The organism is Terrabacter sp. GCM10028922, assembly GCF_042666095.1.
Classification (GTDB): Bacteria; Actinomycetota; Actinomycetes; order Actinomycetales; family Dermatophilaceae; genus Terrabacter.
The window spans coordinates 1-115,343 of sequence record NZ_JBHTFG010000009.1; the positions used below are offsets into that span (position 1 = coordinate 1).

At 70.3% G+C, this 115,343-nt stretch carries 98 protein-coding genes and 1 pseudogene (1 of these 99 running past the window's edge); 52 read left to right on the forward strand and 47 right to left on the reverse strand.

Features of this window, described 5'->3' with window-relative positions; genetic code table 11:
- From ACFQU3_RS08875 to nhaA, 6 genes and pseudogenes are all read right to left on the reverse strand, one after another.
- Window positions 1-1,709: pseudogene (locus ACFQU3_RS08875) on the reverse strand (hypothetical protein); the annotation flags it as partial.
- Window positions 1,710-2,191: 482 nt separating this feature from the next.
- Complete coding sequence (locus ACFQU3_RS08880; protein WP_385908804.1) at window positions 2,192-3,031, reverse strand: serine hydrolase; 840 nt, start codon at window positions 3,029-3,031, stop codon at window positions 2,192-2,194.
- Window positions 3,024-3,935: an alpha/beta fold hydrolase gene (locus tag ACFQU3_RS08885; protein ID WP_385908806.1), complete on the reverse strand. Its 912-nt coding sequence runs from the start codon at window positions 3,933-3,935 to the stop codon at window positions 3,024-3,026. The genes ACFQU3_RS08880 and ACFQU3_RS08885 overlap by 8 nt, the downstream gene beginning before the upstream one ends.
- Before the next feature lie 29 nt (window positions 3,936-3,964).
- Complete coding sequence (locus ACFQU3_RS08890) at window positions 3,965-4,468, reverse strand: phage holin family protein (protein WP_385908808.1); 504 nt, start codon at window positions 4,466-4,468, stop codon at window positions 3,965-3,967.
- A 187-nt stretch (window positions 4,469-4,655) separates the two neighbouring features.
- The gene (locus ACFQU3_RS08895; RefSeq protein WP_385908810.1) at window positions 4,656-5,933 is read right to left on the reverse strand and encodes a hypothetical protein; all 1,278 of its coding nucleotides are present in this window, start codon (window positions 5,931-5,933) and stop codon (window positions 4,656-4,658) included.
- Between the two features lie 120 nt (window positions 5,934-6,053).
- Entirely contained in the window at window positions 6,054-7,415 is a 1,362-nt protein-coding gene (nhaA, locus tag ACFQU3_RS08900) for a Na+/H+ antiporter NhaA (RefSeq protein ID WP_385908812.1), read from the reverse strand.
- Between the two features lie 305 nt (window positions 7,416-7,720).
- Between nhaA and ACFQU3_RS08905 the strand changes: the two genes are divergently transcribed.
- From ACFQU3_RS08905 to ACFQU3_RS08935, 7 genes are all read left to right on the forward strand, one after another.
- A complete protein-coding gene (locus ACFQU3_RS08905; RefSeq protein ID WP_385908814.1) occupies window positions 7,721-7,963 on the forward strand; it encodes a hypothetical protein in 243 nt (80 codons plus the stop codon).
- 220 nt (window positions 7,964-8,183) lie between these two features.
- The gene (locus ACFQU3_RS08910) at window positions 8,184-9,371 is read left to right on the forward strand and encodes a hypothetical protein (RefSeq protein ID WP_385908816.1); all 1,188 of its coding nucleotides are present in this window, start codon (window positions 8,184-8,186) and stop codon (window positions 9,369-9,371) included.
- A gap of 84 nt (window positions 9,372-9,455) precedes the next feature.
- Window positions 9,456-10,583, forward strand: coding sequence for a DegT/DnrJ/EryC1/StrS family aminotransferase (locus ACFQU3_RS08915; protein ID WP_385908818.1), 1,128 nt, complete (start codon window positions 9,456-9,458; stop codon window positions 10,581-10,583).
- The gene (locus ACFQU3_RS08920) at window positions 10,580-11,830 is read left to right on the forward strand and encodes a glycosyltransferase family 4 protein (RefSeq protein ID WP_385908820.1); all 1,251 of its coding nucleotides are present in this window, start codon (window positions 10,580-10,582) and stop codon (window positions 11,828-11,830) included. Before ACFQU3_RS08915 ends, ACFQU3_RS08920 begins: the two co-directional genes overlap by 4 nt.
- Window positions 11,831-12,054: 224 nt before the next feature.
- Window positions 12,055-13,074, forward strand: coding sequence for a GDP-mannose 4,6-dehydratase (gmd, locus tag ACFQU3_RS08925; RefSeq protein ID WP_385908822.1), 1,020 nt, complete (start codon window positions 12,055-12,057; stop codon window positions 13,072-13,074).
- On the forward strand, window positions 13,067-13,852 hold the full coding sequence (locus tag ACFQU3_RS08930; RefSeq protein WP_385908824.1) for a glycosyltransferase: 786 nt from the start codon (window positions 13,067-13,069) through the stop codon (window positions 13,850-13,852). Before gmd ends, ACFQU3_RS08930 begins: the two co-directional genes overlap by 8 nt.
- Window positions 13,849-14,814 carry a GDP-L-fucose synthase family protein gene (locus ACFQU3_RS08935; RefSeq protein WP_385908826.1) on the forward strand — a complete coding sequence of 322 codons (966 nt, stop codon included), beginning with the start codon at window positions 13,849-13,851 and terminating at the stop codon, window positions 14,812-14,814. The genes ACFQU3_RS08930 and ACFQU3_RS08935 overlap by 4 nt, the downstream gene beginning before the upstream one ends.
- Before the next feature lie 39 nt (window positions 14,815-14,853).
- Here ACFQU3_RS08935 and ACFQU3_RS08940 read toward each other — a convergent pair whose 3' ends face one another.
- Both ACFQU3_RS08940 and ACFQU3_RS08945 read right to left on the reverse strand, forming a co-directional pair.
- Window positions 14,854-15,234: a DUF2304 domain-containing protein gene (locus tag ACFQU3_RS08940; protein ID WP_385908828.1), complete on the reverse strand. Its 381-nt coding sequence runs from the start codon at window positions 15,232-15,234 to the stop codon at window positions 14,854-14,856.
- Window positions 15,231-16,046 carry a glycosyltransferase family 2 protein gene (locus ACFQU3_RS08945; protein WP_385908829.1) on the reverse strand — a complete coding sequence of 272 codons (816 nt, stop codon included), beginning with the start codon at window positions 16,044-16,046 and terminating at the stop codon, window positions 15,231-15,233. The genes ACFQU3_RS08940 and ACFQU3_RS08945 overlap by 4 nt, the downstream gene beginning before the upstream one ends.
- Window positions 16,047-16,231: 185 nt before the next feature.
- On the opposite strand from ACFQU3_RS08945, the gene ACFQU3_RS08950 reads away from it, so the two are divergent.
- Together ACFQU3_RS08950 and ACFQU3_RS08955 are read left to right on the forward strand one after the other, a co-directional pair.
- On the forward strand, window positions 16,232-17,518 hold the full coding sequence (locus ACFQU3_RS08950) for a hypothetical protein (RefSeq protein WP_385908831.1): 1,287 nt from the start codon (window positions 16,232-16,234) through the stop codon (window positions 17,516-17,518).
- Window positions 17,519-17,697: 179 nt separating this feature from the next.
- The gene (locus tag ACFQU3_RS08955; protein WP_385908833.1) at window positions 17,698-18,831 is read left to right on the forward strand and encodes an acyltransferase family protein; all 1,134 of its coding nucleotides are present in this window, start codon (window positions 17,698-17,700) and stop codon (window positions 18,829-18,831) included.
- A 1-nt stretch (window position 18,832) separates the two neighbouring features.
- Here ACFQU3_RS08955 and ACFQU3_RS08960 read toward each other — a convergent pair whose 3' ends face one another.
- Window positions 18,833-20,194 (reverse strand): hypothetical protein, encoded by a 1,362-nt coding sequence (locus ACFQU3_RS08960; RefSeq protein WP_385908835.1) that lies wholly within the window; start codon window positions 20,192-20,194, stop codon window positions 18,833-18,835.
- A 227-nt stretch (window positions 20,195-20,421) separates the two neighbouring features.
- Between ACFQU3_RS08960 and ACFQU3_RS08965 the strand changes: the two genes are divergently transcribed.
- From ACFQU3_RS08965 to ACFQU3_RS09020, 12 genes are all read left to right on the forward strand, one after another.
- On the forward strand, window positions 20,422-20,592 hold the full coding sequence (locus tag ACFQU3_RS08965; protein ID WP_344066403.1) for a Flp family type IVb pilin: 171 nt from the start codon (window positions 20,422-20,424) through the stop codon (window positions 20,590-20,592).
- Window positions 20,593-20,722: 130 nt separating this feature from the next.
- Window positions 20,723-20,893, forward strand: coding sequence for a Flp family type IVb pilin (locus ACFQU3_RS08970; protein WP_188031048.1), 171 nt, complete (start codon window positions 20,723-20,725; stop codon window positions 20,891-20,893).
- 69 nt (window positions 20,894-20,962) lie between these two features.
- A complete protein-coding gene (locus ACFQU3_RS08975; RefSeq protein ID WP_385908837.1) occupies window positions 20,963-21,370 on the forward strand; it encodes a TadE/TadG family type IV pilus assembly protein in 408 nt (135 codons plus the stop codon).
- 56 nt (window positions 21,371-21,426) lie between these two features.
- Window positions 21,427-22,605 (forward strand): Tad domain-containing protein, encoded by a 1,179-nt coding sequence (locus tag ACFQU3_RS08980; RefSeq protein ID WP_385908839.1) that lies wholly within the window; start codon window positions 21,427-21,429, stop codon window positions 22,603-22,605.
- A gap of 42 nt (window positions 22,606-22,647) precedes the next feature.
- On the forward strand, window positions 22,648-23,445 hold the full coding sequence (locus tag ACFQU3_RS08985) for an RcpC/CpaB family pilus assembly protein (RefSeq protein ID WP_385908841.1): 798 nt from the start codon (window positions 22,648-22,650) through the stop codon (window positions 23,443-23,445).
- On the forward strand, window positions 23,442-24,614 hold the full coding sequence (locus ACFQU3_RS08990) for a CpaE family protein (protein WP_385908842.1): 1,173 nt from the start codon (window positions 23,442-23,444) through the stop codon (window positions 24,612-24,614). The genes ACFQU3_RS08985 and ACFQU3_RS08990 overlap by 4 nt, the downstream gene beginning before the upstream one ends.
- Entirely contained in the window at window positions 24,611-25,999 is a 1,389-nt protein-coding gene (locus ACFQU3_RS08995; protein ID WP_385908844.1) for a CpaF family protein, read from the forward strand. Before ACFQU3_RS08990 ends, ACFQU3_RS08995 begins: the two co-directional genes overlap by 4 nt.
- 29 nt (window positions 26,000-26,028) lie before the next feature.
- A complete protein-coding gene (locus ACFQU3_RS09000; RefSeq protein WP_385908846.1) occupies window positions 26,029-27,996 on the forward strand; it encodes a type II secretion system F family protein in 1,968 nt (655 codons plus the stop codon).
- Between the two features lies 1 nt (window position 27,997).
- Window positions 27,998-28,912: a type II secretion system F family protein gene (locus ACFQU3_RS09005; protein ID WP_385908849.1), complete on the forward strand. Its 915-nt coding sequence runs from the start codon at window positions 27,998-28,000 to the stop codon at window positions 28,910-28,912.
- A 69-nt stretch (window positions 28,913-28,981) separates the two neighbouring features.
- Window positions 28,982-30,346, forward strand: coding sequence for a hypothetical protein (locus tag ACFQU3_RS09010; RefSeq protein ID WP_385908851.1), 1,365 nt, complete (start codon window positions 28,982-28,984; stop codon window positions 30,344-30,346).
- 2 nt (window positions 30,347-30,348) lie between these two features.
- Window positions 30,349-31,263 (forward strand): glycosyltransferase 87 family protein, encoded by a 915-nt coding sequence (locus ACFQU3_RS09015; protein WP_385909509.1) that lies wholly within the window; start codon window positions 30,349-30,351, stop codon window positions 31,261-31,263.
- A 109-nt stretch (window positions 31,264-31,372) separates the two neighbouring features.
- Window positions 31,373-32,473 (forward strand): acyltransferase family protein, encoded by a 1,101-nt coding sequence (locus ACFQU3_RS09020; protein WP_385908853.1) that lies wholly within the window; start codon window positions 31,373-31,375, stop codon window positions 32,471-32,473.
- A gap of 56 nt (window positions 32,474-32,529) precedes the next feature.
- Here the strand turns inward: ACFQU3_RS09020 and ACFQU3_RS09025 are convergent, their stop codons facing one another.
- Window positions 32,530-33,234 carry a class I SAM-dependent methyltransferase gene (locus ACFQU3_RS09025; RefSeq protein WP_385908854.1) on the reverse strand — a complete coding sequence of 235 codons (705 nt, stop codon included), beginning with the start codon at window positions 33,232-33,234 and terminating at the stop codon, window positions 32,530-32,532.
- A gap of 447 nt (window positions 33,235-33,681) precedes the next feature.
- Window positions 33,682-34,227: an NADPH-dependent FMN reductase gene (locus ACFQU3_RS09030; RefSeq protein ID WP_385908855.1), complete on the reverse strand. Its 546-nt coding sequence runs from the start codon at window positions 34,225-34,227 to the stop codon at window positions 33,682-33,684.
- 214 nt (window positions 34,228-34,441) lie between these two features.
- On the opposite strand from ACFQU3_RS09030, the gene ACFQU3_RS09035 reads away from it, so the two are divergent.
- Complete coding sequence (locus ACFQU3_RS09035; protein ID WP_385908857.1) at window positions 34,442-35,677, forward strand: DUF222 domain-containing protein; 1,236 nt, start codon at window positions 34,442-34,444, stop codon at window positions 35,675-35,677.
- 281 nt (window positions 35,678-35,958) lie between these two features.
- Here ACFQU3_RS09035 and ACFQU3_RS09040 read toward each other — a convergent pair whose 3' ends face one another.
- The 3 genes from ACFQU3_RS09040 to ACFQU3_RS09050 form a co-directional block, all read right to left on the reverse strand.
- On the reverse strand, window positions 35,959-37,866 hold the full coding sequence (locus ACFQU3_RS09040; RefSeq protein ID WP_385908859.1) for a DEAD/DEAH box helicase: 1,908 nt from the start codon (window positions 37,864-37,866) through the stop codon (window positions 35,959-35,961).
- Between the two features lie 46 nt (window positions 37,867-37,912).
- Window positions 37,913-41,416: a hypothetical protein gene (locus ACFQU3_RS09045; RefSeq protein WP_385908861.1), complete on the reverse strand. Its 3,504-nt coding sequence runs from the start codon at window positions 41,414-41,416 to the stop codon at window positions 37,913-37,915.
- A 199-nt stretch (window positions 41,417-41,615) separates the two neighbouring features.
- Window positions 41,616-42,338: a hypothetical protein gene (locus tag ACFQU3_RS09050; RefSeq protein ID WP_385908863.1), complete on the reverse strand. Its 723-nt coding sequence runs from the start codon at window positions 42,336-42,338 to the stop codon at window positions 41,616-41,618.
- A 258-nt stretch (window positions 42,339-42,596) separates the two neighbouring features.
- On the opposite strand from ACFQU3_RS09050, the gene ACFQU3_RS09055 reads away from it, so the two are divergent.
- Together ACFQU3_RS09055 and ACFQU3_RS09060 are read left to right on the forward strand one after the other, a co-directional pair.
- Window positions 42,597-44,729, forward strand: coding sequence for a sensor histidine kinase (locus ACFQU3_RS09055; RefSeq protein WP_385908865.1), 2,133 nt, complete (start codon window positions 42,597-42,599; stop codon window positions 44,727-44,729).
- Between the two features lie 15 nt (window positions 44,730-44,744).
- Window positions 44,745-45,470 (forward strand): response regulator, encoded by a 726-nt coding sequence (locus ACFQU3_RS09060; RefSeq protein WP_385908867.1) that lies wholly within the window; start codon window positions 44,745-44,747, stop codon window positions 45,468-45,470.
- A gap of 71 nt (window positions 45,471-45,541) precedes the next feature.
- Here the strand turns inward: ACFQU3_RS09060 and ACFQU3_RS09065 are convergent, their stop codons facing one another.
- The 3 genes from ACFQU3_RS09065 to ACFQU3_RS09075 form a co-directional block, all read right to left on the reverse strand.
- Window positions 45,542-45,859 (reverse strand): hypothetical protein, encoded by a 318-nt coding sequence (locus tag ACFQU3_RS09065; protein ID WP_385908869.1) that lies wholly within the window; start codon window positions 45,857-45,859, stop codon window positions 45,542-45,544.
- Between the two features lie 140 nt (window positions 45,860-45,999).
- On the reverse strand, window positions 46,000-46,605 hold the full coding sequence (locus tag ACFQU3_RS09070; RefSeq protein ID WP_385908871.1) for a hypothetical protein: 606 nt from the start codon (window positions 46,603-46,605) through the stop codon (window positions 46,000-46,002).
- Window positions 46,606-46,820: 215 nt separating this feature from the next.
- Window positions 46,821-47,846, reverse strand: a complete 1,026-nt coding sequence (locus ACFQU3_RS09075) for a LacI family DNA-binding transcriptional regulator (protein ID WP_385908873.1) — start codon at window positions 47,844-47,846, stop codon at window positions 46,821-46,823.
- 365 nt (window positions 47,847-48,211) lie between these two features.
- On the opposite strand from ACFQU3_RS09075, the gene ACFQU3_RS09080 reads away from it, so the two are divergent.
- From ACFQU3_RS09080 to ACFQU3_RS09095, 4 genes are all read left to right on the forward strand, one after another.
- The gene (locus ACFQU3_RS09080; protein ID WP_385908875.1) at window positions 48,212-49,567 is read left to right on the forward strand and encodes an ABC transporter substrate-binding protein; all 1,356 of its coding nucleotides are present in this window, start codon (window positions 48,212-48,214) and stop codon (window positions 49,565-49,567) included.
- An 81-nt stretch (window positions 49,568-49,648) separates the two neighbouring features.
- On the forward strand, window positions 49,649-50,614 hold the full coding sequence (locus ACFQU3_RS09085; RefSeq protein WP_385908877.1) for a carbohydrate ABC transporter permease: 966 nt from the start codon (window positions 49,649-49,651) through the stop codon (window positions 50,612-50,614).
- Window positions 50,611-51,528 carry a carbohydrate ABC transporter permease gene (locus tag ACFQU3_RS09090; protein ID WP_385908879.1) on the forward strand — a complete coding sequence of 306 codons (918 nt, stop codon included), beginning with the start codon at window positions 50,611-50,613 and terminating at the stop codon, window positions 51,526-51,528. Before ACFQU3_RS09085 ends, ACFQU3_RS09090 begins: the two co-directional genes overlap by 4 nt.
- A gap of 106 nt (window positions 51,529-51,634) precedes the next feature.
- The gene (locus ACFQU3_RS09095; RefSeq protein WP_385908881.1) at window positions 51,635-53,164 is read left to right on the forward strand and encodes an alpha-N-arabinofuranosidase; all 1,530 of its coding nucleotides are present in this window, start codon (window positions 51,635-51,637) and stop codon (window positions 53,162-53,164) included.
- An 88-nt stretch (window positions 53,165-53,252) separates the two neighbouring features.
- Here the strand turns inward: ACFQU3_RS09095 and acs are convergent, their stop codons facing one another.
- Window positions 53,253-55,259 (reverse strand): acetate--CoA ligase, encoded by a 2,007-nt coding sequence (gene acs, locus ACFQU3_RS09100; RefSeq protein WP_385908883.1) that lies wholly within the window; start codon window positions 55,257-55,259, stop codon window positions 53,253-53,255.
- A 286-nt stretch (window positions 55,260-55,545) separates the two neighbouring features.
- Here acs and ACFQU3_RS09105 point away from each other — a divergent pair, with 286 nt between their 5' ends.
- Window positions 55,546-57,210: an alkaline phosphatase D family protein gene (locus ACFQU3_RS09105; protein WP_385908885.1), complete on the forward strand. Its 1,665-nt coding sequence runs from the start codon at window positions 55,546-55,548 to the stop codon at window positions 57,208-57,210.
- A gap of 79 nt (window positions 57,211-57,289) precedes the next feature.
- On the opposite strand, the gene trpS is transcribed toward ACFQU3_RS09105, so the two are convergent.
- Window positions 57,290-58,396: a tryptophan--tRNA ligase gene (gene trpS / locus ACFQU3_RS09110; RefSeq protein ID WP_385909511.1), complete on the reverse strand. Its 1,107-nt coding sequence runs from the start codon at window positions 58,394-58,396 to the stop codon at window positions 57,290-57,292.
- A 340-nt stretch (window positions 58,397-58,736) separates the two neighbouring features.
- Here trpS and ACFQU3_RS09115 point away from each other — a divergent pair, with 340 nt between their 5' ends.
- From ACFQU3_RS09115 to ACFQU3_RS09150, 8 genes are all read left to right on the forward strand, one after another.
- The gene (locus ACFQU3_RS09115; protein WP_385908887.1) at window positions 58,737-59,609 is read left to right on the forward strand and encodes a Fic family protein; all 873 of its coding nucleotides are present in this window, start codon (window positions 58,737-58,739) and stop codon (window positions 59,607-59,609) included.
- 714 nt (window positions 59,610-60,323) lie between these two features.
- On the forward strand, window positions 60,324-61,130 hold the full coding sequence (locus tag ACFQU3_RS09120; RefSeq protein WP_385908889.1) for a hypothetical protein: 807 nt from the start codon (window positions 60,324-60,326) through the stop codon (window positions 61,128-61,130).
- Between the two features lie 46 nt (window positions 61,131-61,176).
- Window positions 61,177-62,412, forward strand: coding sequence for a TadA family conjugal transfer-associated ATPase (locus tag ACFQU3_RS09125; protein WP_385908891.1), 1,236 nt, complete (start codon window positions 61,177-61,179; stop codon window positions 62,410-62,412).
- Entirely contained in the window at window positions 62,409-63,320 is a 912-nt protein-coding gene (locus ACFQU3_RS09130; protein ID WP_385908893.1) for a type II secretion system F family protein, read from the forward strand. The genes ACFQU3_RS09125 and ACFQU3_RS09130 overlap by 4 nt, the downstream gene beginning before the upstream one ends.
- Complete coding sequence (locus tag ACFQU3_RS09135; RefSeq protein WP_385908894.1) at window positions 63,317-64,066, forward strand: type II secretion system F family protein; 750 nt, start codon at window positions 63,317-63,319, stop codon at window positions 64,064-64,066. The genes ACFQU3_RS09130 and ACFQU3_RS09135 overlap by 4 nt, the downstream gene beginning before the upstream one ends.
- A gap of 307 nt (window positions 64,067-64,373) precedes the next feature.
- The gene (locus ACFQU3_RS09140; RefSeq protein WP_385908896.1) at window positions 64,374-64,559 is read left to right on the forward strand and encodes a DUF4244 domain-containing protein; all 186 of its coding nucleotides are present in this window, start codon (window positions 64,374-64,376) and stop codon (window positions 64,557-64,559) included.
- Between the two features lie 41 nt (window positions 64,560-64,600).
- The gene (locus ACFQU3_RS09145) at window positions 64,601-64,942 is read left to right on the forward strand and encodes a TadE family type IV pilus minor pilin (protein WP_385908898.1); all 342 of its coding nucleotides are present in this window, start codon (window positions 64,601-64,603) and stop codon (window positions 64,940-64,942) included.
- Window positions 64,939-65,331, forward strand: a complete 393-nt coding sequence (locus ACFQU3_RS09150; RefSeq protein ID WP_385908900.1) for an Rv3654c family TadE-like protein — start codon at window positions 64,939-64,941, stop codon at window positions 65,329-65,331. The genes ACFQU3_RS09145 and ACFQU3_RS09150 overlap by 4 nt, the downstream gene beginning before the upstream one ends.
- A gap of 24 nt (window positions 65,332-65,355) precedes the next feature.
- Here the strand turns inward: ACFQU3_RS09150 and ACFQU3_RS09155 are convergent, their stop codons facing one another.
- The 7 genes from ACFQU3_RS09155 to ACFQU3_RS09185 form a co-directional block, all read right to left on the reverse strand.
- The gene (locus tag ACFQU3_RS09155) at window positions 65,356-65,820 is read right to left on the reverse strand and encodes an RrF2 family transcriptional regulator (RefSeq protein WP_385908902.1); all 465 of its coding nucleotides are present in this window, start codon (window positions 65,818-65,820) and stop codon (window positions 65,356-65,358) included.
- 432 nt (window positions 65,821-66,252) lie between these two features.
- The gene (locus tag ACFQU3_RS09160) at window positions 66,253-67,263 is read right to left on the reverse strand and encodes a sulfate/molybdate ABC transporter ATP-binding protein (protein ID WP_385908904.1); all 1,011 of its coding nucleotides are present in this window, start codon (window positions 67,261-67,263) and stop codon (window positions 66,253-66,255) included.
- Complete coding sequence (gene cysW, locus ACFQU3_RS09165; RefSeq protein ID WP_385908906.1) at window positions 67,260-68,066, reverse strand: sulfate ABC transporter permease subunit CysW; 807 nt, start codon at window positions 68,064-68,066, stop codon at window positions 67,260-67,262. Before cysW ends, ACFQU3_RS09160 begins: the two co-directional genes overlap by 4 nt.
- Window positions 68,063-68,959 carry a sulfate ABC transporter permease subunit CysT gene (gene cysT, locus ACFQU3_RS09170; RefSeq protein WP_385908908.1) on the reverse strand — a complete coding sequence of 299 codons (897 nt, stop codon included), beginning with the start codon at window positions 68,957-68,959 and terminating at the stop codon, window positions 68,063-68,065. The genes cysW and cysT overlap by 4 nt, the downstream gene beginning before the upstream one ends.
- 107 nt (window positions 68,960-69,066) lie before the next feature.
- On the reverse strand, window positions 69,067-70,098 hold the full coding sequence (locus tag ACFQU3_RS09175; protein WP_385908910.1) for a sulfate ABC transporter substrate-binding protein: 1,032 nt from the start codon (window positions 70,096-70,098) through the stop codon (window positions 69,067-69,069).
- Between the two features lie 232 nt (window positions 70,099-70,330).
- The gene (locus ACFQU3_RS09180) at window positions 70,331-70,555 is read right to left on the reverse strand and encodes a hypothetical protein (RefSeq protein ID WP_385908912.1); all 225 of its coding nucleotides are present in this window, start codon (window positions 70,553-70,555) and stop codon (window positions 70,331-70,333) included.
- 206 nt (window positions 70,556-70,761) lie between these two features.
- Complete coding sequence (locus tag ACFQU3_RS09185) at window positions 70,762-73,221, reverse strand: DEAD/DEAH box helicase (RefSeq protein WP_385908914.1); 2,460 nt, start codon at window positions 73,219-73,221, stop codon at window positions 70,762-70,764.
- Window positions 73,222-73,413: 192 nt separating this feature from the next.
- Here ACFQU3_RS09185 and ACFQU3_RS09190 point away from each other — a divergent pair, with 192 nt between their 5' ends.
- The 6 genes from ACFQU3_RS09190 to ACFQU3_RS09215 all read left to right on the forward strand — a co-directional run bounded on the left by ACFQU3_RS09190 (window position 73,414) and on the right by ACFQU3_RS09215 (window position 81,064).
- Window positions 73,414-73,791 carry an anti-sigma factor antagonist gene (locus tag ACFQU3_RS09190; RefSeq protein ID WP_385908916.1) on the forward strand — a complete coding sequence of 126 codons (378 nt, stop codon included), beginning with the start codon at window positions 73,414-73,416 and terminating at the stop codon, window positions 73,789-73,791.
- Between the two features lie 197 nt (window positions 73,792-73,988).
- Window positions 73,989-75,371: a methyltransferase gene (locus ACFQU3_RS09195; protein ID WP_385908918.1), complete on the forward strand. Its 1,383-nt coding sequence runs from the start codon at window positions 73,989-73,991 to the stop codon at window positions 75,369-75,371.
- A gap of 219 nt (window positions 75,372-75,590) precedes the next feature.
- Window positions 75,591-76,430 carry a TetR/AcrR family transcriptional regulator gene (locus ACFQU3_RS09200; protein ID WP_385908920.1) on the forward strand — a complete coding sequence of 280 codons (840 nt, stop codon included), beginning with the start codon at window positions 75,591-75,593 and terminating at the stop codon, window positions 76,428-76,430.
- Between the two features lie 44 nt (window positions 76,431-76,474).
- A complete protein-coding gene (locus ACFQU3_RS09205; protein ID WP_385908922.1) occupies window positions 76,475-78,205 on the forward strand; it encodes an ABC transporter ATP-binding protein in 1,731 nt (576 codons plus the stop codon).
- Window positions 78,205-80,328, forward strand: a complete 2,124-nt coding sequence (locus tag ACFQU3_RS09210; RefSeq protein ID WP_385908924.1) for an ABC transporter ATP-binding protein — start codon at window positions 78,205-78,207, stop codon at window positions 80,326-80,328. The genes ACFQU3_RS09205 and ACFQU3_RS09210 overlap by 1 nt, the downstream gene beginning before the upstream one ends.
- A gap of 247 nt (window positions 80,329-80,575) precedes the next feature.
- A complete protein-coding gene (locus ACFQU3_RS09215; protein ID WP_385908926.1) occupies window positions 80,576-81,064 on the forward strand; it encodes a CHAP domain-containing protein in 489 nt (162 codons plus the stop codon).
- Between the two features lie 103 nt (window positions 81,065-81,167).
- Here ACFQU3_RS09215 and ACFQU3_RS09220 read toward each other — a convergent pair whose 3' ends face one another.
- The 5 genes from ACFQU3_RS09220 to ACFQU3_RS09240 all read right to left on the reverse strand — a co-directional run bounded on the left by ACFQU3_RS09220 (window position 81,168) and on the right by ACFQU3_RS09240 (window position 86,222).
- Complete coding sequence (locus tag ACFQU3_RS09220) at window positions 81,168-81,338, reverse strand: hypothetical protein (RefSeq protein WP_385908928.1); 171 nt, start codon at window positions 81,336-81,338, stop codon at window positions 81,168-81,170.
- Between the two features lie 89 nt (window positions 81,339-81,427).
- The gene (locus tag ACFQU3_RS09225) at window positions 81,428-84,619 is read right to left on the reverse strand and encodes a BTAD domain-containing putative transcriptional regulator (RefSeq protein ID WP_385908929.1); all 3,192 of its coding nucleotides are present in this window, start codon (window positions 84,617-84,619) and stop codon (window positions 81,428-81,430) included.
- 189 nt (window positions 84,620-84,808) lie between these two features.
- Complete coding sequence (locus tag ACFQU3_RS09230; RefSeq protein ID WP_385908931.1) at window positions 84,809-85,396, reverse strand: N-acetylmuramoyl-L-alanine amidase; 588 nt, start codon at window positions 85,394-85,396, stop codon at window positions 84,809-84,811.
- Between the two features lie 3 nt (window positions 85,397-85,399).
- Window positions 85,400-85,645 (reverse strand): hypothetical protein, encoded by a 246-nt coding sequence (locus tag ACFQU3_RS09235; RefSeq protein ID WP_385908933.1) that lies wholly within the window; start codon window positions 85,643-85,645, stop codon window positions 85,400-85,402.
- Window positions 85,646-85,778: 133 nt separating this feature from the next.
- Entirely contained in the window at window positions 85,779-86,222 is a 444-nt protein-coding gene (locus tag ACFQU3_RS09240) for a hypothetical protein (protein WP_385908935.1), read from the reverse strand.
- A gap of 215 nt (window positions 86,223-86,437) precedes the next feature.
- On the opposite strand from ACFQU3_RS09240, the gene ACFQU3_RS09245 reads away from it, so the two are divergent.
- A complete protein-coding gene (locus tag ACFQU3_RS09245; protein WP_385908937.1) occupies window positions 86,438-86,995 on the forward strand; it encodes a hypothetical protein in 558 nt (185 codons plus the stop codon).
- A 96-nt stretch (window positions 86,996-87,091) separates the two neighbouring features.
- Here the strand turns inward: ACFQU3_RS09245 and soxR are convergent, their stop codons facing one another.
- The 13 genes from soxR to ACFQU3_RS09310 form a co-directional block, all read right to left on the reverse strand.
- Window positions 87,092-87,523, reverse strand: coding sequence for a redox-sensitive transcriptional activator SoxR (gene soxR / locus ACFQU3_RS09250; RefSeq protein WP_385908939.1), 432 nt, complete (start codon window positions 87,521-87,523; stop codon window positions 87,092-87,094).
- Between the two features lies 1 nt (window position 87,524).
- Window positions 87,525-88,088 carry an AAA family ATPase gene (locus ACFQU3_RS09255; protein ID WP_385908940.1) on the reverse strand — a complete coding sequence of 188 codons (564 nt, stop codon included), beginning with the start codon at window positions 88,086-88,088 and terminating at the stop codon, window positions 87,525-87,527.
- A 410-nt stretch (window positions 88,089-88,498) separates the two neighbouring features.
- Window positions 88,499-89,404, reverse strand: coding sequence for an FHA domain-containing protein (locus ACFQU3_RS09260; RefSeq protein WP_385908942.1), 906 nt, complete (start codon window positions 89,402-89,404; stop codon window positions 88,499-88,501).
- Entirely contained in the window at window positions 89,401-90,690 is a 1,290-nt protein-coding gene (locus tag ACFQU3_RS09265) for a VWA domain-containing protein (RefSeq protein ID WP_385908944.1), read from the reverse strand. The genes ACFQU3_RS09260 and ACFQU3_RS09265 overlap by 4 nt, the downstream gene beginning before the upstream one ends.
- A complete protein-coding gene (locus ACFQU3_RS09270) occupies window positions 90,683-91,960 on the reverse strand; it encodes a protein phosphatase 2C domain-containing protein (RefSeq protein ID WP_385908946.1) in 1,278 nt (425 codons plus the stop codon). Before ACFQU3_RS09270 ends, ACFQU3_RS09265 begins: the two co-directional genes overlap by 8 nt.
- Window positions 91,957-94,407, reverse strand: a complete 2,451-nt coding sequence (locus ACFQU3_RS09275; protein ID WP_385908948.1) for a tetratricopeptide repeat protein — start codon at window positions 94,405-94,407, stop codon at window positions 91,957-91,959. The genes ACFQU3_RS09270 and ACFQU3_RS09275 overlap by 4 nt, the downstream gene beginning before the upstream one ends.
- Window positions 94,404-95,630 carry a hypothetical protein gene (locus ACFQU3_RS09280; RefSeq protein ID WP_385908949.1) on the reverse strand — a complete coding sequence of 409 codons (1,227 nt, stop codon included), beginning with the start codon at window positions 95,628-95,630 and terminating at the stop codon, window positions 94,404-94,406. Before ACFQU3_RS09280 ends, ACFQU3_RS09275 begins: the two co-directional genes overlap by 4 nt.
- Window positions 95,627-96,619 (reverse strand): glutamate ABC transporter substrate-binding protein, encoded by a 993-nt coding sequence (locus ACFQU3_RS09285; RefSeq protein WP_385908951.1) that lies wholly within the window; start codon window positions 96,617-96,619, stop codon window positions 95,627-95,629. Before ACFQU3_RS09285 ends, ACFQU3_RS09280 begins: the two co-directional genes overlap by 4 nt.
- Entirely contained in the window at window positions 96,616-97,944 is a 1,329-nt protein-coding gene (locus tag ACFQU3_RS09290; RefSeq protein ID WP_385908953.1) for a hypothetical protein, read from the reverse strand. Before ACFQU3_RS09290 ends, ACFQU3_RS09285 begins: the two co-directional genes overlap by 4 nt.
- Window positions 97,941-99,530 carry an AAA family ATPase gene (locus tag ACFQU3_RS09295; RefSeq protein ID WP_385908955.1) on the reverse strand — a complete coding sequence of 530 codons (1,590 nt, stop codon included), beginning with the start codon at window positions 99,528-99,530 and terminating at the stop codon, window positions 97,941-97,943. The genes ACFQU3_RS09290 and ACFQU3_RS09295 overlap by 4 nt, the downstream gene beginning before the upstream one ends.
- Before the next feature lie 15 nt (window positions 99,531-99,545).
- Window positions 99,546-100,175, reverse strand: a complete 630-nt coding sequence (locus ACFQU3_RS09300; RefSeq protein WP_385908957.1) for a hypothetical protein — start codon at window positions 100,173-100,175, stop codon at window positions 99,546-99,548.
- Between the two features lie 194 nt (window positions 100,176-100,369).
- Window positions 100,370-101,641: a toxic anion resistance protein gene (locus ACFQU3_RS09305; protein ID WP_385908959.1), complete on the reverse strand. Its 1,272-nt coding sequence runs from the start codon at window positions 101,639-101,641 to the stop codon at window positions 100,370-100,372.
- 363 nt (window positions 101,642-102,004) lie between these two features.
- The gene (locus ACFQU3_RS09310) at window positions 102,005-102,784 is read right to left on the reverse strand and encodes a DODA-type extradiol aromatic ring-opening family dioxygenase (RefSeq protein ID WP_385908961.1); all 780 of its coding nucleotides are present in this window, start codon (window positions 102,782-102,784) and stop codon (window positions 102,005-102,007) included.
- Between the two features lie 238 nt (window positions 102,785-103,022).
- On the opposite strand from ACFQU3_RS09310, the gene topA reads away from it, so the two are divergent.
- From topA to ACFQU3_RS09335, 5 genes are all read left to right on the forward strand, one after another.
- A complete protein-coding gene (topA, locus tag ACFQU3_RS09315; RefSeq protein ID WP_385908963.1) occupies window positions 103,023-105,803 on the forward strand; it encodes a type I DNA topoisomerase in 2,781 nt (926 codons plus the stop codon).
- 151 nt (window positions 105,804-105,954) lie between these two features.
- Window positions 105,955-106,389, forward strand: a complete 435-nt coding sequence (locus tag ACFQU3_RS09320) for a GNAT family N-acetyltransferase (RefSeq protein ID WP_385908965.1) — start codon at window positions 105,955-105,957, stop codon at window positions 106,387-106,389.
- A 29-nt stretch (window positions 106,390-106,418) separates the two neighbouring features.
- Entirely contained in the window at window positions 106,419-107,210 is a 792-nt protein-coding gene (locus ACFQU3_RS09325; protein ID WP_385908967.1) for a PIG-L family deacetylase, read from the forward strand.
- A 54-nt stretch (window positions 107,211-107,264) separates the two neighbouring features.
- Window positions 107,265-107,732 (forward strand): SCP2 sterol-binding domain-containing protein, encoded by a 468-nt coding sequence (locus ACFQU3_RS09330; protein WP_385908969.1) that lies wholly within the window; start codon window positions 107,265-107,267, stop codon window positions 107,730-107,732.
- A 10-nt stretch (window positions 107,733-107,742) separates the two neighbouring features.
- Window positions 107,743-108,957 carry an acyl-CoA dehydrogenase family protein gene (locus ACFQU3_RS09335; RefSeq protein WP_385908971.1) on the forward strand — a complete coding sequence of 405 codons (1,215 nt, stop codon included), beginning with the start codon at window positions 107,743-107,745 and terminating at the stop codon, window positions 108,955-108,957.
- Between the two features lie 129 nt (window positions 108,958-109,086).
- On the opposite strand, the gene ACFQU3_RS09340 is transcribed toward ACFQU3_RS09335, so the two are convergent.
- On the reverse strand, window positions 109,087-110,481 hold the full coding sequence (locus ACFQU3_RS09340; RefSeq protein WP_385908973.1) for a GntP family permease: 1,395 nt from the start codon (window positions 110,479-110,481) through the stop codon (window positions 109,087-109,089).
- The gene (locus ACFQU3_RS09345; protein ID WP_385908975.1) at window positions 110,478-111,110 is read right to left on the reverse strand and encodes a gluconokinase; all 633 of its coding nucleotides are present in this window, start codon (window positions 111,108-111,110) and stop codon (window positions 110,478-110,480) included. Before ACFQU3_RS09345 ends, ACFQU3_RS09340 begins: the two co-directional genes overlap by 4 nt.
- A gap of 157 nt (window positions 111,111-111,267) precedes the next feature.
- Here ACFQU3_RS09345 and ACFQU3_RS09350 point away from each other — a divergent pair, with 157 nt between their 5' ends.
- Entirely contained in the window at window positions 111,268-111,972 is a 705-nt protein-coding gene (locus tag ACFQU3_RS09350; RefSeq protein ID WP_385908977.1) for a FadR/GntR family transcriptional regulator, read from the forward strand.
- Window positions 111,973-112,053: 81 nt separating this feature from the next.
- Here the strand turns inward: ACFQU3_RS09350 and ACFQU3_RS09355 are convergent, their stop codons facing one another.
- Window positions 112,054-114,276, reverse strand: a complete 2,223-nt coding sequence (locus ACFQU3_RS09355) for an NADP-dependent isocitrate dehydrogenase (RefSeq protein ID WP_385908979.1) — start codon at window positions 114,274-114,276, stop codon at window positions 112,054-112,056.
- Between the two features lie 386 nt (window positions 114,277-114,662).
- On the opposite strand from ACFQU3_RS09355, the gene ACFQU3_RS09360 reads away from it, so the two are divergent.
- Window positions 114,663-115,268: a sensor histidine kinase gene (locus ACFQU3_RS09360; RefSeq protein ID WP_385908981.1), complete on the forward strand. Its 606-nt coding sequence runs from the start codon at window positions 114,663-114,665 to the stop codon at window positions 115,266-115,268.
- A gap of 8 nt (window positions 115,269-115,276) precedes the next feature.
- Window positions 115,277-115,343, forward strand: partial view of a response regulator gene (locus tag ACFQU3_RS09365; protein ID WP_385908983.1) — the 5' end (the start) only. The gene runs 593 nt beyond the window's last position; only the first 67 of its 660 coding nucleotides appear in the window; its start codon is at window positions 115,277-115,279; the stop codon falls past the right edge of the window.

Below are 115,343 nucleotides of genomic sequence, written 5' to 3' on the forward strand. Positions count from 1 at the left end.
ATGGTGGTGGTTGAGCCGGCCTGGCCGATGCTGAACGTGTCGGTGTCGGACGAGCTGGTGTGGTTGGCGTCGCCGGCGTAGCCGGCGGCGGCGTGGGCGGTGCCCGCGTCGGTGTTGTCGGTGTAGGTCACGGTGACGGGGGCGTTGAGGCCGCCGGCACCGGTCACGGTGGCGGTGCACGGCTCCTGCGCGGATCCCGTGTAGGTGACCGAGGCGGGGCAGGTGATCGTGACGACGGAAGCCGCGGGGGTGATCGCGAACGTGGCGGACCCAGTGCTCGAGTCGTGGTTGGCGTCCCCGGCGAAGGTGGCCGAAGCCGCCGCGGTGCCGACGTTGATGTTGTTCGTGTGGGTGACGGGCAGGCTCTCGGACAGTCCGCCTGCGCCCGTCACGACAGCGGTGCACGGGGTCAGGCCGTCACCCGTGTACACACGCGAGTCAGGGCAGGTGACCGTCACCACTGAGTTGGCCTTGGTGATGTCGAACGTGGCCGAACCAGTGCCGCTTGCGTGGTTGGCGTCGCCAGCGTAGCTCGCCGATGCCGTCGCGGTGCCGACGGCCGTGTTGTCGCTGTAGCTCACGACGAGGGACTCGTTGAGCCCTCCAGCACCCGTGACCTGCGCCGCGCACGGGGTGTGCGGGGCACCGTTGTAGGTGACGGTCGTGACGGAGCACGTGACACTGACGCTGACAGGCGCCTTCGCGATGGCGAAGTTCTTGCTGCCGGTGCTGGCCTCGTGTGTCGAGTCACCCGCAAAGCTGGCCGACGCTGTGGCCGTACCCGCGTTGATGTTGTCGGTGTAGCCGACTGACGGGATCGGTGAGTCCAGCCCGCCGGCGCCGGTCACGCGAGCCGAGCACGGCTCGGCAGCAGATCCGGTGTACGTGACCCCGGACGGGCACGTCACCACGACAGTCGAGGAGGCCTTGACGATGGTGAAGGATTTGTTGCCGCTACCCGCGGCGTGGTTGGCGTCGCCGGCGTAGCTCGCGGAGGCGGTGGCTGTCCCGATGTTGGTGTTGTTGACATACGTCGGCGTCAGGGCGACGTCGAGGCCACCTGCCCCAGTTGCGGTCGCGGAGCATGGGGTCAGCGGTGAGCCCGTCCAGGCGACAGAGGTGGGGCAGGAGACGTTCACCGTCGACGGGGCTTTGGTGACAGTGAAGGTCTTGGAGCCGCTGCTGGCCTGGCGCGTCGAGCTGCCTGCGTATGCCGCAGATGCCGCGGCCGTTCCGGCGTTGACGTTGTCGGTGTAGGTCACCGGCAGGGACTGGGAGAAACCGCCACTGCCCGTGACGACCGCGGTGCACGGCTCGATCGCAGAGCCGGTGTAGGCGGCGGAGGCTGGGCAGGTCACGGTCGTCGTCGTCGGCGTGGCGCATGCTCCGGCGGTCCAACTCACGGTGACGACATCGCTCCTGGTGAGGTTGGTACCGGACCGGTTGAGTCCCGTCGTCGAGTAGGTGACCGTCGCGGAACCCGCTCCGGCGACTGTGGGCGTCACAGTGACCGTCGGGTTCGGTGTCGGGTTGGCAGTGGCGCCGTTGGCCAGGCTGCCCCAGTTGCCGGGCAGGGGAATCGACGTTCCGGCTGCTGTTACCGGCGTGCCCGCGGGGGAGACCGCCGTGACGGCGGTCGTTACGGAGAGCGTCTGGCTGTCGGCCCAGACGTTGCCTGCGCTGCCGCCGCTGCTTCGCTGCGCATACACGTCGACGGGCGCGCTCGTCGGAGCTCCGCATGCAATGCTGCCGAGGTCAAGGACCGCGACGTTCGCTTGCAGCGAGTCGGCGACGATTTCGTCGGATCGCGCTATGCCGCCCCCTGTTGCAAGAAGCGTGACTGCGGCTACGGCGGCAGCGAAAAATCGGCGTGCAGACATGGTGGGTTCCCTCCCCTAAGCGCCGACAGACTTCGCCCCCGCGAGTCGACGTGCCGCAAAGGTAAGCCGCACTTCAGGGCTGTGTCCGCGGAATCCGAACTTTAGGGAACCCCTTGCAGCGCAACTGAATTGACGCTGTCCGTAATGTCCGAATCATCCCGCACTGTGCTTGGCAAATGTGCGCTTTTGGGCCACAACGGCGGTGACGGCTCGACGCGGCTCTGACCTTTGTGATGAGCCCCTACTGGCTCGATCGAGCCGTCTTTGGTCGCGTTTGGTTCGGTTCCCGTCGGACGTGGAGCAGGAAGAACTCAGGGAAGTCGCGCCAGGACCTGCTCGCCGACATGACGCATGCCCCGGAGCACGGCCCACACGGTGAGCTGGTCGAGGGAGGTGCCGGGCGCCGGGTCCCAGTTCGCGATGACCGCCCAGGTGACGGTGCGGTCGCCGGATGTCGCCGCTCCGACATCGGCACGCACTCCGGAGTCCGCCCCCGTCTTGTTCCACAGCACCGTGTCGGCGCCGAGCGATGCATGGTGCGCGATGGGGTCGAGCCCTCCGCGCTCGACGAGTGCGGAGCCGACCATCGTCTGGTCGACGTTGGCCGAGAGCCATTGGCGCACAAGGCGGTCCGCCTCGGGGCCGACAGCCGATCCGGTCGAGATACGGCTCATCAGCGCGCTCAGCTCGCCCGCCGTCCCGGTCGAGAGCGTCGGAGGATGGTCGGCCTCGCGGACGTCGCGGACGCGGTCGTGGAGGGCGGTCGCGCGAAGGCCTAGCGAGGTGGCGAGAGCGGCGACCTCGGCGAGGCCGATGCGCCGCAGGAGGACGTTCGTGGCGAGGTTGTCGGACACTGCGCCGACGAGGGCGGCGACGTCGACGAGGGGCAGCGTCTCGACCGAGAGGGTGTGCCACAGTCCGGAGTCGCCCACCCACAGGTCGACCGTGCGCGTCAGGGGCTCCTCTGGTGACAGCTCTCCGGCCGCGATCGCCCGCGCGGTCTCGAGCAGGAGGAGCACCTTGCCGACGGACGCCGTGCGCAACGGCATGTCGGCCTCGACCTCGCCGAGCGGCATACCGGATTGGTCGCGGACGCATACCGACCACGTGACGCCGCCGGCGTCGGGAAGCTCGATCTCGATATCAGTCAAGGGAACCCAGCCATTTGGTGAGCGTGGCGTTGACCTGCTCGGGAGCCTCCTCAGTGAGGAAGTGTCCCGCTCCCTTGACCTTAACGTGGCGGAAGTCGCCCGGCACGAATGCCCCGGACCCGTACGTGGCGTCGGCGATGACGCAGCCGTCGTCAGTGCCCTGAAGTTGGAGCACGGGCACCTGGATCGCGTGCCGGATGCGGCGCATGAACATCGGGCCGTCGGGACGCACGGACGAGCGCCCTAGCCAGCGGTAGTGCTCCGCCGCCGAGTGCGCGACGAACGGGATCATCATCGCGTCGCCGTAGCGCGCGACGTCCTCGGGCTCGGGGTACGAGCCGAAGGGCGAGGACCACGAGCGCAGCAGGCGTTCGACATAGTCGTGCGACTGGGTCATCTCGCGCTCGGGCGCGAACGGCTTCTGCAGGCCGGCGATCCAGGCGGAGGCCTTGCGCTGTTTGGCGTTGCTCCACATGGCATGACGCAGGATCCGCGGGTGCGGCATCGACAGCGACGCGACGGCCCGCGTGACGTCGGGTCGCAGCACGGGCATGCACCACGAGATCCAGCCCCCGAGGCCCTGGCCGATCACGACCGCGTCCTTCTCCCCGAGCGCCCTGACGACGGATGCCGTGTCGAGCGTTGCCATGTAGGTGTCGTAGCCGCGCGGTGGCTTGTCGGACGCGCCGTAGCCCCGGAGGTCCATCGCGGCCACGCGGTAGCCGGCGTCGGCGAGCGCCCGCATCTGGTGGCGCCACGTGTACCAGAACTGCGGGAAGCCGTGGAGCATGAGCACGAGCGGGCCCTCACCGAGCTCGGCAATGTGGAACCGGGCGCCGTTGGCCGAGACGTAGCGGTGCTCCCAGGGCCCGTCGATGTTGACGAAGGCAGCGTCGACGGGCATGGCAGCGAGGATGGCGTTCGTGGCTCGGGTCAGGCGTCGCGGGACGGGTCGGGCTGCGCCGTGGGCGCGTGCGCGGAGGCGGGGATGTCCTTGCGGTCCCACTCGGGTCTCGGAGCCGGTACGACCGTGCCGGGGTGCTCCGTCGCCGCCTTGATCGCGGCGACGGTCTCCTGGGCCTCGTTGATCGCCTTCTCGGGCTTCGGGTTGACGGTCTTCATCTTCCTCACGCCGAGCAGGCCGAGCAGGGCCGCGACGAGCAGCATGAGGACCGTGACGATGAGGAAGCTGAGCCAGCGGGGGAGCCCCAGCGCCTGGATGCCCTCGGCGATCGTCGTGAAGATGAAGTAGACGGAGTAGAAGAGGATGACCGCGGCCCCCGCGAGCAGGCCGCCGCCGGCGCCCGCCTTCTTGATCTGCACCGAGACCTCAGCCTTGGCCAGGGCGATCTCGCTGCGCACCAGCGTCGAGATGTCCTGGGTCGCGGACGCGACCAGCTGGCCCAGTGTCCGCTCCTGCCGGGGATCCGTGCTCATGGCTCACTTCCTCGGTTCTCGAAGGTCACGGCGCGGGCGCGCCTACCGATTGCCACCCTACTGTGCAGTCCGTACCCCGACACGCACCGCAGGCTTCGTCACCCAGGTCGGTCAGTCTTACGGAAGTCGGTGAGCCAAGCCTCACCGCCAGTGGCCTCAATGCGTTCCCTCGATGCGCCTTGGCAGGTCACGGAGGCCAGGGCAGCTGCGCCGGCGCTGGGTCGAGAATGTACAAGTAGCGGATCCAGAACCATTGACTCCACAGACCGACCGCCGTGATCACCCCGAAGAGGACCAGCCCGGCGGCGCGCTTCCGCCACGCCAGCGGCTGGACATGGACGGCAATCAGCAGGGGGGCCGCGAGGAGCAGGTAGCGAATGAGCCCGGGGGTAGGCGGGGTCACGAGCAGCACGAAGGCCGTGTACGTGACGCCCCACACCCGCAGCTCGATGGGCAACCCGAGGCGCCCGGAGGTGGTCACCGCCAGGCCGAGCGCCAGACCAGCGACGAGGATGACCAAAAGGACCCCCGCCGTCCCGGCGATGCGCCACACGCCACCAAGCCAGCCGAACTCGAAGGTGCTGATCATCGAGGCGGTGCGGGCCACGCCCGACAGCGGGCTGTCGGACTGCTCGGCAGGGGAGGCCGCGGACCCGAAGCAGACGGTGGCGATGGCGTTCCACAGGAAGGGGGACGCCATGGCGGCGAGCGTGTTGGCGGCGAGGATCAGATGGGTTCCGGGGCCCAGTTGCGCCGTCCGCCGAGACCGCCATCGGAGCCACCAGTGGACGGCGAAGACGGCGGCGAGCGGCACAGCGACGGGCCGAGTGAAGGCGAGCAGGATCACCGCGAGCAGGCCCGCCGTGTAGCGCTGGGCGAGGGTGGCGCGCAGCGCCACGAGAAGGAGAACGAGGGCAGCCGGCTCGCTGTAGGCGAGGCCGAAGAGCGGCGCCGACATGAACACACTGAGGCTGAGCGCTCCAGCTGTGGCGAGGGTCCCGGAGAGCGACGCACGCAGGAGGCAATAGAGCAGCGCCGTCGCCACACCACCCAGCACGAGGTTTAGAACGACGGAGGCCGCGGGAAAGCCGAGACCGGTCAGGGCCATGACCAAGCGGACGAGCATGGGGAAGAGAGGTGGAAACGCCCAGGTCCACGCGTCGTTGGCGGATCGAGCCTCAGCGCCGGTCGGGTAGCCGTCGACGGCGATCCGCTCGTACCACTGTCCGTCCCAGTTCGTCAGCAGGCCCCCCAGGCCTGGGGATGCCGGCGTCGGTGTCTGGACGAAGTAGTCAGATGGGTTGCCGAGAGGATTGGCCGGCCCGGACGCGGCCTGCGCCGAGGAGGCGAACCACAGCTCCCAGAAGTTCAGTGCGCGAATGCTGAAGTAGCCGATGGTGACGACGACGGCGGCCGTCCATCGCCGCCGACTCGTCTGCGCCCCGGGCGCGAGCCCATCGCTCAACTGGGTCTCCGTTTCCTGACTCCCCGGCCAACCTAGCGCCGCGACGCATGCCAGAGCCGGACTTCGGCGGCCCTCGGGTGTTGCCCGTTCGCGCACCCGTCGCGGTGGACGAATGGGGAGTCATGTCGACCGGTAGACGTCGGGCACGCCGTCGTCGTCGTGGTCGACCGTCTCCCTCACCGCGACGAGGCGGTAGTGCCGGTTGCGCAGTCGAAGGACGACCGTCGCGAGGAGGGCGGCGATGAGGCTGCCGCCGAGCACGGCCGTCTTGACATGGTCGTCCCGCTCCGAGCCGCTGCCGTACGCGAGCTCGCCGACGAGAAGGCTCACGGTGAAGCCGACGCCCGCGAGGAGGGACAGTCCTAAGACGTCCGTCCACGACAGGTCCTCGTCCAGCTCGGCTCTGGTGAACCGGGCGACGGCCCACGTGCTGCCCAGAATGCCGACGGCCTTGCCGACGACGAGGCCGACGACGACGCCGATCGCCGCGGGGTCGCGCACCGCTGCGCCGAGCCCCCCGCCGACCACCGTGACGCCGGCGGCGAAGAACGCGAACACGGGGACGGCGAAGCCCGCCGAGAACGGCCGGATCCGGTGCTCGAGCCGCTCGGCGAGGGACTGCCGCTCCGGGTCGTCCTCGACATCCCGGTTGACCGGGACGAGCAGGCCGAGCAGGACGCCCGCCACGGTGGCGTGGACGCCGCTCGCGTGCACGAGTCCCCAGGCGAGCAGGGCAGGTACAGCGAGCAGGAAGGGGTTGGTCAGCTGGTGACGCAAGAGGAGTCGCCACGCGACCAGCGGGACCACCGCGGCGAGCAGCCAGAGCAGGTTGAGGGACTCCGTGTAGAACACGGCGATGATCGTGATTGCGATGAGGTCGTCGACCACGGCGAGGGTCAGCAGGAAGGACCGCAGGGCACTCGGCAGGTGAGTGCCGATGACCGCGAGCACCGCGAGGGCGAAGGCGATGTCGGTGGCCGTCGGGATCGCCCAGCCCCGGAGTATGCCGCCGAGGTCCTCCGCGTCTCCGGCGCGACTCATGAGGGTGGCGGTCACGGCGAACAGGATGGCGGGCAGTGCCACACCGCACGCCGCCGCCGCGATGGGCAAGGCGGCCTTGCGCCGGTCCGCCAGGTCGCCGGCGACGAACTCCCGCTTCAGCTCGATGCCGGCGACGAGGAAGAAGACTGCGAGCAGGCCGTCAGCCGCCCACGCGCCCAGCGACAGGTCGAGGTGCAGGGCCTGGGGTCCGACAACCGTGTCCCGAACGCCGGCGTATGCGTCTGGCCACGGTGAGTTGGCCCAGACCAGGGCAGCGACCGCGGCGGCCAGCAGGAGCGCTCCACCGACGGTTTCGGCGCGCAGCAGGTCAGCGACATAGCGGGCCTCGCGCCACGAGCCGCGACTGAGCAGACGGCCGTGCTTCGAGACGCCGCCTCCGGCCGTCGGTCGGATCGGCGCGGGGTGTGGGTCGCTGGCCATGGCATCCCTTCGGGCGGATGGGTCATCGGACGCCGACCAGACTTCCCGGCACACCATGGACACGAGCACCTTCGCCGCGAACCACGACAAGTCTACCGAGAACCGGCGGAGGCCTCCGGTTGGGGACTCCACCGCGGCGCCGTCATGGACGGCTTGTGCGGGTGACTGGCAGCGGGATTCGACCAAAGTCGTTGCCACGCGGTCAAATCGGACTAATCAGACATCGGTGGTTTGCATGTGGTTGATGGCTCTACATTTGACTTGGGAGGGGAGATCCCATCAGTACGGATCTACTTGGGGGAATCATGAGCGACAAAGAAGCCGGCTGGTACTACGTCGGCGACGGCAAGCTGCGCTACCGCGACGACTACGGCTGGACCGAGTTCTACATGGACACGGCCGACCCACGGGCCCAGGACTGGCCGCCGCCGAAGCCGAGGACGCTGCTCCAGGAGCTGCGCGAGGACGAGGCCCGGCGTGCCGCGATCGCACCGCCAAGGCGGGTCCTGTCGTGGCGACGCCCGCGTCCCCATCGGACGGCGCGCTGACGGAGCCGCCGAAGGTCGGCGGTTCGACACTCGTGCCGCAAAAGTCAGGCTTGGGTCAAAAATGAGGCGGAGGTGGGCAGCACCGCCTAGCCTGTCGATGTGTCAGATCTGTCGCCCGGACTAGCCCCGGTCGGGCCCCATTTCCTCAGGGCACGGTGAAGCCGTGCGTATGAGTCGGCGACTGCTCAACCTCTCTGGTCCGGCCGCAATTACCGCAGGCTTGGCATCCACCGCCCTTTCAGGAGCTGTATTTCTCTTCTTGGCGCCCGGCCTCACAAGCGGTTCCGAGTTCAGTGGCGTGGCGTTGGCCTGGACCTTCTCGACGGTTTTTGGCTTGGGTGTCGCGGTACCCACCGAACAACTGATCAATCGACTGGCGCACGCTTCTGCCGATCTGGACGGGAGACGCGCCTTTCGCAATGTCAGATTCGCTGCAGGGTCGGCGATCGTCTTGTCGGCCTTTTACGCGTGGCAATTCGTGATGCCTGGACAGGGATTGTCGTTCTTCCTATCCGTAGCCGTGGCGATCTTCGGGTGGGTAGCCGCAGCGCAGAGCCGTGCACTCCTTCTGGCCCGTGGGCTGCAGCGAAAGTACGCGATGTCTCAGGTGCTTGAGGCGACCGCGCGCCTAGTCCTGGTTGTGCTCGCGTTTGCTGCACGAGATCACGCAGCGTCACTTCTCTATGCCGCCATCGGGCTTCCCCTGGCGGCGGCCGCTCTCTGGAAAACCGGGCGTGCCTGGGGCGACGCGAGCAGCCCCAGGGGGTGGTCGACCAGTGGGGTCAGTCGTGAGCAAACCCACTTCGTCCTCGTCGCGCTGGGTTATCAGTTCTGTCTTAGCGGACCCCCTGTCCTGCTTGGAGTCCTGGTGGGCGCAAGACTTCCCGAGACCGTGGGCGCGTTCGCCTTGGCGAGCGCTCTGTTGCGAGCCCCGGCGGTCGTTGCGGGAGGAGCTACTGTTGCAGCGCTCTCGGACATAAGCAGGCTGGGTCATGGTGATGCCCTCGGGGTACGAAAGCGCGCGCGACAGGCGCAGCTTCAAGCGACGGGATTGACCTTTGCAGCGTCGGCTCTTGCCCTGCTGATCACTCCGTACGTGCTACCAGCGATCTATGGCGGTCCGCTTGCTCTGAGACCCGTTACCTACCTCTCGCTGGCGGCTGGGACCGTTATGGCTGTCTGGGCCGGCGTCATGACAACCACGCTGCTTGCGCTGGGCCATGGGGCAGCCTCCGCAGGCGCTTGGGCGGCCGGGGCGCTAGCGTTGGCCGTAGTCGCACTGGTCATGCCGGCCGAGGATGGCGTGCTTAGTCTGGGTCTGATGGTGGGTCCTGGCACCGTAGTGCTGGTCGCCGTCCTAATGCAGGAAAAGTTCGGTATAGGACTCCTCAGGCCGACGTGCAACTAGCATTCGGGCGGCGGCCCCAAGCTGTGGTCCCCGCTGCGATCTGACGTAGCAAATGCGATGTCTGCTTAGCAATGGAGGAGGCCAGTGGGCAACTCGACGGAACTGAAGCGCTACCCTGTGGGATCGCCTGATATAGGCGCCCTAGAGGAAGCCAACGTGCTCGATGCGGTGCGGTCCACATGGGTATCGTCGACGGGGAAGTATCTAGACGAATTTGAGTCGCGATTCGCCGCGGCCTGTGATGTTCAACATGCCGTCGCCTGCGCAAACGGTACGGTGGCCCTCCATCTCGCCCTGTCTGCGCTGGGCCTAGGGCCTGGCGACGAGGTGATTGTTCCGTCGCTGACATACGTTGCTACGGCAAACACCGTCACTTACACGGGTGCCACGCCGATATTCTGTGATGTCTCGCGAGACTCTTGGTGCATGGACCCTTCGGACGTAGCGGCCCGAATTACCCCACGTACCAAGGCGATAGTTGCTGTACATCTCTATGGTCATCCCGCTGACATGACTTCACTCGCTGAGATCGCGAGCGGGGCGGGGATCGTGCTGATCGAGGATGCGGCCGAAGCGCCGTTCGCAACCTTCCAAGGGCGCAAGACTGGAAGTCTCGGTGTGATGGCGGCCTTCTCGTTCTATGGGAACAAGATCATAACGTCGGGCGAAGGTGGGGCGGTTACCACCGACGACGCCGGACTGGCACAAAGGTTGCGTCTGTTGAGGGGGCAGGGGATGGACCCTGACAGGCGATACTTCTTCCCCGTGATTGGGTTCAACTATCGCATGACCAATGTGGCTGCGGCCATGCTCTGCGCTCAACTTGATCGCCTGGACGAATTGCTGAGCAGAAGAAGCGCCGTTTTTGCGACGTATGATCAAGCATTTGAATCGGTGGCGTCACTAGAGCTACAGCAGGTTGCCCCGGATGTGACCAGGGCGCCATGGATGTTTAGTCTTCTGCTCGATTCCGAACTCGGACCGCGCCGTGACTTCATAATGGAGTCTCTGGGTTCGGTCGGAGTTGAGACGCGGCCAATCTTCTTCCCATTGCATCGCCTTCCCCCATATCAAAATGGATCGGAATCAGACCTGCCCGTCACTGACGACATTGCCGGGAGAGGATTTAGCTTGCCGACCACCAGTCTGATGTCAGTCGAGGATGCTCGCGAAGTGGCATCTCGTCTCCTGGCCATACTGGAACGGCTATGACCCACGTAGCTATCGACGCCCGAGTTCCCCGTGGCATCTCCGGGGGTGTCGCACAGGTTGTGATGGGACTTGCTCAGGGTTTTCGCGAAGCCTCGATCGAAGACCTGGAGCGCACCTGGATTGTGGATCCTGATTCAAACAAATGGCTGGATCCGCTCATCCCGGAGCGCGATGGTCGAGTCGTTGTGAGTTCCTTTATCGATCGAGCAGGCGCAAAAGCTGCTGCCGTCGTGCCCAACATGGTGAGCTCGCTGAGGCCCTACATCGAGCGACTGCGTTCCGTGGCGGTCGCGACGTCATCGGGTGCATCTGCCTTGGACCGGCAACTGCATCGTAGAGGGGTGCAAGTAGTTCATTTGCCTTTTCAGGAGGGCATCTCGACCGACCTCCCGACGATCTATCATCCACACGACTTGCAACACGTCTATTTGCCGAGGAACTTCACGCGCGCCCAGATCGAGCGTCGTGAGACAGTCTGGCGAGACAAGGCCGAGAAGGCCTATGCAGTGAGTGTCGGCACCAAGGCAGTTGCCAACGACATAACTCACTATTGGGGAATACCCGACAACAGAGTCTTCGCAGTTCCGCTCGCGCCAGTGTCCCCTCTTGGTCGCGTTCGAAATCTTGAAGCCGCCGGGTCGTCTAATGGCTCTTTCGCGTCACCAATGGTCCTGTACCCCGCAGGCTTTTGGCCCCACAAGAACCATGAGACCTTGGTGCGAGCGCTCGGCCGACTGGCCGAGCGGGGGGTCCCCGTGCGTCTGAAGTTGCCGGGCGCCGCGGTAGGAAACTTCTCCAAGGTGCGCGATCTCGTTGTCGAGATTGGACTAGATCCACGCGACGTACTTCCAGGCTACGTGTCGGACGATGAGCTGGCTGTCCTATTCGATTCTGCTACGCTCGTCGCCGTTCCATCATTGTTTGAATCTGCGAGCTTTCCGGTTTGGGAAGCCTTCATGAGATCCAAACCAGTCGTTGTCGCGCGGACCACCTCGCTCCCTCAGCAGGTCGGCGAGGGCGGGATCGTGGTGGACCCCCTGGATGACATCGCATTTGCCGACGCGATTGGCAAGTTGATTGCTGATCCCGATTTGCGATCTACTTTGGGCGAGCGAGGGGCCGTATGGGCATCCCAATTCTCCTGGCGCCGAACTGTGCTCTCCTCGTGCGCGCTTTATCGGCGTGCCGCAGGGCATGAGCCTCGCGAGCGTGAAGAACTCTCCCTGGTTCATGGCCCGTTCATCTAGCAGCGTGAATTGCGAGGTCGGGCCTCACCCCACTTGGGGCGGACAGGCTACTGGCGAAGGACGTGAGCCAGCCTTGCGCCGTTGCAGAGGCGATGTCCCCGGTCGGCAGTTAGGATCGGACAGGGCGAGTTGGTTCCCTTTCGCACGCCGACACAGGTTGGATGCTTGTGTCTCGCAACATTGTCCAATGGTGATGGCTACACAGTCGAAGATTGAGGAGCGTCGTGCCAAGAGTTGCGCTGATCACCGGCATCACAGGACAGGACGGCTCATACCTCGCCGAGTTCCTGCTCGCAAAGGGCTATGAGGTACACGGCCTGATCAGACGAGCGTCGACGTTCAACACTACGCGCATCGACCACCTCTACATCGACCCCCACGAGTCCGAGGCGAAGCTCTTTCTCCACTACGGCGACATCACCGACGGCTCGCGTCTGGTCACGCTCCTCGCCCAGGTGCGGCCCGATGAGGTGTACCACCTCGCCGCCCAGTCCCACGTGCGCGTCAGCTTCGACGAGCCCGAGTACACCGGCGACACGACAGGACTGGGGACCATCCGACTCCTCGAGGCGATCCGGATGATCGGCCTGCAGTGCCGCTTCTACCAGGCTTCCAGCTCGGAGATGTTCGGAGCGGCTCCCCCGCCGCAGAACGAGCAGACACCCTTCTACCCGCGTAGCCCCTACGGCGCCGCCAAGGTCTACAGCTACTGGGTCACCCGCAACTATCGCGAGGCCTACGGGATGTTCGCCGTCAACGGCATCCTCTTCAACCACGAGAGCCCGCGACGCGGTGAGACCTTCGTGACCCGCAAGATCACGCGGGCGGTGGCCCGCATCAGGGCCGGCCTTCAGGACGACCTCTACCTCGGCAACCTCGACGCCGTGCGCGACTGGGGCTACTCGCCTGAGTTTGTCGAGGCGATGTGGCTCATGCTGCAGCACGACGAGCCGCGCGACTACGTCGTCGCGACCGGCAGCGCCTACTCCGTGCGCGACTTCGTGCAGTTCGCCTTCGAACACGCTGACCTCGACTGGCAGAAATACGTGCGCTTCGACGAGCGCTACCTGAGACCGACCGAGGTGGACGCCCTCATCGGTGACGCCTCAGCTGCCCGCGAGAACCTCGGCTGGGTGCCCCAGGTCCATACACCCGACTTGGCGCGGATCATGGTCGACGCCGACATCCGGGCCCTCGAGACCGAGGGCTCGCCATGGGTGCATCAGGCCTGGGTCCATGACTGAGGGCGGCGCTGTCCTCGCGGTCGTTCCGACCCTGGGCGAGCGCGTGGACACCTTGGGTCCCGCACTTGCCAGCGTCCGCGCTCAGGAGGGCGTGAGGACGACTCTTGTCGTCGTCGTCCCGCCGGCCGCGGAGGAGGCGCGACGCATAGCCGCCGAGCACGGTGCCGTCGTCATCGACGACCCCAAGCGCGGCCTGTCGGCTGCCGTCAACGCCGGCATCGCTGCGGCGAACGGCGAGACGTACTTCTCCTGGATCGGCGACGACGACGAACTGCACCCGGGTGGACTGGCCACTTTGGTGGGTCTGCTCGAGTCCGACCCGGGTGCCGTCGTGGCGTTCGGCGCCTGCGACTACATGGACGACCGGGGCCAGGTCTTCGCGGTGAGCCGCGCGGGGCGGTGGGCTCGTCGCGTCCTGGCGTGGGGCCCTGACCTCATCCCGCAGCCAGCGTCGCTGACGCGCCTCGACGCCATGCGGTCGGTGGGCCCCTACGACGAGGGCCTGCGCTTCGTCATGGATCTCGACATGTTCCTGCGGTTGCGCAAGCACGGCCGCTACGTCAGCACGCAGGCCAGGGTCGCGGCGTATCGCTGGCACCCTGACGCGCTGACGGTGGCCAACCGCGGGGTGTCCATCGCCGAAGCAGAAGGCGTGAAGCGGCGACACCTGCCCAGCGCGGTGCGACCGCTGGCGCGGCTCTGGGAGCGCCCCGTGCGTCTGGCGATCAATGTCGTCTCGACCCGGTTGTCGAAGCGCGCCCGGAAGCGCCGGGCATGACGGGGCAGTCGTTTGCGGTCCTCGACCGGAGTGCGCCGTTCTACGTCGCAGGCCACCACGGCCTGGCTGGTGGCGCGATCTGGCGCCACCTCGACGCCTCGGGTTTCACGAGCCTGATCGGGCGTACGTCGTCGGAGCTCGACCTGCGCGACCGTGACGCCGTCTTCGACTTCTTCGCCGCGTCAAGTCCTCGTTACGTCGTCATGGCCGCCGCCCGTGTCGGGGGTATCCTCGCCAACAGCACACGTCCGGTCGACTTCCTCTCCGACAACGTGCGCATCCAGGTCAACGTCCTTGACGCCGCCCATGCGTACGACGTGGATCGCCTTCTGTTACTTGGATCCTCGTGCATCTACCCCAAGCTTGCCGAGCAGCCCATCAAGGAGTCATCGCTGCTCACCGGGCCTCTCGAGCCGACCAACGACGCCTATGCGATCGCCAAGATCGCCGGCGTCATGCACGTCCAGGCGATGCGTCGCCAGTACGGCCACCATTGGATCAGTGCCATGCCCACCAACCTGTACGGCCCGGGCGACAACTACGACGTCGACTCCTCGCACGTGCTCGCGGCGTTCATTCGCCGCTTCGACGACGCTGTGCGCTCAGGCGCGACGACCGTCACCAACTGGGGCACGGGCTCGCCCCGGCGGGAGTTCCTGCACGTGGACGATCTCGCGTCAGCCGTCCTGCACGTTCTCGAGCGCTACGACGAGGCTGAGCCCATCAACATCGGCACGGGCCGCGACATCACGGTGCGCGAGCTCGCCGAGATGGTGGCGCAGGCGGCTGGCTATACGGGAGCCGTCGAGTGGGACACGGCCAAACCGGATGGAACGCCGCGCAAGCTGCTCGACGTGTCGCGCCTGACGGAACTGGGCTGGGCGTCGAGTGTTGAGCTCCGCCCCGGCTTGGAGCAGGCATACCAGTGGTATGCGGCCCACCGCGACTCCGCGCGCCTGTAGTCCGCAGCGAACACGTGGAACGTCAGGCGCTGAAAGGTGTCAGTCGCGCGGAGCCGTCGTGTTGTCGGTCTGCGCGTCGGAGTCTCGCCCCTCGCTCTCGAGGCGCAGCAGTGCGGCCTCCTCCGCGACCCGCAGCATCCTCTTCTCGAGGCGACCTATCTCAGCCGTCAGCTGGATCAGGATCAGAAGCAGCCCGAGGAAGCCGATGAAGAAGAGCAGGTTCAACGGCACAGCCACGCCCGTGACCTTCGCGGCCCAGTCCAGGGCACCTGGCGCCAACGCCATCAGCGTCGTGATGACGCCGACCACGGTCCACGTGACGGCGAACCGGCCGCGGATGTAGCGGCGCCGCACCATCTCAAAGATGGTGATGATGACCAGCACTGCGCCCGCCAGAGCGAGACCGAAACCTCCGGTCACCGGAGTGCTCCGCCGACGACCGGCCTGGCTCGGACCATTCCGAGGAACACCGTCGCCACGGCCCGGCCGGCGTAGCCGATCGACGAAACCGTGTTCTGGCTCGGCCGGCCCCCGACCCGCTGACGCATGGCGACGCCCACCTCCGCAACCCGGAGCCCGGAACGCCGTGCGAGAACCAGCGACTCCACCGTGTCCCCGAGGTACTCGATCGGGTAATGGTGGGCGAACAGGTCGATGGCGGGGCGCGAGAAGGAGCGGAAGCCCGACGTGGAGTCGGTGAGAGTCCCGCCGACCACCCGGCTCATCAGGTGTGCGACCAGCCGCATCGCGGCACCTCGCACGGGATGCAGCTCGTAGTCGACCCCGGACGCGAAGCGGCTGCCGATGACGATGTCAGCCTCGCTTGTCGCGGCGACCAGCACCAGCGCCTGCTCGGCGATGTGCTGGCCGTCGGCGTCGATCTGCACGACGATGTCGTATCCGTGTGACGCGGCGTACCGGAATCCGGTGCGCATCGCGCCGCCCACGCCCATGTTGAAAGGGTGCTGGGCGACCTTCACGGCGAAACGCCTAGCGATGGCAGCCGTCTCGTCCACCGAGCCGTCGTCGACCACGAGGACGTCGATGCCTGGCAGGGAGTCCCGTATCTCCGCGAGGACGGTGGCGATGGACTCGGCCTCGTTGTACGCAGGCATGACGACAAGGACCCGTGGTTCACGGATCGTCCCGTCTTCAATGCGTGTGCGCTCCGGCACGGTGCCCCCGCTGCTGCAGTAGACCACCCCGGCAGGGTGGTTCAGGTTTGCGCTCATGGTGCACTGTCGGGTCACCTGCTGTCCGGAAAACGGCCAGAAGACGGCACGTCCCCGCGTGCGATCCGCCAAAGCTCGGTCCATCCCCGCGAGCATCGCCTAGGCTCACCACGTCTCACCGATGCCCGCCCCTGACTGGCGGAGATTGGGTGAGGCATCGGTATGCGCTCGTCGGAGGGGGCCACATGCGCGCAAGACCCATGCAGTCGGCGCGGGTCGAGACCGGATCCGCGACGACCGTGACCACGTCGGCCCTTAATCGGCGGCTCGTGGACGGCATCTCCACGTGGCTGCTCCGGTACTGGATCCCGTTCGCGATCTTTGTCGCGTCGCGCATCGTCGACGCCGTGTTGCTTGCACTTTCGGCGAGCGAGCAGGTCTCGCTCTCCGAGTCACGCGAGGACTACTACGTCTACGAGGCAACGCCTGCGGACCCCGGCTACCTCGGTGTCGTCTCCAACTGGGACGCGCAGTGGTACCGCCAGATCGCTACCGATGGCTACCAGCTGCCGGCCGCCGACGCGACGCCGCAGGAGGCTCGTGACACCTTGTGGGCGTGGGCCTTCCCGCCCGCGTACCCCATGTTCGTCCGGGCGCTGATGGCCGTGACGTCCCTGTCGTTCCCGGTGGCGGCGACGATCATCAGCTGTATGGCGGGCACGCTTGCGATGGTCTTGATGTACCGCCTGGTGTCGCGCACTGGCGGGCCGTTCCTTGCCGCGGTAACCGTGCTGTTCTCGTCGTTCTGGGTCTCGGCACCACTGCTCCAGATCGGCTACAGCGAGTCCCTGGCTCTGCTGTTCCTCATGGCGGCGCTCAACCTCCTCGTCGACCGCCGGTACGCGTGGGCCGCGGTCGCCGTCCTCGCCTTGTCGATGACGAGGCTCGTCACCCTGCCACTCCTGCTCGCTGTGGTCACGCATGCATGGCTGCGCTATCGGCGGGAGGGCGCGTTCTGGCGAGAGCGGCCGAAGGAGGCCATCGGCATCGCGCTCGTCGGCTTGGCGACCGTGTTCGGTGTCTTCTCGTGGATGCTGCTGGCGTCCGTGTTCATCGGCACCGATGCCGGAATGGAGCGCAGCGCCGGCCAGCGGAGCCTCTACCTCGGGTGGTTTCAGGACACGTATCGCCTGCTGGGCGTGGGTGGGCCGCTGTTCCTCGGCATCTTCGTCCTGCTGCTCATCCTCTTCATGCTGAGCCCTCGCGCGAGGGTCTGGGCGCCAGAGCTGCGCGCGTGGTCGGTGGCGTATCCCGCCTACCTGCTCGCGATGACACCGTTCCTGCCCGCGGTCTTCCGCTACCTGCTGCTCACCCCGACGCTCCCCGTGATGATGGCAGGGACTCCATGCAGCAGGTCACGACGCACCATCGTGTGGGTCGCTGTGTTGCTCGTCTTCCTCGTGCTGTGCCAGCGATGGTACGTCAGTACGATCCTCGTCGTCTGGACGAGGGACCCGCGGCCGGGGCCGTAACCACCTTGCCGTCGAAGGTGTTGGCCGCGGTTCGGTCCCGTTTGCGCCGTTGCTCACCTTTTGGGCGCTCCGATGCCCCTCGAATCCCCCCAAACACGCACGCTTGGAATGCCTTGGGCGTACGTTGCTGCCCGTGGCCGCCCTGAGGCGGAAGGGATTGCGTGCCGCTAGGGGGGTGGATGGTGGACGCTCGACCAGCAGGGCAGCTGCATGCACTGACGAGCATGCGCTTCGTTGCTGCCTTTGTGGTCCTCCTGCACCACCTCCCGCTTGCGATGCCCGGACTCGTCGGTCTCCTCTCACTCGCCCAGGCCGGCTATGTGGGGGTCACGTTCTTCTTCGTGCTGAGCGGCTTCGTCCTCACGTGGGGCTGGACGTCGACGTCGCGGGTGTCGGATTTCTACATCAAGCGCGCCGCTCGCGTCTACCCGCTCCATGTCCTCACGGCCTTCGCGATGGCACTGCTACTCGGCAGGGCAGGGGTCGACTGGACAGCGCTGCCAGCGAATCTCGTGCTGCTCCAAGCATGGTCGCCCGACCCCGCGGTCTATCTCTCCTTCGTCGGAGCGGCGTGGTCGCTCTCGTGCGAGGTGTTCTTCTATGTGTGCTTCCCGCTGCTCGTCAGTCTGCTGAGCCGCTGTCGCCATGTGATTCGTTGGGCTGTCGCAATCGTGGCCGCCACCATAGCCGGAGGAACGCTCGTCAGCATGGTCTGGCCTTCCTCGGCGGAGTACCTCTACCACCTACCTATGTTCAGGCTCGCGGACTTCACCGTCGGCATCCTCGTGTGCCTCGCCATCCGCCGGGGATGGCGCCTCGTCATCGGGCCGGCGGCCGCCGCGGCTCTCGTCGCGACGGTCTACCTCTGCGTCCTGCTTGCCCAGACATCAACTGGGTCCGGTATCGAGCGGTCTTGGTTCTATTCGGTGCTCATGGTCCTCCCGTTCGGCCTCCTGATCGCGTCGCTCGCCGGGCGTGAGCTCTCCGGTGGGGTCCCATTGCTCCGGGCCAAGGGACTTGTCCTGTTGGGGCAGTGGTCGTTCGCGCTGTACCTGGTCCACGGAGTGGTGCTGGCGGCTCTGCAGGAACACGTTCGCGAGCTGCGAGGCGCACCGGCCGTCATCGTTGGGATGGCAGTCGTCGCCTTGGTCGTCACGTCGTCCTGGCTCGTCCACACGCTCTACGAGCGTCCGATCGAGGCTGCGGTGCGCCGGCGCTGGACCCGGCGACGGGTGGCGGGGGTCGCTGAGGCAGCCACCATCGTGCGGACTGGAACGGCGAGCTCCCTCACGAGCCCTCGACAGACCCAGTGAGCTACCGGCTGAACAGCCTGTAGGTCCCGAAGCTCGTCGCGCGCGCGAGACCTGCAGCCGCTGCCGCGCGGGCCTGGACCGATCCGGGCACGGCCACGACGACGTCAGCATTCTCGAAGGCTGCGCGGGCGCCCTCGACGTCCCCGTTCATGAACGCGAGGTATGCCGCTTGATCCACTCGGCTGAACGCGTCGAGCGGGTTGCTGACCCAGACCGTGGCGCCTGCAGCGGCGAGCGACTCCGCGAGTGGCTCGGCGACGAGAACGACCCGACCCTTGGTGGCGTCAGCGATCCGGGCTGCCTCTGCGTCCGCGGCGCGGAAGGTCGGCGCCCGAACCCCGAGCACTACGGCGGCAACCGCGAGGCAGGCGATGCTGACCACGGACGGCACCGCCTTTGACAGTCGCGTCGTGGCCGCCTCGTGGCCGGGACGCGTCCACGTCGTGGCGGCCGGGACGGCGAGGAAGAGGAGCAGCCAGATGCCGTGGCGCGCGGCGAGGCCCGAGGCGACCGCTAGTCCCAGCAGGGCTGCGTACTCCCAGACAGGTCTGCGGCGTCGGAAAGTCATGGCCACCAAGACGACGGCGGCGAGCAGAAGCAGCACGTCGAAGGGATTGGAGAGGCTGAGGCGGCTCCACATCCCCGAGTCGTCGCTCGTGGCCTCCCCGCTAAACACACCCAGGTAGTAGCGGGGGGCCGCCAGCAGGCCCGGGTTGAGGCAGGTGGCCGCCAGCGCAGCGATGCCGACACCGACAGCCGTCAGCGGTGACTGCCGTAGCCGGGAGAAGGCCAGGTAGCAGCCGAGCACTGCCACACCGGCGAGAACGGCGCCGTGCAGGTTGCCCCACAGAGCGACGAGCGGGACTGCCCACCAGATCGCGGTGGACGGGTGGTCGTGCTGGCGTCGGAGGAGAACCAGCAGGACCGCATACGGCAGGAGCGACAACAGCTGCGCCCGTGCGATGAGGAGCGGCGCGGCGGCGCCGATGGCGACGGCGACGAGCACCGCCGACGTCGCGACCGGCCTCGATCCGCGGGAGGTCGCATCCCACGCGAGGGTCGAGAGCGCCAACGCGACGACCACGACCTGCGCTATGACAACTCCGAGGCTCCCGGCCTCGTACACGAGCGAGAAGACCAGCTGACCGAGCGCCGTCGTGTTGACCCAGTCCGTGGAAAGCGCTGTGGCAAAAGGGATTCCGGCCGGAACCGCGCCGGCGCGGCGGATCTCGTCACCGAGGGCCGGCAGCCACAACGCATCGGATCCCACGACCGTGAGCGCCGCTGCCAGGATCGTCAGCATGCCGAGGGTCAGGACGGCGAGCAGGTGGGCCGGTGCTCGCCGAGCTCGTGCGCGTGGCATGCCTGGCAAGGTCCCTCCGTGATCTGGCGCCGTAGCGGGCGCTGAGCTCGCCGAGGGCGGTCCCCGACCGCTCCACGGTGCCACCGCGGAACGACCCAAAGATGACGTTTGGGCGCCGTGTCGCGATCTTTCAAGCATTTTCAAGACACGCCGTCAAGACCAACCTAATCTTCCATCAGCGGGGGGCACATCGGGTGGCCCTGCATCACTGGGAGGAACCCTTCATCATGACCAAGATTGCTGCCAAGGTCCAGACGCTGCTCAACAAGGAGCGCGGCGCGACCGCCGTCGAGTACGGCCTGATGGTCGCCCTGATCGCTGTCGTGATCATCGCCGCCGTCACGCTCCTCGGCAACAACCTGTCGACGACCTTCAACAACGTCGCGACCAAGGTCTGAGCATTCGATACGGGCGCGAGGCCGGGGGGTCGGCCTCGCGCCCGCATCTGGTTCGTGGGCCGTGGGCACGCGAACTCATCGCAAGTCAGATAGTCCGGCCACAGGGCCACCAGTCAGGGAGGAAACCCAAATGACCAAGCTCGCTGCAAAGATCCAGAGCCGTCTCACGTCCGAGCGCGGCGCCACCGCCGTCGAGTACGGCCTCATGGTCGCTCTGATCGCCGTCGTGATCATCGCCGCCGTGACGCTGCTCGGCAACAACCTGTCGACGACGTTCAACAACGTCGCGACGCAGGTCTGACACTTAGCTCGACGTCCACGCCAGGGGGGCAGTGGACGGCAGGACCAACCATGGGGAGGGCGATCTGGCATGGCCAGAACTGAACGCGGCGCATCAGCCGTGGAGTTCGCGATCGTCCTCCCTGTGCTGTTTCTCGTCATCGCCGGCATCGTCGACTTCGGTAGGTACTTCTTCACCCAGATCCAGCTGACGAACGCAGCCCGTGAAGGTGCCCGGGCAGCGGTCGTGCTGCCGTCTCCGGCCGCTTCGGACATGACCGCGATCACCCAGCGTGCTCTGGCTGGGGCGGCTGGCGTTCCTGGCGCTGCGGCGTCGGTGATCGCCACGTGCCCAGCCCCCTCGCCGTCGTATGCGACGGTCCGGGTCACGGCCACGTTCGACTGGATCATCATGAAGCCGGCCATCCAGATGATCGGCGGGAACTGGGGCCTCAACGGCCCCGTCGTGGCGAACGGAGTAATGCAATGTGGCGGTTGAAGCTTCAGGCGCGACACGCGCGGCGAACCCGCGAGCGCGGTGCAGTGGCGGTCATCGTGACAGTTCTCGTGGGGGGTGGCGTCGTCATGGGCATGCTGGCCCTGAGCGTCGACATCGGCCAGATCATGTCCGAGCGTCGCGAGCTGCAGAACGGCGCGGACGCCTCGGCGATGGCGCTGGCTCAGCTCTGTGCGAAGAACGACTCGAGGTGCGTGCAGACGACCACGGACACCACCGCGGCCACCGCGGTCAAGCCGTTGGCCAATGCAAACGCGAAGGACCATCTCTCCGCGGTGTCGAACGTGTGCGCAAACGCCGTCACGACGATCACTGTGGCCTGCGAAACACCCAACGCCTCTGAGCTGGCCAAGTGCGGCCCCACGCCCGGATGGCTGGTCTCCGGCATCCCGTACGTCGAGGTCAAGACGAAGACCGAGACGTCCGTGGGGAGCGCAGTACTCACGCCCTTCGCCAAGGCGTTGACGGGCAACTCTGCAAACAATGGAAGCACGGTGTACGCGTGTGCGCGGTCCGCGTGGGGATCGCCTGGCCAGTACACCGCCAAGGTGCCGATCGTGGTCTCCGAGTGCGAGTGGAAGAACAACACGAGCAACGGCACCGTGTACCAGACCGGCCCGGCCGGCGCTGCTCCGGGTTATGGGACGGCGTCGGGCCAGACTCCGTGGCCTGCGACTTCGGCGGAGATCACGATCTACCTCAAGAGCACGACCACAGTTCCGTGCGCGATCAACGGCAAGGACACCGCAGGCGGATTCGGCTACGTCGATGACACCGCGGGTAACTGCGAAGCCGCCGTCAGCATCAACGACTGGGCCCGGATCGAGACCGGTAGTTCACCACCCAGTGGGTGCTACAACGAGATCGCAGCACTTCAGGGCTCCGTTGTCGAACTGCCGATCTTCGACTGTCTCGTCAAGGCGTCGTCGGTTCCGACCGGAGGCATCTCCGGCTACCCGGACTGCACAGGCGCCACCGGTGGCGGCGCCAACTCGTACTACCACGTCGTCGGCTGGGCGAAGTTCTACCTGACCGGGTTCAAGGTCGGCGGATCCCAGGAGGCGGCGAGCCTTCGAAGCGGAGTCGTCCCATGTAGCGGCGGCGACCGGTGCCTGTCCGGCTGGTACGTAACGGGCAGCCTCACCGGCCCGGGAACGATTGTTCCACCCACCAGCACCAACAACTTCGGCGCCAGCCTCGTGGCACCGGCCGGCTAATACAACTACGCATCACATGAACTTCTCTGGGGGGACCTGAGTATGAACCGTCGAATCCTTGCCGTTGTCGTGGCGCTGGCCCTGGCTGTCGGCGGCGGCGCGCTCGTCATCATGTACGCGCGCAACGCCGACGCCCGGGCCATCGCGGCCGAGTCGCCGTCCCCTGTGTGGGTGGCACAGGGGCCGATCCTGTCGGGCACGACCCTCAAGGACGCACAGCGCACGGGCCTCATCGCCCAGACCGCCGTTGCGGCCAAGGCCGTGCCGGTCGGCGCTCTCCAGGAGATCAACGCCGACAACAACGCGCTGCTCGCCATGTCCGACATCGCGCCTGGTGAGTACCTGCTGGCGGCCCGGTTCGGGACGACGCCGGTCGGCACCAAGGCCATCGAGATCCCGAGCGGCATGCTCGCCGTGTCGCTGTCGCTCTCCGACCCGGCCCGAGTCGGCAAGTTCGTCACGCCGGGCTCGCACATCGCGCTCTACCAGACGTACAAGATCAAGGACCTGCGTGACACCCCCGAGGCGAAGATCCTCAACGAGAATGACGTGAGCGGCACGAGCATGCTGCTGCCCGACGTGCTCGTCATCGCCATGGGAGACGCGCCACTCGCGGGACAGGCCGCGCAGCCCGCGGTCGAGGGGCAGCCCGCAACCGCAGCCGGTGCCAGCGGTGGCTACCTCGTCACGGTCGCGGTCAAGCCGGCCGACGCGGCTGTGCTCATCCACGGCATCAACCGGCGCCAGCTCTACGCAGGTCTGCGCGGCTCGGACGTGAAGCTGGACCCCTCCGCCGAGATCACGGATCTCCAGCTGCGAGACGCGGTGACGGGCCAATGACCATCCTCTGGGACTTCGATCCCGCAGCAGCCGACACGTACCGCTTCGCCCTCGGTGGTGACGCCGTCCATCTGAACTCCGGCCCGCGCGTCAGCCGCGCGCTCGAGGAGGACCCCAACCAGTCGCTCGTCGTCATCGGGCCCGACATCGACCTGGACTCGGCGTGCGACCTTGCCGAGCGGGAGCGTGTCGACCGGCCCGAGCTCGGGGTCATTCTGCTCCGTCACCGTCTCGACGTCACGGCCCTCGCCCAGGCTCTGCGCAGTGGCGTGCGTGAGGTCGTCCAGGCGGACGACCAGAACGCGCTCGCCGACGCGGTGCGCCGCTCGGTGGCCCTGACGCAGCAGCTGAGCGGACACGGCACGCACGTCGGTGGCCGGGACGGCAAGATCATCACGGTCTTCAGCGCCAAGGGCGGCGTTGGCAAGACGACGATGTCGACCAACCTCGCGGTCTACCTCGCCTCGACCGGCGCCAAGACGCTGCTCGTCGACCTCGACCTCATGTTCGGTGACGTCGCGATCAGCCTCCAGCTCCAGCCGCCCGGCTCGGTGCGTGACGTCGTGGCGATGAGCGGGCACCTCGACGACCAGGGCGTGCAGTCCGTCGTCACCCGTCACGAGGAGAGCGGGCTCGACGTCATCGCGGCGCCGACTGACCCCGCCGACGCCGACCGCGTCCCGTCGCACGTCGTCATCGAGCTGCTCCGCGTCGCCCGCGGCCAGTACGACTACGTCCTCGTCGACACACCGCCGTCGTTCACAGAGCACGTGCTCGCCGCGTTCGACGTCAGCGACCTCACGGTGCTCATTGCGACGCTGGACATCCCTGCGGTCAAGAACCTCCGCATCGCCATCAACACCCTCGACACGCTGGGCGCCTCCAAGGAGTCGCGGACCATCGTGCTCAACCGCTCCGACGCCAAGGTCGGGCTCAAGCCTGAGGACGTCGAGGCGGCCCTCAAGACACCGATCTCGGCGAACGTGCCCAACAGCCTCACGGTTCCGGCCTCCGTGAACCGTGGTGTCGCGCTCGTCCTCGACGACCCGCGCAACCCGGTGTCGCTTGCGATCCGCGACTTCGCCGACCAGGAGATCCGTCGCCGCTTCGGCGAGGAGCTGCAGAACGGCGCGAAGCGCAGCTTCGGCCTGCTGAGGAGCAAGCGATGAGCAACCTGGCCGACCGCCTCGACCGCGCCCGCGCGAGCCAGATCGTCGAGCCCAACAACAACAATCACGCCCAGGTGCGCAACAACGGCGAGCCGGTCCGTCGGCGCGGGGTCGACCCCTTCGCCAAGGTCAAGGAGCGCGTGCACCAGGCGCTCGTCGCCTCGCTGGGTCCGCGGCTCTACGACCCGAACCTCAGCGAGACCGAGCTCGCCTCCCAGGTGCGCACCACGCTGCAGGAGGTCATCGACCTCGAGCAGACGCCGCTCTCGCACTCCGACCGCACCCGCATCGCGCAGGACGTCTCCGATGACATCCTCGGCCACGGTCCGCTCGAGCCCTACCTGCGTGACGCAGAGGTCTCCGAGATCATGGTCAACGGTCCGGACGACATCTACATCGAGCGCGCCGGCAAGATCTACCCGGTGGACGCCCGCTTCGCGGACGAGTCGCATCTGCGCCGCACGATCGACAAGATCGTCGGCCGCGTCGGACGCCGTGTCGACGAGTCGAGCCCGATGGTCGACGCCCGTCTGCCCGACGGTTCGCGTGTCAACGCGGTCGTGCCGCCGATCGCCCTCGACGGCTCGATGCTGACGATCCGAAAGTTCTCGGCCGACCCGTTCACCGCCAAGGACCTCATCTCGTTCGGCACGATGACGCCCAACGTCAGGGACTTCCTCGACGCGTGCGTCAAGGGCCGCCGCAACATCATCATCAGCGGGGGCACCGGCTCCGGCAAGACGACGACGCTCAACGTCATCAGCTCCTTCCTGCCGCACGACGAGCGCATCGTCACGATCGAGGACGCCGCCGAGCTCCAGCTCCAGCAGCAGCACGTGCTGCGTCTCGAGGCGCGCCCGGCCAACATCGAGGGCCGCGGCCTCATCTCGATCCGCGAGCTCGTCAAGAACTGCCTGCGTATGCGCCCCGACCGCATCATCGTCGGTGAGATCCGCGACGGTGCCGCCCTCGACATGCTGCAGGCCATGAACACCGGCCACGACGGCTCGATCACGACGGTCCACGCCAACTCGCCCCGAGACAGCCTCGCGCGTCTCGAGACCATGGTGCTCATGGCTGGCGTCGAGCTGCCCGTCCGGGCCATCCGTGAGCAGGTGTCCGGCGCCGTCGACCTGATCGTCCAGCAGTCGCGCCTCAAGGACGGCACGCGGCGCATCGTCGCGATCTCCGAGGTCGTCGGCATGGAGTCCGACGTCATCACGCTCCAGGACATCTTCACGTTCAACTACGGCGCCGGCCGCGACGAGAACGGCCGCTTCCTCGGCGGACTCGTGCCGACCGGCATCCGTCCGAAGTTCACGTCAGATCTCGCGGACGTGGGTGTCGAGCTGCCCGTCTCGCTCTTCGCGCGGTCAGTGCTGTGATCCGCGCGACCCGACGGCTCATCACAGGGTTGACCGCCCTCGCGGTCGGCCTCGTGGTCGTGCCCGCCGGTGCTGCTTCGGCCGGCGACCCGGTGACCGTGGGCCTGAGCAGCGTGAAGGCGAGCACGAACGCGTCGTCGTCGACGCTCTCCGGGGTCATCACCCTCACGAGCAAGAGCGACGTGCGGATCGAGTCGGGCAGCCTGACAGTCAAGGTCGAGAGGGAGACGTTCCCGGTCACGCTCAAGCAGCCCCAGAAGCTCGACCGTCGCGCGATGCTCGTCATCGACACGAGCGGCTCGATGGGTGCACAGGGCATGTCGACGGTCCGCAAGGCCTCCGCCACGTACCTCAGGACAGTGCCTGCGGACGTCAAGGTCGGGGTCGCCTCGTTCGCGAGCACCGCAGGCGTGGACCTCGCGCCCACGCTCGATCGTGCGGCAGCCCAGCGGGTCATCAACGGCCTTGCTGCGCGCGGTGACACGAGCCTGTATGCCGGCATGGAGAGTGCCGCTGCCGCGCTTGGTGGAGGGGGCGACCGCAGCATCGTGCTGTTGAGCGACGGTGCCGACACCGTGGCCGACAACAAGGCCAAGGCCCTTCAGGACGCTGTCGCCAAGGTCAAGGCAGGTGACGTGCGCGTCGACGTCGTGCGCTTCAAGTCGAACGACCCGGACGCGACACAGGCTCTTCGCGCTTTCGCCGCCGCCAACGGCGGGTCGGTCGTCTCCGCGGATGACACCGCCGCGGTGACCTCCGCCTTCCAGGCCTCTGCGCAGGCCCTGAACCGCCAGGTGCAGTTCACCGTCGCGATCCCCAAGTCGCTCACGGGTGCCCACGCCTACGACGTCTCCGGCCGCGCCAACGGCACCAACTTCCGGTTCGTCCGCCGTGTCGACTTCGGCACTCCCGGCGCAGCGCCGGCGCCGACGCCGACGCCGGCGGCCACTGCCGTTGCGCCGACCCCGGTTCAGCAGGCCGCGGGTGTCGTCGGCTTGCGTCCCGTGACCTTCCAGGACCGGACGCCGTACATCGCCGGGGGTCTGCTCGCACTCGCCCTCTTCGTCGTCCTGTCGACCTCGCTCATGCCGACGCTCCAGACCAAGCGTGAGCGCCGTCTCGCCTCCCTCGACTCCTATGTCATCGGTGACGGTGTCGCGTTGTCCCGCCAGGAGATGAAGGCCGCCCAGAGCACGATCACGGCGCAGCTGCTCGACATGGGCGACCGCGTCATGAAGGACCGCAAGTCGACGAGCAAGACGATGGCCCTCATCGAGCGGGCGGATCTTCCTTTCCGCGCCGGCGAGTGGCTCGTCCTGCGCATCGTCGCGGTGATCGTCGCGGGCGCGGCCGGCCTCGTCCTCGCCGGAGAGGCCAAGATCGTCGGCCTCGTCGCCGGCGCGGTCTTCGGCCTGATCGCCATGCCACTCTTCCTGCGCGTCGCCGCGTCTCGACGTTCCAAGAAGTTCGAGGCCCAGCTGCCGCAGATCCTGTTGCTCGTGTCGACCAGCCTCCGCAGCGGCTTCGGTCTCCCGCAGGCCCTCGAGGCTGTCGCCCGCGACGCCGCCGAGCCGGCCGGCAAGGAGTTCAGCCGGGCCCTCGCCGAGACGCGCATCGGCACCGAGATGCCCGACGCGCTCGAACGCATCGGCAACCGCATGGAGAGCACATCCATGCGGTGGACGGTCATGGCCATCCGCATCCAGCGCGAGGTCGGCGGCAACCTCGCCGAGACGCTGCGTACGACGGCGGGCACGCTCCGCGAGCGCGAGTCTCTGCACCGCCAGGTCGCGACGCTTTCGGCCGAGGGACGCCTGTCGGCCTACATCCTCGTGGCGTTGCCGATCTTCCTGTTCTTCTACATGATGCGCGTCAACTACGAGTACGTCAGTCTCCTCTGGACGACCACCCCTGGTCTCTTCATGAGCGTCTTCGGGCTCGTCGCTCTCGGTGCCGGCATCCTCTGGATGCGCCAAGTCGTGAAGATCGAGGTGTGACGTGAACGTGAACCCCATCTACCTCGCTGCCGGACTGCTCGGCCTCGGCCTGCTCATCGCCGTGCTCAGCGTCAGCTTCAGTGGCGGCGAGCCTCGCGGGGTCGCCAAGTCCCTCATGCTCATCGAGAGCTCGGTCGACAGCCGCAGCGTCGTCACGACCGAGCTCGCGGCCAAGGACCGCCTCGTGGCGCCAATCCTCAACCGCACCAAGGGCCTCGCTCGAGCGCTGTCGCCCAGTGGCACGGATGCGCGCTACTCGCTCATGCTCGACCAGGCCGGAAACCCCGCGGGCTGGACGGTGGAGCGCATCCTCGGCCTCAAGGGCGCTGCCCTGCTCATCGGTCTGGTGCTCGGCGCCTTCTACGGCAAGTTCCAGGCCGTGAGCATCATCTACGCCCTGGGCGCCGGCATGGGCCTCTTCTTCCTGCCCGATCTGCTCATCAAGAACGTCGCGCTCCGCCGCCAGGAGCAGACGAGCAAGAGTCTCGCCGACGCGCTCGACATGCTCAGCGTCTGCGTCGAAGCCGGACAGGGCTTCGACTCCGCGCTGCTCCAGGTGGCTCGCAACGTCGACGGCCCGATCGCCGGCGAGTTCGCCCGCGTGCTATCCGAGATCCAGATCGGGAAGTCCCGCGGAGAGGCCTTCTCGGCGATGGGCGCACGTGTCACCCTTCCAGAGGTGAGGAACTTCATCACAGCCCTCGTGCAGGCCGACCGGCTCGGCCTCCCCATCGCCGGCGTGCTGCGGGAGCAGACCGTCAACATGCGTCTCGTCCGTCGCCAGAAGGCTGAGGAGAAGGCGCAGAAGGTGACGATCAAGATCCTCTTCCCGCTGATGTTCTGCATCCTGCCGGCCCTCTTCATCGTCATCATCGGCCCGGGTGGCATCCGCATGATGCAGGCCTTCGGCGGCTGATCAGGGTCCGTGCCCGTCGTAACCAGCTCGGAGCGATCCGCCGACGAGGCGCCTTTCGCATCGTCCCCGGTGGCTCGGATCGGCTGGCTGCTACCAGCCTTCCTCCTGCTGCTCTTCGTGCTCAAGCCGCTCGGACCGGTCAAGGACCCGGACGCGTACTGGCATGTGGTCGCTGGCGAACACCTCCAGCAGACACGGCAGTTCGTCCTCGACGACCCGTTCGGGGCCGCGACCGAGAACGTCTGGATCCTCAACCAGTGGCTGCCCGAGCTGATCATGCACTGGGCGCACACGGCATACGGCCTGGCCGGTGTCGCCTGGCTCCTGTGTCTCGGGTCGCTGCTCATCGGTGTCGCTGTGCTCGCCTCATGCCGCCGGTGGTCGTCCCCGCTCGCGAGCGCTCTCGTCGTCGCTGTGGCCTTCGTGGCGTTGAGCGGGAGTCTGTCCCCGCGGCCGCAGCTGGTGACGTTCGCGCTGACCGCCGTAACGACGAGTGCGTGGTTGCTCACTCGCGAGGACGGGCGGGCCCGCTGGTGGCTCGTGCCGCTCACGTGGCTCTGGGCGTGCAGCCACGGCATGTGGTTCGTCGGGCCGGTCGTCGGAGGGGCCGTTGTCGTGGGCCTCGTGCTCGAACGCCGGGTGGCGCCGCGATCGGCGGCGCGGTTGGCCGTCGTGCCAGCGCTTTCGGTGGTGTTCGCGGGCGTGACGCCGGTCGGCCCGACGCTCTACACGTCGCCCTTCCAGGTCAGTGGTGTCACCGAGCTCATCAGCGAGTGGCAACCGCCCGGGCTGGGCGACCCGGCTCTGATCGCTGCTCTCGCGCTCGTCGCGCTCGTGGTCGTCGACCAGATGCGCCGAGATCGTCTCGAGTGGACGGCGGTCCTCCTCACCCTCGTCGCCATGATGCTGGCGCTCTCGTGGGCGCGTACGGTCGGGCTCGCGGCTGTCGTGCTGGCTCCTCTGGCCGCCAAGGCAATTCAGCGACTGATGCGTCAACCTGTCTCCCGCGCGCGGCGTCGAGAACGACTCGCTGCGGGATCCGCTGGTGCGGTGGCGCTGGGTGTTGCGGCCCTGCTCGCGCCGTCCGTGGCGGCAACACCGGCCATCGGACCGAACGGTCTGGAGGCTGCCCTCTCGCGGTTGCCCGCGGGCACTGTGGTCTGCAACGACCAGGCCGACGGGGGCTGGCTCATGCTCCGCCATCCAGACCTCAAGCCGACGATGGACACCCGGGTCGAGCTCTACACCGTCGAACGCATCCAGGCGTACCTCGCGTTCATGTCGGCCGGTCCGGGTTGGCAGACCTACCCTGCTGAGGTGAGGTGCACGTATGCCGTCCTGCCGAGTGACGCCGCCGTCGTGCCCGCGCTCCGGTGGAGCGGCGGGTGGCAGGTCGTCGAGCAGGCGGGCGGCTACGTGCTGCTGCTGTCGTGACGATGGGACAGGGCCGCGACGCCGGGGCCGAGAACGACGAGGCGTTGGTCGATGCGGGAACGGCTGCCAGGCAAGGAGACTCGCTCCGGTCCGAGCACGCTCATGCGGACGGTGCGTCCGAGCGGTCGGTGGCTGACGTGGGGCGGGCGGCCGTGTGGATCGCGTTGGTGCCCGCGTTGTGGCTGCTCTTCGGCAGCCGCATCGGGACCTTCGGCACGGACTCGGCGCACGCGTACTGGAACGTCTGGCGCGTCGGGCCCTATGCCCTGCCCCCCGGTTCGCCCGACGCCTTCAACTACTCGCCGGCGTTCGCGCAGGTCGTCTACCCGCTGACCCTGTTGCCGTGGCCGGTGTTCCTCACGATCTGGTCGCTGCTCCTCGCTGCCGCGCTCGTCTGGCTACTCTGGCCCCTGCGCCCACGGTGGCGCTGGCTGGTGCTCGCGTACGTCGGGCCCCCTGCGCTGCTCATCGGCAACATCGAGGCATTCCTCGCGGTTGCTGCGGTCTGCGGCCTGCGGCACCCGGCCTCCTGGGCGTTCCCCCTCCTGACCAAGGTCACGCCAGGTCTCGGTCCGCTGTGGTTCGTCGTGCGGCGTGAGTGGCGCCAGGCGGCTGTGGCCGTGGTGTCGACCGCTGTCGTCGTGTTGGCCTCTTGGGCGCTCTCGCCCGGGCTGTGGACGCGGTGGTGGGACTTCGTCGTCGACGCGCCCACCCCACCTACGCAGGACCACTACCCGCCTTTGGAGTTCCGGCTAGTCGCTGCCTTTGGCGTACTCGTGTGGGGAGCCGTCAAGGGTCGTCGGGGCGCGATCGCCGTGGCGATGATGCTGGCCATGCCCTTGTGGTCGAGCGGTGTGCTGGTGGTCCTTGCGGCCATCCCCAGGCTGCGCCGCGAGGACCGTTCGCCGCATTCGTAGCCCCACGACAGTCCGATTTATGCCATCTTGTGCGCATTCGAATTCAACTGGGTGACAAGGGTTTTCGCATTCTCGGGTGAGCGTGCGAGCGCTCGGGCACTCTTGGCCCATGCCGAACTGGGGGAGTGGGGGCACGGCGTCCGTCCACACACGACTTGCGGGGCGCAACAACGCCCTCAACGCACTCCGCCTGCTCCTCGCGACCTTTGTCGTCGTCGACCACTCCTTCAAGGCGGCCACCGGCCAACCCGGGCCGTGGCCCTACCTCGGTGGCTTCGCGGTCGACGGCTTCTTCGCGATCTCGGGCTACCTGATCGCCGGGAGCCGTTCACGCATGGAGCTGCCAGCCTTCCTGTGGCGACGGGTCGTGCGCCTCATGCCTGCCTACTGGGCGCTGCTCCTCTTCACCGCGCTCCTCGTGGCGCCGCTGTCAACGATCGTGTCCGGAACCGACTATGAGTGGGGTGGCGGGGCGAGCTACGTCGTGCGCAACTCGCTCCTCTTCACGACGCAGATGGGCATCGACGGAACCCCTGCCGGCGTCGCGTACCACGGCCTCTGGAATGCCGCGACGTGGAGCCTTCCGTACGAGGCCGCGGCCTACGTCGTCTTCGGGCTTCTCGTGGCGCTTCCCTGGTTCCGAGCGCGAGCGGCTGCCATCCTCTGCGTGGGCCTCGCCGCCTGTGTCACCGTCCAGTTCGGCGCCGGCATCGGCGCCGCTGTGGCCCCAGAGCTCACCCGGCTGTGGTCGTTCTTCGCCGCCGGCGTGCTGCTGTGGTTCGTGCGCGAGCGGCTCCCACGGTCGGTGTTCGCCGGTGTCAGCGCTGGTGGTTTCGTCGTTGCGATGCTCGCCCTCGATCGCGGCTGGTACCTCGCGCTGGCTCCCGTCCCGCTCGCGTTCCTGCTGCTGTGGCTCGGGGCGCGCCTGCCCGTGCGCGTCGGAGTTCGGAACGACATCTCCTACGGCACGTACCTCTTCGCCTTCCCGCTGCAGCAGCTCCTCGCCATCGCGCACGTGCCGACAGCGGTGGGGCCCTTCTGGTTCGCGGTGCTCTCGGTCGCGGTGACCGTGCCGGTCGCCTGGGCGTCCTGGCTGCTCGTCGAGAAGCCGTCGATGAAGTTGCGCCGGCTCGTCCCCGCGGGCCCCCGACCTGCTCCCGCGCCGTCGGCGACGGCACGCGAGGCGCTCGGTCGGCCGGTCGTCGGCTGAGGGCAGGACATACCGCGTGCGGGCGCCTCGGCCAGCTCCCATCGCGCAGCCTGCGGTCAGCGGGTGGAGGATTCTCCGGCCAGCCGGGCCCTGACCGCGTCGTGGTCGCTCATCAACAACGAGTGACGCCGGTCGGCGAGGGACGCCAGGTGACCGAGGCCATAGCTCACGGCGGGTCGGCGCACCATCGCCTTGGTCAGCGGCGACAGCTTGCCGCGGTAGAACAGGTGGACGAGCGAGCTCGTAACGACCCCGTCGAAGCCAAGTCGATGCGCCAGCTTCTTGAGGGATGCCCGCGTGTAGAAGGTGATGTGCTGCCCGGACTCGAGCGCGTAGTAGTCCCAGTCGGTCGGACCCGGGGTCGGCGACGGCAGGATCTGCGTGGTGGCGATCAGGCGGTCGGTGCTTGCGGCCAGCGGGGCCAGCGAGACGACAGGATGGGTCAGGTGCTCGAGCACTTCGAAGGCGGTCACGAGGTCGTAGCGGTCGGTGGTGGGGTCGGCCACCTCGTGGCCCTCGGCGAACATGTTCTCTGCCATTGGGTCGTTGTGGACGAAGTCATAGCCGCGGTCGCGCATCAGCCGGGTGAGAGTGCCGTAACCGCCGGCCCAGTCGAGGAATCGACCGGTCCGCAGCCGCTCGGTCCGCAGCACGCTGGCGGTCACGCTGGCCAGAGTCTGGCAGCGGTCCAAGAGGCCTACGTCTAGCTTGCCGATGGCGTCGCCATACGCGTCATCCAGCCAGGTCGGCTCCAGCGCCATCACGGTCCCGCACGAGGGGCAGCGGCCGTATGTGACGTTGACGTGGCCGAGGACCTGAGCCTCGGCGAAGAATTCTGTCGGCGTCTCGCAGACGCGGCACGGCTCAGACAAGGCCACTCCTCGTCCGGCGGTCGCCGTCAATCGTGTCGGGACAACCGGCGTACAGGGTGCCCCTGATCCTCGTCATGCCGGGAGACTAGCGGCGTGGCCGAGGTCCCGGGCGGGTTCCGCGTTCTCCTTCCATCGGCTTTCAAACACGTTCGGAAGTGCACAACCGCACCCGGGGCCTGACCACGGTCTCCCGGCTCCACGCATCGGGAGCCTTGAGGCGGTCGCCGCCGGGGCAGCCTCGAGCCGGCACCGCAGCCTGACCCGACCGACCGGGTCGGAGTTGCGCGTCAGGCGGTTGATCAGACCCTTCGCGGAGGCCGGGGTCAGGTCATCGCATCAGACAGTGGCGGTGACAGGCTCCTCGACCTTGGTTGCAAGGGACTCGAGGAGCCGAGCCAGCTCGGCCTGTCGCTCGGGCGTGACGTCGAGGGCGCCCTCGGGCGACACGTCCTGGGTGAACACGAGGCCGGTCGAGCCGACGACGTCGGCCTTGACGTGGCCGAGGACCTTGGCGAGGTCGGCGGTGGCGTCGGTCGCACCGTTCCAGCCGTAGCCGACGAGCGCGATGGGCTTGGCGTCCCACTCGGCGAAGAGGTAGTCGATCGCGTTCTTGATCGGCGCCGGGAAGCTGCGGTTGTACTGCGGCGTGACGATGACGATGGCGTCGGACTCGAAGACCTTCGAGGCCCATTCCTTCGTGTGCGGCTTGGCGTAGTTGCCGTTGCGCGGCATGTCCTCCTCGTCGAAGAACGGCAGCGACGACAGGTCGAGCAGGCCGACCTCCCACTCGCTCGCGGGCACCTGCGCGGCCACCCACTCGGCGATCTTGGGACCGATGCGGCCGGGGCGGGTGCTGGACACGACGATTCGAAGTTGCTTCACGTTTCAACTAACTACCACAGTGGTCTGGAAAGTCCCTGCGGGCCGTGCTTGCAGTGTGCGTCGGCTCACACACCGCGGCCGTATGCCGTCCACGTGGTGAGAAGGACGGCGCGGCTTGCGGGACGACGCCGAGAAGCACCTGCGACCGACGGTCGTCGTCGGGAGTCGCATGACGGCGTCATGCATTGTCAGCGGTCGGTCGTAGGGTTCTTACATGAGTACCGCGGCGGCCGTAGAGAGCGAGAGCCTCGTCGATGTGCTGCGCTCGATGGCCGACACGCTGCGCACCCTCGCCCGTGACTTTCCGACGTGGTCGCTGCCCGAGGGTGCCGTCGGTGAGGTCATCGGCCAGGCGCAGACCGTGCGCGAGCTGAGCCACACGCTGACCGCCGTGCTCGCGCGCGAGGCCAGCTCGCGTGGGCTGGGCAATGACACCGGGCTGTCCGCAGCCGACTGGGTTCGGGTGCAGGCGGACGGTCTCGACGGGCCGCAGGCTGCCGCACTGACCCGCGTGGGTGCGGCCATGAACGAGCCGCACTGGGCTCGGCTGGCCGAGCGAGTCGCGGCCGCCGAGGTGTCGGTCGAGCACGCCGCGGCCATCGTCCGCTTCCACGACGACGTGGCCCGCATCGCCGATCCGGAGCACCTCGCGGGCATCGTTGACTCGATGGTCGAGGCGTGCGACGTCCTGACCGGCCGAGAGCTGCGCCGGCTCATCAGCCACGCCAGAGCCACCCTCAAGCCGCCGGCCGAGCTCGAGTCCGAGCAGGCGGTCCAGCGCCTGGGTCGGTCCTTCCGCAGGGTGCGCTCCTGCGCCGGCTTCACCGTCTTCGAGCTACGGCTCGACGCCGAGGGGGCGGCGATCGTCGAGGCGGCGATCGACCGCCTGGCCAGGCCGCGCCCCGAGCTCGCTCTCGACGGCGGTGTCGGTGAGGTCGACCCGCGCACCCCGGCGACGCGTCGCGCGGATGCCCTGCTCGAGGTCATCGGCCGCGGAGTGGGCGCGTCTGAGGGGATGACCCGGTCACCCCGGTCGACGCTCGTCATCACGATGACGCTCGAGGCGCTGCTCGAGCAGGTCCGAGGTGTCGGCCTGCTCGACAACGACGCTGCCCTGTCGCCGTCGGCGGTGCGGAGGCTGGCCTGCGAGGCCGGCATCGTGCCGATGGTGCTCGGGGCGCCTTCGGAGGTGCTCGACCTCGGCTACACCAAGCGACTCTTCACACCAGCGCAGCGCCGGGCGCTCGCCGTCCGCGACAAGGGCTGCACGTATCCGGGTTGCACGGTCCCGCCGATGTGGTGTGAGGCCCACCACGTGGTGCACTGGCTCCACGGCGGGCCCACCGACCTCTGCAACGGTGCCCTGCTCTGCGGCCGGCACCACACCGTGGTCCACCAGCGTGGACTGACCGCGACGGTCACCGCGTTCGGGGTCACCTGGCACCTGTAGCTGCCCCGCCCCGCACCCCGCCAGAGCGCGCGGGGTCGCAGGCATGTACCCGGCCAGGTCCGTGGCCTTTCGCCGTGTCCAAGTCATCTCCTGGCCGCGTCCCGGCGGCCCCGACGTGAGTGTGCGCGCTTCCGAGCTCCCGGTCACTCACCCGGTCGAGTGGGCACTTTCACCCGGGCGAGAGCGCCCATCCGACGGTGAGCCGCGGGTGAAAGTGCCCACTCGACGTTCTTCTGGGGTCGGGTGGGCGGTCTGAGCCCGCCGGGCGGGGGGCTTGAGGATCAGCCCTTGTGGCGGGGCTTCTTGTTGCGCGGTGGGGCCGACCGGTCGTCAGCGAACGGGCGGTCACGGCGCTCCGAGGACGTCGACCGGCCCGCCGGGCGTTCCTCGTCACGAGTCAGGTCGATGAGCTGCCCGGAGATTCGGGTGCCGCGCAGGCCCTCCCACGCGCTGGGCGGCAGGTCCGCCGGGAGCTCGACCAGGGAGTGGTCGCCGCGGATGTCGATGTGCCCGAAGTCCTGACGCTGCAGACCGCCCTCGTTCGCGATCGCACCGACGATCTGGCGCGGCTCCACCTGATGCCTCCTGCCGACCGCGATCCGGTAGGTGGCGAGTGAGGCGTTGGGTCCGCCCCGCCGTCCCGTCCGATCGTCTCGAGCCCCAGGGCGCCCGGTCCCACCGCGGTCGCCGCCGCGCCCGCCACCCCGCTCGCCACCCCGCTCGCCACCCCGGCCGGTGTCCCGGCCACGCTCACGGGCACCACGGGCGTCGAACTGCCGTGCAGGACGCACCGGCTCGGGGTCGAGCAGCATCGGTTCGTCCCCCTGCAGCACGACGGCGAGGGCTGCGGCGACATCCGCCTCAGGGACGTTGTGCTCGTCGACGTAGTGGGCGATGACGCTGCGGAAGAAGTCGACCTTGTCGGTGGACAGCGCTTCGGTGATCGCGTCGTCGAATCGGCTCAGGCGTGTGGCATTGATGTCCTCGACCGTGGGCAGGTTCATCGGCGCGAGCGACTGTCGCGTGGCCTTCTCGATCGCCTTGAGCAGGTGACGCTCGCGCGGAGTCACGAACGAGATGGCGTCTCCGCTGCGGCCGGCACGGCCGGTGCGACCGATCCGGTGGACGTACGACTCCGTGTCGGTCGGGATGTCGTAGTTCACGACGTGGCTGATCCGCTCGACGTCGAGGCCGCGGGCGGCGACATCGGTCGCGACGAGGATGTCGAGCTTGCCCGACTTGAGCTGGCCGACGGTGCGCTCGCGCTGGTTCTGGGCGATGTCACCGTTGATCGCCATCGCGGAGAACCCTCGCGCACGAAGCTTCTCCGCGAGCGTCTCGGTCTCGTTCTTGGTCCGGACGAAGACGATCATGCCCTCGAAGTTCTCCACCTCGAGGATGCGGGTCAGGGCCTCGACCTTCTGCGGGTACGACACCATCAGGTAGCGCTGCGCGATGTTCGGCGCCGTCGTCGTCTTCGTCTCGACGGTGATCTCGACGGCGTCGCGCAGGTACTTCTTCGAGATGCGCCGGATCTGGGCCGGCATCGTCGCGGAGAACAGCGCCACGTGCTTCTCGTCCGGGGTGTCGGCGAGGATGGTCTCCACGTCCTCGGCGAAGCCCATCTTGAGCATCTCGTCCGCTTCGTCGAGCACCAGGAAGCGCAGCTGGCTCAGGTCGAGCGTCCCCTTCTCCAGGTGGTCCATGATGCGGCCCGGCGTGCCGACCACGATGTGCACGCCGCGACGCAGCGCACTCAGCTGCACGCCGTACGCCTGCCCGCCGTAGACGGGGAGCACGTGCACGCCCGGGAGGCGGGCGGCATACCGCTCGAACGCCTCGCAGACCTGAAGGGCCAGCTCGCGTGTCGGGGCGAGGACGAGCGCCTGGGGCGCCTTCTGCTTGAGGTCGAGCTGGCTCAGGATCGGGAGCGCGAACGCCGCCGTCTTGCCGGTACCGGTCTGCGCCAGCCCGACGACGTGCCGGCCCTGGAGCAGCGCCGGGATGGTCGCCTCCTGGATCGGCGACGGGTGCTCGTAACCGACGTCCCGAAGTCCCTTGAGCACGCGTTCGTCGAGCCCGAGGTCGGCGAACGACACACGGTCGGGTGGCGGTGACCCGTCCACCGTTGTGGGGGTCTCGGGTTCGGCCGACTCGGCGGACGGGGACTCGGCGCTGCGCTCACTCACCCCCTGACGGTAGTCCGTCGCGGGCGTCCTCGTCGTGCCCGCTCGGCTACCGACGGAAGACCTCGCTGGCGGAGGGGGCGACGTCGAACCCGCCGAGGTAGTGGCCCTGCGCCAGCCAGTCGTCCTCGACGTCACCCAGCTCGACGTTGACCTCTCCGTCGACCGCGCGACCCTCGCGCACGATCGCCTTCTCGGGTGCGCCCTCGGGCCAGACAGTGACGAGGACGGTCCCGTCGGCCCCGGAGCCGTCGTCGACCACCTCAACGCGGCCGAACGTGTGGCCCCCGTGGCGGGCGAACTTCACCCAGCGCGTGGCCCGCGCCGACCGGACGAGCACGTGCGCCCCTCCGGTGACGAAGCCCTCGCACGTGTCGTGGTCGTCGGCTATGCCGGTGAGGCGCACGCTGTTCGGCTCCTTGTAGATCAGCTCGCGACGCTCCAGCGCCTCGTGCCCGAGCAGCGGGTCACCGATGAGCGACTCGGTGAGGAACATGACGTCGCGCTCCTCTCCCGGCTGGAGGTGCACCCACGCGTGCTCGACGTAGGTGCGGGCGTAGCCACTCGTCTGCCTCACCTGCACGCGGCAGTCAGCCGCAGCGGGGAGCGGGTTCGTCACCTTGACGAAGCCGATCTCGCGCGTCGAGGGCGACGCGCTGACCGAGATGAGCTGCGTGTGGTTCGACTGCGCCTCGTTGTTGTCCCGGGTGATCTCGCGGATGGTCGGGTCGACGGGGTCGGCGTACTCCGCGATCCGGGCCACGACGCAGTAGTGCGGCCGGATGCTGAGGAACGGAATGGCCGAGAGCGGCGGCGGCACCCAGGCCACGCTCGACGTGAACTCCACGGTCGCGCCGGTCGGCACGTCGTGGGTGTCGCTGCCGAGCGGTGTCTCCGCGCCGCTGCCGAGCGTGAAGTCCTTGACGAAGAAGTCGACCCGCACACCTCGGGCGTTGAGCAGGCCGGGGTTGCGCACGGTCGCGACGATCCGGTTGTCGTGACCCTCCCAGGGGATGTCGCGGAAACGGCTGTCGGCGGCGTTGCGGGCGTTGGTGACCCGAAGGTCCGGGCTCTTCCAGTTCGTGCTCGGCGCCCACGGACGGATCTGCGGGTCGGGCTTAGAGTCGCCGTACTGGATGCGGACCTGCGCCGAGTCCGCACTGGTGCTCACGACGCTCATCCGGAAGTCGTTCGGGTAGCCGGGGTCCGACGTGTCCTGCTCGCGGTAGTCGTCACCCGACTGGAACTCACCGTTGTCGTTGTCGGAGTCGTTCTTGAGCCGCAGGATGTTGCGCCGGTCCGTCGGCTCGGTGCCGGACCGGCAGTCCACGCCGATCACGGTGCGGTCGGCCGGGACGTCCTGGTCGCTCGTCGACGACGGCAGCTCGCGGCGGTACTCGAAGTAGTAGTTGTGCCCGTCGGCGATGCGCACCTCGACCGCGGAGAAGCGCCCGGCAGGCGGCGGCCCGAGGTCGGACGCGTGCAGCGTCACCGTCTCGTCCACCGGTCCCAGCGTGGCGAAGCTGAGGTTGCGCACGTGCGGGGCATCGACCCAGCCGAGCCGCATCTTCTCGACCACCGTGGTCTGCGGGAACTCCTCCTCCCACGACATGAGCGACCAGCTCGCGCCCGCCGCAGTCGTGCTGGCGAGGTCGCGGTCCTTGGCCCACTGCGGGTGGGCGGACCGCGCGTACTCGTCCGGCAGCCCGAGGTTGTGCCCGAGCTCGTGCGACACGGTCTCGCCCCGCACCCGGCCACTCGACTCGCGCGGCTCCCAGTCGTGCGGCATCGAGAACATCTGGATCGTCCGCATGATCGGCACGCTGATCTCGATGCTGCCGAAGGGAACCGGCACGCTGATGCGCTGGCGAGCCACCTCGAACGAGAGCTGGTAGGCGCCCGGCCGCGTCGCGCTCGGCCAGACGAAGCGGCCCGGGTTCGTGCCGGAGGCCGGGAGCGAGCGGACGACGAGGACGATCGAGTCCACGGTCATGAGGTCGAGGACGGGCGGGTTGCCTGCCGCGGCGGCGGCCTCGTTCTGGGCCCGGAGGTCGGCGACGGCCGCACGCGCGAAGCCCTCCCAGCCGTCGGTCTTCCCCGTCATCGTGTTGATGGTCGTGCCGTACGACGCCCAGCTGTTGGCGAGTCGGATCGGCCCGACGATGCCGGCGTTCGACAGGTCGAGCCGACCCTCCGAGACGTCGCGCCAGTAGCTGCGTGTGGACTCGAGGACCCCGCCGCGGGTGACGCCGTCGAAGACCTCGTTGCGCCACTCGGTGCGCAGCGTTCCCTGGTCGGCCGCGGACAGCGCTGTGCTGTCGTTGGTCTCGACGATGACGACGGCGACGTCCTTCGTGCCGAGCGCCGGTGTGACACCGAGGTTCTGGGGGACGAAGGGGTCGCCGCCGCCCCACGCGGGGTCGGGTGAGTCGACGCCGACGGTGCCGACGTGGCTCACCGGTGGTCCGTCCACGCCGTCCCACGCGTCGGTGATCTCGAACGGCTCACCGAGCAGCTCGTCCCCGGTGGTCCGGTCGTGGACGACGAGCTTGTAGGCGCCGGGCACCGCGCTCGCGGCGAGGACGACGGACGGCCGGTGCGCGAAGGTCGCGTCGCGTGACTGGGAGACGAGCCCGCCCTCCGGGGGCTCGACCCTGAAGATGAGGTCGTCGAGGGATATCCCTCCGGTGAGGGCGACGCCGACGCGTGCCCAGCTCGACAGGTAGAGCAGCTTGGCCGGCATCTCGAGCTGGACGCTCGGGGCGGGTGGCAGGTCGACGAGCACGAGTGCGTCGCCGATCCCCGCGATGAGGGCGGCGCCACCGCCCGGGCCGGGCGTCGCCGAGAGGTCGACGGACCACACGCGGGGGAGCCCGTCCTCGAGCACCACGGGCGCCGCCGCCGGCCGCTGCGTGTCGACGAGAAGGATGCGGCCGCGCGAGTCGGCAAGGGCGAGCTGGCCGCCGGCCGGGGCGACCCATGCGACGTCGCGGGCGAGCCCGAGATCCGGGATGACGGGACCGGCCACCCCGCTCGTCGCGTCGTAGGCCGCGAGGCTCGACTCGCTCGGCGCCGGGCCGGTCGAGCCACCGACCTGAAGGACCCAGGCGGACGGGTCTCCCATCCGCCGCGCGAGAGCGCGGGCGTTGCCGACGCCGCGAGCGATGACGCGCCCCTTGCCGGTGCCCGTGATCGGGATGCGGCCGTACGTACCCCCGTCGCGCGTCGCGACGACGTGGATCGACGCGCTCGCGACGTCCACCGCGAGCCCGCGAGCCCCCTTGAGCGACTTCAGCTTCCGCACGGACGGCGCCGCACCGAAGAGCACCTCCCAGACGCCGTTGGCCGCACACGCCGCGAACACGCCCGAGCCGGTCGGGTGCGCCGCGAGCCCGCTGACGACCCACCCCAGCGACAGGGTCTCGATCTCGGCTCCGGTCGCCTCGTAGCGGGTGAGGAGCCCCTGACCGGACGCGACGACGAAGGAGCCGTCCGGCAGGCCGCACACGGCGGAACCGCCCTTGATGCCGCTGGCGATCTTGGTCACGGACATGGCACACACCTGCCTCAGGTCGGACCACCCCTGCTGTGAGGGTGGCACGAATCCCAGTGGTGGGCAGCCGCTTTCGTGATACTTGGCCGGGTTCACGCTTGGCTTCACCAAGCGGACGTATGCCGCCCGCGCCCTGCAGCGACAGGGAGCGGACGGCATACGGCCGGGTGGTGCAGCGCGCGCAGGGTGAGCGCTGCGCTCAGTCGGTGGACCCGGTCAGCTCCGGCCGACGGGCCAGGAGCGCGCCGAGCGTCGCGTAGCCGACGAGCAGGTGGACGCCGCCCACCCAGCTCGAGACCGGCTCACCGAGGATGAGGAACGCCGGAACCGTGACGACGGCCCACGTCTCCGCCACGAGGGGCCAGGCTCGGAGGACGCTCCGCCACCGGCCGGCGAACGCGACCTTGATGCCGATGACGAACATGCCGAGCATCGACAGCGGCCAGAAGACGTCGAGCACCAGGACCGGGGCCGACTCGCGGACCGCGTCCGGTGCCACACCGTGGATCAGGGACCAGACGGACGCCAGTCCGAGCAGGACGTACTCGACGCGGATCATGATGCGGGCCGCCCGGCTCGTGCCGGTGGCGCGGGTGTGGAACATGACCGTGAGCAGGGCGAAGACGCCGAGCTGGAAGAGCAGGCCGGTCAGGTCGCCCACGCGGCCACCGAAGCCCGTGGCGTTGGTCCCGTAGACGAAGATCGACGCTGCCCACGCCACGGCGCCGCCCGTGAGGGCGAGGCCGAGCCGGCGCACCGTGGTCTGCGAGATGGACGGGCTCGTGCTGGTCGGTGTGCTGGTCGGTGTGGTGGTCGGCGTGCTGGTCGGCAGGGTGCTCGAGGGGGCCGCTGGGCCCGCGGTGGTGCGCCCCGGCGAGTCGGTGCGAGCGAGGGCCGGCTGGGTCGTGGTGCTGTCGTGCATGGCTGTCTCCATGGGGTGTCGTGATGGGGTGTCGTGATGGTGTGGTGATGCTCCGGTCGGGATCGGGTGGTCGTGGTCCGCTCGACCCGGTCCTCGGCACTGGGCCAGGTGGTCCGGCGCCGTTGGTATGACTCTCCCGGTCGTGCGTCCCGGGCCGGCAGGGTCGCGAGTCCGCTCGTTCGTCCCCATTCGTGTCCCGGGCAGGCCGGGACACGTGTCCTCGGGACAGCGGGACACCTTCCTTGCGATCATGCTCGGGTGCACGCGCACCCAGACCCTCGAGGGCAGCTCGCCGCGAGCGCGGCCGTCGTCGGGCTGGCCGCGTTCCTCGTCGCGCTGACGGGCGTCACGGTGTGGCTCGACGTGGCGAACGGCCGTACGGGCGTCCCGGCCGCTGCCGGGCTCGAGGCCGGCTGGGTCGGCTGCCTCACCGGGCTCGCCCAGCTGCTCCCGGGGCTGCTGCTCCTGCGCCGCCTGCCGCGCCACCCCGTCGCGTGGGTGCTCGTGGTCTCGGGCGCCGCGTGGGTCGTCGACTCCTTCGCGAGCAGCTGGACGGCATACGCCGTCTACACCAGCCCGGGGCTGCCCGCCGCGTCCGCCGCGTTCTACGTCTACCAGCGGCTCGGGGCCGCGCTCCTGCTCGGAATTCCCTTGCTGCTCCTGCTCTTTCCCGACGGTCGCCTGCCGCGCGCGCGGGGCTGGCGGACCGCGTCCGTCGTCTCGCTCGTCTTCACCGGGCTGCTGCCGGCCGTGCTCGCGTTCGTGCCGTCACACGTCGCCGAGGCGGTGACGGAGAGCTCGCTGACCCCCGAGCTGCGCACCCTCGACATCGACCCGGTCACCCTCCCGCTGCCGGATGCCGTGTGGCGGGTGCTGCTCGGCGTCGCCTTCGCGGGCATCTGGGTCTCCCTCCTCGTGCCCCTGGCCGTGGTCGTGCGACGCTACCGGGCCTCCACCGGTGAGCGGCGGCAGCAGCTGCGCTGGCTCGTGTGGGCCGCTGTCGTCGACGTCGTCGTGCTCGCCGCGGGCCTGCTCGCCCAGGACCCGCTCGCAGGTCTCCTGCTGGCCGTGGGCGTGGCGGTGACGTCGGCGGCCGTGGTCGTGGCGGTCACGCGTCACCGCCTCTACGAGATCGATCGGCTGCTGCCCGCAACGCTCGTGTATGCCGTGCTCGCCGTCATCGTCGTCGGCGTCGACGTCCTCGTCTTCGCGCTCGCGGGTGCCATTCTGGGACAACGGGACTCGGCTCTGGTCGCCATCGCCGTGGTGGCCGCGCTGTACGGCCCGCTGCGCGACCGGCTCACTGCGCTGGTGCGGAGGCTCCGACGCGGCTCGCGCGACGACCCGTATGCCGTCGTGTCGGCCCTCGCGGAGCGGCTCGAGGTGTCGAGCGACCCCTCCGAGCAGCTCCTGGCCGTGGCGCGGTCCGTGGCGGAGGCGTTCCGCTCGCCGTTCGTGCGCGTCGAGATCGAGCAGGGGTCGGGCGCGACGCTCCACGTCGAGCACGGCCGGCTCGTGGGCACCCCGGTCGTGCTGCCGGTCGTCTACCGCGGCGAGGCCGTGGGCCGGCTGCTGCTCGTGCCCGCCGGCCGCTCGACCCTGTCGGAGCGGGACCAGCGGCTGCTCGGCGACGTCGTGCGCCAGGCCGCGGCGGCGGCGCGGGCCAGCGAGCTGAGCCTGACGCTCCAGCGCTCGCGTGAGGCCATCGTCCTCGCCCGCGAGGAGGAACGGCGCCGGCTCCGCCGCGACCTGCACGACAGCCTCGGGCCGAGCCTCGGCGCAGTCACGCTGAGGATCGAGACGGCCCGCAACGTCGCGGGCCGGGACCCCGTCGAGGCGGACCGGCTGCTCGCGGCGGCGACTGCCGACGTCGCCGAGGTGCTGGCCGACGTCCGCCGGCTCGCGCACGACCTGCGGCCCCCGGCGCTCGACGAGCTCGGGCTCGTGTCGGCGGTCGAGGAGCAGGGGCGACGGCTGTCGTCCGAGTCGCTGGCGATCTCGGTGCGAGCCGGGCACCTCGGGGAGCTGCCGGCGGCGGTCGAGGTGGCGGCATACCGGATCGTGTCCGAGGCGCTCACCAACGTCGTCCGGCACGCGGCGGCCGCCGAGTGCGACGTGAGGCTGACGGTCGAGGGCGCCGGGCCGGACGAGGACGTCCTCGTCGTCGAGGTGCGGGACGACGGCCACGGCATCCCGTCAGACGTGGCTGCCGGGGTGGGCATGCTCTCGCTCCGGGAACGGGCGGCCGAGCTCGGGGGTACATGTGCGGTGACGTGTCCGCCGGACGGTGGCACGGTCGTGCGTGCGCAGCTGCCCGTCGGTGCCGCGCGTCCGGCGGGAGGGCCACGGCAGCAAGGGAACTCGGTGTCGGGAACGGTGTGGAGGACGTGATGGAGGAGTCGAGTGGTGTCTGAGTCGCAGCCGGGCAGGACCGGTGACGCCAAGGGGCACGGCGCCGGTGGTGAGCCGCACGGAGCCGCGGAGGGAGACGGCGCGATCCGCGTCGTGCTGGCCGACGACCACCCGGTCTATCGCGACGGCCTCGCCGCCCTGCTCGGTTCGGTCGGCGGCATCGAGGTCGTCGCGACGGCAGCGACCGGAGCCGAGGCCGTCTCGGCGGCTGCCGAGCACGAGCCGGACGTCGTCGTCATGGACGTGTCGATGCCCGTGCTCAACGGCATCGAAGCCACGCGCGCGGTGACGACGGCACACCCGCACATCGGCGTCGTCGTGCTGACGATGAGCGAGGACGACGCGACGGTGTTCTCGGCGATGCAGGCGGGGGCGCGCGGCTACCTGCTCAAGGGTGCCAACCAGGCCGAGATCGTCCGCGCCATCACCGCGGTCGCCGGGGGAGAGGCGATCTTCGGTCCGGCACTGGCCCGGCGGATCGCCGACTTCTTCGCGGCACGGACGCCCGTGGCCGAGTCGGCGTTTCCGCAGCTCACGGCGCGCGAGCGCGAGATCCTCGACCTCGTCGCGGCCGGGCGCTCGAACGCGCAGATCGCGTCCACTCTCTTCCTGTCGCCGAAGACGGTGCGCAACAACGTGTCGAACGTCTTCGCCAAGCTGCACGTCGCCGACCGGGCCGAGGCCATCGTCCGGGCCCGCGAGGCCGGCCTCGGCCGGTGACCCCTCGCCGGCGAGGCACGCCGGCCCAGACGGCTGCTACCCGAGGAAGTCGCCTCGGTCGCGGCGTGGGGTCAGTGCTCGGCGACCCAGCGCTCGAGGGCCTCGACCCTGGCGACGAGGTCGGCTGCGAGGCGTTCCTCGAGCACGGAGGGTCCGCTGTGCACGTGCCCTGACGGCTTCGCGGCGCCCGTGAACCCAGGGGACGTTGTGGACGCGGTGGACGCGGTGGACGCCGTGGTGCCGAGGCCCTGGCGGACGAAGGTGCGGGCAAGCGTCGACGGTCCGACGCCCAGCTCGGTGGCGCGGGCCGAAAGCGCCTCGAACTCCTCGACGGTGAAGCGCACCGAGATGACCTTGCTGCGGTCGCCGGGTCTGCTGGTCTCGGTCATGTGACTCCTCGGAGCGTGGCGGCCGTGTCTGACTGCGTCATGCATTGTCAGTGGCCGACTCTACAACCTTCCCGCCACCCCCTGCGGTTCGATGTATCCACGCGTCACCGGTGACGCGCTGATACATCGAACCGAGGACCTCAGGCGGGGAGCGGGAAGACGTCCGAGATGCGGCAGGCGCCACCGCCGCCGGTCAGTGGCGGGGTCGAGCGGCGGCCGCTGCACACGGTCGCGGGCTGGGTGGTGCCGAACAGCGGGGAGCAGTCGCACTTGTACCGGACGTAGGTCAGGCACACTTCGGTGTTCGCGCTGGTGCCGCTCGCGGCGCCGTCGGTGTAGAGCAGGATCCGCTGCGCGCTCGTGTTGGCCGGCGTGCAGAACTGATGGTTCGTGGGCGCGCCGCCGCACGACGAGCACGAGCACGAGCTGCCCCCGCCCCTCTCGACGACCGCGAACGTCGGCTCGATGACACCGTTCACCGTCACACCCGTGACCACCGTGACCGTGTTGATCGAGCCGGAGCCGCCGGGGTTGGTGGCGACGAGCTCGAAGACGTAGCCCTTGTACGCGTCCGACGAGCTGCCGGGGAGCTTGCACGCTGCGCCGGTGAAGGTCAACGGCCCGGCTGACGCAGCGATGGTCGGGGCGGGCGCGGCCACGATGATGGCAGGCATGGTCCAGGCCGCTCCCTTGACGACCGAGCGCCTGCTGGGCGCCTTGGACCTGTGGTCGTCGTTGTCTGACATGGATGCCTCCGGAGTGATAGCTCTGGGGATCGCGTCGCACCCCCGACGGTCGATAAGACACACGTGCCCCATCTGCCACGTTTTGTACCACTGTTACGGCGCGCCTGTCCGCAAATGGCGGATCACGCCTCCGCGCGGCATCCGGGCCGGCGGCTCCTGAGCGGGACCTGTCCCGACAGCTGACCCGAGGTCAGAGCCCAGTCGTGGACCCGCTCTCAGTCGGCAGTCCTGCCGAGCGTGCTCTCCCGCGGGACCAGGGTGTAGGTGGAGTGCACGTCCTCCCCGGGCATCGGCGCCCGCGCCTCGATGCGGGCCAACAGCCGGTCAACCGCCTCGGCGGCGATGCTCGCCTTGTCCGGCGCGATGGTGCTGATGGTCGGGGTGGAGTAGCGGCCGTCCTCGATGTCGTCGTAGCCGATGACGGCGACGTCCTCCGGCACCCGCAGGCCGCGCTGCAGCACTGCCCGCACCGCGCCGAGCGCGACGAGGTCGCTGTAGGCGAAGACCGCGGTCGGCGGGTCGTCCCGTTCGAGGAGCGCGGCCATCGCGGCCGCGCCGTCGGCCCTGTTGAACCGGGGTGTGGGGATGACGAGCGACTCGTCCACGGCGATGCCCGCCGCCTCGTGGGCCAGGTGATACCCCCGGGTGCGCCGCTGGGCCGCCTCGCCCGTGCGGTACGGCTGGTCGCCGATCGCGGCGATTCGTCTGTGCCCCAAGGCGATGAGGTGGTTCACGGCCTCCTGCGACGCCGCTACGTCGTCGATGCCCACGTGGTCGAAGTGGCCGTCCGACTCGCGCTCACCGAGGACGATGAGGGGCAGGTCGGGATCCCGGACGGCGAGCTCGGCCTGAGACAGACCCAGGGGGCTGAAGATCATGCCGTCGTAGGCGAACCCGCGCGCCCGGCGTTTGATCAGCTCCGCCTCGTGCTCCGGGTCCCCATCGGTCTGGTCGATGAGCACGTTGAATCCGCGCTCTCGCGCACGCGGGATGATCGCCTGGAGCAGCTCCGAGAAGTACGGAGTGTCGAGGTAGGGGACGACGACGGCGATCTGGCCGGAGCGCCCGTTCGCGAGGTTTCTGGCGAGCAGGTTCGGCCGGTAGTCGAGCGCCTCGATGGCCTTCTCCACCTTGGCCCGCGTCGCAGGAGTCACCTGGGCGTAGCCGCCCACGACGTTCGACACGGTGCGCGGCGAGACCCCCGCGAGCAGGGCAACGTCACGGAGGGTGGCGTCAGGCACGGCGAGGCTCCTGTCACGCGGAGAACGAGGACGCTGAGGGGGCGGCGAAGGGACGCGGAAACGACGCTGAAACGACGCTGAGACGTCGGCGAGTGGCACGGTGCGGCGCCCCGGCGGGACGCTGGGATCAATCTAGCCGCCACTATTGCACCGCTGCAAAGGGCACGGCATACTCGCCTTTGCAGCGCCGCAAACCGGAACTGCCTGCCGAGCTCCACTGGCCAGGAGCCGGCCCACCAGCAGACGGACGACCAAGGGTGCCCATCGACCCACGTGAGCACCCTTTCTTTCGGCCGTCGAATGTTAACGCTCACAACGCGTGCCTGATCGCCGTGTTGATCTCACCCAGACGCAGGAGATTCCCGATGAAGCAACGTCGCTTCGCCCCCTTCACCCGTGCCGGGAGCATCGTCGCCGGTGCCCTGACCCTCGCCACTCTCCTCGCCAGCTGTGCCGGGGGCTCGTCCGCTGCCAGCGGCGGTTCCAGCAACGACGCCGGCGCCTCCGGACCGGTGCACATCAAGGTGTGGGCCTGGTATCCCGAGTTCAAGGGCGTCGTCGACGCCTTCAACGCATCCCACAAGGACTTCCAGGTGGACTGGAGCAACGTCGGCACCGGACCCGACCAGTACGCCAAGCTGAAGACGGCCTTCAAGGCCGGCAGCGGCGCACCGGACGTCGCGATGGTGGAGTTCCAGGAGATCCCCAGCTTCGTCATCCTCGACAAGCTCGTCGACATGGGCGAGTACGGCGCCAACGACGACAAGTCCCTCTATGCCGACTGGGCCTGGAAGCAGGCCACGGACGGCAACAAGGTCTACGCCATCCCCGTCGACGGCGGCCCGATGGCCCTGATGTACCGCAAGGACCTCTTCGCCAAGTACAAGATCGCCGTGCCGAAGACCTGGGACGAGTACGCCGCCGCGGCGGAGAAGATCAAGGCCGCCGACCCGAAGGCGTACATCGCGAGCTTCGGCAAGGACGGCGGCTGGCTCAACGGCCTCATGTGGCAGGCCGGCTGCAAGCCGTACAGCTACTCCCAGGCGCAGGCCAAGGACGCCGTCGGCATCCGGCTGACGTCTCCGGAGTGCACGAAGGTCGTCGACTTCTACGGCGACCTCGTCGACAAGGGCCTCATGGCCAAGGACCCGTTCTTCACCGCCGACGCCAGCGCGGCCCTCGACAGCGGCAAGTACTGGACCTGGGCGGCCGCGGGGTGGACCCCCGGGTACCTCGCCGGCTCGCTGAAGAAGACGTCCGGCAAGTGGGGTGTCGCGCCCATGCCGCAGTGGACGGAAGGGGCGAACGACCAGGGTGACTGGGGCGGCTCCACCTTCACGGTCACGACCCAGAGCCAGCACCCACGCGAGGCGACGATCGTGGCCCGCGAGCTGTTCGGCTCGTCCAAGGCGGCGTGGGACATCGGCCTGAACAAGGCGTTCCTCTACCCGCTGGTCAAGGACGTCGCCGCCAACGCCACCTTCACCGACAAGGCATACGACTTCTTCGGCGGCCAGAAGGTCAACCAGATCTTTGTCCCCGTGTCCAACAGCCTCGGCGAGTTCCAGTACACGCCGTTCCAGGACTACGTCTTCGCCACCATGAACGACCTCAGCGCCGAGGCGCTCGCCGGCAAGCGCCCGTGGAGCACCGTCCTCGACGAGACGCAGAAGAAGGTCGTGGCGTACGCGCAGCAGCAGGGCTTCAAGGTCAGCGAGTAGCCCGTCACCACAGGCCGCCGGGTCGGCAGGCAGCCTTCCTCCCTGCCTGCCGACCCGGCACCACCCGACCCGGAGGTCCCCATGAGCCAGCTCCTGCCGGCAGACCGCACGCTCACCGCACCGCCGCCGCCCGCGGCCCCGCCCGTGCGCGCCGCACGCGGCCGTGGCCTGTCCCACCAGACCCGCCAGGCGGTCGCGGGCTCGCTGTTCGTGCTGCCGTTCCTCGTCATCGTCCTGCTCTTCCTCGCCCTTCCCCTGGGCTATGCGTTCTGGCTGAGCCTGCACAGCGAGAGTCTCGTCCTCGGGCCGCACTTCAGCGGGCTCGAGCAGTACAAGGAGGCGTTCACCGACCCGCAGTTCCTCACCGGCCTGAGGCGCGTCATCCTCTTCGGCGTCATCCAGATCCCGATCATGCTCGGCCTCGCCCTGGCGGGGGCGTTGGCGCTGGATGCCATCAACAGCCGCGTCGCAAAGGTGTTCCGGCTCGTGGCGTTCATGCCGTATGCCGTGCCCGCCGTGATCGGCGCGCTGATGTGGGGGTTCTTGTACAGCAAGACGTTCGGGCCGTTCGCCGGGGTCTCTGGACTCTGGGGCGCGGCGCCGGTCAACTTCTTCGGCGGCTCCCTGCTCCTCGTCTCGCTGGGCAACGTCGTCACCTGGGCATGGACCGGCTACAACATGATCGTCCTCTACTCCGCCCTCCAGGGTGTGCCCCGGGAGATGTACGAGGCGGCCGTCATCGACGGGGCCTCACCGGTGCAGATCGCGCTGCGGGTCAAGGTCCCGGCGATCAAGCCGGCGCTCTCGCTCGCGGCCATCTTCACCGTCATCGGCACGATGCAGTTCTTCAACGAGCCGGCGATCCTGGCGCGCTTCGCACCGGACATCGACGCCGGCTACACGCCGAACCTCTACGCGTACAGCCAGGCGTTCCGGTTCTCGGCGTTCAGCTACTCGGCGGCGATCTCGTTCACCCTCGGGCTGAGTGTCTTCGTCCTGTCGTACCTCTTCGTCTTCGTCTCTCGCAGAAGGGCGGCCCGCGGATGACGCAGCTGACCACCACCCAGGCCGGCCGACCGGGACTGCGGGCTGCGGCGCGGCCACGTGGCCGTCGGTTCGGCGAGCCCAACACCCGCCTCGCGCACACGATCATGGGACTCGGCATCGTCTACTTCACGATCCCGCTGATCTGGATCGTGTTCGCCGCCACGAAGAGCCAACCGGACCTGCTGTCCACCCCCGCGCTCTGGTTCGGCGACGGGTTCGACCTCGTGACCAACCTCCGTCAGCTGTTCCGCGAGGACGACGGCGTCTACGGGCGGTGGCTGGTCAACACCGCGCTCTACTCGGGGGCGAGCGCGCTCGGCGCTACCACCCTCTGCGCACTCGCCGGCTACGGCCTCGCACGGTTCAGCTTCCCCGGCAAGCGGGTCATCGAGTCGGGCCTGCTCGGCATGGTCATGGTTCCGGCGACAGCGCTGGTGCTGCCGACCTACCTGCTGCTCTCGCGGCTGGAGCTCGTGAACACCATCTGGGCCGTCATCCTGCCCTCGCTGCTCAGCCCGTTCGGCACCTACCTCATCCGGGTCTTCGTCGCCGAGAGCGTCCCGCAGGAGCTGCTCGACGCGGCGCGCATCGACCGAGCGGGCGAGCTGCGCATCTTCTGGAGGGTGGTGCTGCCGATGATGCGGCCGGCCATCGTGACGGTCTTCCTCATCACCCTCGTCGCGACGTGGAACAACTACTTCCTCCCGCTGGTGATGCTGAGCGACGCCAAGCTGTACCCGTTGACGGTCGGCCTGACGACGTGGTTCAACACGGCGCAGCAGGAGGCCGGCACGCGCATGCTCTTCAACCTCGTCACGACCGGCGCCCTGCTCGCCATCATCCCCCTCGTGATCGCCTTCATCCTGCTGCAGCGGTTCTGGCGCAGCGGCGTGAGCAGCGGCTCCCTGAAGTAGCCGGCCTGCCGCACCTGCACGTCCAGCCGCTTGTCCGACCTGCTTTCCAACCTGCTTTCCAACCTGCTTTCCAACCTGCTTTCCGTCACGTTTCCAAGGACTCCGAATGTCTTCTGCCTCCCTCCGTCTTCACCCTGACTTCACGATCGCCCCCGTCAACCGGCGTACCTTCGGCTCGTTCGTCGAGCACATGGGCCGCTGCGTCTACACCGGCATCTACGAGCCCGACCACCCGACGGCCGACGCCGACGGGTTCCGCGAGGACGTCCTCGCACTGACGCGCGAGCTCGGTGTCAGCGTCGTGCGCTACCCGGGCGGCAACTTCGTGTCGGGCTACCGCTGGGAGGACGGCATCGGGCCGGTCACCCAGCGGCCGGTGCGCCGAGACCTCGCCTGGCACGGGCTCGAGACCAACGAGGTCGGCATCGACGAGTTCGCCCGCTGGGCGGCGAAGGCCGACGTCGAGATCATGTACGCCCTCAACCTCGGCACCCGTGGGGTGCAGGAGGCGCTCGACGTCCACGAGTACCTCAACCACCCCGAGGGCACCCACTTCGCCGAGCTCCGCCGCAGCAACGGGGCGAAGGAACCACACGGCATACGGATGTTCTGCCTCGGCAACGAGATGGACGGCCCGTGGCAGACCGGGCACAAGACGGCTCACGAGTACGGCCGACTGGCGGCCGAGGTGGCCCGCGCCCTGCGGTCCGCCGAACCGGACCTCGAGCTGGTGGCCTGCGGCAGCTCGAGCTCGGCGATGCCGACGTTCGGCGCGTGGGAGGCCACCGTGCTCGAGCTCGCGTACGAGCAGGTGGACGCCATCTCGGCCCACGCGTACTACGAGGAGCACGACGGGGACCTCGGCAGCTTTCTCGCCTCGGCGGTCGACATGGACCACTTCGTCGACAGCGTCGTCGCGACGGCCGACAGCGTCGGGGCCCGGCTCAAGAGTCGCAAGCGCATCAACATCTCGTTCGACGAGTGGAACGTGTGGTACCTCAGCCGGTTCGAGAACGCCGAGAGGCCGACCGACTGGGCCGTGGCGCAGCCCGTCATCGAGGACCACTACAACGCCGCCGATGCCGTCGTCGTCGGCAACCTGCTGATCTCCCTGCTGCGCCACAGCGACCGCGTGACCGCTGCCTGCCAGGCACAGCTCGTCAACGTCATCGCGCCGATCATGACCGAGCCGGGAGGCCGGGCGTGGCGCCAGACGATCTTCCACCCCTTCGCGCTCACCTCACGGCTGGCACGAGGCAACGTCCTGCGGGTCGAGCCGCAGAGCCCGACGTACGACACGCAGCGGTTCGGGGACGTGCCGGTCCTCGACGCGGTCGCCACGCACGACCCGCAGAGCGGGGGGGTCACCGTCTTCGCCGTGAACCGCGACGTCACAGGCCCCGTCGACCTCACGGTCGCCCTGAGCGACCTCGGCTCGCTCGCGGTGCTCGAGGCCTGGACGGTGGGTGGTGACGACCCCTATGCGCGCAACACGGCCGACGATCCCGACCGCGTGCGTCCGGAGGCGATGGGCTCCGCAACCGTGGCCGGCGACACGCTGACCGCGAGCCTGCCGCCGGTGTCGTGGTGCGCCATCCGGCTGGGTCCGGCGACGCCCCCGACCCAGACCCGCTGACCCCGCCATCCCACCCGCCCTCGTTCGATGTGTCACCGCGGCCTCTGGGCCGCGGTGACACATCGAACCGGCAAGGGGTGGGTGACGTTCAGTCGGAAGAGGATCCGCTCGCGAGGCCGGTCTTGATGAGCTCCATGACCGAGCTGTCGGCGAGGGTCGTCACGTCGCCGACCTCCCGGTGCTCGGCGACGTCCCGCAGCAGACGACGCATGATCTTGCCGGACCGCGTCTTCGGCAGCTCGGCCACGATCATGATCTGCCGCGGCTTCGCGATGGGCCCGATCTCCTTGGCCACGTGGTTGCGCAGCTCCTGGACGAGGTCCTGACCCTCACCGGGCTCGTCGGCCTCCTCGACGGCATCGGCGCGCAGGATGACGAACGCGCATACGGCCTGCCCTGTGGTCTCGTCCGTTGCGCCGACCACGGCGGCCTCGGCGACCTTCGGGTGCGACACGAGGGCGGACTCGATCTCGGTGGTCGACAGGCGGTGCCCCGAGATGTTCATGACGTCGTCGACACGGCCGAGCAGCCAGATGTCACCGTCCTCGTCCTTCTTCGCTCCGTCGCCGGCGAAGTAGAGGCCCTCGAAGCGCGACCAGTACGTCTCCTTGTAGCGCTCCTGGTCACCCCAGATGCCGCGCAGCATCGCCGGCCACGGCTTCCTCAGCACGAGGTAGCCGCCGTGGCCGTTGGGCACCGACTGGCCCTCGTCGTCGACGACGTCCGCCACGATGCCGGGGATCGGACGCTGCGCCGAGCCGGGCTTGGCCTCGGTCACGCCCGGCAGCGGGCTGATCATGATCGAGCCGGTCTCGGTCTGCCACCACGTGTCGACGATGGGGCAGCGGTCGCCGCCGATGACGCGGCGGTACCACATCCAGGCCTCGGGGTTGATCGGCTCACCGACCGACCCGAGCAGGCGCAACGAGCTCATGTCGAACTTCGCGGGGATCTGCTCGCCCCACTTCATGAACGTGCGGATGGCGGTCGGGGCCGTGTAGAGGATCGAGACCTTGTACTGCTCGACGATCTCCCAGAAGCGACCCTGGTGCGGGGTGTCCGGCGTGCCCTCGTACATGACCTGCGTCGCGCCGTTGGTCATCGGCCCGTAGACGATGTACGAGTGGCCGGTGACCCAGCCGATGTCGGCCGTGCACCAGTAGACGTCGGTGTCGGGGTGCACGTCGTGGACGACGGCGTTCGTGTAGGCCGCCTGCGTGAGGTAGCCGCCCGTCGTGTGGAAGATGCCCTTCGGCTTACCCGTCGTGCCCGACGTGTACAGGATGAAAAGCGGGTGCTCGGCCTCGTGCATCGGCGCCTCGTGGGTCGCGTCCGCGGCATCGAGCGCGTCGTGCCACCACACGTCACGGCCCTCGGTCCACGCGGTGTCCTGGCCCGTGCGACGCACCACGAGGACCTTCGTGACCGTGCCGGTGTCGCCACCGACCTCGAGCGCCGCGTCGACCGCGGGCTTGAGCGCCGAGGGTGCGCCGCGACGGTAGCCGCCGTCGGCCGTGATGACGACCTTGGCCTTGGCGTCGTCGATGCGGGTGCGCAGCGCCTCGGCGGAGAAGCCACCGAAGACGACGGAGTGCGGCGCGCCGATACGGGCACACGCGAGCATCGCGATCGCGGCCTCGGGGATCATCGGCAGGTAGATGGCAACGGGGTCGCCCTTGCGCACGCCCAGGTCGAGCAGGGCGTTGGCCGCGCGCTGGACGGCGGCATGCAGGTCCGCGTACGTGATGTCCTTGGTGTCGCCGTCGGGCTCACCGACGAAGTGGATCGCGACCCTGTCACCACGGCCGGCCTCGACGTGGCGGTCGACGGCGTTGTAGCACGCGTTGAGCTCGCCGTCCTCGAACCACTTCGCGAACGGGGAGTCCCACTCCAGCGTGCGAGTGAAGTCCTTGCCCCAGGTGACGTACTTCCTGGCCTGCTCGGCCCAGAATCCCTCGTAGTCCGCGTCGGCCTTCGCGTAGAGCTCGGCGGTGCCGTTGGCCTGCGCGGCGAACTCCGGCGGTGGCGGGAAGGTGCGGCTCTCGGTCAGCAGGTTCTCGAGCGTCTCTTCGCTCACGGGGTCCACCTTTCGCATCGACGATGAAGCGGTCGCACCAGTCCAGCGTCCATCGCCGGCAGGTGCCTGCCACAACTCAAACGCAGGCTAGTTCGCCCATCAAGGGCCGAGTGAGGCAGGTCTCGTCGCTACCGGGGAGTAGCCCGCCGAACGGTCAGGCTCCGAGGACGAGCGGTCAGGCCCCCGGGGGTGACGCCGGGCGCGGAGCGGGCCGGACGGCATACGCGGGCACGGCGCCAACGGTTCACCTGAGGTTCCTCCCGTGGTGGGCCGCGGACGGCGCGGACTCACGAATGTGGACGACATGGACACGACTCTCCAGCAGCCCTCCCGCCGAACCGTTCTTCGCAGTGGCCTGGCCACCGGGACCATCGCCCTCGCCGGTGCCGGCGTCGTCGTCGACAGCCGCCCGAGCGCGGCCGCCGTCGTCCCCGCCGCGAACCCCTTCACGCTGGGGGTGGCGAGCGGTGACCCCGCACCCGACGGCTTCGTCATCTGGACACGCCTCGCCCTCGAACCCCTGGCCGCCGACGGCCTCGGAGGTATGCCGTCCTCCACCTACCAGCTCAACTGGCAGGTGGCGTCGGACGAGCGCTTCGCCGACGTCGTCAAGGCGGGCACCGTTGCGGCAGAGCCGGGTTGGGCTCACTCGATGCACGTCGAGGTCCACGGCCTGCGTGCAGGCCGTGAGTACTTCTACCGCTTCCGCCTCGGCAACCACCTGTCGGCGCCGGGGCGCGCCGTGACCACCCCGAACCCCTGGGAGACGCCGTCCGCGCTCGCCATGGCGTTCGTGTCGTGCTCGAACTTTCCCTCCGGCTACTTCACGGCCTACCGCCGCCTCGCCGAGGAGCGGCCCGACGTCATCCTCCACCTCGGCGACTACCAGTACGAGGGCGCCGGCAACGGCCTCGGACGCAACCATGTGGGCCCCGAGACGACGACGCTCGCGGGCTACCGCCAGCGGTTCGCGCAGTACAAGAGCGACTCCGACCTCCAGGCCGCGCACGCTGCCGCCCCGTGGCTCGCCGTCTGGGACGACCACGAGGTCGACAACAACTGCGCCGCCGGCATCCCCGAGAAGGTCGCCGAGACGCCGACCTTCCCGCAGCGCCGGGCCGCCGCCTACCGGGCCGACTACGAGAACATGCCGCTGCGGCGCTCGTCGGTGCCGGACGGCCCGAACCTCGACCTCTACCGCCGGGTCCAGTGGGGCCGGCTCGCGAACCTCCACATGCTCGACACCCGTCAGTACCGCGACGACCAGGCCTGCGGCGACGGCTACAAGGACTGCCCGGACGCGGCCGACCCGTCGCGCTCGCTGCCGGGCCTCGAGCAGGAGCAGTGGCTGATCGACGGCTTCCGCACGTCGCAGGCGCGGTGGGACCTGCTCGGCCAGCAGGTCTTCTTCGGCCAGCGCGACAACGACCCGAGCGCGGCGACCACCGTGTCGATGGACGCGTGGGACGGCTACCCCGCGTCGCGCCGGCGGATCACGCAGGGCTGGGTCGACGCCGGCGTGCGCAACCCCGTCGTGCTGACCGGCGACGTCCACGCGCACTGGGCCTCGGACCTCTACCTCGACTGGGCCGACCCCGACAAGCCCGTCGGCTCCGAGCTCATCACGAGCTCGATCACGAGCGGTGGCAACGGTTACGACAGCCCGACCGGCCGGCACCCGTGGGCCGACTGGAACCCGAACCTGCGCTTCTGGACCAACCTGCGCGGTTACGTCTCGACGACGATCACCCCGAACGAGCTGACGGCCCGGTGCCGCTGTGTGCCGGTCGTGTCGTCGCCGGGAGCGGAGGCGTTCACCCGGGCCGAGTTCGTCATCGACGACGGCGTCCGCGGCCTGCGCCAGACGGCCGACAACCCGCTCCCGTCGCTCGCAGCGCGCCGCGCCGCCCCGAGCGACGAGCAGATCATCGCGGACACGATCCGCGAGGAGACCCACGGCGCCGAGTGACCCTCGGCGCCGTGGCCGCACGTCGGCGTGGCCCCTCCCATCCCGAGGGCCACGCCGACGAACACGAGGATGGAAACGCTCAGTAGCTCATGCCCATCACTGCCCGGACCGTCGCGAGGGTGCGCTCGGCGACCTCGTTCGCACGTGCATTGCCCTCGCGGAGCACAGCCGTCACGTGGGACGGGTCGCGCGCGAGCTCGAGCCGGCGCGACCGGTGCCCCGCGAGGGACTCGTTGACGGCCTCGGTGACGACCGCCTTGAGCGCCAGTGCGCCGCCGTCCCCGACCCGCTCGGCCACCGACTCCGGCGACTCCTCGAGGAAGAGACCGGCCATCGTGAGCAGATTCGCGACCTCGGGACGAGCCCTGGGGTCGAACGTGATCCGCCGCTCGGAGTCGGTGCGTGCCGCGCGGATCCGCGCCGCCGTCTGGTCCGCGGTGTCACGCAGGTTGATGACGTTGCCCTTGCTCTTGGACATCTTCGTCCCCTCGGTGCCGAGCAGCAGCGGTACCTCGCTGAGCAGGGCCTCCGGCTCGGCGAAGACGCTGTGCCCGGCGGCATACCTCTGGTTGAAGCGGCGCGCGATGGCACGCGTCTGCTCGAGGTGCGGGAGCTGGTCGCGGCCGACCGGCACGATCCGACTGTGGCAGAAGAGGATGTCGGCCGCCTGGTGCACCGGGTAGGTGAGCAGCAGCCCCGAGAGAGGTCGCCCGTCCGACAGCGCGAGCTCGTCCTTGACCGTGGGGTTGCGACGCAGCTCGGCGTCGGTGACGAGCGACAGGAAGGGCAGCATGAGCTGGCCCAGGGCCGGCACGGCGCTGTGCGCGAAGATCGTCGTGCGCGAGGGGTCGATGCCGGCGGCGAGGTAGTCGAGAACGAGCCCCTGGACGTTGGCGCCGATCGCGCCGACTGAGTCGCGGTCGGTGATGACCTGGTAGTCGGCGATGACGACGAACGTCTCGACTCCTTTCTCCTGCAACCGGACTCGGTTGCGCAGGCTGGCCAGGTAGTGGCCGATGTGGAGTGGCCCGGTAGGGCGGTCGCCGGTCAGCATGCGGAAGCGGCTGGGGTCGCCGGCGGCCTGCTCGTCGATGAGTGCGTCGAGGACGGCGCTGCGCTCACGCGCCGTCGCGTACGTCACGGTCTCGTCGGCGTGGACGGCCACCGACGGGGCCGACGCCGACAGAACCGCGGACGGTGCCGCCGACGTGGCCGCCGATGGTGTCGCCGACGGTGCGGTGGGGACGGGCTGGGGGACTGTGGTCATGGTCTCTCTCCTGTAGTGGTGCCCACGGGAGGACCGGTGTCGCGGTGACCGACCTGCGGTGACCGAACATGCGAAGAGCCGCCCGTGGGCGGCTCCGGATCTCTCTGACGAGTTGCTTCGATGGGCCGCCTCAGCTGGGCAGCCACCACGCGCCGTTCAGGACGGGTCGGGACATCGAGCACATGCCAGTGAGGGTACTCACGCCCTGCGAGCCTGTCGAACGGCCTGATCGCCGTCGAGCCGCTCCTAGGCTGGTGCGGTGCCCGACCCGACTCCCGCCCAGACCGCGCTGCTCGACCAGCTTGCTGCCCTCACCGAGCTGCCGGACGTGCGCGAGCGCGCCGAGGCGGCCCGGGAGGCGTGCACCCGGCTGCGCTTCCACGAGGCCCTGCGCCGCCGGATCCCCGAGGCCGCGGCCGAGTCGCGCGTGCGGGGGGCGCAGGCGAGTGCGGCCCTCGACGGGGCCGAGTTCCCCGTCGAGCTCGTGCGGGAGCTGATGAGCGGCGCGCGCGAGTGGCCCTCCGAGCTCGACCCGGGCCTGAGGACGCTCAAGGGGGCCGTGGCCGCGACGGCCGAGAGCGAGCGCGTCGTAGCGCTGGTTCGCACCGCTCCGCTGCAGGCACTGGCCCGGCTCCACGTCGCCGCGGCCGCTCCCGTCGGCACCGGCGACTGGCTCGGTCGGCCCCGCGTCGGCGACGAGGACTGCACCGAGCTCGTCGACCTGGGGCCCGTCCCCGCCCCGGCCGTCGTCGCCGCGCGCCTCGCGTCGCTCTCCGAGGTCATCGCCGCCGCCGCCGGCAGCAACCGTATCCCCGCCGCGGTCGTCGCCGCTCTCGTGCATGCGGAGGTGGCCGCGATCCGGCCGTTCGTCCACGGCAACGGGCTCGTCGCCCGCGCCATGGAGCGCGCCCTCGTGCAGGCCCTCGGCCTGGACCCGACCGGCGTCGCGGTGCCCGAGGCCGGCCACGTCGCGGGAGGTGGGCCGGCCTACCTCGGGTCGCTCACGGCATACGCCCGGGGTGACGCCAGGGGCGTCGGTCTCTGGCTCGGCCAGGCGGAGGAGGCGCTCGTGCGCGGGGCGGCGGAGGGGGAGCGGATCAGCGACGCGGTGCGAGCGGGGCGGCTGACCTGACGTGCCAAGGGGGCGGACGGGCGATTCGTGCGGGATGTCCACGATGCTGGACAGTTTCTTCGGGTCGCTTGGCGTTGGGGGGTGTTGCCACGCCGAGGGCGTGGAGTACAACGGACACAGGAACCACGCATCGCCGTGAGGCGTAGACCGGATCCACGCAAGACAGAACATCTCGAGAAGATGCCGAGTACCCACGCGAGAGCAGTTCCCTTGGAACCGTCCACCCCCGGGCGCACAACCGGGGCGACACTTTGAGAATGCACGCCTGGTAGCCCGGTCCTTCTCTGGAGGCCCCTCGACCCACGGTCGGGGGGCCTCCCCTTCCCGGTCGATTCTCCTGGTCCACGGAATCCTCGGCGTGTCACGCCGTGACACTTGGGACGTATCGGGACGGATCCCGAGAAATCGCCGCGTGTCGTGACATCTGGGTTTGCATTCCGAAGGGCGAGCGTCCACGATTGTTGGTGGTGCTCCCCTCTGGGGTCGAGCACCGCGCGATCTGGCTCCTCCCCCCCGGTGCCAGTCTCGTGAGGTGGCCTCCGTCTTCCCCCGGACGGAGGCCACCAATGCGTTGCGGCGGTGTTCAGCAGCAGCCGTGGGCTGGCGGCCTGGTCGTGGGCGTGGTTGTCCACACCTGCATCGGTAACAGGGCCGTTGTCCACCGGTGGACGTATGCCGCTGGGCGGGCTTTCGTCGGTGCGTGACGGTGGGCGCATGGGAAACGTCATCGCCTTCATACCGGCCTCGGGTGGGGTCGGGTCCTCGACCCTCGCCGCTGCTGTGGCCGTTCGTGCGGCGGCAGCCGGACGCTCGTCCGTGGCCGTCGACCTCGACCGGCTCTCCGGGCGCCTCGACGTCGTCTTCGGGCTCGAGCAGGAGCCGGGGTGGCGCTGGTCCGAGCTCGCCGGGGTCGCCGGCGTCGTCGACGGCGGCGGCCTGGCATCGGAGCTGCCGGTGGCGTGCGGTGTGCCTGTGCTGTCGGGAGGAGGCGGCGCGGGCTGGGTCGCCCGGGGGAGTGGTGGGGCCTCCGGCGCCGGGACCGACGGCCCGTGGCTGGAGACCCTGCCCGATGTCGTCGCCGGCCTCGCGGATGCGCACGACGTGACGGTGCTCGACCTGCCGCGCGACGTCGCGGTGCTGTCCTCGGTCTCCCTGCTCGTCGACGCCCTCGTCGTCGTGGCCGGGGTCCAGGTGCCACAGCTGGCCGCGGCATCCGGCGTCGTCAGCGGCGTGCGGCAGGTCCTCGCGGGGCTGCGCGACGCCGGCCTCGCCTGGGAGCACGACCCGCTGCTGCCGATCGAACCGTGGGTCGTCCTGCGTGGCAACCGCGTCGAGCCCGACCTCGAGGATCTCGTCATGGACGAGCTCGACGTGCCGCTCGTCGCGACGGTCGGCGACGACCGGCGCCTCGCGGGCGAGGTCGCCGACGGACTGCCGCCGGGGGTCAGGGGCCGCGGTGAGGTCGTGCGAGCGGCAGACGAGCTCCTCGTTCGCATCACGACCCAGGCGGTCGCGGCATGAACGCCGGGGGCCGTCCGGCCGGTTGCGGACGCTCCGGGTGGTCGCGATGACGCTCACGCCCGCCATGTGGCAGCGCGTGCGGGACGGCGTCGGCCCCGACGGCGACGCGGTCGCCGGAGTGGCCGCGCAGGAGCACGCAGCCTTGGGAGCCGACCGTGTCGCCGCAACCCGCTCCGCCCTGGCCGCTCGTGTGCTCGGTGCCGGCCCGCTCGACGCGTGGCTGACCCAGCCGGGCGTCACCGACATAGCGGTCAACGGCGACGGGCGGGTGTGGGTCGACCGCGGCGGCGGCATGGAGTGGGTCGGCGATCGGCTCGAGCCCGACGACGCACGTGCCTTGGCTGTCCGGCTGGCGGGCATCGCCGGGCGCCGACTCGACGAGGCGAGCCCCTGGGTCGACGGCCAGCTGCCCTCGGGTGCCCGGCTGCACGCGATGCTGCCGCCACTCGTCGAGGGCGGTCCCCACATCACGATCCGAGTGCCTCCGGTGGAGCCCGTCTCCCTCTCAGAGCTCTGCGACCGCGGGATGGTCCCGACCCCGTGGGTGCCCGTGCTGCGGGCAGTCGTCCGGCAGCGCCTGGCCTTCGTCGTCTCGGGTGGCACGGGTGCGGGCAAGACGACGCTCCTCGCCGCCCTGCTCGGCTGCATCGACCCCGTCGAACGCCTGCTCGTCGTCGAGGACGTCCGCGAGCTGAGCGTCGACCACCCGCACCTCGTCCGGCTCGAGGCTCGACCCGCGAACGTCGAGGGTGCCGGCGAGGTCACCTTGACGACGCTCGTCCGACAGGCGCTGCGCATGCGACCCGACCGCATCGTCGTCGGCGAGGTGCGAGGCGCGGAGGTCCGCGAGCTCCTCGCAGCGCTCAACACCGGCCACGAGGGCGGGTGCGGCACCCTGCACGCGAATGCCCCGGATGACGTCATCGCCCGCTTCGAGGCCCTCGGCGCGCTCGCTGGTATGGCTCCCGAGGCGGTCCGCGTGCAGCTCACGGCTGCCGTCGACCTCGTCGTGCACGTCGCACGCCGGGAGGGGGCGCGGCGGGTCGCATCGGTCGCGGCGGTCTTCCGTCGTGATGGCGCGCCCTGCGTCGTGCCCGCCCTGGAGTGGAACGGGCCCGGACATGCGCCGCGGACCGACGCTGCCTGGCCGGCCCTCGCCGCTCGCCTCGGCCTCGGTGAGCAGGTGCCCGGGAGCGCGACGCGCCCGGCGGCCGGGACCGCGACGCGCCCGGCGGCCGGCATCCGGCCGCCGACGGCGGAGGCGGAGGCGGAGGCGTCATGAGTGCCGTGACCGCGGGGGCGACTGCCGCCGTGCTCGTCGGCCTGGCGGTGCTCGTCTGGCCGCGGCGCTCGCGGGTACCCTCCGCAGCGGTCCTCCGGCCGCCGGACCGGGAGGCCCCACCTGGGCAGACCTCGGATGGGCAGACCTGGAACGGCCAGACATGGAGCGGGCCGCCCGTGGGCCGGGCGGCGTCCCATCCCGCCGGAGACCAGGACGGGGAGAGGGGCTTCTGGCAGCAGGACCCGGTCGATCTCTACCGCCGGTGGCGGCTGCGTCGACGACCCGGCGAGCTGATCGACGACGTCCTCGACCTGCTGCGTGGAATCGCGCCCGGGCTCGAGTCGGGCCTGACGCCGAGCCGAGCGATCGACCTCGCCGCGACCTCGACCCTCGGTGCCGATCGGGTCGCGATCGCGCGCCAGGCTGTGGGCATCCGCCGTCGTCGGACCACGGCTCGTGGCGCCCCGTCCGTGCACGACATCGACCTGCTCGTCGGGCAGCTCCTGCACGTGACCGAGCAGGCGCAACCGGTGTCGCCGATCTGGGCCGAGTGGGCACAGCGCAGCGCGTCGGCCGAGCTGGCCCTGGTCGCGGCGGCCTGGCGGCTGTCGGAGACGACCGGTGCGCCGCTCGCCTCCGCCGTCGACCGTGCTGTCCGCGGCCTGCTCGACGCCCGAGCGCGTCGCGGCAAGGTGGCGGTCGCGGTCGCCGGCCCGCGTGCGACCGTCACGGTGCTCACGGTGCTGCCACTCACGGGCCCGCTGTTCGGGATGGCCTGCGGCATCGACCCCGTCACGCTCTACCTCGGGTCGCCCGTCGCGACCGTCTCCGCGGCGTCCGGCATCGCCCTCGGGTGGGCCGGCCGCGCCTGGTGCCGGAAAATGATCCGTTCGGCGGTGCGGCCATGACCGGGGTCGTCGCCGCCGCCCTGCTCGTGGCCTTCGCCGTGTACCTGCTGCTCGACGGTCCACGGCAGCACGTGGACCGCCTGGACCGAGGCATCGGGCATCCCGGAGATCAACCGTCCGGCCGTCAACCGTCCGGCCGTCAACCGCCCAGCCATCAACCGCCCGGCGAGCTGCCGCACCGGCGCCGGCGCGGCTGGCGTGGCGCGCGCCGGTCTCGCGGCTCGGCTGCCGAGGGTCGCTCGGCGGGCCGCAGGCAGGGGACTGCCGGACCGGCGGGGGACGGGCCGGCCGCGTCGGGTCGCCACGCCGACGAGTCCGAGGTGGGGTCAGCTCTCGCATTGCTCGCACTGGCCTACCGCTCGGGACTGCCCACGTGGGACGTGCTCGATGCCGTCGCCGACGGTCTCGACGGGCCGCCCGCGACAGACCTCCGGCAGGTGGCCACAGCCCTCCGCTGGGGCGCGACCGAGAGGGAGGCCTGGGCCTGCGTGGGACCCGCCTGGGGGCCGGCCGCCCGAGCCGTTGCCGTGGCTCACCAGGCAGGCGTGCCGCCGGGACCGATGCTGCTCGCCGCTTCCGACGACCTGCGCGCCGCCGAGCTGGAACGGCTCGAGGTCTCTGCCGCCAAGGTCGGCGTGCGGCTCGTGGCGCCCCTCGGCCTGGTGCTGTTGCCGGCCTTCTGCCTCACGACCGTCGCGCCGCTCGTCATCGCCCTGGCCGGCGACCTGCTCGAGGGACGTGCATGAGTCCCTCACCTGAGCCCTCGGCGCCAGGGCCGCGCAGCACGCCGGCGCGACGCCTCACGTGCGCCTGGAGACACCCACCGCGCTCACGACACCTACTCCGACCGCTCCCTCGCGACCGCTCCCTCGCGACCGCTCCCTCGCGACGGCTCCCTCGCGACGGCTCCCTCGCGACGGCTCCCTGGCGACGGCTCCCTGGCGACGGCTCCCTGGCGACGGCTCCCTCGCCGCACCTCGCTCATGACCGCACGCACGAGCCGAGGCCACCGACGACCTGGGCACCCCGCTCGGGCTGGACAAAGGAGAAACCATGACCCACAGGCTGATTCGACTCACTGCACGCAGGCGAGACGCCGGCATGACGACGGCGGAGTACGCCGTCGGCATCATGGCGGCCTGCACGTTCGCCCTCGTGCTGCTCGGTGTCGTCAAGTCCGACGCGGTCCGGTCCACGTTGGCTGGCATCGTCCAGAGCGCGCTCGGCATCGCGGGGTGACCCGAACCGCGCACCGGAGCCCACGCGTTCGCGAGGGCGGGATGGTGACGGCGGAGCTTGCCGTCGCCATCCCCTCGGTGGTGCTCGTCCTGGCCCTGTGCCTCGTTGCCGTCGGTGCCGGAGTGGACCAGATCCGGTGCGTCGACGCCGCGCGCATCGCCGGCCGCGCCGCCGCGCGTGGTGACGACCTCGAGAGGGTGCGGGTCCTGGCTGCCCAGGCCGCGCCGCGGGGCGCAGAGATCGCCGTTGCCGGTGCCGCGGGCGGCGTCCGCGTGACGGTCACCGCGCGAACCGGTGGCTGGGGCGGAGTGCTCCCGTCGTGGACCCTGACCGCCTCGGCCGTCACGCCCGTCGAGTCGAGAGCGGACGGAGGGTCAGGGTGACGCAGGTCCGAGAAGGGGGCCGTCTCCGCGGCCGGGCGCGTGACGCTGGGGCGGCGACGGTCCTCGTCGTCGGCCTCGTTGCAGCCCTGCTCGTCCTGACCGCCGGCGCGCTCGTCATCGCCTCGGCCGTGGTCGCGAGCCACCGTGCTCGCATGGCCGGTGATCTCGCCGCACTCGCCGGTGCCGCGGCTCTGCAGGACAGTGCCGACGGGGGCCGCGCGTGCGCCGTCGCGGACCGGGTTGCCCGCGCCAACGGCGCTGCCCTGCAGGGGTGTTCGTCAGGGGCTGACGCCAGCATCACCGTCCGGGTGACTGTCGGTGCAGCCCTCTGGCCCCGACCGGCGTCGGCCCGCTCCCGGGCCGGCCCCGAGCCATCCGGACCCGAGTGACTGGGCGGCCCAAGTCTGCAGGGCTCAGCGGTTCTGCCAGGCGTCGGGCACGGTGAGCAGCTGGCGTACCCGGTCGGGCAGGTCGCCGGTGAGCAGGTCCTCGAGCGACGTCTCGTCGAGCACCTCGCGCAGGCTCGCCCGCACCGCCACCCACAGGCTCGGCAGGTGCGTGGCGACCCCTTCGTATGCCGTCTCGTGGGGGCGCAGGCCGCGTACCTCCGCGAGTGGTCCGTCGACGGCGCGGAAGACGTCGCCGACGCTGATCCGTGCCCGTTCGCGGCCCAGCACGTAGCCGCCTCGCGCGCCGCGACGGCTGAGGACGAGGTCGGCGCGGCGGAGGTCGGCGAAGATCGCCTCGAGGAACTTGCGCGGCAGCTCCTGCCGGGTCGAGAGCGTGTCGATGCTGACCGGCCCCGATCCCTGCTCGTCGGCCTCGGCGAGGATGAGCATCGCGCGTACCGCGTAGTCGACGCGTGCCGAGATGTCCACGCGTGCAGTCTGCCGTATCCGCAGCCCACCACGTCGAGTGGGCAGTTTCCACCGGGTCGCGGTGGATGCGAAGTGCCCACTCGACTGGATGGTCTTCTTCTCTGGTCGAGTGGGCAGTTTGCACCGGGTCGGGGTGGGTGCGAAGTGCCCACTCGACTGGATGGTCTTCTTCTCTGGTCGAGTGGGCAGTTTGCACCGGGTCGGGGTGGGTGCGAAGTGCCCACTCGACTGGGGTTTTTGGTCGGTGAAGGGCGAGGTGACGGACTGGGGCGGCGAGGTGTCGTCCCCTCGCCGCCCCAGGTCACTCGGTGACCCGAGCCGCCCGCACCCGGCGCTCGGCGTCGGGAGGGGCTTCACGGCATACGTTATGCCGTCGCACGCCCATACGGGCGACTGGTCTCGCGCCAGCTCCACCCCTGTGGGATCGGCCGTTCAGATCGCCAGCGCGGGGTCGACGTCCACGACGCTGGAGCGGCCGATGGCGCGGGCGTGGATCGTCTCGCCTTCGCGCAGCTGGAGCTCGGCTGCGTCGCGGCGGGTGATCTGCGCGGCGAAGCGCTCGCCCGAGTCGGCGCGCAGGTCGACACGCACCTCGAAGCCGAGGGGCACGACGCGCTCGACGACGGCGTCGATGACGCCGGGGGAGTCGTGGACCTTGGCGTCGAGCGCGAGGGCCGTGGCGCGGTCGCGTTCGAGGGCGATGTCGTGGGGACGTACGAGCTGGCCGCCGAGCCGCGCGACCGAGCCGAGGAAGCCCATGACGAAGTCGTTCGCCGGACGCTCGTAGAGCGTGACCGGGTCGCCGACCTGCTCGATGTGTCCCTTGTTGAGCACCGCGATCCGGTCGGCGACGTCGAGAGCCTCCTCCTGGTCGTGCGTCACCAGGACCGTCGTCACGTGGACCTCGTCGTGCAGCCGCCGGAGCCACTGGCGCAGGTCGGTGCGCACCTTGGCGTCGAGGGCCCCGAACGGCTCGTCGAGCAGGAGCACCTGGGGGTCGACGGCGAGCGCCCGGGCCAAGGCCATGCGCTGACGCTGGCCACCGGACAGCTGCGCCGGGTAGCGGTGGCGAAAGCCCTCGAGCCCGACGATCTCGAGCAGCTCGTCGACCTTCTTGTCGGTCTCGGCCTTCGGGCGCTTGCGGATGGTCAAGCCGAAGGCGACGTTGTCGCGGACCGTCATGTGCTTGAACGCCGCGTAGTGCTGGAAGACGAAACCGATGCCGCGCCGCTGCGGCGGCTCGTTCGTGACGTCGCGCCCCTGGATCGTCACGGTGCCGGAGTCCAGCCCCTCGAGGCCGGCGATCGAGCGCAGCAGCGTCGACTTGCCCGACCCGCTCGGGCCGAGCAGCGCCGTGAGCGACCCGCTCGGGATGTCGAGGCTGACGTCGTCGAGCGCGGCGAACGAGCCGTAGTTCTTGCGGGCGCTGGTCACGGTGATCATCGGTCGCTCCTCTTGCGGTCGAGCACGGTCATGAGCAGCAGCACGACCAGCGCGATGCCCATGAGGAGGGTGGCGGCGGCATACGCGCCGTACGTGTTGTGGTCGTCGATGTAGCGCGAGTGCACGAGGAGCGTCAGCGTCTGCGAGACGCCGGGGAAGCCCGACGACACCATGATCACGGCGCCGAACTCGCCGAGGGCGCGGGCGACGGTGAGCACGACGCCGTAGGTCAGGCCCCAGCGGATCGCCGGCAGCGTGATCCGCCAGAAGGTCTGCCAGCGGTTCGCGCCGAGAGTGGAGGCGGCCTGCTCCTGCTCCTGCCCGATCTCGTGGAGCACCGGCTCGACCTCCCGCACGACGAACGGCAGGGTCACGAAGATCGTCGCGATGACCATGCCGGGCAGCCCGAAGATCACCTTGAGCCCGGCCTGGTCGAGCGCGCCGAACCAGCCGCCGGCACCCCACAGCATGATGAGTGCGACGCCGACGACGATGGGGGACACGGCGAAGGGCAGGTCGACGACCGCCTGCAGCAGGCCGCGACCCCGGAAGCGCCCCCGCACGAGCGCGAGGGCCGTGGCGACGCCGAAGACGACGTTGAGCGGGACGACGATCACGACGATGAGCAGCGACAGGTTGATCGCCGACTGCGCGGCGGGCGTCGACACCGAGGCGACGAACGCCGACAGCCCCGGTGCGAACGAGCGCCACAGGATGACGCCGATCGGCACGGCGAGCAGCACGAAGAGGTAGCCGAGCGCCACGATGCGCAGCGACAGGCGGGTGGCTCGGGAGACCCTCATACGTCACGCTCCTCGCGTCGCTGGGTGCGGCTCGACAGGACGCGGAGCAGCAGGAGCGTCAGGAAGGCGATCGCGAGGAGCGCCACCGAGACGGCCGCTGCGTTGAGCGGCCGGTCGATCTCGATCTGCTGCTGGATGTACTGCGACGCGACCTGGGTCTCGCGCGGGATGTCGCCGCCGATGAGCACGACCGAGCCGTACTCGCCGATGGCGCGCGCGAACGCGAGGCCGGTGCCGCCGAAGATGGCCGGCGCGAGCGTCGGCAGGACGATGCGGCGGAAGGTCGTCCAGTTGGAGGCGCCGAGCGACGAAGCGGCCTCCTCGACCTCGCGGTCGGCCTCGATGAGCACGGGCTGCACCGAGCGGACGACGAACGGCAGCGTCACGAAGAGCAGCGCCACGACGAGGCCCCAGCGGGTCGCGTTGAGCTGCACGCCGATCGGGCTGTTCGGGCCGTAGAGGGACAGCAGCACGATGCTGGCCACGATCGTCGGCAGCGCGAACGGCAGGTCGATGAGCGCGTTGACGATCCGCTTGCCCGGGAACTCGTCGCGCACGAGCACCCACGCGACGAGGGTGCCGAGCACGGCGTTGACGAGGGCCACGATCGCCGAGACGAGGACGGTCACCCAGAGCGCCGCGATCGCGGACGGCGCGGTGACGGCGTCCCAGAAGCCCGAGAGTCCTTCGCCGAAGGAGGCGACGGTGAGCGCTGCGAGGGGCAGGAGCACGATGACGCTGAGCCACAGCGTGACGACGCCGATGCCGAGCGGCTGGGCGACACCGACGCGCCAGCGCCGGCGCCGGCTGGGCGCGGGAGAGCCCGGGCCGTCGGGCCCGTCGTGCCCGCCCTGACCGTGGTCCCCCGGGCGTATGCCGTCTCGTGGCGTCACGTCCGCCGCCTCCGTTGCGTCGACCTGGCCTGTCGAGTCCGCCTCCGGACGCGGCGACAGGGGCGCCGCGTCTGCGGCCCCCCTGCGCTGCTGGTCGATGCCCGAGGTCACTGCGTGGCCTGGTCGTAGATCTTGGCGATGTCGCCGACGTCCTTCTTGAAGAGCGTGCTGTCCACGGTCTTCCAGCCGCCGAGGTCCGCGATGGTCCAGAGCTTCGTCGGAGCGGGGAACTTCGAGGCGAACTCCTTGGCAACCGTCGTGTCGACCGGTCGGAAACCTGCCTCGGCGAGCAGCTTCTGCGCCTCCGGCGTGTAGAGGTACTCGTTGAACGCGGTGGCCGCCTCGAGGCTCTTGCTGCCCTTGAGCACGGCGGCGGGGTTCTCGATCTTGAACGTGGTCGGGGGCGTCACGTGCTCGACCGGGTCGCCGTTCTTCTCGATGAAGAGCGCCTCGTTCTCGTAGCTGAGGAGCACGTCGCCGCTGCCCTGGAGGAACGCCTCGGTGGCCTCACGGCCGGACTTCGGCTGGATCTTGACGTGGTCGGACACGAGAGCGCTGACGTACGCGAGTCCGGCCGCCTTGTCGGCGCCGCCGTTGCTCTTGGCGGCGTACGGGGCGAGGAGGTTCCACTTGGCCGAGCCCGACGAGAACGGGTTGGGCGTCACGACCTCGACACCGGGCTTGAGCAGGTCGTCCCAGTCCTTGATGCCCTTGGGGTTGCCCTTGCGCACGACGATCGTGACGACCGACCCGAACGGGATCCCCTTGTGCTCGTTGGCGTTCCAGCTCGGGTCGACGAGGCCTGCGTCGACGAGGCGGGTGACGTCGGGCTCGACGGAGAAGTTCACGAAGTCGGCCTCGGCGCCGGCGGCGACCTTGCGGCTCTGGTCGCCCGAGGCGCCGTAGCTCTGCTGGAACTGGACACCCTTGCCGGCGGCGGTCTTCTGGAAGGCCGGGATGACGACGTCGAAGCCGACCTTCGGGACGGCGTACGCGTAGAGGTTGATCGTGCTCGTCGCGCTGGTGGCGTCGGACCCCGGTGCGGCCACGGTGTCGCTGGCGCCCCCGCCGGCGCACGCCGACAGGCCCAGGGTCGCGGTGACGGCGATGGCGGCGAGGGCGATGGCTGGGCGTCGCATGGACGGGCTCCTGAGGGGTGAGAAGGCAGGTGAGACGAGGGAAGTCGCACGGTCGCGCTGGCGCCGTGCGCAGGTCGGAGGCGGCTGCTTTCCTATCTGTTGCATGGGAGTTTCGAATAGCGCGAGGTTACTGGTCAAATAACGGGCGCTTATGTCTCAGAGTGTGGTCCCGCCACGCTCACCCTGAACGTCCCCGCTCTCCCCCAGCTTCAGTCGCGGCGTCAGTCGCCAGTCAGGCGCCGCGCGAGAGTGACCGCACCCGCAGCACGGGCCCGACCATCGACGCGGTGACGTCCGTCGTGACGTCCCCCGTGACGTCCCCCGTGACGTCCGCTGCCGGGTCGCCTGCCACCGTCACCCGCGCGCCCGGCTCGGCGTCGACCGACCATCCGGCTGGGAAGAGCAGCTCCCACGTCGTCCCGTCGTCGGCGTCGAGCACGAGCGGCTGCGGCTCCACCTCGACCCGACGCAGGGTGCCGCGGACGACCGTCGTGGGCGCGGGCCGGGCCTCCCCGCCCAGCGCCCGGGCAAGGGACGCAGGATCTGCAGAATCTGGCGACGATCCTTCGGGCGCAGCGGAGTCCGCCGCATCCCGCGGACCGGGCGGCCGTGATCCCGACGCATCGCGGCCGCGCGAGGGCCGCCCCTCCGGTCGCCGCCGGCTCATGACCGTCCCTCCCGGGGCCGCTGCTGCGCCGAGCCGGCATGCCGCAGCGTCAGGTCGAGCAGTGCCACCGCACCGCGCTTGTCGAGCGGTTCGTTGCCGTTGCCGCACTTCGGCGACTGGATGCAGGACGGGCACCCGGCCGCGCACTCGCACGACGCGATCGCCTCTCGCGTGGCGGCGAGCCACGTGCGCACCCGGCGGTAGCCACGCTCGGCGAAGCCTGCTCCGCCCGGGTGCCCGTCGTAGATGAGGATCGTCGGCAGGCCGGTATCCGGGTGCAGTGCCGTGGAGACACCACCGATGTCCCAGCGGTCAGCCGTCGCGAACAGCGGCAGCATGCCGATGGCGGCGTGCTCGGCCGCGTGCGCCGCCCCGGGTATGCCGTCCTCCTCCACGCCCGCTCCCGTCAGCTCCTCGACGGGCATCGTCCACCACACGGCCTTCGTCGCCAGCGAGCGCGCCGGCAGGTCGAGCGGGTGCTCGCCGAGCACCTCGCCGCCGGGGAGCCGCCGCAGGAACGAGGTGACCTGGTTGCGAACGGTGACGTGCCCGAAGGAGCAGCGCAACGGCCCCCACTCCTCGTGCTCGACCTCGTGCATGATCTGGAAGTCGCTCACCGACTGCGCCTGGGTCGTCCATCCGGGGTCGCCACGCACCGCGAAGGCCGCGTGGTCGTCGAGGTCGAGCTCGGTGACGACCCACGTCTGCCCCTGGTGCAGGTGCACGGCGCCCGTGTGCACCTGTGAGTGCGCCGCGGCGTCGTCGACGGTGCCGACGACGCGTCCCGTCCGGGTCTCGATGATCCGGACCGGCTCGCCCGCGCCGCGCAGCGACAGGTGGTCGGCCGGGCGGTCCTCGCGCCCCCAGAACCAGCCGCGTGGCCGTTTCTTGAGGATGCCGCGGGCCACGAGCGCGTCGAGCAGGGCCCGGGTCTGCGGCCCGAAGACCGCGACGTCCGCCTCGGTGACGGGCAGCTCCGCGGCGGCTGCCGCGAGGTGGGGCGCGAGGACGTGCGGGTTGTCCGGGTCGACGACGGTCGCCTCGATGCCTCGGCCGAAGATCGCCTCGGGATGGTGCACGACATACGTGTCGAGCGGGTCGTCGGCCGCGACGAGGACCGCGAGCGATCGCTCGCCTGACCGTCCTGCGCGTCCGGCCTGCTGCCACAACGACGAGAGGGTGCCCGGCCACCCGGCGAGCAGGACGGCGTCGAGCCCGCTGACGTCGACGCCGAGCTCGAGGGCATTGGTTGCCGCGAGGCCGAGCAGCTCCTTGGACCGCAGTGCCTTCTCGAGCTCGCGGCGCTCCTCCGGCAGGTAGCCGCCCCGGTAGGCCGCGACCCGCGACTCGTCGGTGACCGGCACGCGTTCGCGCGCGATCCGCGCCACGACCTCGACACCTGCGCGCGACCGCGCGAACGCGACGGTCTGGACCTTCTCGCGCACGCAGGCGGCGAGCAGCTCGCCCGTCTCGGTGATCGTGCTGACCCGCTTCGGCTGTCCGGTCTCGTCGACGAGCAGCGGCGGCTCCCACAGCGCGAACGTCATCGACGCGCGCGGTGAACCGTCGACCGTGACCGGGTGGACCGGCATACCGAGCAGGCGGGATGCGTGCTCCTCGGGGTCGGCGACCGTCGCGCTCGCGAAGACGAACGTCGGCTCGGAGTGGTAGCGCGCGGCCACGCGGCGCAGACGACGCAGCACCGCCGCCAGGTGCGCGCCGAAGACGCCCTTGTAGACGTGGCACTCGTCGACGACGACGTAGCGCAGGGCCCGCAGGAACGAGCTCCACCGCTCGTGCCCGGGCAGCAGCGAGTGGTGGAGCAGGTCAGGGTTGGTGAGCACGAGGTTGGCGTGGTCGCGGATCCAGCGGCGCTCGTCGGTCGGCGTGTCACCGTCGTACGTCGCGGGCCGGACCGCCGGCAGCGCGAGGCGATCGATCCGGCTCAGCTGGTCGGCGGCCAGTGCCTTCGTGGGCGAGAGGTAGAGGGCCGTGGCGCCGCGGCCGTTGGGGGCGCTGGCACCCGAGGCGAGGTCGGTGAGGATGGGCAGGTGGTAGCCGAGGCTCTTGCCGGATGCCGTGCCCGTGCTGACGACGACGTGCCGGCCCGCGTGGGCGGCCTCGGCGACCTCGATCTGGTGCGACCACGGCGCCTCGATGCCCGAGGCGAGCAGCGCCCCGAGCAGGGTCGGGTCGACCCACTCGGGCCAGTCGGCGAGCCGAGCACGGCGCGCGGGCACCTCGTGGACGTGGACGAGCCGCTCGGGGTGGTCGCCGACGAGGAGGCGCAGCAGGTCCTCGGGGGAGGCGTGCGGGGAGAGCTCGCCATCGCGCTCCCGGCCGTGCTCCCAGCCGTGCTGCCGGCCGTGCTCCGGAGCGGGTGCCCGGGCGGCGTCCGGCGAGCCGTGGTCGGACCTTTCCGGCACGGTGTCACTGGGCGCTGGCTCGCCGTTCATGTGGAGCAACCGTATGCGGTCGGGGTACGGTAACCGACGTGCGGGGCATGTTACTCCGCGGTCAGTCACGCGGGGGGAATCGTGACCGACGGTGCTCGGTCAGGCCTCCGCAACCAGGACGCCGCGCCGAGCCGGTTCGGACACGACCCGCGACAATGTGTGGAATCGTGTGGGAATCAGGAAGGGGCACAGGTGGATCTCTCGATCACCCGAGCCGACCATGGCGAGCAGACCGTGGTGCACCTCGGCGGCGAGATCGACGTCTACACCGCACCGCTCGTCCGCGAGAAGCTCGACGAGCAGATCCAGAGCGGGCGCACCCAGCTCATCGTCGACCTCACCGACGTCACCTTCCTCGACTCGACAGGCCTCGGGGTCCTCGTCGGTCGCCTCAAGCTGACGCGTAGCCGGGGCGGCTCCATGCGCCTTGTCGGCAAGGACGACCGGGTCCTCAAGGTCTTCTCGATCACGGGCCTCGACAAGGTCTTCGAGATCCACCCCGACCTCGAGGCCGCGCTCGCCGCGAGCGACGCCAGCGCCGCGCCTGCCGCATCTGGCGAGGGGTCCTGAGCGACACGCCCGTCGTCGACGAGCGGCTCGTCGCGCTGCTGCGCGCCGACCTCGCGGCCGCCCGCTTCACCGTCGACGGCGTCGACGCACGCCTCGGCCCGGTCGCCACGGCAGCCCTGCACCGCGAGCAGCCCCTCCCGGCGCTGCTCGCGACGGAGTCGGCCGACGGCGCCGAGCCCGACGCGTGCGGCGTTCTCGTGCGTCTCTTCACGCTCGGCCGTCCGGTCCCGGCGTCAGCGCTCGCGCACGCCCTGCCGACACTGGGGGTCGACGGGGCCGTGGCGCTCGGGCTCGTGCGGCTCGAGAGCGGCCGCGCCGGCTTCGTCCCGGACCGCTGGGAGCCGCCCTCCCGCACGGCGCTCGCGACGTGCGACCTGCGTCCGTACGGCGACGACGCGCATGACTGGTGGGTCGCGTCGGACCTGTCAGAGCTGGCCGTCGGTGGCCCGCTGCGCGGCGACCACGTCCTGGGTATCGGTGGCGCCTCGACGACGCTCGCGACGTGGACGGTCCGCCGTCCCGTCGAGCGCGCGCTCGACCTCGGCACGGGCTGCGGCGTCCAGGCGCTGCACCTGACCGGGCATGCCCGCACCATCGTCGCGACCGACATCTCCGAGCGGGCCCTTGCGTATGCCGCCTTCAACCTCGCGCTCGCGACCGACGGTGCCGCTGCGGCCCCGGCGGTCGAGCTGGTCGCCGGTGACCTGCTCGATCCGGTTGCGGGGCAACGGTTCTCGCTCGTCGTGAGCAACCCGCCGTTCGTCATCACGCCGCGCGACGAGGGACTTCCCCTCTACGAGTACCGCGACGGCGGGCGTGCCGGCGACACCCTCGTGCGCTCGCTCGTGCGCCAGGTCGGCACCGTGCTCGAGCCCGGCGGCGTCGCCCAGTTCCTCGGAAACTGGGAGGTGCCGGCCGGCCGCACGTGGCGCGACGTCTGGGCGGAGTGGCTCGACGAGCAGGCCCGCGACGGCGTCGCCCTCGACGCGTGGGTCGTGCAGCGCGAGTCACAGGATCCGGCCCAGTACGCCGAGCTCTGGGCCCGCGACGGAGGGGCCCAACCCGGCAGCGAGGCCCACTCGAGGATGTATGCCGCCTGGTTGCGCGACTTCGCCGCGCGCGAGGTCGAGCAGATCGGCCTCGGCGTCGTCACGCTCCAGCGTCCGGCCACAGACCGGCCGACGTGGCGATCGCTCGACGAGGCGCACGGCCCGGTCGCGACGCCGATGGGTCCCGTCGTCGATGCGGGACTGCGCGCTCGGACCTGGCTTGCCGAGCACTCCGACGACGAGCTCCTCGACGTCGCGTGGTCGTGCGCGTCCGACGTGACGGAGGAGCGGCACGCCCGGCCCGGCGCCGACGACCCGAGCATCATCCTCGTCCGTCAGGGCGGCGGGCTCGGACGGGTCGTGCGCGCCGGGACGCTGCTCGCGGCATACGTCGGTGTCGCGGACGGCGAGCTGACGGCGCGGGTGGCGCTCGACGCCATCGCGACGGTCCTCGAGCTCGGCGCGGAGCGGGTCCGGGCGGAGCTCGTGCCGCAGCTGCGCGATCTCGTGGCCGACGGCCTGCTCGTCTGACCTCACCCCTCGAGTGGCCGAGTCGTCCCAGCACGCCGCCCCACCAACCCTCGAGTGGCCGCATCGCCCCACGCCCGCGCCAACGCCAACCCTCGGTTGGCCGCATCGCCCACACGACGAGCGGGGCTTGAGCTGTCTTCTGGGGCTGGAAGGGCGAGGCACTCGACGGGTTTTCGAAAACGACTTGTGAGTGAGTGCTCACTCATTCATGATGGGTCAGTGGCAGAACGAGCGGGGCGGGCCGCCCCCATGCACCCCGACGACCGGCGCGACGCGCTGATCGCGGTCTTCCTCGACCTCGCACACCGCGAGGGACGCCCGCCGACGACGAGCGAGATCGCCCGTGAGGCCGGGGTGGCCGAGGGCACGATCTTCCGCGCCTTCGCGACCAAGGACGCACTCCAGGAGGAGGCGGTCCAGGTCGCGTTCTGCCCGGCGCCGGTGCGTCGCTCGATCGCCGCGATCGGCGACGACCTCTCGGTGCGCGACCGGCTCGTCGCGTTCACGACGATCATGCAGCGGCGGTTCACCGAGGTCTTCGGGCTCATGTCGGCCCTCGGCCTCACCCAGCCGCCGAACCGTGGAGCGCACCTCGCCTGCTACGCGGAGGGTCACCACCTGCGCGAAGCCTCGGACGAGGGCCACGACCACACCGTGGCTCACCAGCCGCTGCTCGACGCCATCCACGCCCTCCTGCTCGACAGCGCCGACGACTTCGTCGTGCCGGCGCGGGACGTCGTGCACCGCATCCGGCTGCTCTGCTTCTCGGGCAGCCACCCCGGCATCGCCGACGGCGACACCCTGACGCCGGACGAGATCGTCGACACCGTCCTCTTCGGCCTCGTGGCCCGCCCGACGACAGCCACGTCCTCGACACGCGCCTCCTCGACACCCGGCTGCACCGGAGAGAGTGGCCTGTCCATCACGGCGCTCTACGAGCAGCTCGGTGGGGACACCGCATCCCTCGAGGAGGGGCCCCACCCGGCACCCGAGCACGCCGCCCCAGCGACACCACCACCCGGCAAACGCGACAAACCCGTTGACCGTCACCCCACGTGAGTCCCTAACGTCTCGAGCGACACCACGCACCGAAAGGCACACACATGTTGATCCGGCTGCTCCGCAGTCACCTGCGTCCCTACCCGGGGCAGATCGTGCTCATCGTGCTGGCCCAGCTCGTCAGCACGATGGCCTCGCTCTACCTGCCGAGCCTCAACGGCGAGATCATCGACGAGGGCGTGGCCAAGGGCAACACCGGCTTCATCCTCAGCCACGGCGGTCTCATGCTCGTCGTCAGCCTCGTGCAGATCGCCGCCTCCGTCACCGCGACGTTCCTCGCGGCGAGGGTCGCGATGAGCATGGGCCGCGACGTCCGCGGGAACGTCTTCGGCAAGGTCGTGGACTTCTCGGCGCAGGAGGTGACCCGCTTCGGCGCGCCGACCCTCATCTCGCGCAACACCAACGACGTCACCCAGGTGCAGATGGTCGTCTTCATGGGCCTCGCGCTGCTCGTCACCACCCCGATCATCATGGTCGGCGGCATCATCATGGCCCTGCGCGAGGACGTCGGCCTCTCGTGGCTCGTCGCGGTGGCAGTCCCGCTCCTCGGCCTGTTCGTCGGCCTCGTCATCTCGCGCATGGTCCCGTGGTTCGGGCGCATGCAGACCTCGCTCGACGGCGTCAACCGCGTCATGCGCGAGCAGATCACGGGCATCCGCGTCGTGCGCGCCTTCGTCCGCGAGGAGCACGAGGAGGCCCGCTTCGCCGAGGCCAACGGGCAGCTCACGAACGCGGGCCTGCAGGTCGGCCGGCTCATGGCGCTCGTCTTCCCGATCGTCATGTTCATCTTCAACGTCTCGACCGTGGCCGTCATGTGGTTCGGCGGTCACCGCATCGACTCGGGTGACATGCAGATCGGCGAGCTGACGGCGTTCCTGTCCTACCTCGTGCAGATCCTCATGGCCGTCATGATGGCGACGTTCATGGCGACGATGATCCCCCGCGCGTCGGTCTCCGCCACGCGCATCCAGGAGGTCCTCGACACCGAGTCGTCCGTCGTCGAGTCCGTCCAGCCGCTGCGTATGCCGTCCGGCGCCGCCGGTCTGGAGCTGGTAGGCGTGGACTTCCACTACCCGGGCGCCGAGGCCGCCGTGCTCCACGACGTCAGCTTCCGCGCCGAGCCGGGCCGCACGACGGCGGTCATCGGCTCGACCGGCGCCGGCAAGACCACGCTCCTCGGCCTCGTGCCGCGGCTCTTCGACGCCTCGACGGGCAAGGTGCGGGTCGGCGGCGTCGACGTGCGCGACCTCGAGCTCGACGAGCTGTGGAGCAGGATCGGGCTCGTCCCGCAGAAGCCGTACCTGTTCAGCGGCACCGTCGCCTCGAACCTGCGCTACGGCAACCCCGAGGCGACCGACGACGAGCTCTGGGACGCCCTGCGGATCGCGCAGGGCCAGGACTTCGTGCAGGCGATGGGCGGTCTCGAGTCGGCCATCGCGCAGGGCGGCACGAACGTCTCGGGCGGCCAGCGCCAGCGCCTCGCGATCGCCCGGGCCATCGTGAAGCGGCCCGACATCTACCTGTTCGACGACTCGTTCTCGGCCCTCGACCTGTCGACCGACGCCCGGCTACGGCGGGCGCTGCGCCCGGTCACGGTGGGCAGCACCGTCGTCATCGTGGCCCAGCGTGTGTCGACCATCGTCGACGCCGACCACATCATCGTGCTCGAGGACGGCCGCATCGTCGGCCAGGGCACGCACGACCAGCTCCTCGACTCCTGCGAGACCTACCAGGAGATCGTCGAGTCCCAGCGCAGCGCGGAGGAGGCGGCCTGATGGCCGAAGGAGTCAAGACGGCCGAGGAGAAGGCCGCGGAGAGCCGGCGGGGCCCGGCGCGACGCACCGGCCCGCCGCACATGCAGCTGGGCCAGCCCGGCGAGAAGTCGCTGAACTTCGGGCCGTCGGCCAAGCGCCTGCTCGGGCGCCTGCGCCCGCACCGCGCGAAGGTGGTCGTCGTGCTCGTGCTGGCCGTGGCCAGCGTCGTGCTGAGCTCGATCGGTCCGAAGATCCTCGGCCGGGCGACCGACCTCATCTTCGCCGGCGTCATCGGCCGCACCGTCCAGGCGCCGCCTGGCACGACGAAGGAGCAGGTCATCGAGGGCCTGCGTGCGCGCGGGCAGACGACGTACGCCGACCTGCTGGGCAACGTCGACTTCACGCCCGGCCGGGGTATCGACTTCGACGCCGTCGGCAGCGTCCTGCTGCTCGTCATCGGGCTCTTCGTCGCGGCGTCGCTCCTCATGTGGATCCAGGGCTGGATCCTGCAGGGCGTGCTCCAGAAGACGATGTACGACCTGCGCCAGGAGGTCGAGGCGAAGCTCAACCGGCTGCCGCTGCCCTACTTCGACAACCAGCCGCGCGGTGAGCTGCTGAGCCGCGTCACCAATGACATCGACAACGTCGGCCAGTCGCTCCAGCAGACGCTCTCGCAGCTGCTCAACTCGCTCCTGACCGTCGTCGCGGTGCTCGGCATCATGTTCTGGATCTCGTGGCTGCTCGCGCTCATCGCGCTCGTCACGATCCCGATCTCGATCGTCGTCACGAGCCTCATCGCCAAGCGCTCGCAGAAGCTGTTCGTCCAGCAGTGGCGCAACACCGGCGAGCTCAACGGGATCGTCGAGGAGACCTTCACCGGCCACGGCCTCGTCAAGGTCTACGGCCGCCAGAAGGAGACCGAGGCGAACTTCAAGGAGAAGAACGACGAGCTCTTCGGGGCCGCGTTCGGCGCGCAGTTCATCAGCGGCATCATCATGCCGGTCATGATGTTCGTCGGGAACCTCAACTACGTCGCGATCGCCGTCGTCGGTGGCCTGCGCGTCGCGTCCGGCACGATGACCCTCGGTGACGTGCAGGCGTTCATCCAGTACTCCCGGCAGTTCACGCAGCCGCTGACGCAGGTCGCGTCGATGGCCAACGTGCTCCAGTCGGGTGTCGCGTCGGCCGAGCGCGTCTTCGAGGTGCTCGACGCCGACGAGCAGCAGGCCGATGCCGTACAGCCAGCGCGTCTCGACGACCCGCACGGCGCCGTCGCGTTCGAGGACGTCTCGTTCTCCTACGCCCCGGACAAGCCCCTCATCGAGGGCCTCGACCTGTCGGTCAGCCCCGGGCAGACGGTCGCCATCGTCGGCCCGACCGGCGCCGGCAAGACGACGCTGGTCAACCTGATCATGCGGTTCTACGAGCTCGACGGGGGACGGATCACGCTCGACGGCGTCGACATCCGCGACCTGACCCGTCACGACCTCCGCTCGCGCATCGGCATGGTGCTGCAGGACACGTGGCTCTTCGGCGGCACGATCCGCGAGAACATCGCGTACGGCCGCCCGGGCGCCCGCGACGAGGAGGTCATGGCCGCGGCGAAGGCGACCTACGTCGACCGCTTCGTGCACTCGCTACCCGACGGCTACGACACGGTGCTCGACGACGAGGCGTCCAACATCTCGGCGGGCGAGAAGCAGCTCATCACGATCGCCCGCGCGTTCCTGTCCGACCCGGCGCTGCTCATCCTCGACGAGGCGACGAGCTCGGTCGACACGCGCACGGAGCTGCTCGTGCAGCACGCGATGGCGGCGCTCCGCTCGGACCGGACGAGCTTCGTCATCGCGCACCGTCTCTCGACGATCCGCGACGCCGACCTCATCCTCGTCATGGAGGACGGCCGCATCGTCGAGCAGGGCTCGCACGCCGAGCTGCTCGCGGCCGGCGGCGCGTACGCCACGTTGTATGCCGCCCAGTTCTCCGGTGCCGCAGCCGACCTCGACGAGGCGGCCGGGGCACCCGGCGGGCCCGGCGGCATACCGGAGCTCGCGGGTGTCGGCGCGGGTGCGCCCGGCCCGGCCGGCGGCCCCGGGGTGCCCGCGCCGGACTCGGCCACTCCGGCCGACCCGACGGCCGACTGAGCGTCGCAGGGGAGCGAGAGGCCCCGCCGTCCACGTGGACGGCGGGGACTCTTCGCTGTCTTGGGGACCGCTCGGCGGGGCCGCTCGCCGGGCGGTCAGTACGGCGGTTGGCACGACGGTTAGCACGACGGTTAGCCGGGCGTTAGCGGGCCTGACGACGCTGGAAGCACGTCAACGTCCCGCGGTTCCGCGGGAGGGACCCGCCGACGTCGGGTTGCCGACCGGCCCAAGCACCAAGGAGCACAACATGAAGACTCGCGCTCGGAGGACCTCCGCCCGCACGATCGTCACGGCCGTCGCGCTCGCGGCCGCCACGTCCGGGGCCGTGCCCATCACGACGGCCTCGACGGCGAGCGCCCTGCACCCGATGGTTGCCCACGCCCGCAACTACCTCGGCACGTACCAGGGCCAGTGCAAGGTCTTCGTCCAGAAGGTCTACGCGGAGGTCTACGCCGGCACGCTCGACCAGGGCTACTACCAGGCGTACCTCAACGCCGGCTACCACCGCGTGGCGAAGGCCGACGTCGTGCCGGGCGACATCATCCAGGAGACCGACTCCGGGAGCCACACCACGGGCATCCACACGGCGATCGTCACGGGCGACCCGGACGGCCCCGAGATCCGCGTCATCGACTCCAACTTCGTCGCGCCCAACAAGGTCGGGGAGCACACGTACAACCCGACGACGCACGCCCAGTCCCACGGCGGTGTGGCCTACTACTGGCACAAGGGCTGACAGCTCGGGCGCGGACCGGCCCTGACGACGAACGGGTGTGCCGCCGAGCGACATCGCTCTGCGGCACACCCGTCCGGTCATCGCGGCTGGTGTCGACGGGCTTTCACATGGTGGTGGGCGGCGAGACGGGGCACGTGCCGTTGGTGGTCTGACCGCCACCCTTGGCGCACCAGACGCCCTCGTCGCCTCCGGCGGCGCGGGCGGTGGCGTGGGTCGTGACGGCGAGGAGGGCAGCCGCGACGACGGCGGCGGCGGCTCGGGTGACGTGCTTCAAAGTGGTCCCCTGACGTGCGAGATGTCTCAGGTTCCGGGTCGGAACCAGTGATGGTGGCCGCAGCCTAGGGGAGTGGCCCTAACTCGTCGCTAACTCGCGTGCGCGGGATACGGCGGCGTCGGCAGCCGGAGAGCGGCGTCGGTCAGGCCGAGGTCGTCGAGGAGCCGTGCGCACTCACGGCGGTCGGGCTCGATATGGGGCGCGTCGACGTGGAGGGCGTCGAGGTGGAGGGCGTCGAGGTGGCTGCCGTCGGAGTGGCGGCCGTCGGAGTGGCTGGCAGCGCGGCGGGCGATGGCCACGCGCCGCGCGAGGTCGGCGGCGAGCTCGAGCGGCTGGCCGAGGCGTCGACGCAGCTCGACCAGCCGGCGGACGTGGAGGTCGGCCTGCGGCCAGTCACCCCTGGCGACCAGCAGGTCGACGTGGAGCCGCAGGACGTCGGGGTCCTCACCCGAGGCTGCGCGCGGGTCCAGCTCTGCCCGGGCCGCAGCCAGCTCGGCCTCGGCGCGTTCGAGGTCGCCGAGGCCACAGTGCACCCGGGCGAGGGCGAGGCGGCAGTGCGCCGTCCCGAGGTCGTCCCGGATCGCCTGCGCGAGCTCCAGCGCCTCGGCCAGGAGGGCGTGGGCCTCGTCCCACCGCTGCAGGTCGAGAAGCCCCTCTGCCCGGGTCGTGAGCCAGATGCTCGTCGAGCGTGTCGGCTCCGAGACGCGTGAGTGCTCGACCCTCGCGGCCAGCAGGGGGTCGGCCTCGGCAGCCCGGCCGACGTTGCGCAGCACCACCCCGCGCTGCGCCTCGACCCTGAGGCGGCCGGCCTCGTCACCGAGCTGGGAGGCGAGCTCCGCGGCCGCGTCGAACCACCGCATGGCATCGCCGAAGCGGTCGGCCATCATCGCCGCCCATCCCGACATGGAGAGCGTGCGCTGCTGCGCCTGCGGGTCGTCGAGCTGTCGGGCCATCTCGAGGGCGCGGGCGGCCACGTCAGGCAGCTGGTCCGATCGCTGGCGCTGCGCGAGGACCGCGAAGAGCGAGCTGAGCAGCTCGAGCTGTTGCCGCGGCGCCGACGTGGACGGCCCCTGTCGCGTGTGGGACTCGAGGGCAGCGCGGAGCATGCGCTCACGGTCGTCGTCGTAGGCGCGCATCGTGAGGAAGTCGCGGGCGGCGAGGGCGAGCGCTCCTGCCAGCTCGGGATCGCCCTCGTTGCCGGTCGTGACGACCGCGGAGACGAGGCTGCCGCGCTCCGCCTCGAACCACTCCCGGGGCGTCGCCATGGCCTCGGCTGCGCCGTCGAGCAGGGCGGGGTCCGGGTCCGACGACGCGGGGGAGGGCGCGGTGTCTCCGACCTGGCGGCTCTCCAGGAGGGCGTCGCTCGCGACGCGGGCGAGGCCGAGCCACCTGGTCGCCAGCTCGGTCGCCAGCGCAGACCGCAGCTGCGCAGGATCCTCCGCGGCGAGCCTCTCCGACGCGAGCTGGCTCACGAGGCTGTGGACGCGGTAGCGCGGCTGGCTGGCACCGTCGCGACCGACGGGCTCGACGAGGTGCCGGTCGACGAGCTCGTCGAGGGCGCGATGCGCCTCGATCTCCCTCGTCACGTCGCGCAGCAGGAAGCGGGCGAGCCAGGCCGGCCAGTCACCGGCCGGGGCCAGTGAGAGCCGACGGAAGAGCGCCCTCGACGGGGCGGCCAGGTCAGCCAGCGATGCCGCGATGCTGGCGCGGACGTCGATGTCGCCCGCGGAGAGCTCGTCCAGGCGGGCGTGCTCGCGGGCAAGCCGGTCCACGAGGTCCTCCACGGTGAGGGAGGCGTTCGTCGCGAGCTTCGAACCGGCCACGCACAGGGCGAGAGGCAGGTGGCCGCAGAGGGCGCTGACCTGGCTGAGGACGTCGAGCTTGCCGACGACCTCCGACTCAGGGCTCGCGATCTCGGCGATGAGCGAGGCGCCGTCACGGGCCGACAGCGGCGGGACGGTGTGCCGCCGCACCCCCACGAGACCGGCCAGCTTGCTCCGGGACGTGACGATCGCACCCGCTCCGGGAGTGGTCGGCAGCAGCGGCCGCACCTGCGACTCCGCCACCGCGCCGTCGAGCACCATGAGGACCCGCCGTCCCGCCGTGCAGCTGCGGTACAGGGCGAGCCGTTCATCGAGGCTGCTGGGAATGGCTGCGTTCTCGACGCCCAGCGCCCGGAGGAAGCGGCCGACGACGTGATGTGGGTTCGCGGCCCCCGACGGGTCGTCTCCCAATGCCGCGTAGAGCGTGCCGTCGGGGTACGCGCTGCTCAGGGCGTGGCCGGCCGTGACCGCCAACGCCGTCTTGCCGACGCCACCCACCCCGACGAGGACGACGACAGCGGGCGGTGCGGTGCTCGGTGCCTGCGGCGGGGGTCGCCGGCCGGAGGGCTCGGCCGCCCCTCGCTGCGCAGGTGCGGCCGAGGCGCCGCCCAGCCGTGCCAGCACTGCTCCGAGCAGCGCTTCGCGTCCGACGAGGGTCCACGTGGGGGCCGGGAGCTCACGAGGCAGGCGGTGGCTCACGTCAGCGGTGACCGGGTCACCTCGGAGGATGAGAGTGTTCAGAGCCGCCAGGCGTGGGCCCGGGGGGACGCCGAGCTCGTCGACGAACCGCTGGCGGAGTCGGCGGTACGCGGTGGCAGCCTCCGTCCGTCGCCCGGCCGACGCGAGGGCGCGCAGCCGGTGCTCGTGAAGGCTCTCGTTCCAGGGGTCGTCCTCCAGGTGTGCCGCGGTGACGGCGAGCACCTCGTCGTGTCGACCCAGCTCGGCCAGTGCCGCGACGTAGAGATCGACGGCGGCGATCCGCTCGTCGTCGAGCCTGCGCACCACTCCGGTGGTGCTGTCGCCCGCCGCGGCGTCGGTCGCGCCGCCGAAGGGACTCCCTCGCCACAGCGCGATGGCCTGGCCGAGCCACTCGACGCGCTGGTCCGGGGGCGCCGACGGGTCGTTCTTGGCCTGGTCCACGAGGGCCCGGAACTCGAGCAGGTCGAGGCTGTGCGGGGGCGCCAGTCGCAGCTCGTAGCCGGTCCGGTGCGACGCGATCAGGTCGCGGCCGTGCTGGCCCAGGCGACGACGCAGCGTCGACATGACGTTCTGGACCTGTTGCTTGGCCGTGGGCGGCGGGTCGTCCCACAGCAGGTCGATGATCGTCTCGGTGCGCAGCAGTCGGTCCGCCGCGATGAGCAGCTGCGCCAGGACCAGGCGTTCGCGGCCGCTGCCGAGGGGTATGGCGACGCCACGTTCGTCGCGGACCTCGACGGGCCCCAGCACCCGGAACTGCACAGGTGCATTCTGTCTGCCTCCACGCGTCGAGGCGCAACCCCGCCCCACCGCGCGCAGAGAACAACCTCGACGCGGCGCGGCGCCAGTGGCGGCGCCCGTCGTCGAGGACCGGGACTGTCCGGTGTCAGCTCAGGGCTGTCTCCATGACCTCCTTCCGGTCTCAGAAGCTGTTCCGTGGCCGAGCCGCGGTTACCAGCCGGTGCGCTCGAGGCACTGCCGGACCGACTCGCGGATGTCGGTCATGTCCCAGTTGTAGGGGTCGATCTTGCCCGTCGTGCTCGTCTCCTTGTGCGCTCGCACGTACCGGTAGCCGTGGCCCAACCGGCTCACGATCCGCGCAGCAGCGACGATGGCCGTGGACTTCTGCCCGCTCGTCGCGTACTGCGTCGGAACGTGGTTGGTCGCGGCGTACTCGACCTCGATGCCGACGTACATCTCGTTCCCGTCCCCGGCCGGCATGGGTCCGCTCGCGACAGCAGAGCCCGCGTGGTTGGCACGGCCCGCCGCGACGACCCAGCACACCGAGTTGCGGTCGATGAGAACGTGGCAGAGGGGCCCGGGCAACGGGTCGGACCCACCACGCCCCTGGATGACGGTGTCGAGCGACGGGTGCGGGTCGCTCGACGTGGCGTAGGCGGCCGTGTGGTGCAGGAGCACGCCCTCGGGGGCGAAACCGCCGGTGGAGGCGGGACGCTCGCGCGTCTCCCAGCCGCTCGTCTCACGGACGGTGAGTCCCGCGCTGCGGAGGGAGTCGGCGAGCCAGAGGATGCGGGCCATGGCTCAACCCTCCTCGAGGTCGGCGAGGCACTCGGGAGTGCGGGCCCGGACGACGCTCGGGGCGGGGACGGCGCCCGCGGCCGATGGGGCGATGAGAGCGGTAGCAGCTGCCACGCCGAGGACCGCGGCCCCGCGGTGCAGGGCGGCGCGGCGCCCGACGACGTGGTCGTCGGCAGCGCCGAGGTCGGGGCCGCCGAGCTCGGCGCCGGCGGTCGGCGGCGTCAGGTCTCGTGGTGTGGGCGACGACATGAGTGCTCCTCGGGACATGTGAGTTGACCTGGTGGGAGCGCGGACCGATCGACGTTCGGCTCGGGACCGCGCGAACGTGGCCCGGCATCCCCCTGTGTGGTGGCAAGGGCCACCGGGATGCCGGGCCACGTGGTCATGCGTGCGGGTTCATCCGCCAGTCGTAGGCGGAGCAGCCGCCGGAGCCGCAGACCTTGATCGCGAAGGCGTCGACGTCCTCGTAGCCGCTCTGGTAGTACGTGCTCGTGCGCACGGGGTCGGACCCGCAGCCGCCGCTGTCGACGCGCTCGCCGACCTTGATCCAGATCATGTCCTGGATCGTGCCGCCCCGACCGATGTAGAGGTTGATCTTGGCGGCGACACCGTCGCCCGGGCACCGGTCGTTGACGTAGAGGTCGTTGATGTTGACGCGTGTCGCGCTGCGGAAGTCGAGGTAGGCCGACCCGTACGCCAGCCCGTCCGGCGACGTGGCCGACACCTGTCCGTCGTCGGCCTGGGCGGGAGCGGCGCCGAGCAGGGCGCCGGACACGGAGAGGACGAGCGCGCCGAGGGCGCCGGCAATGGTGGTTCTGCGGGTCATGGGCAGCCTCCTTGTTCGGTGGTCAGCCCATCGTGGAGACACCCGCTAACCGCCTGCTAACTGCCGGGACCGGACGGCGCCCGCCCACGTGTTAGCGGCTCGTTAGGGCCGGTGCGGATGCTCGGACCGTCCACCCGGGCGAGGCGCCGAACACCTCGAACCGCACCGGACGGCATACCTGCTCAGGTCTGCCCCCGCCGACAAGGAGAACTCACATGAGCACGTCGAGAATGCGCTTCCTGACCCTGTCACTCGCCACGGCCGGCCTGGCCGCCATGGCCATGGCGCCCACGCTGTCGCCGCAGGCCGCCGTCGTCGACGCTCCGGCGAGCACGCTCGTCACGGTGGCGACGAACCCGTACCCCGCCGACTCGGTGCTCACGGGCTACACGCAGCGCGCCCGCTGGACGATCAACGTCCTGCGCGACAACCGGCCGGCCCTGACGGCCTGCAACCACGGCAACTACGAGCCGGACTCGGGCCACACGTCGGACAGCTACCACTACAGCGGCAACGCGGGTGACTGCTACGCCGGCAACACGCCCGGCCAGTACCCCGGCCCCATCGACAAGGACCAGCTCCAGCGGGCCGCGAACTTCCTCGTCGCCAACGCCGGCCCGCTGAAGGTCCAGCAGGTCATCTGGAACGGCCAGATCTGGACCTGGCCGCGGCGCAGCGAGGGCTGGCGCACCTACACCGGCGGCACCGGTCCCGTCGGTGGCCACTACGACCACGTGCACGTCAGCATCGCCCGTCCCGGCGACGGACGCTGACGCACGGGGTGGGCCGGACCGTCACGCTTCCGTCGGTCCGGCCCACCCGAGCGCGACTGTGGCGCAAGGGCGTTGGAGCCTCGGGCCGTGGAGCCCTCAGGGCTCCAGGAGGACGGCTCCCGGCCCGTGGCCGGCCAGCACGTCGGAGGGGTTGTTGAGCGCGCAGGTGCGCAGGCTGAGGCAGCCGCAGCCGATGCACGAGTCGAGCTGGTCACGCAGCTTCTCGATGCGCCGGATCTGCTCGTCGAGGCGGGACCGCCACGCCCGGGACAGCCGCGCCCAGTCGTTCGCGGTGGGCGTGCGGCCATCGGGCAGGGTCGCCAGCGCGGCGCCGATCTCGTCGAGGGACAGGCCGACCCGCTGAGCCGCACGGATGAACGACACGCGCCGGATCGTGGCCCGCTCGTAGCGCCGCTGGTTGCCGGTCGTGCGCACGGAGGTGATGAGGCCGAGGTCCTCCCAGTAGCGCAGGGCCGAGGTGGCGGCCCCGGTGCGCTCGGCCACCTGGCCGATGGTCAGCGCCGACATCTCAGCCGATCCTCGCCTCGGGCAGGCGCCCGACGATCTCGTCGACCGTCTCGTCGGGCGTCTGCTGCGAGCTGTCGAGCCACAGGCCGATGTGCGGGGTCTCGGTGCGCACCTTGTGGTCGAAGTCGCGGATCGACCACAGGTCGCCGTAGCCGACCTTCACGCGCTCCGACTCGCGCTGCATGACCGTGCCGACGTCGGGGGCGAGCATGACGAGGCTGAGCGGCCGGGCGCTCAGCTGGTCGAGGAAGGGTTGGAGACTGGCGCCGACGAACAGGTCCTGCACCACGACGGTGAAGCCGGCCGCGGCGTACTCGTTGGCCGAGTGTGCCGTGATCGAGTGGCGCAGGGCGAGCTGCCGCTCGGCTTCGGGGTCGCCGTGCGGCGACATGTCGACGCGGCCGCGCACGACCACGCGGCGGAACTCGTCACCGCGCAGGTGCACCGCGCGAGAGAAGCGCTCCGCGAGGAGCTGGGAGACGGTCGACTTGCCTGCGGCCATGACGCCCGTGACGACGATGACCTGCGGGGTGTCGACGGCGGTGTGGAGGGGCCGGTCGCTCACAGCGCAACCCTATGGCCCCGTGGGTCAAATGTCGTGAGAGTTCATGTGACGTTCAAGTAGGCCCGACCATCAGCCCCCGGCTCCACCAACCGCAGCCGTATGCCGCCACCCTCCTTCGCACCTCGCCTCACCGCCCGTCGAGTGGGCACTTTCACCCGCGTCGGGGGCGCTCCGGCCCGGTGCGAAGTGCCCACTCGACTCGTGGGGTGGATGCAAAGTGCCCACTCGACGGGGAAAGCCGGTCGAGTGGGCACTTTCACCCGCGTCCGGAGCGCTCCGGCCCGGTGCGAAGTGCCCACTCGACTCTTGGGGTGGGTGCAAAGTGCCCACTCGACTCTTGGGGTGGGTGCGAAGTGCCCACTCGACGGGGGAAGCCGGTCGAGTGGGCACTTTGCATCCGGAGGCGAGGCTCAGGCGTAGGCCTCGACCTCGTCGGAGGTGGCGCGGCGCACGACGACGCGGGTCCAGGCGCCGACGTAGAGCCGGTCGTCGTCGTCGAGCTCGGTCTTCGGCCCGACCGCGATCGGGCGCTCGGGCAGCGGGCCGGACGCCGGGCCGACGAACGTGCCGTTGGAGCTGCCGAGGTCCTCGACGAACCAGCGGGAGCCGTCCGTCGTCAGCTGCGCGTGGCGGCGGCTGACCCCGGGATCGGACGACAGGTCGATCTCCGGGTGGGTGTTCTTGCTCGTCGAGACCCGGCCGAGCAGGACGCTGCGGTGGCGCAGAGGCATGATCGTCGGCAGCCCGGGCGACGGGCAGGGGTCCTCGGCCTCCTGGGTCTGGTACCAGTCGGGGTCGACCCACACCTCGGCGAGCCACTCGAAGCTCGTGTCGCCCGAGCCGTTCCCACCGGCCTCGGCAGCGCCACCCGCGGCGACACCACCCGCCGCGACACCACCATCGACCCCGCCACCGACCACGTCACCCGAGGGGACTCCAGGGGCAGTAGAGGCTTGGCCGGAACCGGGCTCGCCTGCGCCGGCCGCGTCACGCGGCATGGCGCCGGTCGTGAAGTCGTAGCCGCACGCCTCGCAGAACAGTGCGCCGTCGGGGTTCTCGGTGTTGCAGTTCGGGCACACGAGGGCACTGGGGGCAGCCGGGCCGCCGTCACCCGATCCGCCGTCGCCCGGGCCGGGGCCAGCGGGCACCCCCGGCGCGTCGAGGTCGAGCGACGACCCGGTCGCGGCCGGCGCAGCCGCCGCGCCGGTGGAGGACGCACCACCCGCCGGCTGGGCGCTCGCGTCGATGGGCGAGCCGCACGTGTCGCAGTAGTCGTCCGCCTCGGAGGTGTGCCCGTTGGGGCAGACCGCGCTCACCGCCGCACCCGGCTCGTCTTCGTCGAGGCGGTGTCGAGCGACATCTCGTCGATCTTCGACGCACCCTTCTTGAGGCGCACCGTGCCGGTGTCGGCGTCGTCGATCTCGACGACCTTCTTCAGCCGCGTCGTCATCTCCTCGTTGCCGGTCTGGTCGGCCAGCTGGACGGCGCGGCCGAGCTTCGAGGTGGCGACGTCGTCCTGCCCGGCGGCCTTGGCCGCCAGGCCCTCCTGGATGACCGTGGCGAGCTCGGCCTGGCCGGTGTACGCGGCGACCGCCGGGTCGATGCGGGTCGTCAACGAGTCGTCGTTGCTCCACTTCGCCTTGACGAGGGCCTGCGCGACGGGGTCGCCACCGAGCGAGAGCTGCACCCGTGCGGCGAGCTGCTCCTGACCGAGCGTGCGGGCCGGGAGGCGGACGGCGACGTGGTAGTCGCGGCTCTCGTCCGACCAGGCACCTGTCGGGTAGGCGCCGGTCAGCGGGTTGATGAGGGTACGACGCGACGAGAGGTCCTCGAGCGTCGGCGAGACCTGCTTGACGAAGAGCAGCTCGGCGCCCTGCGGCACCCAGACCCGCAGCTCGGACGTCGCGATGCCGCGTGACATGGACGCCCGCATCATCGCCTCGAACTCGGCGGCCATCTCCTCGGGTGCCGGGATGAGGTCGACGGTGCCGAGCAGGGCCGAGGCGATGCCGCGTACCTCGTCGACGCGCCACTGGTCGCCGACGCCGCGGCAGTCGCACTGGAACGCGCCCACGCAGCCCTGCACGGCGGCCTGGAGCGACTGCGGGGTCTCGCCCTCGTTGACGCCGTCGGTGAGCAGGATCGCGTGACGCTTCGTCACGTGCGGCACGGTCTCGAAGATCTGGCGGGCGAGCGTGAGCCAGGTGCCCATGGCGGTGCCACCGTTGGCGCGCAGGCCCTCGATGGCGCGGGTGGCCTCGGCGCGGGTGTGCGCCGACATCGGCACGAGCGCGCCCTGGTGGCTGTACGGGTAGACGATCTGGGCGGTGCCGTTGCCCGACACGATCGAGAAGAGGGTGCCGTCGACGATCTCGCCCAGGGCAGCCTTGGCGGCCTCGCCCGCGGCCTGCACACCACGCCGGCCCATGGAGCCGGACGTGTCGATGAGGATGACCTCGGCGGCTGAACCCGGATCGGTCAGCCCAGCCGAGCCGTCGCCCGCCGAGGCTCCGGTCGAGGTCACGCGGACGATCGCGTGCACGTCGGTGCCACCGTCGGGGAGGAACTCGTTCTGGAACACCTCTGCCGTGAAGTCAGCCATCGCTGGGGTTTCCTTCCTCCGGCGCCGCCGCAGCAGGCGCCTCAGTCGTCGTTGTCGATCCTCGCCCAGCCAGTCTGGCGAGGGCAACCGTGATGTTGTCGCGTCCGCCCTGCTCGTTCGCGAAGTCGACCAGCGCCTGCGCGAGCGTGGTCGGCGTCGCGGCACCGTCGAGCTTCCCGGCGGCCTCGCGCACCAGCGCGCGCAGCTGCTCGGCCTCGGAGCAGTAGTTCCAGAGGCCGTCGGAGCAGACCATGAGCCAGCCGGCCGTCGCGTCGACCGTCGTCAGGTGCGGCGTGAGGTCATCGGGGGCGTCCTTGCCGAGCCACCGCGTGATCGAGTGGGCGTGAGGGCCGTTCTCGGCCTGGAGGCGTGGCACGCCGGCGGCCATCTGCTCCTGGGCGAAGGAGTCGTCGCGTCCGAGCTGGCGGGCCGGCTCCGCCTCGGCATCCGGCAGCCAGTAGACGCGGCTGTCTCCGACGTTGGCGGCGACGATGACGTCGTCCTCGACGACGGCCGCGGCGAAGGTGCACGACGGCGGGTTGGGCACGTCCTCGACGACCGAGCCGGCCACCGCCTCGTTGGCCTGGGTCACGGCAGCGGTCAGCGCGCGTCCCGCACCCGCCGCCCACGAGTCCCGTGTGCCGACGCCCTTGGGGAACGGCTGGTCGAGCACGGATCGGGCGGCCTTCGCGGCGGCGAGCGACGCGATGTGCGAGTCGGTGGCCATCGAGACGCCGTCGCAGACGACGAGGACGGCGCGCGATCCGGGGGCCTCGGCGGCGCTGAGCGCCATGGCGTCCTCGTTGCGGGCGTGGCGCTTGCCGATGTCGCACACGCCGCCGACCCATGCGGTCGGGGTCTCGACGAAGTGGTTGCGCGGGTCGGGTGGCGGGGTGCCGCAGTGGTCGCAGTAGCCGTCGACGATGCGGCCCTGCCCGCACGCTCGGCAGGTCAGGTCGTCGGCGGCGGAGTCGGGGGCGACAGCCGTGGACGGCACGGCACCGGTCCACCCGACGTCGAGCGGTGACTCCTCGCCGGCCGGGGCGGTCTGCGGGGTGGCCGAGCCGAACTCGGTGCCGTCCTGCGACGCCTGCGGCAGCGGTGTGCGCTCCGCGGGAGTCGAGAGGTCGGCGCCGCACGCCTCGCAGAAGCTCGCACCCGCCGGATGGGCGGTGCCGCACGTCGGGCAGTGGAGCGCCCGGGCGTCCGCCCGTTCGGCCGGTGCGGTCGGTGAATGCTGGGCGCTTCCCGTGGTCGGGCTGTCGGTCACCAGAGGCTCCAAGGTCGGATGGCGTTGGCCTCGTCGACGAGGGGGACGCGTTCGGACAGGTCGGGGGTTCGCTTGGCCAGCTCGCGCAGGGCCTCCTCGAGGCCGATGCGCAGGCCGTTTGGAGTGCCCTTGTGGGCGCCGAGGCGGATGTCGGCCTTGTTGCCGCTCTTCTCGACGGTGTGGAGCGCCTCACGGTAGATCAGGGTCGTGAGCTCGGCCCGCCGCCGCGCCGTCAGGGAGGTGTCGTCGAGGGTGCGCAGCGCCTCGGCGAGGTCGGGCAGGCCGCGGTTGGCCTTCGTGAGCAGCTCGGCGAGGCCGGCGCGTGCGGTGCGGTACGCGCTCGACTGTGCAGGGACGAGGCGGTATGCCGCGACGGCGCCGTCGACGTCGGAGCGCGCGGCCCGGATGCGGGCGAGGCCGAACGCGGCCATCGGCACGTACGTCGTGTCGGTGCGGGCGCAGGCGACGTAGAGGTTCTCGGCGACCGCGTCGTCACCGGCCTGCTCGGACGCCTGGGCGAGCGCGAGCTTCGGCGCGAGCTCGCCGGGCACCTGCCCGTAGACGGCGTTGAACGCGGCTTGGGCCGCGCGCGAGTCACCGCGCTCCAGGGCGGCGAGACCTTGGATCCACACGGCTCGCCACTCCCACGGGTCGGCCGCCAGCAGCTCGCTCGCGGTGGACTCCGCGACGTCACGCTTGCCCGCGTCGAGGGCCGTGCGGGCGCGCTCGAGGAGCACCTCGGTCGACGGCTTCGGGGGGTTCATGAGTCGGTCGAGGCGCTCGATCGGTGTGCCGCTCACTGTCTGCAGCCAGCCGACGAGCGGGTCGTGCGGGTCGCGGCGCAGTGCGGGCAGGTTGCGCCAGTCGTCGGGCTCGACGCCGGGCGTCGGCACGTCGAAGAGGAGCGAGCTGACGGTCGTCGTGGCGGCGCCCGACCCCCGGTCGAGGGCGACGACCTCGCGCAGCACGCCGATCATCTGCGAGCGCAGCTCGTCGGCGGACACGAACCGGTCGTCGCGGTTGGGCGCGCACGCCTTGGCGACGAGCCGGTAGAACGAGTCGTACCTCTGGAACACCGGCACGGTGTCCTGGGCCGGCAGGGTGTTGAGGTAGGTCGTCTGGTAGCCGCGGAACTCCATCGTCAGCACCACGAGCGTGCGACCGATCGTGTAGATGTCGGAGGCGACGGAGACGCCGAGCTCGGCCACCTCCGGCGCCTGGTAGCCGACGGTGCCGAAGATCGCCGAGTCCTCGTCGTCGGCCCGGCGCACGCCACCGAGGTCGATGAGCTTCACCTCGTCGCCGACCTGGATGATGTTGTCCGGCTTGAAGTCGCAGTAGACGAGCCCCAGGTCGTGGAGGTACTGGAACGAGGGCAGGATCTCGAGGATGTAGGCCAGGGCCTGGTCGACGGGCAGCGGGTCGTACCTGCCGGCCGCCTGGAGGCGCTGCTTGAGGATCGACTTGAGCGACGTGCCGCCGACGTACTCCATGACGATGTAGCCGGCGTCTTCATGGGTCACGAAGTTGTAGATCTCGACGATGCTGGGGTGCGAGACCTGCGCGAGGAAGCGCTGCTCGGCGATGGCGGCGGCGAGCGCGTCGGGGTCGGCCGAGTTGAGCAGGCCCTTGAGCACGACCCAGCGGTCGGAGACGTTCTTGTCGCGCGCGAGGTAGATCCAGCCGAGACCTCCGTGGGCGAGGCAGCCGGCCACCTCGTACTGGCCGGCGACCAGGTCGCCGGCCTTGAGCTTCGGGTCGAACGAGAACGGGTGGCGGCACTTGGCGCAGAAGCCCGTCGTGCGGCCCGGCTTGCCGTCGCGCCCGCGGCCGACGGGCTCGCCGCACTTGGGGCAGAAGCGCTTGTTCTCGGGCACCGAGGGGTTGGTGAGCAGCGCCTTCGCGGCGTCGATCTCCGGAGCAGGGCGCACGGTCGTGATGCCGCCACCGAGCCGCGCCGAACGGAGCCGCTGCGAGCCGCCGGTGCGGCGGGTCGCGATGGAGCCGGACTCGCGGGCCCGCTTGGAGCCCAAGGCCGCCGACGCGAGGTTGCTCGAGGCGGCGGACCGCGTCGAGATCTCGGGGCCGACCCCTGCGGTGCCCCCGTCGGCGCCGACCGCGGTGGCAGCGGGAGGGCCGGCATACGCCGCGACGCCCGGCTGGTCAGCCGGTGTTCCGCAGACGTTGCAGTAGCCGGCCTCGATCGTGCCGGCGCACCCGGGCTGCTGGCACGCGCCACCCTCGGGGATCACCATCCTGCTCGCCGCCGCCGACGGGGCGGCCGGTGGGGGGAGGGCTGCAGCGCCGCCTCCCGCGCTCGCGGCACCGGCGCCGGCGGCACTCGCTGCCGCGGGGGCGACGGCGGGTGTCGACCCGGCGGCCATGCCGCACACGTCGCAGTAGCCGTCGACGATCGTTCCGGTGCAGCCCGGCTGCGTGCAGTTCATGGACGGGGCCTCTGTGGTCGGGGTGCGGACGGGCGGGAGGTGCGGGACTGCGGTCGGGTCGCTGCGTCGACGTACGCCTGGAAGGCGCTCGCGAGCGCGCGGGCCCGGCCGATCGGCAGTGGCTTGGCGGCGAGGGCGTCGTCGAGGCGGCGGCGCAGCTCGGCCACGTCGGCTGCGGCCTCGGGCGTCAGCGTGGCCGATGCGGCCATGGCTCCGACGGCGCCGGCTAGGCCGACGACCTCGTCGCGCTCGGCGAGCCCGGCGGCGTACGTCTCGTGGGCGAGGTCGAGCGCGCGCGAGACCCTCTCGAGCTTGTCGCGGTATGCCGCGAGCTCGGCTGCCGCCTGCGGCACCGGTCCCAGCGCACGGACGTTGGGGATCGCGAGGTGCGGGGCGGGGGTGATGGCCTCGAGGCACGCGCGTTCGAGGGCGCGGATGGCCGCGGCGCGCGCGTCGAGCTCCTCGACCTGCTGCTGGGTGCGCACGCGGCTGCGCGCGGCAGACGCGCGCTCGGCCGCGGCGACGATGAGGTCGCGCTCGAGGACGGAGACGTCGATCTCGAGCGGGCCGATGATGCCGCCGATGTCGGCACCCCGACGCGCCCGCTCCACCAGGTCGGTCATCCGGCGGTCGAGCCGCGCCAGCTTCTCGGTCGCCTCGTCGCGCTGTCCACCCGCGGGCACGAGGGGCAGCTGGTCGCGCGTGCGTTCGATCGCGGCGCGCACCACGGTGATCCGCTGGGTCGCCTCCGCGGCGCCAGGGGCGAGCGAGGCACGCGCCTGGAGGGTGCGGGTCAGCGAGTCGAGCAGGCGGCAGGCCTCCGGGAGGCTCACGGCCAGCGAGCCGCTCGACGGCAGCGACAGGTGCTGGGTCGTGTTGGAGTCGAGGCGCCCGTGGATGAGGGTGGAGAGCCGCTCCGCCTCGACCGGCCCGACGCGGCCGCCGTCGAAGGTCGTCTCGAGCAGGGTGAGCCGGTCGCTGACCGCCTTCCAGAAGGTCAGCGCGACGGTGAGGTCGTTGGTGATCGCGACCTGCTCTGCCTGCGACAGCTTCAGCACCGCGCGGTCTACCTCGCCGAGGTCGGCGCGGCGCTGGGCGACCCACTCGCGCAAGGCGTTCAGGTACGTCTGGGCCTCGGCAGCCTGCACCGGCACGCCGAGCCGTCCGGGTGCCGACGGCGCGGCGGTGCCCGGCTCGGGGTGGCTCTGCGGCACTGCGGTCATCGCCCGTAGACCGGGGTCGGGGGCGCCGGCGCGGGACCGAGCGGACCTGCGAGCCAGCGGTCGTAGATCCGCTTCCACTCGCCGTCCGCCTCGAGGTCGGCGATGACGCGGTTGACGTAGCGCGCGAGGTAGATGTCCGCCTTGTTGAAGCCGAGGCCGTACGGCTCGGTCGTGATCGCCTTCGCCTTGGTGACGACGGTGTTCGGGTCCTGCGCGGCGAGGCCGGCGAGGACGGTGTCGTCACCGGTGATGGCGTCGGCCTTGCCCTGCTGGAAGAGCACGAGGCACCCCGTGTGGGTACCGGCCGTCACGACGGTCGGGCCCTGGACCTGCTCCAGCTTGGCCAGCGACGTCGTGCCGTTCGGGGCGCAGACCCGCTTGCCCTTGAGGTCGGCGAGTCCGAGGTTCACGGCGTCGGGGAGGTTCTTGCCGACGAGGACCTTCTGGCCCGAGCGGTAGTACTCGGCAGAGAACGCGATGTCGTTCCAGCGGCCGCAGGTCATCGACATGTTGCGGGCGACCATGTCGACAGCCCGGTCCTTGAGCAGCGGGATGCGGTCGTTCGCGGTGATGACCCGGAACTGGACCTTGCTCGGGTCGCCGAAGATCGCCTTCGCGACGGCCCGTGCCATGTCGATGTCGAAGCCCTCGATGCCGCCGGTGAACGCGTTGCGGGCGCCGAAGAGGTACGTGTCGGCGGAGACACCGACGGTGATGTAGCCCTTGGTGATGATCTTGCGCATCGACCCGTCGGTGATCTCGCCCCGGTTCGGCAGGCTGGGCAGCGGGTCGTAGGACTGGGTCGCGTTGTCGCACACGGCCGCCGCGGCCGCCGGCGTGCTGCTCGTCGGCTTCGGAGCCGTCGTCGTCGGCAGCGGGGTCTCGGCGTAGGTGACGCTCGAGCAGCCCGCGAGGGCGACCAGACCGGCCACCGTCGCGAGCGCCGCAAGGCGGCGGCCCACGGCCCTGGGGAGCGCGCCGGGGCTCATCGGTACTCCTCGATCCGCTGGCCGATACCTCGCACGACGAGCCACGCCGCGATGAGGGCGGCCAGTGCGGTGAAGACCGCGAAGAGCGGCGCGTTGCCGCCGAGGCCCTGGAGCGTCGCGACGGTGTCCTTCGCTGCCGTGTCGCGGTCCTGCGTGACGCGCTGGTCGAACACGTCGAAGGTCTTGGCCGCGCCCGCCGTCCCGGTGCTCGTCGAGAGCCTGACGGCATCGTCCCACCGGCCACGGTCATCGAGCGTGCGGACCTGCTCGTGGGCGGACGTGTAGCGGGCCCACAGACCGCGCAGCGCCGAGCTCTCGCGGACGTCCGCGAGGTTCTCGTCGACCTGCTTCCGGTTGGCCTTCCACGCGGCCTCGTTGGTCGCGCCGGAGCCGCGCCGGATGAGCGTCAGGCTCTCGTTGGCGCGGGCGTCGTTGGCGGCCGTCGTCACGTTCGCGAGGGTGACCGCCTGCAGGTAGGAGCCGGTCGAGACGTTGCGCGTCGCGGTGCCGACGCCGGTGATCTGGGTGGCGGCCACGAACAGGGTCACGAGCAGCAGCACGATGGCCCCGGTCAGCGACGGGTTGAGGTAGCGGTGGGTGCGCTGGGCGAGCCAGACGGCCAGCGCGCCGAGACCGAGGAGCGAGACGACGCCGACGAGCAGCTGGAGGCTCGAGTTGCTGCGGTTGAACTCCTGCTTCGAGCGCTGCTCGTTCGTCGTGACGATCTGGGCCACGATCGGGACCGCGTCGGCGCGCAGCCCCGCGCTCGCCTGGGTGAGGTACTGGGCGCCCACGGGCAGACCGAGGCGGTTGTTGGCGCGCGCCTGCTCGATGAGGGCGGCATACGTCTGGACCTTCTTGGACAGCTCGCCGAGGGCGCGGCCGTCGGCGGGCTGGGCGGCGGCAGCCTCCGACAGGCTGGTCGCCACCTCACCCATCGCCGTCTCGTACTTCGCGCGTGAGTCGGACGACTCGAGGCCGCCGACGAGGAAGGCGTTGGTCGCGACGGCGTCCGCGCGAAGGAGTCCGACGTGGATGGACTGGACGCGGACGACCTGCTCGGTGTTGTTGGCGGCGCGCTCGACGGCGGCCTGCGAGGCGAGCAGGGCGTTGGCGCTCGCCGCTCCGAGCAGCACAGCGGCGATGACCCCGAGGAGGCCGAAGAGGCGCATACGGCCCGGCGTGCCGTGGAGCAGCCGGCTGGCGACCGCGCCCGCACCGGGGATGCTGCCGGCGATCGTGCGGGGCGGCGGGGAGCCGGTGGGCGCGCCCGGGGGCGTCCCGGCCGGGATCGCGACGGGGATGTTCGTCGTCGGTGCGCTCATGCGGTGTCCTCGTTGGTCGCGTGCTGCTCGTCCGAGACTGCCCCATCGGTGCCCTCGGGACCATCAGGGTCTGCCCTGACCTCCTCCGGATCCTCCTCCGGCGCTTCCAGGTGGTCGGGCTGGTCCGGCTCGTCGGGCTGCTCGGTGAAGTCCTCTGCAGTCAGTAGACGCAGCTCGTCGCGCGTCGGCTCCGTGGCGTCCTTGAGCCGCCACGCGTGCCGACCGACTGCGTGCTCGAAGAGGTTGCGGGAGAATCGGCCGTTGCCGAAGGCGGGGGTGCGCGGCGTCGCCTCGAGGATGTGTCGCACCCGCTCGCGCGCCTCGCCCGTGACCTCGTAGTCGCTGCCGCCGGCGATCGCGTCGAGGATGGCGAGCAGCTCGTCGTCGGAGTAGTCGTCGAACTCGATCGTCGTCGTGAACCGGCTCGCGAGCCCGGGGTTCTGGGCGATGAAGGCGACCATCGGGTCGGGGTAGCCGGCCACGATGACGACGAGGTCCTCGCGGTGGTCCTCCATCTCCTTGACGAGGGTGTTGACCGCCTCCTGCGCGTACTGGTCGCCGGTCAGCGAGTAGGCCTCGTCGATGAAGAGCACGCCGCCGACAGCCTTGGCGCACACCTCGGCGGTCTTCATCGCGGTCTGCCCGACGTAGCCGGCCACGAGCTCGCTGCGGTCCACCTCGACGAGCTGGCCCTTCGGCAGGAGCGCGAGTGCCTTGTAGATGGCCCCGACGAGACGCGCGACGGTGGTCTTGCCGGTGCCGGGGTTGCCGACGAAGATCAGGTGCCGGCTCATCTTCGGCGCCTTGAGGCCGGCCTGGGTGCGCATCTTCTCGACGGTCAGCAGCGCGACCTGGCGGTGGATCTCCTTCTTCACCCGTCCCAGGCCGATCATCGCGTCGAGCTCTGCGAGGAGCTCCTCGACCGACCTCTCGGGCACGGCCGGCTCCTCGGCCGCGGCCGCGGGCACGGCCGGCTCGGCAGCGGCGGCTGCACCGTTCGCCGGGCCGCCTCGGGTGACCAGCGGATCGACGAACGTGGGGTCCATCGGGCCGGGGATGCTTGGACGCATGACGTCGGGAGATCCGAGGCCCATCCCGGGTATGCCGCCCTGGAGCCGGCGCTCTGCGCCGGACTCGGCACCGGGGAACGCCGGCACGCGCTGGGACGCGGAGCGGGCCGCAGCGAGGTAGGCCCCGGAGGCCGCCGACGCGTTGGCGATGACCCAGATGGGCGCCGTGCCGAGCATGACGGCCGACGACGCGACCTCGGTCAGCGCCTCGGCGTACTCGGCCGCGAGCGAGTGGCGGGAGGCGACAAGGGCCTCGAGCAGGTCCGTCGGGGCCCCACGCCAGCGCCGGCCGCGCGACGCGGCGTCGAAGAACGCCTCGTGGATGCGGCCGAGGTCGGTCAGGCCGGGGTGGGCCACCTCGGCCCACGCGGGAGCGGCGCCGGGCACGGACTCAGCCAGGGCGGCGGCGACCCGCAGCCCCTCGTCCCGGGCCGCGGACGGGTCCAGCCCCGCCTCCGCGGCGACGTCGCTCAGCTGCTCCAGGCTCTCGGCGAGGCGGGACTCGTCACTGCTCATGGGGTTCGGGGATCCTCACTCCGGCGGTGCCAGCGGGTCGGGGGACGTGGGTGCGGGCGAGGTGCCGGCGGTGCCGGCGGTGCCGGCGGTGCCGGCGGTGCCGGCGGTGCCGGTCGCGGGTGGCGGGGCGGACTGGACGGGGTCGGGCCCGAGGCCGAGCACCCCGCCGGCGGAGGCGTGCCCGAACTTCTCCTCGAGGAACGCGCCGTGCACGATGATGGCCTCGGCGTCGGCGCGGTTCACCGCGTCGTAGACCTTGTCCATCGTCGAGCCGAGCAGGTCGAGCTGGTCGACGAGCAGCATGACCGAGCTCTTGCCGGCCGCGATCGGCCGCGTGTCGGCCCAGTCGCGGGGCAGGCGCAGGTAGTTGCCGATGGCGACCGGGAGGTAGTCGGTCACGGTCGCCATGACGCTGTAGCCCTGGCGGCTGCCGAGGCCGAGATTCGCGAGGCGCGGGAGGGTCTGGCGCACGATGCGGGTGACGCGCAGCAGCCGGGACAGCACGACCCCGGGCACCTTGCCGTCGCGGGCCTGCTGCTCGATGGCGTCCAGCGCCTCGAGCAGCTGGTCCGTCGTCGGCGGCCCGGGGCGCACCGGCTCGGGTGCCTCGGGCTTGTCCAACCCGAACCACGACCGGATTCCCACTGCGTTGTCCCCTCTGGTTCACCCACGCGCCGACCGCTGGTCGGCCACGCACATCCTGCTGCACGGCTCGCGCACCGGCGGAGCCCGCTCACCTCACCGGCGCGCCGTGCGCCCCGTCAAAGCCCTCGTCACGCCCTCCTCACGCCGTCCTCACGCCGTCCTCACGCCGTCCTCATGCCGTCGTCACGTGCTCGTCACCGGCCGGAGCCGAGGTCGAGGAGGCCGGGTGCGACGTTGTCGGCGCGGCGGGCGTCCTGCTTGGAGACGCGGTCGAGGTACGTGCGCGACTTGGCGACCTCGGACTCGAGCGTGCCGATGGTGGCCGCCATGTTGTCGAGCGCCCGCACCTTGAACTGGTCGATGGCGTCCATCGTCTCGTAGATGTTGGCGAACGCCTTCTGCAGGGACTCGATCGAGAGCGTCGCGCTCGCCGACTGCTCCTGGATGCGGGCGGAGTTCTGCTTGAGCGCCTCGGACGTGCGCTCGATGATCCCCGACGTCGTCGTGTTGAGCGCCGTGATCTGGTCGAGGACGAGCTGCTGGTTGTTCAGCGCCTGGGCCACGATCACCGCGGTACGCAGCGCCGACACGGTCGTGGTCGTGGCCCGGTCGACGCCCTTGATCAGCTCGATGTTGTTCTTGATGATGATGTCGATCGCGAGGTAGTTCTGGATCGACACCGCGAGCTGGGTCAGCAGGTCCTGGTGCTTCTGGCGGACGTAGAAGAGGACGTCCTCGCGCAGCGCCTTGGCGCGCTCGGGGTCGCTCGTCTCGAGCGTCGCGACCTGGGCGGCCAGCTTGGCGTCGAGCCGCTCGGCGACGTAGACGTACTGGTTGAGCCGGCCCATCGACTCCCAGAGGTTCTTCTTCTCGAGGTTGAGGGCGACGTTGTCCTTGACGAGCTCGTCCTGGCCCGACTGGAGCGAGTGCAGGATGCCGTTGAGGTGGCTCTGCGCCGACTGGTACTTGCGGAAGTAGTCGGTGACCTTGTCGCCGAACGGGATCATGCCGAGGAACTTCTTGGCCCCCGTGGCCTGTCCCGGGTCGAGGTCCTCGACGGTGCGACGCAGGTCGAGCAGGGTCTTGCCGACCTTGGAGTTGCCGGAGAGGCCGCCCTCGTTGAGCGCCTTGACCGGCATCTGGAGCATCCGGTTGGACGACTCGGCGGCGAACCGCACCTCGTCGTTGCCCATCGAGCGCACGTCGGCGGCCTTGTGCTCCCACTCCGGAGACCTCGCGGCGGCCCTCGTCAGGGACTCGAGGTACGTGTCGACCTTGGCGTCGAGGCCGGGCAGGGCCGCCTCGGGCACGGCCGGCGCCATCTTCGGGGCGGCGGTCTCGGCCACCGGCGCCGTCGGGGCGGGCGCGGTCAGGATGAACGCCTCACCGGGCGGCGGCTCGAGGGGGGCGACCTGGGTGGGCGCGGCCGCCTGGGCAGCGGCCTGGGAGGCGGGCTGGTCAGTCATTCGAACGGGTCCTTCCCTCGCGTGCCGGCCGCGTCGGCGACGCGACCGAAGTCCCTCGCCCGTCGGGACGGCACCTGCTCGCGGTCGGCCGTGACGGCATACCTCAGGCGCCTTGCGTGTCCAGCCGGGCGTACGGCCACTGTACGGGCCGCACGCCTGCGACGGGATGACGAATGTCAGGGTTCCCCGCACGTTTCCGGGAGGGACCCGGGTCGTCACCGACGCCGGTCAGGGCTCTCCCCGAGACGGGGCGGCCGCGACCCGGATGTCAGGGGAGGTTCCGGGCCGCGGCCGCGTGAGTGGGGCACCCACACCTAGGAGAACGAGGGGCCACACGCGTGGGTTCCCGCCCGGGGACGGACGTCAGTCGAACTGCCAGGACCGCTTGGACAGGCCGAACCAGAAGCCGTCGATGACACTCTTGTTGTCGAGGCCGCCGGACTCGTAGGCGGCGCCGAGCGTGACGAAGAGCGGCGCGAAGTGCTCCGTCCGCGGGTGCGCCTCGTGGGCTGCTGGGGCCTTGTCGAGGAAGTCGAGGAGCGCGTCGACGTCCTGAGCCCGCATCGCCTCCTGCGCCCACTGGTCGAACTCTGCGCTCGCCTGCGGCGGCGGCGCGTCGGAACCGGCGCGCGGGTTGAACCAGCGCAGGTTGTGGGTCGTGAAGCCGGAGCCGACGATCAGCGTGCCCTGCTCCCGCAGCGGCGCGAGACGGCGGCCGATCTCGAAGAGGCCGCGCGGGTCGAGCGTCGGCATGGACATCTGCAGGACCGGCACGTCGGCCTCGGGGAACATCTCCTTGAGCGGCACGTACGCGCCGTGGTCGAGCCCGCGGGCCTCGTCGCGGTGGACGTCGTGGCCGGGCCAGGTGAGGAGCCTCGTCACGTCGTCGGCCAGGTTCGGCGCCGACGGCGCGTCGTAGGTCACCTCGTAGTAGTGCTGCGGGAAGCCCCAGAAGTCGTAGGTCAGGGGAGCGCCCGTCGTCGACCCGAGGGTGGTCGGGGCGTCCTCCCAGTGGGCCGAGACGATGAGGACGTCCTTCGGCTTGGGGAGGTCGGCGGACCATCCGGCGAGCTCGGCCGTCCAGCGCTCGTCGTCGGCGAGCGGAGGGGCGCCGTGGCTGAGGTAGAGGACGGGGGCCGTCATCGAGGGTTCCTTCCGAAGTCGTTGAAGAATAAACTACCACAGGAACGCAGATCCGACGTCAGGATTCCCGCGGTCGTCGTCCCTGTCGCAGCTCACGCCGTCGCGCCCGCGCGGAGCCGGGGACGGTTCGCGGATGTCGTGAGCCGCGGCTTGACGCGCCCTGTTACGGTCGGGGCGCGTTCACGCCCACGCAGCGACGAATCCGCTGCACGTGAATGCGGGAAGTTGAAGGTGCACCATGGCCGCAGGCAAGGGCCGCAAGCTCGTCATCGTCGAGTCGCCCGCGAAGGCGAAGACGATCGCCGGATACCTCGGGGGCGACTTCGAGGTCGAGGCGTCCGTGGGTCACATCCGCGACCTGCCCAACCCGTCCGAGCTGCCCGCCGACATGAAGAAGGGGCCCTACGGCAAGTTCGCCGTGGACGTCGACAACGGCTTCGACCCCTACTACGTCGTCGACCCGGACAAGAAGAAGAAGGTCGCCGAGCTCAAGCGGCTGCTCAAGGACTCGAGCGAGCTCTACCTCGCGACCGATGAGGACCGCGAGGGCGAGGCCATCGCGTGGCACCTGCTCGAGGCGCTGAAGCCGCGGGTTCCCGTGAAGCGCATGGTGTTCCACGAGATCACCCGCGAGGCGATCCAGCGCGCCGTCAACGACACCCGCGAGATCGACACCGCGATGGTCGACGCGCAGGAGACCCGGCGCATCCTCGACCGGCTCTACGGCTACGAGGTCAGCCCGGTCCTGTGGCGCAAGGTGCGCCAGGGCCTGTCGGCCGGTCGCGTGCAGTCCGTCGCGACCCGCATGGTCGTCGAGCGGGAGCGCGAGCGCATGGCGTTCGTCCGCTCCTCGTACTGGGACGTCGAGGGCGACTTCACGCCCGACGGCGCGAGCCAGCAGTTCTCCGCGCGCCTGTCTTCTGTCGACGGTGTCCGCGTCGCCACGGGCCGCGACTTCGCCGACGACGGGCGCCTGACCGGCAGGGGCGTCGTGCACCTCGACGAGGCGCTCGCCACGCGGATCGCGCAGGCGTGCCTCCCGGTCACGGCGCGCGTCACCGACGTCCAGGAGAAGCCCTACACCCGCCGCCCGTCGGCCCCGTTCACGACCTCGACCCTCCAGCAGGAGGCGTCGCGCAAGCTGCGCCTCAGCTCGAAGAACGCGATGCGCGTCGCGCAGCGGCTCTACGAGAACGGCTACATCACCTACATGCGTACCGACAGCACGACGCTCTCGGACGCCGCCATGACCGCCGCCCGCAGCCAGGCCCGTGACATGTACGGCGCCGAGTACGTGCCCGACAGCCCGCGCCGCTACGAGAAGAAGGTCAAGAACGCGCAGGAGGCCCACGAGGCCATCCGCCCGGCCGGCGACCGCTTCCGCTCGCCCGCCCAGGTCGCCGGAGAGCTGCGCGGCGAGGAGTTCGCGCTCTACGAGCTGATCTGGAAGCGGACGGTGGCCTCGCAGATGGCGGACGCCCGCGGCTCCACCGCCACGGTCAAGCTCGCCGTCGACACCGCGGTCGAGGGTGCGCAGAGCGTCGAGTTCAGCGCCAGCGGCACGGTCATCACCTTCAAGGGCTTCCTCGCGGCATACGAGGAGGGCCGTGACGACGAGGCGACCGCGCGGGCCGAGGCCGCCGAGGAGGAGCGCCGCCTGCCGAAGCTGAGCGCCGGCGTCCCGCTCGAGGTCGTGCGCGCTGAGGCCGACGGCCACGAGACCAGCCCGCCTGCGCGCTACACCGAGGCCACGCTCGTCAAGGCGATGGAGGAGCGCGGCATCGGCCGCCCGTCGACGTACGCCGCGACGATCGGCACGATCCAGGACCGCGGCTACGTCTTCACCAAGGGTCAGGCGCTCGTCCCGACGTGGCTCGCGTTCGCGGTGACCCGGCTGCTCGAGGAGCACTTCGGCAACCTCGTCGACTACGAGTTCACCGCCTCGATGGAGGAGGACCTCGACCGCATCGCGAACGGCGACGAGCGCCGCGTCGACTGGCTGCGCCGCTTCTACTTCGGCGACGAGGCGACCTCCGCGGAGGGGCTCAAGCACCTCGTCGACGACCTCGGTGAGATCGACGCGAAGGAGATCTCCACCATCCCGCTCGGCGACGGCATGGTGGTGCGCGTCGGTCGCTACGGGCCCTACGTCGAGGAGGTCGTGCCGGCCGGCGTCGACCTCGCCACCGGCGAGGTGACCGAGGGCGCCGAGGTGCCCGCGACCCCGCGCCGCGCCACGATCACCGACGACATCGCGCCCGACGAGATGACGCCCGCCAGGGCCCGCGAGCTGCTCGAGGTCGCCGCCGACGACGGGAAGGTGCTCGGCCGCGACCCGGAGACGGGCCGCGAGATCGTCGCGCGGGCCGGCCGTTATGGCCCGTACGTCACCGAGGTCATCGAGGACGACGCGCCGGCCGCCGAGGTGAACGGCGCGGGCGCCCCGAAGAAGCGCACCACGAAGGCCGCCAAGGCGAAGCCGCGCACGGCCTCGCTGTTCAAGGACATGGAGCTCGCGACGCTCGACCTCGAGTCGGCCCTCAAGCTGCTGTCGCTGCCGCGTGTCGTCGGCACCGATGCCGACGGCGTCGAGATCACCGCGCAGAACGGCCGCTACGGCCCGTACCTCAAGAAGGGGACGGACTCGCGCTCGCTGGCCAACGAGCAGCAGCTCTTCGACATCACGCTCGAGGAGGCGCTCGCGATCTACGCACAGCCCAAGCAGCGCGGCCGGGCCGCCGCGTCCGCGCCGCTCAAGGAGCTCGGCACCGACCCCGTGAGCGGCAAGCCCGTCGTCGTCAAGGACGGCCGCTTCGGCCCGTATGTCACCGACGGTGAGACCAACTCGACGCTCCGCAAGGACGACGACCCGGCGAGCATCACGCCGGAGCGTGGTTACGAGCTGCTCGCCGAGAAGCGTGCCAAGGGGCCGACGACCCGCAAGCGCGCCGTGAAGAAGACCGCCAAGAAGACGGCGAAGAAGACGACGACGCGCAAGAGCGCCGCCAAGAAGGCGTGACCTGCGGGACGGGGAGGCCACTCGACGAAACGAGTGGCCTCCCCGGCCCATGTCCGCTGCCCAGCGCGCCTGTCGGGTCGTCGAGTGGCCCATCGCGTATGCCGCCCGGTGGCCCTCCCCGGACTGCGCCCGGCGCGCTAGCGTTCGACCCGTGATCGAGACCCGAGCCCTTGGAGCCGACGACCGCGAGCGATGGGAAGAGCTCTTCCGCGCGTACATCGCCTTCTACGAGCGCGACCTGGAGCAGGCGGCATACGACCGCGCATGGGGTGAGTTCGCTTCCGGCGCAAGGATGCACGCGCGGGGAGCCTGGTTGGACGACACGCTGGTCGGCATCACGCACTTCCTCGTGCACCCGAGCACGTCGGGACCCGACGTGTGCTACCTGCAGGACCTCTTCACCGCGCCCGAGGCTCGGGGGAAGGGCATCGGGCGGGCCCTGATCGAGACCGTGGCGGAGTGGGCCCGGGGGCAGGGCTGCAGCCGCGTCTACTGGCAGACGCACGAGACGAACGCGACGGCGCGACGTCTCTACGACGACCTGGCCGTGCGCGACGGCTTCCTCGTCTACCGGCTGCCGCTCTGAGCGTCGGCGGCCGGTGAGAGGCTGACCTCATGGCAACTGTTGTCTTCGTCCACGCCCATCCCGACGACGAGGCCTCGCAGTCCGCGGGCTCGATGGCGCGCGCCGTCAGTGAGGGCCACCGTGTGGTCCTCGTCGTCGCGACCAACGGCGACCACGGCGACGCGCCCGACGACCTCGCCGAGGGTGAGACCGTCGTCGACCGCCGGCGCGCCGAGGCCGCCGCGGCGAACGCCGTCATCGGCACGCACCGCGTCGAGTTCCTCGGCTACGCGGACTCCGGCATGACGGGGTGGGCCCAGAACGACCACGAGGCGAGCTTCGCGCGGGCTGACACCGAGGAGGCGGCTCAGCGCCTCGCCGCGGTCCTGCGTGACGAGCACGCCGACGTCGTCGTCGGTTACGACTGGCACGGCGGCTACGGGCACCCCGACCACGTGAAGGTGCACGCGGTGACGAAGCGCGCGGCCGAGATCGTGGGCACGCCGCGCTACCTCGAGGGCTCGATGAACCGCACGGCGATGATCCGCTCGCACGAGGCGGCCATGGCGGCCGGCCACGACGTGGGCGAGTGGGACCCGAGCGCGCCCATGGATGACGGCAACCCGCTCGGCAGTCTCGAGGAGGAGCTGCACTGGGCCTGCGACGTCAGCGACTTCCTCGAGGTGAAGCGGTCGGCGCTCAAGGCTCACGCGAGCCAGTCCGACGCGCAGGGCATGCTGCAGATGCCGGTCGAGATGTTCGCCGGGGCCTTCTCGTTCGAGCACTACCTCGAGCCGGGTCGTCCGGAAGGCATGGTCGCCGGCTGGTTCCTGGACAGTTGAACCCTCCGGTAACCTACTCGCGGTAACCATGCCGTTTCCCCTCCGGAGGACCCGATGACCGAGATCGACTTCACGACCGCCACCCCCGAGCAGCTCGCAGCTGTCGAGCCGGGCGAGTTCATCAGGATCGTCAAGCAGATGTCCGACAAGGACGTCAAGGAGGTCATGGAGAGCCCGAACCGCGAGCCGATCATCGGCGCGATCTTCCAGCGGATGCCGGGGCTCTTCCGCGCCGACCGGGCCGGCTCGACGAGCGCCACGACGCACTGGAGCATCACCGGTCGACCAGATGGGGGAGCCGACGAGTGGACCGTGCGCTTCGCCGACGGCGCGTGCACGTCGGTGCCCGGCCACGACGGCGAGGCGACGCTCTCCCTCGCGATGTCGCCGGTCGACTTCACGAAGGTCATCACCAAGAGCGGCAACCCCGTCATGATGTTCATGACGGGCAAGATCAAGGCCAAGGGTGACCTCGGCCTCGCCGCCAACATCGCGAACTTCTTCGACATCCCCAAGGCCTGAGGCGCGCGTCGTGGTCGAGTTCTCGCTCGCTCTGGACGACGACCAGACCGAGCTGCGCGACTGGGTGCACGGCTTCGCCGCCGACCGCGTGCGCCCGGCCGCGGCCGAGTGGGACGCCCGTGAGGGGACGCCCTGGCCGATCATCCGGGAGGCGGCGAAGCACGGTCTCTACGGCTTCGAGTTCCTCGCCCAGTGCTGGGCCGACCCGACCGGCATCTCGCTCAACCTCGCCAACGAGGAGCTGTTCTGGGGTGACGCCGGCATCGGCATGTCGATCTTCGGCACGACCCTCGCCGTCGCGGCAATCTACGGCTCGGGCACGCCCGACCAGCTGGTCGAGTGGTTGCCCCAGTGCTACGGCGACGCCGACGACCCGAAGCTCGCCGCCTTCGCGACGACCGAGCCGCAGGCCGGGTCCGACGTCGGTGCCATGCGCACCCGGGCACGCTACGACGAGGCCACCGACGAGTGGGTCATCAACGGACAGAAGGCCTACATCACCAACGGCGGCATCGCGAACGTCCACGTCGTGACCGCCGTCATCGACCCCGAGCTCGGCTCGCGTGGTCAGGCCGCGTTCGTCGTCCCGCCGGGCACGCCGGGACTCGAGGGCGGCAGGAAGCTGCGCAAGCTCGGGCTCCGGGCCTCGCACACGGCCGACGTGTTCCTGGGCGACGTCCGGGTGCCCGGTTCGTGCCTGCTCGGCGGCAAGGACCGGCTCGACGAGCGCCTCGCGCGAGCACGCGAGGGGACCGGTGCGAGCGGCCAGGCCGCGATGCGGACCTTCGAGATCTCGCGCCCCACCGTCGGCGCGCAGGCCATCGGGATCGCCCGGGCGGCATACGAGTACGCCCTCGACTACGCCAAGGACCGCGTCGCCTTCGGCCGGCCCATCATCGAGAACCAGGCGATAGCCTTCGCGCTCGCCGACATGCGCACCGAGATCGACGCGGCACGTCTGCTCGTCTGGCGGGCGTCCTGGATGGGTCGCACCAACCAGCCGTTCACCGCGGCCGAGGGCTCGATGAGCAAGCTCAAGGCGGGCGAGGTCGCGGTGGCGGTCACCGACAAGGCAGTTCAGATCCTCGGCGGCGCCGGCTACGTCACCGACCACCCGGTCGAGCGGTGGTCACGCGACGCGAAGATCTACACGATCTTCGAGGGCACCTCCGAGATCCAGCGCCTCGTCATCGCCCGCGCCATCAGCGGCGTCCGCATCCACTGACCCCCACCCGTCGAGAGGCCACGTTTTGTCGGTCTGATGACGTCGAGAGGCCAGTTCTCGTCACGAGAACTGGCCTCTCGACTCGGTGGCACCCGCAAACTCTGGCCTCTCGACGGTTGAGGGATGGGGCTAGACGACGAGGTCGAGCAGCATGACGAGCACGAGGCCGGTCACCGACAGGATCGTCTCCATCACCGACCAGGTCTTGATGGTCTGGCCGACCTTGAGGCCGAAGTACTCCTTGACGAGCCAGAAGCCGGCGTCGTTGACGTGCGAGAAGAAGACCGAGCCGGCGCCGATGGCGAGCACCATGAGTGAGACCTCGGTCGTCGACATGCTAGCCGCGAGCGGCGCGAGGATGCCGGACGCCGTGACCGTCGCGACGGTGGCCGAGCCCGTCGCGAGGCGGATGAAGACCGCGACGAGCCACGCGAGAAGGAGCACCGACAGCCCGCTCTGGGCGATCCAGTCGGCGACGAGCTGACCGATGCCGGTGTCGACGAGCGTCTGCTTGAAACCGCCGCCGGCCGCGACGATGAGGATGATGCCGGCGATCGGTCCGAGCGAGGCCTCGAGGGAGGAGCCGACCTGCTTGATGCCCATGCCGGCGCCCCGGCCGAGGGTGAACATCGCGAGGATCACTGCGATGAGCAGCGCGATGAGCGGGGTGCCGAGGAAGTCGAGGACCGTGCGCACGGGCGTGTCCTCGGCAGCGAGGATGTCGGCGAGCGCCTTGCCCATCATGAGGGCGACGGGCGTCAGGACGGTGAGCAGCGTGACGCCGAACGAGGGGCGCGGGCCGTTCTCCGTCTCGTGCGGCTCGAACAGCTCGGGCGCCGGCACGTCGACCCAGCGGGCGGCGAGGCGGGCGAACCAGGGACCCGCGACCGCGATGGTGGGGATGGCGACGAGGATGCCGAGGCCGAGCGTCACACCGAGGTCGGCCTTGAGGGCGTCGATGGCCACCAGCGGGCCCGGGTGCGGCGGCACGAGGCCGTGCATCGCCGAGAGGCCGGCGAGGGCGGGGATGCCGACGCGCACGAGGGACAGGCCCGAGCGGCGTGCCACGAGGAAGATGACCGGCATGAGCAGGACGAGGCCGATCTCGAAGAACATCGGCAGGCCGATGATCGCGCCGACGCCGGCCATGGCCCACGGCAGGGTGCGCTCCGAGCTGCGGCCGATGATCGTGTCGACGATCTCGTCGGCTCCCCCGGAGTCGGCCAGCAGCTTGCCGAACATCGCACCGAGCGCGATGAGGATGCCGACGCCGGCCGCGGTGCTGCCGAAGCCCTTGGTGTAGCTGTCGAGCACGTCGGACATGGCGACGCCGGCGACACCGCCGACGGTCAGCGACCCGAGCGTCAGGGCGAGGAACGGGTGCAGCTTGAACCGCACGATGAGCAGAACCAGCACGGCGATGCCGAGCAGGGCGGCAGGGACGAGCCGACCGGCGGGGATGTCGGGCAGGTCGTCGGCGGTGACCACCGACGCGGGCAGCAGGGACAGGAGGTCGGTTGTCATGGGTGGGTCGCTTCCGGGTCGCTGGGGTCGGTGAGGTCGGTGAGGTCGGTGAGGTCGGTGGGGTCTGTGAGGTCGGGGTTGCCGGGCGCGGTCGGCGCGCCGGCGGAGCCGTTCCGCAGGAGATCGAGGGACTGCGTCACGAGGTCGTCGACCGGCTGGTCGACGTCGAGCACGGCGCCGCGCTCGTCGGCCTCGAGCGGCTCGAGGGTCGCGAACTGCGACTCGACGAGGGCGGCGGGCATGAAGTGTCCCGGGCGGCCGGCGACACGGGCCGCGATGACCTGCGGGGTGCCGTGCAGGTGGATGAAGTACGCCTGGGGTGCCGCGGCCGTGAGGACGTCGCGGTAGGCGCGGCGCAGGGCTGAGCAGCTCGCGACGCCGCCGCGGTCTGGGTGGTCGGCCAGCCATGCCCCGATGGTGTCGAGCCAGGGGCCGCGGTCCTCGTCGGTCAGCGGGATGCCGGCGGACATCTTGTCGATGTTGGCCTGGGGGTGGAAGTCGTCGGCATCCGCGAAGGGGACCCGCAGGCGCTGGGCCAGGGCGGCGCCGACCGTGGTCTTGCCCGAGCCGGAGACGCCCATGACGACGACCAGTGGTGGCGGGTGGTGCTGCTGCATGCTCGAGGACATGGTTCCGTGACTCCTTCGTCCGGCTCGATCGCTCTCTTCGTCGAGTCGCCCGCTCAGATTGCAGCAACAAGAGCGTCTTATCAAGTCCTTGATCAAAACAAATCAGATTTAATGAGGCAGCGAGCCGGTGACGGCGGCCGTGTGACAGGCTGGCGTCGTGCCAGCAGCTCGCCGCCCCGCGCTCCACACGAGCGTCCTCGACACTCTCGGCCGGCAGGTCGTCTCGGGTGACCTCGCGGCCGGGACGGTGCTGCGCATCGACCAGCTCGACGAGCGCTACGGGGTGTCCCGGTCGGTGGTGCGTGAGGCGGTCCGGGTGCTGGGCTCGATGGGTCTGGTGGAGGCGCGCAAGCGGGTGGGGGTGCGGGTGCTCCCGAGCACGTCGTGGAACGTGTTCGACCCACGGGTGATCCGGTGGCGGTTGGACGGGCCGGGGCGCGAGCAGCAGCTGTTGTCGCTGGGTGACGTGCGCCGTGGGATCGAGCCGGTGGCTGCCGAGCTGGCGGCTGCGCACGCGAGCCCGGAGCAGTGCGGGGTGATGGTGGGGGCGGTGATGCAGATGGCGGTGCACGCGAAGTCGGGTGACCTGGAGGCGTACCTGCGGGCCGACCAGCTGTTCCATGCGACGTTGCTGGCGGCGTCGGGCAACGAGATGCTGGCGGCGTTGGGCGACGTCGTCGGTGAGGTGCTGGCGGGGCGCACGCACCATGACCTGATGCCGACGACGCCGAACCCGGTGGCGGTGCGTCTGCACGGTGACGTGGCCGAGGCGGTGCAGTCCGGCGACGGTGCGGCCGCCGCGACCGCGATGCAGGCGATCATCGCCGAGGCCACCGAAGCCCTGCGCGACGCGGACGCGTAAATGCCCTGACGGCATACGCAAAGGTGCCCACCCGACCGTGACGGTCGAGTGGGCACTTCCCCAGCGGGTGGGGCTGAGAGGTCAGGCCAGGGCGTCGATGATCTCGTTGAAGGTCTTCGACGGGCGCATGACGGAAGCGACCTTGTCGGCGTCGGGGCGGTAGTAGCCGCCGATGTCGACCGGGTGGCCCTGGGCGTCGACGAGCTCCTGGCTGATCGTGTCGATGTTGTCCGAGAGGGCCTTGGCGACGGGAGCGAACGTCTCGGCCAGCTCGGCGTCGTCCGTCTGCGCGGCGAGCTCCTGTGCCCAGTAGAGGGCCAGCCACACGTGGCTGCCGCGGTTGTCGATCTGGCCGACCTTGCGGGCCGGGCCCTTGTTCTCGTCGAGCAGCGTGCCGGTCGCACGGTCGAGCGTCTCGCCGAGGACCTTGGCCCGGGCATTGCTCGTGGCGCCAGCAAGGTGCTCGAAGCTCACCGCGAGCGCGAGGAACTCGCCGAGGCTGTCCCAGCGCAGGTAGTTCTCCTGGACGAGCTGCTGCACGTGCTTCGGAGCCGAGCCGCCGGCGCCGGTCTCGAAGAGTCCACCACCGTTGATGAGCGGGACGACGGAGAGCATCTTCGCCGAGGTGCCGAGCTCGAGGATCGGGAACAGGTCGGTGAGGTAGTCGCGCAGCACGTTGCCGGTGACCGAGATCGTGTCCTCGCCCTTGCGGATCCGCGCGAGCGAGAACGCGATGGCGTCGGTCGGCTTGAGGACCTGGATGTCCAGGCCCTCGGTGTCGTGCTCCTCGAGGTACTCCTCGACCTTCGTGATGAGGTTCGCGTCGTGGGCGCGGTCGGCGTCGAGCCAGAACACGGCTGGGGCACCGGTCGCCCGGGCGCGGGTCACCGCGAGCTTGACCCAGTCGCGGATCGGGACGTCCTTGGTCTGGCACGCGCGCCAGATGTCGCCTGCCGACACCGTGTGCTCGAGCAACACGGCTCCCGAGCCGTCGACGACGCGGACGGCGCCGTCGGCCGGGATCTCGAACGTCTTGTCGTGGCTGCCGTACTCCTCGGCTGCCTGCGCCATGAGGCCGACGTTGGGCACCGAGCCCATCGTGGCCGGGTCGTAGGCGCCGTTGGCGCGGCAGTCGTCGATGACGACCTGGTAGATGCCGGCGTACGAGCTGTCGGGCAGCACGGCGAGCGTGTCGGCCTCGTCGCCCTCGGCGTTCCACATGTGGCCGGACGTGCGGATCATGGCGGGCATCGAGGCGTCGACGATGACGTCGCTCGGGACGTGCAGGTTGGTGATGCCCTTGTTGGAGTCGACCATCGCGATGGCCGGTCCGTCCTCGAAGCCCTTCCTCACCGCGGCCTCGACCTCGGCGCGCTGGTCGGCCGGCAGCCCCTCGGCGGCCTTGAGCACGGCACCGAGCCCGTCGTTGGGGGACGCCCCGACGGACGCCAGCTGGGCGGCGTACGTCTCGAACAGCTCGGGGAAGAAGGCGCGCACGACGTGCCCGAAGACGATCGGGTCGGAGACCTTCATCATCGTGGCCTTCAGGTGCACGGAGAAGAGGACGCCCTCCTCCTTGGCGCGCGTGACCTGCTCCGACAGGAACTCGCGCAGCTTGGCGACGTCCATGAACGTCGCGTCGACGACCTCGCCGGCGAGGACCGGGATCGACTCCTTGAGGACCGTGGTCGTGCCGTCGGCGCCCAAAAGCTCTACGCGCAGCGTGTCGTCGGCCTGGACGACGACCGACTTCTCGTTGTGACGGAAGTCGTGCTCGCCCATCGTCGCGACGTTCGTCTTCGAGTCGGCGCTCCACGCCCCCATGGAGTGCGGGTGCTTGCGCGCATAGCTCTTCACCGACGCGGGCGCGCGGCGGTCCGAGTTGCCTTCGCGCAGAACGGGGTTCACCGCGGAGCCCTTGACCTTGTCGTATGCCGCCCGGGCTGCCTTCTCCTCGTCGGTGCTCGGGTTGTCGGGGTAGTCGGGCAGGGCGTAGCCGGCGGCCTGGAGCTCGGCGATCGCGGCCTTGAGCTGGGGGATCGAGGCCGAGATGTTGGGCAGCTTGATGATGTTGGCCTCGGGCGTCTTGGCGAGCTGGCCGAGCTCGGCCAGCGCGTCACCGATGCGCTGCTCGGGAGGCAGGGCGTCAGGGAAGCTGGCGATGATGCGACCCGACAGCGAGATGTCACGCGTCTCGACCTCGACGCCGGCCTGCTTGGCGAAGGCCGAGACGATGGGCAGCAGCGAGGCCGTGGCCAGGGCGGGCGCCTCGTCCGTGTGCGTGTAGATGATTGTCGAGTCCAACGCAGGTGCTCCGTTCGGTTGCTGGTGGTGCCGAGATCCGCAAATGGAGGATCCTCGAATAAATCTTGACGTCAAGATATCCGATGCGTGGCGGCCGTGGGGCCGCCGTCCCATCCTGCCGGGGTGGTCTGCGCCACGCCAGACGCGCCCCCACCTGCGAATCCGGCGTGAGGTTGCGACCTTCCGAACCATATGCGGCTGTTGTCCCAGCAGATTGGCCGATCGGCTTCCAACCGCTGGACCGCGTTTTAACCTGAACGCGTCGGACGAGTTCACGCTGTGGGGGTTCGGTGGCTCGAGGGGGATTCGTACAAGTGTTATAGGCGGCCACAGTCGGCTGCCGGGGGGATCGGAAGGCATCGAGAATGTACGAGCACAGTCGAGATGTGCCTGGGGGGAACCGGGAGATCGACACCATCCGCGCGCTGTTCCACGACCTGCGGGAGCCGCTGGCGGCCATCATGCTCTTGTCGGCGTCGCCCAAGGGTGACGTGGACGGCAAGCTGCACGCCATCAGCGAGCAGGCGCAGTGGTTGGCACAGCTGGTGGACTCGAGTCTTGACGACGCAGCGAACGACTGGCTGCAGTGGGTCGGGGCGAACGATATCGCAGAGTGCGTGGCGGCGCGGGCGCGGTCCACGACGACGGCGAGCATCACGGTCAGCGCGCAGGGCGAAGGCTGGGTGTGGGCTCGGCCCGTCGCCCTGAGCAGAGCCCTTGGATGCTTGGTGGACAACGCCGTTCGCGCAGCCGGACCAGACGGGCACGTCGTGGTCGCCGTGGCAGACCGCGGAACCACCATGCACGTCACGGTGCAGGACGACGGGCCCGGCCTGGGACGCATCGGTCACCGGACATCGCTCGGGCTCACGACGGTGCGGGCCATGGTTGCTGCGTGCAACGGCGCCTTCCGTCTCGCCGCCGGCGAGGGCGGCGGAGCCGTCGCCGAGATCGCCCTGCCCACCAGCAGCACTCACCGTGCAGTGTCGTGAGTGGCGTCATGAGACTGGTCGTCGCCGATGACCACGCGCTGATCCTCGACGCCTTGTGCATGGCGCTCGCCGGCG

Excerpts from the sequence above, each read along its gene's own strand:
- ACFQU3_RS08885 (WP_385908806.1), bottom strand. The coding sequence starts at position 3,935 with ATGCCCGTCGACGCTGCCTTCGTCAACATCGACGGGCCCTGGGAGCAC.
- ACFQU3_RS08890 (WP_385908808.1), bottom strand. The coding sequence starts at position 4,468 with ATGAGCACGGATCCCCGGCAGGAGCGGACACTGGGCCAGCTGGTCGCG.
- nhaA (WP_385908812.1), bottom strand. The coding sequence starts at position 7,415 with ATGGCCAGCGACCCACACCCCGCGCCGATCCGACCGACGGCCGGAGGC.
- ACFQU3_RS08905 (WP_385908814.1), top strand. The coding sequence starts at position 7,721 with ATGAGCGACAAAGAAGCCGGCTGGTACTACGTCGGCGACGGCAAGCTG.
- ACFQU3_RS08920 (WP_385908820.1), top strand. The coding sequence starts at position 10,580 with ATGACCCACGTAGCTATCGACGCCCGAGTTCCCCGTGGCATCTCCGGG.
- ACFQU3_RS08930 (WP_385908824.1), top strand. The coding sequence starts at position 13,067 with ATGACTGAGGGCGGCGCTGTCCTCGCGGTCGTTCCGACCCTGGGCGAG.
- ACFQU3_RS08935 (WP_385908826.1), top strand. The coding sequence starts at position 13,849 with ATGACGGGGCAGTCGTTTGCGGTCCTCGACCGGAGTGCGCCGTTCTAC.
- ACFQU3_RS08945 (WP_385908829.1), bottom strand. The coding sequence starts at position 16,046 with ATGAGCGCAAACCTGAACCACCCTGCCGGGGTGGTCTACTGCAGCAGC.
- ACFQU3_RS08950 (WP_385908831.1), top strand. The coding sequence starts at position 16,232 with ATGCGCGCAAGACCCATGCAGTCGGCGCGGGTCGAGACCGGATCCGCG.
- ACFQU3_RS08955 (WP_385908833.1), top strand. The coding sequence starts at position 17,698 with ATGGTGGACGCTCGACCAGCAGGGCAGCTGCATGCACTGACGAGCATG.
- ACFQU3_RS08960 (WP_385908835.1), bottom strand. The coding sequence starts at position 20,194 with ATGCCACGCGCACGAGCTCGGCGAGCACCGGCCCACCTGCTCGCCGTC.
- ACFQU3_RS08965 (WP_344066403.1), top strand. The coding sequence starts at position 20,422 with ATGACCAAGATTGCTGCCAAGGTCCAGACGCTGCTCAACAAGGAGCGC.
- ACFQU3_RS08970 (WP_188031048.1), top strand. The coding sequence starts at position 20,723 with ATGACCAAGCTCGCTGCAAAGATCCAGAGCCGTCTCACGTCCGAGCGC.
- ACFQU3_RS08975 (WP_385908837.1), top strand. The coding sequence starts at position 20,963 with ATGGCCAGAACTGAACGCGGCGCATCAGCCGTGGAGTTCGCGATCGTC.
- ACFQU3_RS08985 (WP_385908841.1), top strand. The coding sequence starts at position 22,648 with ATGAACCGTCGAATCCTTGCCGTTGTCGTGGCGCTGGCCCTGGCTGTC.
- ACFQU3_RS08990 (WP_385908842.1), top strand. The coding sequence starts at position 23,442 with ATGACCATCCTCTGGGACTTCGATCCCGCAGCAGCCGACACGTACCGC.
- ACFQU3_RS08995 (WP_385908844.1), top strand. The coding sequence starts at position 24,611 with ATGAGCAACCTGGCCGACCGCCTCGACCGCGCCCGCGCGAGCCAGATC.
- ACFQU3_RS09015 (WP_385909509.1), top strand. The coding sequence starts at position 30,349 with ATGGGACAGGGCCGCGACGCCGGGGCCGAGAACGACGAGGCGTTGGTC.
- ACFQU3_RS09020 (WP_385908853.1), top strand. The coding sequence starts at position 31,373 with ATGCCGAACTGGGGGAGTGGGGGCACGGCGTCCGTCCACACACGACTT.
- ACFQU3_RS09025 (WP_385908854.1), bottom strand. The coding sequence starts at position 33,234 with ATGGCGCTGGAGCCGACCTGGCTGGATGACGCGTATGGCGACGCCATC.
- ACFQU3_RS09035 (WP_385908857.1), top strand. The coding sequence starts at position 34,442 with ATGAGTACCGCGGCGGCCGTAGAGAGCGAGAGCCTCGTCGATGTGCTG.
- ACFQU3_RS09045 (WP_385908861.1), bottom strand. The coding sequence starts at position 41,416 with ATGTCCGTGACCAAGATCGCCAGCGGCATCAAGGGCGGTTCCGCCGTG.
- ACFQU3_RS09050 (WP_385908863.1), bottom strand. The coding sequence starts at position 42,338 with ATGCACGACAGCACCACGACCCAGCCGGCCCTCGCTCGCACCGACTCG.
- ACFQU3_RS09065 (WP_385908869.1), bottom strand. The coding sequence starts at position 45,859 with ATGACCGAGACCAGCAGACCCGGCGACCGCAGCAAGGTCATCTCGGTG.
- ACFQU3_RS09070 (WP_385908871.1), bottom strand. The coding sequence starts at position 46,605 with ATGTCAGACAACGACGACCACAGGTCCAAGGCGCCCAGCAGGCGCTCG.
- ACFQU3_RS09080 (WP_385908875.1), top strand. The coding sequence starts at position 48,212 with ATGAAGCAACGTCGCTTCGCCCCCTTCACCCGTGCCGGGAGCATCGTC.
- ACFQU3_RS09085 (WP_385908877.1), top strand. The coding sequence starts at position 49,649 with ATGAGCCAGCTCCTGCCGGCAGACCGCACGCTCACCGCACCGCCGCCG.
- ACFQU3_RS09090 (WP_385908879.1), top strand. The coding sequence starts at position 50,611 with ATGACGCAGCTGACCACCACCCAGGCCGGCCGACCGGGACTGCGGGCT.
- ACFQU3_RS09095 (WP_385908881.1), top strand. The coding sequence starts at position 51,635 with ATGTCTTCTGCCTCCCTCCGTCTTCACCCTGACTTCACGATCGCCCCC.
- acs (WP_385908883.1), bottom strand. The coding sequence starts at position 55,259 with ATGCGAAAGGTGGACCCCGTGAGCGAAGAGACGCTCGAGAACCTGCTG.
- ACFQU3_RS09105 (WP_385908885.1), top strand. The coding sequence starts at position 55,546 with ATGGACACGACTCTCCAGCAGCCCTCCCGCCGAACCGTTCTTCGCAGT.
- ACFQU3_RS09120 (WP_385908889.1), top strand. The coding sequence starts at position 60,324 with ATGGGAAACGTCATCGCCTTCATACCGGCCTCGGGTGGGGTCGGGTCC.
- ACFQU3_RS09125 (WP_385908891.1), top strand. The coding sequence starts at position 61,177 with ATGACGCTCACGCCCGCCATGTGGCAGCGCGTGCGGGACGGCGTCGGC.
- ACFQU3_RS09130 (WP_385908893.1), top strand. The coding sequence starts at position 62,409 with ATGAGTGCCGTGACCGCGGGGGCGACTGCCGCCGTGCTCGTCGGCCTG.
- ACFQU3_RS09135 (WP_385908894.1), top strand. The coding sequence starts at position 63,317 with ATGACCGGGGTCGTCGCCGCCGCCCTGCTCGTGGCCTTCGCCGTGTAC.
- ACFQU3_RS09140 (WP_385908896.1), top strand. The coding sequence starts at position 64,374 with ATGACCCACAGGCTGATTCGACTCACTGCACGCAGGCGAGACGCCGGC.
- ACFQU3_RS09145 (WP_385908898.1), top strand. The coding sequence starts at position 64,601 with ATGGTGACGGCGGAGCTTGCCGTCGCCATCCCCTCGGTGGTGCTCGTC.
- ACFQU3_RS09160 (WP_385908904.1), bottom strand. The coding sequence starts at position 67,263 with ATGATCACCGTGACCAGCGCCCGCAAGAACTACGGCTCGTTCGCCGCG.
- cysW (WP_385908906.1), bottom strand. The coding sequence starts at position 68,066 with ATGAGGGTCTCCCGAGCCACCCGCCTGTCGCTGCGCATCGTGGCGCTC.
- ACFQU3_RS09175 (WP_385908910.1), bottom strand. The coding sequence starts at position 70,098 with ATGCGACGCCCAGCCATCGCCCTCGCCGCCATCGCCGTCACCGCGACC.
- ACFQU3_RS09185 (WP_385908914.1), bottom strand. The coding sequence starts at position 73,221 with ATGAACGGCGAGCCAGCGCCCAGTGACACCGTGCCGGAAAGGTCCGAC.
- ACFQU3_RS09205 (WP_385908922.1), top strand. The coding sequence starts at position 76,475 with ATGTTGATCCGGCTGCTCCGCAGTCACCTGCGTCCCTACCCGGGGCAG.
- ACFQU3_RS09210 (WP_385908924.1), top strand. The coding sequence starts at position 78,205 with ATGGCCGAAGGAGTCAAGACGGCCGAGGAGAAGGCCGCGGAGAGCCGG.
- ACFQU3_RS09215 (WP_385908926.1), top strand. The coding sequence starts at position 80,576 with ATGAAGACTCGCGCTCGGAGGACCTCCGCCCGCACGATCGTCACGGCC.
- ACFQU3_RS09230 (WP_385908931.1), bottom strand. The coding sequence starts at position 85,396 with ATGGCCCGCATCCTCTGGCTCGCCGACTCCCTCCGCAGCGCGGGACTC.
- ACFQU3_RS09235 (WP_385908933.1), bottom strand. The coding sequence starts at position 85,645 with ATGTCGTCGCCCACACCACGAGACCTGACGCCGCCGACCGCCGGCGCC.
- ACFQU3_RS09240 (WP_385908935.1), bottom strand. The coding sequence starts at position 86,222 with ATGACCCGCAGAACCACCATTGCCGGCGCCCTCGGCGCGCTCGTCCTC.
- ACFQU3_RS09245 (WP_385908937.1), top strand. The coding sequence starts at position 86,438 with ATGAGCACGTCGAGAATGCGCTTCCTGACCCTGTCACTCGCCACGGCC.
- soxR (WP_385908939.1), bottom strand. The coding sequence starts at position 87,523 with ATGTCGGCGCTGACCATCGGCCAGGTGGCCGAGCGCACCGGGGCCGCC.
- ACFQU3_RS09265 (WP_385908944.1), bottom strand. The coding sequence starts at position 90,690 with ATGGCTGACTTCACGGCAGAGGTGTTCCAGAACGAGTTCCTCCCCGAC.
- ACFQU3_RS09275 (WP_385908948.1), bottom strand. The coding sequence starts at position 94,407 with ATGAACTGCACGCAGCCGGGCTGCACCGGAACGATCGTCGACGGCTAC.
- ACFQU3_RS09280 (WP_385908949.1), bottom strand. The coding sequence starts at position 95,630 with ATGACCGCAGTGCCGCAGAGCCACCCCGAGCCGGGCACCGCCGCGCCG.
- ACFQU3_RS09285 (WP_385908951.1), bottom strand. The coding sequence starts at position 96,619 with ATGAGCCCCGGCGCGCTCCCCAGGGCCGTGGGCCGCCGCCTTGCGGCG.
- ACFQU3_RS09290 (WP_385908953.1), bottom strand. The coding sequence starts at position 97,944 with ATGAGCGCACCGACGACGAACATCCCCGTCGCGATCCCGGCCGGGACG.
- ACFQU3_RS09295 (WP_385908955.1), bottom strand. The coding sequence starts at position 99,530 with ATGAGCAGTGACGAGTCCCGCCTCGCCGAGAGCCTGGAGCAGCTGAGC.
- ACFQU3_RS09305 (WP_385908959.1), bottom strand. The coding sequence starts at position 101,641 with ATGACTGACCAGCCCGCCTCCCAGGCCGCTGCCCAGGCGGCCGCGCCC.
- ACFQU3_RS09310 (WP_385908961.1), bottom strand. The coding sequence starts at position 102,784 with ATGACGGCCCCCGTCCTCTACCTCAGCCACGGCGCCCCTCCGCTCGCC.
- topA (WP_385908963.1), top strand. The coding sequence starts at position 103,023 with ATGGCCGCAGGCAAGGGCCGCAAGCTCGTCATCGTCGAGTCGCCCGCG.
- ACFQU3_RS09325 (WP_385908967.1), top strand. The coding sequence starts at position 106,419 with ATGGCAACTGTTGTCTTCGTCCACGCCCATCCCGACGACGAGGCCTCG.
- ACFQU3_RS09330 (WP_385908969.1), top strand. The coding sequence starts at position 107,265 with ATGACCGAGATCGACTTCACGACCGCCACCCCCGAGCAGCTCGCAGCT.
- ACFQU3_RS09340 (WP_385908973.1), bottom strand. The coding sequence starts at position 110,481 with ATGACAACCGACCTCCTGTCCCTGCTGCCCGCGTCGGTGGTCACCGCC.
- ACFQU3_RS09345 (WP_385908975.1), bottom strand. The coding sequence starts at position 111,110 with ATGTCCTCGAGCATGCAGCAGCACCACCCGCCACCACTGGTCGTCGTC.